Origin of the sequence: Actinomadura napierensis, from assembly GCF_039529375.1 — a bacterium.
GTDB classification, from domain to species: domain Bacteria; phylum Actinomycetota; class Actinomycetes; order Streptosporangiales; family Streptosporangiaceae; genus Spirillospora; species Spirillospora napierensis.
Genome location: NZ_BAAAMR010000013.1, coordinates 1 through 111,411 on the forward strand (window position 1 = coordinate 1; position 111,411 = coordinate 111,411).

Genomic DNA, 111,411 nt, shown 5'->3' on the forward strand with positions numbered 1-111,411 from the left:
GCCGCGCTGCCGCTCCCGGGCGGCCGGACCCGCGCGGAGGCGGGTTCGGCCCGGCCGTGACCGCGAGGCGCCGCCCGCGCGCCCCTGTAGGCGCGGGCGGTGCGAATGGGACCGGCCCGTGCGCGCGGCCCCGCGCACGGACCGGTGACCGGTCCGGGCGCCGCGGCGGAGAAGAGCCGCGGCGAACCGGGGTCGATGCGGCCTAGGGGCGGACCCCCAGGCCTCCGGGGGTGCCGCCCGATGGTCGAGGCCGGTGAGCGCGTCGCCCGCTGGGCTCGTCCCGCACGCCGGAGTACACGAGCCGGTCGCCCGCCTGCGGCGGGGCGGCCGAGGGCAGCACCGGGACGGCGATCTTCTCCGGCGGCCCGCCGTCGGTCGACGGGACGGGGTGCGCGGGGGCGGTCGGCGTCACGGATCTGCTTCCTCGGGTACGGGGGCGATGAGAGGAAAGTGTTCTAGAGGTTAGAAAACCCTGTCCAGCTGTTTGGGGGAACATCTTGAGATAAGTTGAGCGGGAAATGTCATCATTTCCCGCTCAAATGAACGGTCGGCCATTTCGGTGGGGCGCACGAGCGGACGAAAGAGCGGAGCGAAGGAGCAGGTAGTAATGTCCCTCCCCGTGTCATCGACCCTCGACGCGCTCCTCGACTGCCCGCCGGGCCTGCTGGACACCACCTTCGACCAGCTGCGGACGCTGCTGGTGGTGCACGAGACGGGGTCCGCGCTGCGCGCCGCGCGGGCGCTGGGCCGCGAGCAGTCCAGCGTCCAGAAGCAGCTGGACACCCTCAACCGAAACAGCCAGGCGCTGTGCGGGGAGGTGCTGACCGTCCGGCAGGGCCGGGGCAAGGACTACCTGTTCACCCCGACGGGCGAGACGACCGTGGAACTGGCGCGCACGACCGTCGCGAACTGGCTGGAGTCGATCCACTGGAGCCGCCGCCGGCTCGGCCGGATGCTGACGGTCGGGACCACCGAGTTCACCCTGCCGATCGTGTCGCGCGCGTGGGCGGCGGTGTCGGAGGAGTTCCGGCAGCGCGAGGTCGAGTTCAAGGTCCTGCACGTCCGCACCAAGGACCTGTGGTCCCGGCTGGAGACCAAGCAGGTCGACCTGGTCTGCGGCAGCATCGTCAGCACGCCGGAGGGCGACCGGCGGCTCAAGGAGTACGAGGTGGTCGAGTACGCGCGCGGGCAGGCGCTGCTGCTGACCAACCTGCCGGACGGCGAACTGCCGGACACCCCGGTCCGCACCAGCCGCCTCGGCGGCGTCCCGCTGGTGCTGCCGCCCGCCGGGCTGGTCGCCGACCTGCTGGCCACCTGGTACGGCCCCGCCTTCCGGGACCGGCTGACCGTCGTCGCCGACATCGACGACGTGCACTACGGCCTGTCGCTGCTGCGCTCCGGCTTCGTCCGCGGCTGCATGATCGTCACCGGCTCGATCGGGCGTGGGATGGCCGCGCAGGACGACCCGGGCACCGTGCCGCTGCGCGCCATCGCCCTGCACGACGACCTGGAACCGAAGGCCGAGCTGATGACCGGTGCCTTCGTCCGCCGCGCGGACCTGGAGCGCTACGGCGCCGACCACCCGCTCAACCGCCTCTGGGCGGCCGTCCGCGAGGACGTCCGGACCTACACCCCGCTCGCCTGACCGCCTCGCTCGCCTGACCAACCGGTCGCCTGACCGCGAAGGGCGAGGCGCCCCGCTACTTGATCTGGTTGTCGACGACGTCGAGGGACGGGCGGGCGCCGAGGTGCTGGGTGGCCTGGGCGGCCAGGTGGCAGCCGGCGGTGAGGGCGTCGGCGGGCTGCTTGCCGTCCAGCCAGGGCGGCAGGAAGCCGGCGATGAACGCGTCGCCCGCGCCGGTGCCGTCGACGACCTTCTCGACCGGCTCGGCGGCGACCGTGACGGGCTCGGGGCGGCCGTTGGTGTACCAGAGCGCGCCGTCGGCGCCGACCTTGATGACGACCTGCGGGTACCAGGCGGTGAGCACCTTGGCGGCCGCGGCCGGGTTCTCGCGGCCGGTGAGGATCTCGGCCTCCTTGGCGGCGACGACCAGGAGCCGGGCGCCCTGCGTCCACTCCAGGAACGGCTCGGCGCCCATCCGCTTGAGCGGGGAGGACGAGCCGCCGTCGACCGACACCGACATGTTCGCCTGGCGGGCGAGTTCGAGGGTGTGGATGGCGGCCTTGCGGGAGCCCTCGTTGATCAGCGAGTAGCCGGACATGTGCAGGTGCGTGCCCTGCGAGAACAGGTCCTTGCAGCGCTCGATGTCCTCGGGGAGCAGGGCCGCGTTGGCGCCCGGGTCCGACAGCATGGTCCGGTCGCCCTTGTGGGTGACCATCACCACGCAGGTGCCGGTGGGGCGCTCCTGGTCCATGACCAGGCGGGCGTCGACGCCGTACCCCATCAGCTCCATGTCGCGGTTGCGTCCCGCGATGTCGGAGCCGCGGCGGCCGACGAAGGCGACCTCGATCCCCTCCAGGGCGAGCCAGGACGCGACGTTGGCGCCCGAACCCCCTCCATGGATCGTCACGGCGGCGGGCGTGTCACTGCCCTTCGCCAACGGGAACGCGGCACGAGCCACGGTGTCTGTCATGAGATCGCCGACCACGACCACGCGCGTCATGGAGTCATCACCTCGATCAACACGGCCCGCGCGAGCGGCATCCAGGGCGTGGAACCGACCGTAACAGCTCCCGGCCCCGGATTAGGTCTCGAACGCGCAGCGAAACCCGGGATCGCGGGTTTTTCCTCAGCGTGGCGGCGGCGCCCCGTGCCTTACGCTCGGTACGTGACCGAGGGTTATCCGGATCAGTGGGAGGCCGACGTCGTCCTGAGCGACGGCGGGACGGCGCATCTGCGGCCCATCCGGAGCGAGGACGGCGATCTCCTGCGGGTCTTCTACGCGCGCCTGTCGCCGGAGTCGATCTACTACCGGTTCTTCTCGCCGCGCCCGTACCTCACCGACCGTGAGGTCGAGCACTTCACCGGCGTCGACTACGACCGGCGCGTCGCGCTGATCGCCACCATCGCGGGCGAGATGGTGGCGGTCGTCCGGTACGACATGCTGAACGACCGGCCGGAGACGGCGGAGGTCGCCTTCCTGGTCGAGGACGCCCACCAGGGGCGGGGGCTGGGCCCGGTGCTGCTGGAGCACATCGCGGCGGCCGCGCGGGAGCGGGGCGTGCGCCGGTTCGTGGCCAGCGTGCTGCCGGACAACCGGCGGATGACGCGGGTGTTCCGCGAGGCGGGCTACCAGGCCGAGCAGCGGTTCGAGGAGGGCGTGATCGAGCTCGTCCTGGACCTGGAGCCGACGGAGACGTCGGTGGAGGTGATGGCGGCGCGCGAGCACCGGGCGGAGTCCCGGTCGATCCAGCGGCTGCTGTTCCCGGAGTCGGTGGCGGTGGTCGGGGCGAGCCGGGCCGAGCACAGCGTCGGGCAGACCGTCCTGCGGAACCTGCTGGGCGGGGACTTCAGCGGGCCGGTGTACCCGGTGCATCCGACGGCGACGGCGGTCGCGGGGGTGCGGGCCTACGCGTCCGTCCTCGACATCCCCGACGACGTGGACCTCGCGGTCGTCGCGGTGCGGGCCGACGCGGTCCGGGAGGTCGTCGAGCAGTGCGCGGGCAAGGGCGTGCGGGGCCTGGTCGTCGTGTCGTCCGGGTTCGGCGAGACGGGCCCGGAGGGCCGCGCGGACCAGGACGAGCTGGTGCGGCTGGCCCGCGCCTACGGGATGCGGGTCGTCGGCCCTAACTGCCTGGGCATCGCCAACACCGACCCGGACGTCCGGCTGAACGCGACGCTGGCGCCGACCCTGCCGGGACGCGGCCCGGTCGGCTTCTTCTCCCAGTCCGGCGCGCTCGGCATCGCGATCCTGCAGCGGACGGCGGAGCGCGGCCTGGGGCTGTCGACGTTCGTGTCCGCGGGGAACCGGGCCGACGTGTCCGGCAACGACCTGATGCAGTACTGGGAGGAGGACCCGGCGACCAAGGCCGTCCTCCTCTACCTGGAGTCGCTGGGCAACCCGCGCAAGTTCGCGCGGCTGGCGCGCCGGCTGGGCCGCCGCAAGCCGATCGTGGCGGTGAAGAGCGGGCGCAGCACGCAGGGCGTGCCGATCGGGCACGCCGCCCGGGCGCTGACCCTGCCCGACCACGCGGTCAGCGCGCTGTTCCAGCAGGCCGGGCTGATCCGCGTGGAGGACCTGTCGGAGCTGTTCGACGTGGCGCAGTTGCTGGCCTACCAGCCGCTGCCGTCCGGCGACCGGATCGCGGTGATCGACAACTCGAACTCGCTGGGGCTGCTGGCGCAGGACGCGGCGGTCGCGCTGGGCCTGGAGGTCCGTCCGCGCGTCGACCTGGGTCCGCGCGCGGACGCCGACGACTACGAGGCGGCGCTGGCGGGCGTGCTGGAGGACGACACCGTCGACGCGGTCGTGGCGCTGTTCACCCCGCCCACGATCGGCGGATACGACGTGCGCGTCCCGGAGAAGATCCTTCGGCTGGCGGCGGACGCCAGCAAGCCGATCGTGGCGACGTACCTGGGGACGGAGGGCATGCCGGCCGATCTGCGGATCACCGGCCCGGACGGGATGGCGGCCGAGGGGTCGGTGCCCTCGTACGCCGCGCCGGAGGACGCCGTCCGCGCGCTGGCGTACGTCATCCGGTACGCGCAGTGGCGGCGGACCCCGGCGGGGCATCTGCCCGAGCTGCCGGGCACCGATCGCAGGCGCGCGCGGGCGCTGGTGCAGGGATGGCTCGATTCCGGCGGCCCCGTGCACGCGGCGCCGGAGCAGGCCGCCGAGCTGCTCGGCTGCTACGGCATCGAGATCGCGCCGGACGCGGGCAGGGGAGTGCCGGCCCGGATCGTGACCATGGAGGACCCGTCGTTCGGCGCCGTCGTGTCGTTCGGCCTCGCCGACGAGACCGCCGCCCTCCTTGACGATCGCGCCTACCGCCTGGCGCCCCTGACGGACGTGGAGGCCGCGGAGCTGATCCGCGCCATCCGGACGGCGCCGCTGCTGCTGGGCCATCGCGGCGCGGAGCCGGTGGACGTCGCGGCCCTGGAGGAGCTGCTGCTGCGGGTGTCCCGGCTCGGCTACGACCTGCCCGAGGTGGCGCGCCTCGAACTGGACCCGGTCATGGCGGACGCGTCCGGCGTCGCGGTGCGCGACGTCGCCCTGCGCCTGGAGCGCCCGCTGGGCCCGCGAACCGAACTGGCCCCCCGCCGCCTGCGCTAACCGGGCGGCGGTGGCGCGGGCTCAGGGGTCGGCGGAACCGGGTCCGGCTCGGGCCCCGGCGGGACCGGGTCGGGATCCGGCATCGGCGGGGTGGGCTGCGGCGCGGGTCCCGGCGGTGTCGGTTCCGGCGGCGGGCCCGGCGGGACGGGGTCGGGCGCGGGTCCCGGCGGGATCGGCCGGGGCGGCTGGGGCGCGGGCCCCGGCATCGGGCCGGGCGGCGGCTCGACCGGCGGGACCAGCGGTTCCGGAGCAGGGGCCGGGTCCGGTGTCGGCGGGGGCACCGGCGGCGGGGTCGGCAGCGGGTCTTTCTCGTCCATGGGACCCCCGTACCCGCGTGCCCCTCGGGTACCCGTGCGGGCCGCGCTCCGGCCCCGCCCCGCGCGGCGCGCCGGAGCACCCGCCCATCGGGCCGGGCATGTGCGCGTCCGCCCCTGGACAGGGCAGGATAGGGGCCATGAGGGAAACCCGAGCGACCGCTCATGGTTTGCGCACGGCGATCGAGCGCAGCGGCTACTACCCGGCCCTGGTCGCGGACGCGGTCGAGTCGGCCATAGGGGACGAGCGCGTCACCGCGTACGTCGTGCACCACGAGGCGACGTTCGACCCCGCGATGGAGGTGCGGCGGCACGTGACCGTGCTGGTGCTGTCCGCGACCCGGCTGCTGGTGTGCCACACCGACGAGCACCCGCCCGGAGAGGGCATGGAGCGCCCGCACGCGTCCACCACCACGGAGGCGGTGAAGCTGGAGCGGGTCCAGTCGGTCGCGGTGACGCGCGTCGTCCCGGACCCGGCCGCCTACGTGCCGGGGGTGCCGCCGACGGAGGTCGTGCTGACGATCGGCTGGGGCGCCATCGCGCACATCGACCTCGAGCCGGCGACCTGCGGCGACGAGAACTGCGAGGCCGACCACGGCTACACCGGCAGCGTCACCGCCGACGACCTGTCGCTGCGGGTGAGCGAGGCCGCGGACGGCGCGGACGCCGTCGGGCAGGTGCTGGCCTTCGCCGAGGAGCTGTCGGCGGCGACCGCCGGGTGAGCGTCCGTTGAGCGGGGGGCCGGCGCCGCCCGTCCCCCGGTACGGGGCCGGCGCGCTCGCCGACGTCCCGGTGTCGGTGCTGGCGGCGATGGGCGTCCCGGGCGCGCCGAACGTGCTCGGCCTGCCCGCGCTGCCGCGCGCCTGCGTCCTGCTGGTCGACGGGCTCGGCTGGGAGCAGCTGCGCGCCCATCCGGACGAGGCGCCGTACCTGACCGCGATGGGCGGCGGGCCGATCTCCGCGGGGTTCCCCGCGACGACCGTCACCAGCCTCGGGTCGCTCGGCACCGGGCTGCCGCCCGGCGGGCACGGGCTGCTCGGCCTGCAGGTCGCGATCCCGGGCACGGGACGGCTGCTCAACTGCCTGCGCTGGCAGGACGACGACGTCGACCCGGCCTGCTTCCAGCCCGCGCCGACGATCTACGAGCGGGCCGCGGCGGACGGCGTCGAGGCCGCCTACGTGGCCCTCGGCCGGTACCGGGACTCGCCGCTCAGCCGCGCCACGGCCCGCGGCGCCGACTACCTGGCCGCGGACGGTCTGGGGCAGCTCGTCGGGCGGGCCGAGCGGGCGCTGCGGCGCGGCGACCGGTCCCTGGTGACGGTGTACCACCCGGACCTCGACTCGACCGGGCACACGTTCGGGACGGGCTCGCCCGAGTGGCGCCACCAGCTGCGCTTCGTCGACTACCTCGTGCAGGAGCTCGCGTCGGTCCTGCCCGCGGGCGCCGCGTTGTACGTCACCGCCGATCACGGCATGGTGGATCCGGCCGAGCGCGTCGACGCCGACACCGTTCCCGAGCTGGGTGAGGGAGTGGCGCTGCTCGGCGGCGACGCGCGCTGCCGGTACGTCTACAGCGAGCCGGGCGCCCACGCCGACGTCCTCGCGGCGTGGACCGCGACGGTCGGCGACCGGGCGTGGGTGGTGCCGCGCGAGGAGGCGGTGGCGGACGGCTGGTTCGGCCCCCTCGCTGCCGGGATGGCGGAGCGGATCGGCGACGTGATCGCGGTTCCGCACGGGGACCTGGCGATCGTGGCGTCCGAGCGGGAGCCGTGGCTGAACCGCATGATCGGCATGCACGGCTCGCTCGTCGCCGCGGAGCAGATCGTCCCGCTGCTGTCGGTGACCCGCCCTTGACCGGGGGCAGGTCACCGGCAGCAGCGCGCCCCGGCGTGTCGGGCGGCCTGTCGTGCGTAGGCTGCGGATCGTGACGAACCGCGCCGCGCCCCTCCCTAATCCGGAGGATGACGGTCAAACTGGCGATGTGCACCCTCTCATCGAAGTGCCCGCGCTGGACCGGCTGCTCCGGCAGCAGACCCCCCTGGTCCTGCTGGACGTGCGTTGGCATCTGGCGGGGCCGCCGGGAATCGACTCCTACCGCAAGGGCCATCTCCCCGGGGCCGTGTTCGTCGACCTGGACCGCGACGTGGCCGGGCCGCCGGGTCCCGCCGGACGGCACCCGCTGCCCGCGTCCGGTGACTTCGAGGCCGCGATGCGCCGGGCCGGGGTGTCGGGGAACCGGCTCGTCGTGGTCTACGACGACGCCGACTCCACCTCCGCCGCGCGCGTCTGGTGGTCGCTGCGCTACTTCGGCCACGACCGGGTCCGCGTGCTGAACGGCGGGTACCGGGCCTGGACGGAGGCGGGCCGCGCGGTCACCACCGAGGAGCCGGACGTCAAGCCGGGCGACTTCTTCGCCCGCCCCGGCCGGCTGCCCGTGCTGGACGCCGAGGGGGCCGGGGCGCTGGCGACGGAGGGGGTGCTGCTGGACGCCCGCGCGGCCGAGCGCTACCGCGGCGAGAACGAGCCCGTCGACCCCGTCGCCGGGCACATCCCCGGGGCGCGCAACGCCCCGACGTCCGGGAACGTCGGGGTGGACGGCCGGTTCCTGCCGCCCGAGCTGCTGCGCGAGCGGTTCGCGCAGCTCGGCGCCACCGACGCGCTGGATGTCGGCGCCTACTGCGGTTCCGGCGTCACGGCCGCGCACGAGATCCTGGCGCTCAACCTCGCGGGCATCCCCGCCGCCCTTTACGTCGGGTCCTGGTCGAACTGGGTCGCCGACGCCGTCCGGCCCGTCGCGACCGGGGATTCCTGACCACTCGCCTGCGTTCCCGTGGCCGGCGGGGCCGGCCACGGGCGCCCGTCATCCGGAGCCGAAGCAGAGGAAGCCCGCCACACCGGTCGAGCGCGGCGCCTCGGCGAGCGCGCGGGCCGGGGACCCTCCCGCCGCCAGTCCGGCGTGGAACGCCGACATGAAGTCCGGCGTCGTGGCATCGCGGACGGGCGTGACGCTGGCGATCACCGTGGCGGCGCCCAGCGCGAGCAGCACGCCCGCCATCCCGACGACGGCGTCGCCCTCGTCGGCGCGGCCGATGTCGCACGCCGACAGCACCACCACGCGGGGCGGCGCGGCCAGCCCGTCCAGGTCGTGGACGAGCAGCGGCCCGTCGGCGAGCCGCAGCCGCGAGAACAGCGCGTTCCCCTCGCGGAACTCGCCGTGCGCGGCGATGTGGGCGAGCGCGGCGCCGTCCAGCGCGTTGCGGACGGGTTCGGCGCGCGCGTCCGGCCCGTCCAGGACGGCCGCGCCGGGGTGGACGCCGCGCAGTGCGGTGATCTCGCGTCCGGCGTGCGCCAGGCCGGGGCCCGCCACCAGGACGGTGCGTCCTCCGCACGGAGGGGCCGAACGGGCACGCAGCCACGCGGCGGCCGACGGCACGACCGCGAACGGGCGGCCGGCCAGCGACGGGAGCACCGCCCAGGGGAGTCCGTGCAGCGGACCCGTCGGGGCGATCACCAGGTCGCGGTCGCCGATGACGGCGCGCAGCGGTGCGAGCAGGAGCCGGTCGAGGCGCCCGGCGGACTCGGCGGCGGCGGCGAGCGATGCGGGGTCGTCCGCGCCCGCGAGCCGCCGCAGCGCGAAGCGGAGCAGCCCGGTCTCGCGGACCGCGCCGCCGAGGTCACCGAGCCGGCGCCGGCGGATCCGGCCGCCCGCGACGGTCACCGCGTGCAGCTCCCCGCCCACCGCGATCATCTCCACCAGGGCGCGCTCGCCGAGGGCGGCGGCGATCTCGGTGACCGCCGGGGCGTCCGAGGAGGACGGGCCGCCCGGACGGCGCCGCGTGTGCGCGCTGACCTTCGCCTCCAAGGCCGCGAGATCGGCGGCCAGCACGGACGGGACGCCGCCGCGCGCGGTGTCGCAGGTGTGCGCGACGCTGAGTGCCCGCAGCGCGGCCAGCGCCGCGGCCCGCTCGGAATCGGCGGGCGGGCGCAGCCGCCCCGGACGGGCGATGGCCCGCCGCCGCTCTTCCAGCGCCAGCAGCTCCCGCGCCGACCGGGCGAGGCCCAGGCCGAGCCGGGCCAGCTCGCCCGCGAGCCCCGCCGCGCGGGCCCGCAGGTCCAGGGCGCCGAGCACCTCGGCGTGCCGCCCGGCCGCCTCCAGCCCGTCCCGGACGGCGTCGAGCGCGCCCCGCACATCACCGCGCGACCGGCGTTCCAGCGCGGTGGCGTGCAGACCGGCGATCCGGACCGCGGCGGGGGCCTCCGCACCGGCGGCGCGCGGCAGCAGGTGACCGGACGGCCTGCCGAGCGCCATCGCCGTCCGCGCGGCGATGATCAGGGCCTCGGCGGCGGCGCCCGCCCAGCCTCCGTCGCCGAGCCGGTCGCCCGCCTCCGCGGCGTTCGCCAGCAGCGCCTCGGACCGCTCGCCCGTCGCCCACCGCGCCTTGATCAGCACGTGGTCGGCGAGCGCGATCCATCCGGCGCGCTCCTGCGCGGCGAAGGCGTCCCGCGCCTCCACGGCGGTCCCGGTGGCGCGCTCGGGATCGCCGTCCGCCAGTTCCGCGTGCGCGCGCAGCAGCAGGGCGTCCGCCACGTCGCACCGGTAGCCGTGGGTCCTCGCCGCGTCGAGCGCCGCGTCGAGAAGGGGCCGCGCCTCTCTGGGCAGGCCCGCCGCGATCAGGGTCTCCGCCTGGTCGAGCCGGCACTGCGCGAGGCGCTCCCCGGCCAGGTGGGGCTCGGCCTCCGCATAGAGCCCAAGCGCGCGCGGAACGTCCCCGCGCCGCGACACCGCGAACGCCAGGTTGCCCCTGGCCATCGCCGTCTGGTGCCGTAGCCCGGCGGCTTCGCCGACCGCCACGGCCTCGGCGAGGGCCTTCTCCGCGCCGTCGAAGTCGCCGTGCATCGCCCGCGCGAGCCCGATGTTGCCCAGCAGCCCGTTGAGCGCCGCCGGGTCGTGCCCCCGCCGCAGCTCAGCGAGCGCCCGCTCCGCGACGTCGTGCGCCTCGGCGACGCGTCCGGCCCGCGCCAGCGCGCAGGCCTTGTTGGCGGCGAGCCGGTCCGCGTCCGGACCCTGCAGGACGGTTTCCGCCTCCTCAGCGTGGGTGAGCGCACCGGTGAGGTCCCCGCGGGCCGTCAACAGCCCGACCAGATTCATCCGGACCTTCGCGGCGGCATAGGGATCGGGACGCGCGTCGCCCGTCCACGGATCCGCCTCGAACAGCGGCCAATCCGCGTCCTCCAACGCGGCGCCCGCCGTCTCGCGTCCGGTCGCGAGGTCGAGCGCGCGGTGCAGGAACGCGAGCCCCTCGTCCAGGCGCCCCAGCTCCTTGGCCGCCAGGCCCGCGATCCGCAGGGCGAGGATGTCGTCGCCTCCCCGCAGCAGCGTCAGCGCGCGGGCATGCGCCGTCGCCGGGTCGGTCGCCGCCAGCCACAGCAGCGCCCGCTCGTCCTCCTCGCTCATACGCGGATCCAGCTCGTGACGACCGACGTGCCGTCCGGCAGCCGGAACAGCAGGCTGACCAGGCCCTCCGGCACGTCCGGGAGGCAGAACAGCCCGGTCGCCCCGGTGCGCGCGACCGGCCGGTCCGGCGGAAGGCCCGGATGCCGGACGACGATGTCGGCGCCCGCCGGCGGGACGAGCCGCCCGGTGATCTCGCGGTGCCGGCCGTCCCCGGCCACCTCGATCTCCACCGTCGACCCGGGGCAGGCGAACGTCAGCGACCGCCCCGCCGCGCCGCGCACTCCCGCCGCCGGACGGCCGCCGAGGTCCTCGCGCAGTTCCGCCAGCGCGGCGGACGGCGTCCGCCATCCGAGCGCCGACCGCGCCGCCGCCAGCACCCCCTCCGGCACCGGGTCGAGCGCGTCGAACGCGGCCCGCGTCCCGGCCATCAGCTCTTCGTCGTTCACGGGACGAGCCTCCGCAGCGCCGACAGGCACCGCGCCCGGGTCGGGCCGACGCTGCCGACGGGGATCCCCAGCGCCGCCGCCAGCTCGGCGTAGCTGGCCGCCTGCGCGAACAGGCGCAGCAGGGTCCGGCAGCGACGGGGGAGCGCGTCGAGCGCGGCGCCGACCCGCCCCACCCGGTCCCGCACCACGGCGACCTCGTCCGGCCCGGACCCGCGATACGTCCCGGGCACGCCGCTCAGACCGAGGCCGCCGTGCGTCACGAGCGCCGCCGGCGGCAGCTCGCGGGCCCGCCGCCGCACCAGCCGCAGGCACTCGTTGCGCGCCGTCGTCGCCAGCCAGCATCCCGTCGCGGCCGGATCGTCGAGCGCGCCGATCCGTTCCACCAGCCGCAGCCACGAGGTCTGCACCACGTCGCCCGCGTCCGCGTCGTCCAGCCCGTGCGAGCGGGCGATCGACCACAGCAGCCCGCTGTACCGCTCGACCAGCCGCGTCCACGCGGCGCCGTCACCGTCCCGAGCCCTCGCCACCAGCTCGCCCGCATCGTCGTCCTGCACAGCCACCAAGGGATCTCCCGCCGGTCATTCTCCACTTCGGCGGATAACTCTAAGTTGAGAATTGACGACACAGCGTGCACGGTTACCGCTTCGCCATCGGACCGTGTTCAAGAACTGATGATTACACCGAGGTCCGGAAGGGTAACCCCGTGTGCCGGGTCGAGGACCCGGTCGGCCGCGGACGGCGCGTCCAGCCCCTCCGTCGCCGCGAGGCCCGCGATCCGCCCCGTGACGGCGGGCGCGGCGAACGACGTCCCGCTCCACGTCGCGTACCCCTCGAACCGGTCCGGATCGCCGTCGCCCGAGGGCGGGCGCGGGCCGTCGAACCACACGTGCGTGCTCGCGACGTCCACGCCCGGCGCGCAGGCGTCCACCCACCAGCCGTAGTTGGAGAACCAGGCCCGGTCGTCCCCGTCGAGCGCCGCGACCCCGATGACCGGCTTCATCGCGGCGGGCCAGAACGGGCGCTCGCTCGCGGTGTTCCCGGCGCACGCCACCACGACCGTCCGGCGGCCGAGCGCGGCGACCGCCCTCGCCAGCACCGGGGACGGGCGGTCGTCGAAGGTGTGGCAGCCGAGCGAGATGTTCACCACGTCGGCCCGCCCCCAGCCCGCGAGCCACGTCAGCGCCCGGACGACGGCCAGTTCGTCGCCGACGCCGTCCCCGCCGATGACCCGCAGCGCCCGCAGCGCCGTCGTCGGCGCGTGCCGCAGCACCACGCCCGCGATGAACGTGCCATGTCCCGCCTGGGCGTCCAGTTCGAGGTCGAGGTCCGCGTCGAGCACCTCCGCGACCTCGTCGCGCTGCTCGCGGAACCACGCGGCGTCCTCCCACCACGGGTGCGGCGCCAGGCCCGTGTCCAGGACCGCGACGGTCACGTCCCGCCGCGCGCATGCCGCGGCCGGGGCGGGCAGCGGCGCCGCCGGGCGCGGCCGGTCGGCCGGCCCGCTCCACCACATCGGCTGGCCGTGCACGAGATGGTTCGGCGAGACGCTCAGCGTCCGATGGCGGCCACCCCCCGACAGCTGTGCGGACAGCTCGCAGACGTCCACCTTCGCCGACGGCCTAAGCAGCAGCCGGGTCGCGCCCGGCTCGTCCCGCCGCGCGTCGCACCAGCGCCGCACCAGATCCTGCGCGGTGCCCGCGTCCTGCCCGGAAACGAGGATCTGGTCGCGCCGTACCAGCGTCCGCCGCCCCGGCACCGGCTCCACGACCATCGCGTCCCGGTGCCGGTCCAGCAGCCGTTCCAGCCGCGCCTCCTGGTCGAACATCGATCCCCGCCTCCCCTGCAGCACCTCCGGGCACTTATCGTGCCCGAACGGGAACCATGAGTGACTGCGGAACGTTCGGAAACCCGGGCGGGCGGCGGGACGAGGGCCTACGCTTGGCGGCCGAAGTCGGTGAACGGTGTGCATCCCGTGGTCAAGGGTCCGGCAAACGGTGAACTCACGGTGGTGCGACCGGGGCCGATGATGCACAATGAGGGACGCGGACGCCGTCTTGGGACGTACGAGGCCGTAGGGGAAGACGAGCCTCGGTACAGATCCAGGAGGTCCGGTGACCGCACGTGGCGTTTTCTACGTCCACTCCGCGCCACCTGCGCTGAGCCCGCACATCGAGTGGGCCGCCGCAGGTGTTCTCGGCGTGCCCGTTTCCCTTGAGTGGGCTGATCAGGCGGCCGCGCCGGGGACGCTGCGCGCCGAGCTTCATTGGGAGGGCAGGCCGGGCACCGCCGCGGGGATCACCTCGGCCCTGCGCAACTGGAAACTGGTGCGGTTCGAGGCCACCGAAGACCCCACGCCGGGCAGCGACGGCGTCCGCTACAGCTTCACCCCGTCCCTCGGGGTGTTCAGCGGCGTCATCGGCGCCAACGGCGACATCATGGTGCCCGAGGACCGGCTGCGCTCGGTCATGGCCAACGCCGCCGTCGGCAAGGCGTCGCTGGAGCACGAGCTCGAGCGGCTCCTCGGCACGCCGTGGGACAACGAGCTGGAGCCCTTCCGGCGGGCCGGAGACGGAGCCCCGGTCCGCTGGCTGCACGCTGCTGTCTAATTGCAACCCCGGCCCAAGGGCCTCGCCTAGCGGCTCGGCCCTTGACCGTGCTTGGGCGAGCGCGGCCTCGCTTCGCGAGCTTCCCGGTGGGGCTCGCCTTCGGCGTCGCCCCACCGGTCAGTTAACGCGCTCGCGTGACGGCTGGGGGTCGTCGCCTGGACCTGAACGGGCGGAAAGACGGAACGGCCCGGCGAGTCGGACTTGCCGGGCTGTTCCGTGCGCGGTCATCGACCGCGCGGAGGTCTCACACGGCGCGCTGGAAGGCGACCGACACGTTGTGGCCGCCGAAGCCGAAGGAGTTGTTGAGCGCCGCGGCGGGGCCGTCGGCGAGCTTGCGCGGCTCGCCTCGCACGATGTCCAGCTCGACGTCGTCGTCGAGGTCCTCCAGGTTGGCGACGGCCGGGACCAGGCCGTCGCGCAGCGCGAGGATCGTGAACGCCGACTCCAGCGCGCCGGCGCCGCCGAGCAGGTGCCCGGTCATCGACTTGGTCGCGGTGATGACGACCTTCGAGGCGGCCTCGTCGCCGAGGCCCGCCTTGATGGAGTTGAGCTCGGCCACGTCGCCGGACGGGGTCGAGGTGGCGTGCGCGTTGATGTGCACGACGTCCTCGGGCCGCAGGCCCGCGTCGTCGAGGGCCCGCTGCATCGCCTTGGCCTGCCCGCCGCCGCTCGGGTCGGGCAGCACGATGTCGTAGGCGTCGTTGGAGTACCCGCAGCCGGCGGCGATGCCGTGCACGCGGGCGCCGCGGGCGCGGGCGTGCTCCTCCGACTCCAGGATGATCATGGCGGCGCCCTCGCCGAGCACGAACCCGTCGCGGTTCTTGTCGTAGGGACGGGACGCGCGCGCCGGCTCCTCGTTGCGGGTCGACATCGCGCGCATGCGGCCGAACGAGGCCATCTGCAGCGGGTGGATGCACGACTCGGTGCCGCCGCAGATCACGACGTCGGCGCGGCCCGCGCGGATCATGTCGATGGCGTAGCCGACGGCCTCGCCGCTGGACGCGCACGCGCTGACCAGGGCGTGCGAGCCGGCGGTGGCGCCGAACTCGATGCCGACGTGCCCGGACGCGCCGTTCGGCATCAGCATCGGGACGGTGAACGGCGACACCCGCGACCAGCCCTGCTCGCGGAACACGTCGTAGCTGTTCAGCGCGGTGTGCAGGCCGCCGATGCCGCTGGAGACCACGACGCCGAGCCGGTCGCCGTCGACGACGAAGCCGCCTTGGACGCCCGCGGGCTCCTCGTTGCGCATGGTCTTGTTGCTCTTCGCCGGCGCGAAACCGGCGTGGGTCCACGCCTCGCGCGCCGCGATCAGCGCGATCGCCTGGCTGCGGTCGAGCCGGCGCAGCGACTGCTTCGGCATCACCTCGGCCGGGTCCACCTTCAGCGTGGCGGCGAAACGGACCGGCAGATCCTCGACGCCCTCCCAGTCCAGGCTGCGGACCCCGGACTCTCCGGCGAGCAGGGCGGACCAGCTCGACGGCAGGTCTCCGCCGAGTGGGGTCGTTGCACCGAGACCGGTCACCACGACTCTGGTCTGGCTCTTGCTCATGGCAGGTGCTCCTTGCGGACTGGAGGGGGAGTGGAGGCAGGGCGCGCCCGGCCCGGACCGCCCGGCGGCCCCGTGCCGGGGCCCGCGGACGGCGCGGCGGCGCGCCCTCCCTGCGACCGGGCGCGTCGCGCACGCCCGGCCACCGTCTGGACTAGTTCTGGAGCTTCTGGACGAAGTTGATGACGTCCTGGACGCTCTTCAGGTTGCGCAGCTCGTCGTCGGGGATCTCGACGTGGAACTGGTCCTGCGCGGCCACCGCGATCTCCACCATCGACAGCGAGTCGATGTCGAGGTCGTCGATGAAGTTCTTCTCCGGGGTGACCTCGGACTTGTCGATGCCGACGATGTCGTCGATGATCTCGGCGAGGCCGTCCAGGATCTGCTGTTCGGTGGCGACTGCCATGGTTCTGCTTTCTCCTTCGATGGGGTTGGTCCAGAGCCTGCGAGCAGGCGTGACGGCCTACGGGATCTGGATGACTTGGGCAGCGTAGGACAGACCGGCGCCGAACCCCACCAGGAGGGCGGGGGCGCCGGACGGTACGTCGCCGCGTTCGATCATGCGGGAGAGGGCCAGCGGGATGGAGGCCCCCGAGGTGTTGCCGGACTGCACGATGTCGTCGGCCACCACCGCGTTGGTGGCCTTCATCCTGCGGGCGATCGCCTCGATGATCCTGAGGTTGGCCTGGTGCGGGACGACGGCGGCCAGGTCGCCGGGGGCGATCCCGGCGCGCTCGCACGCCTCCACCGCGACCGGCGCGATGGCGGTGGTGGCCCAGCGGAACACCGCCTGGCCCTCCTGCCGGATGAACGAGTGCCGGTCGTCGATGATGATCTTGTCGTACTTGTCGCCGGCGCTGCCCCACACGACCGGGCCGATGCCGGGGGACTCGCTGCCGGCGACGACCGCCGCGCCCGCCCCGTCGGCGAAGATGATGCTGGTGGAGCGGTCGGTCCAGTCGATCCACTGGGACATCTTCTCGGACCCGATCACCAGCACGTTGCGGGCGCTGCCGGCGCGGACGGCGGCGCTGGCGGTGCCGAGCGCGTAGCAGAAGCCGGCGCAGGCGGCGTTCAGGTCGAAGGCGCCGGGCGCGTCGATGCCGAGCCGGTGCGCGACCTGCGGCGCGTGGCCGGGCATCGGCGACTCCGCCGAGCAGGTCGCGAGGATCACCAGGTCGATGTCGGACGGGTCGAGGCCGCTGTTGGCGAGGGCCTTGCCGCCGGCGTGCACGCCGAGCTCGACGATGCCCTCGTCGTCGCCGGCGATCCGCCGCTCCTGGATGCCGACCCGGCTGCGGATCCACTCGTCGTTGGTGTCGACGGTCTCGGAGAGCTCGTCGTTGGTGACGATCCGGGCCGGCCGGTAGTCGCCGAACGCCAGGATGCGGGCGCCGGGGGCCGCCTCGGGGATGCGCAGCCCGGTCATGCCGCGTCCGCCTTGATCAGCTCGCGGGCCTTGTCGAGGTCCGCGGGGGTCTTGAGGGCCACCAGCTCCACGCCCTTCAGCTCGCGCCGGGCCAGCCCGGCCAGGGTCCCGGCCGGCGGCAGCTCGATGATCCCGGTGACGCCGATCTCGCGCATCGTCGCCATGCACGCGTCCCACCGGACCGGGGCGCTGACCTGCTCGACCAGCCGCGCCACGAAGTCGCGGCCGGACGCGACGACGGCGCCGTCGCGGTTCTGCAGCAGCTTCGTGCGGGGGTCGGCGACGGGGGCGCCGGGCGCGAGGCGGCGGAGGGTGTCGACGGCGGGGGCCATGTGGCCGGTGTGGAAGGCGCCGGCGACCGACAGCGGCCGCAGCCGCGCCTTCGCGGGCGGCTCGTCGGCGAACCGCGCGAGCTGCTCCATCGTCCCGGCGGCGACGACCTGGCCGGCGCCGTTGACGTTCGCGGGGGTGAGCCCGTGCTTGTCGATCGAGGCGAGCACCTCGTCGGCGTCGCCGCCGAGCACGGCCGTCATGCCGGTCTCGGTGACGGCGGCGGGCTCGGCGAGCGCGCGGCCCCGCTCCCGCACGAGGACCAGCGCGGCCTCGGGGGTCAGCACCCCGGCGATCGCGCCGGCCGCCAGCTCGCCGACGCTGTGCCCCGCGACGGCGCCGGGAACGGCGTCCTCGTAGAGCACCTCGTACGCGGCGAGCGCGGCGGCGACCAGCAGCGGCTGCGCCACCGCGGTGTCACGGATCTCCTCGGCGTCGGCGGTCGTCCCGTACCGGACCAGGTCCAGCCCGGTGACGGCCGACCACCAGGCCAGGCGGTCGGCGACTCCGGGTATCTCTAGCCATGGCTGCAAGAAGCCGGGGGTCTGGGCGCCCTGGCCGGGCGATGCGAGGAGGATCACAACGACCAGCCTCCCGCGAACGCGGGTCCGCTCTCGATGCCGATCGCAACGAACTTTCTCCGTACCCCTTTGTACGACCCCTACAAGCCGCTATGCCCGGGGCGGGCGGGCGGCGAAGCGGCCCAGGACCAGGGCGATGCGGAGCGTGAACGCGTTGCGCCCGTCCGTGGGCGCGAGGCCGGTCAGCTCGGTGACGCGGCGCAGCCGGTAGCGGACGGTGTTGGGGTGCACGAACAGCAGCCGGGCGGTCGCCTCCAGCGACGACCCCTGCTCCAGGTACGTGGCGAGGGTGTCCAGCAGCGGGGCGCCGGCGGCGAGCATCGGGTTGTAGACGCCCTCCACCAGGTACCGGCGCGCCTCGCCGTCGCCGTCGAGGGCCCGCTCGGGCAGCAGCTCGGTGGCCTGGACGGGGCGCGGCGCGTCGGGCCAGCCGGCGGCGGCGCGCAGCCCGGCGACCGCGGCCTGCGCGGACTTGGTGGAGTCGTACAGGTCGCTGACCTGCGGACCGACGACGACGGGGCCGGGGCCGCACTTGGCGGCGACCGGGCGGGCCGCCTCCATCGGGTCGGCGTCCCCGCCGACGATCACGATGACCCGGTGCCCGTGCACGCCGGCCAGCACGTCGGCGCGGGCGCGCCGGGCCGCGAGCTGCATCTGGTCGATGGTGACCTCGGGCTCCTCGTCCTCGGGGGTGTACCCGGCGATCACCGTGACGGGCTTGGACGTCCAGCCGAGCGCCGCGGCCCAGGAGTGCATGCCGTCGTCGACCTCGCCGCGCAGCACCGCGTTGACGACGAGGGCCTCCAGCCGGGCGTCCCAGGCGGCGCGGGTCTCGGCGGCGCGCGCGTACACCTGCGCGGCGCCGAACGCCACGTCCCGGGTGTAGCGCAGGATGGCCTCGCGGAGCTGGGTCTCGCCGCCGGGCGCGGCCAGCTCGTCCAGCCGGGTCTCCACCACGTCGATGATCACCCGGATCATGTCGATGGTGTGGTGCAGCTTGATGGAGCGCAGCAGCTCGCGGGGCGCGGTGCCGAACACCTCGCCGGCGATGGCGGGCCGGGTCCGCTCGTTGCTCTTGAACCACTCGACGAACGCGGCGATGCCCGCCTGCGCGACCAGCCCGATCCAGGAGCGCTGGTCCGGCGGCATCCGCCGGAACCAGGGGAGCTGCTCCTCCATGCTGCTCAGCGCCGCGGTGCCGAATGTGCCCATCGCCTTCTCCAGGCGCTGGGTGGTCTGCTCGCGGATCTCGGCCTCGCTTGCGGTGTCCACCTCCCCAGAGTGCCACCGAACCGGAGATGATCCGTCCTCGCGTGGGCGATCGGGCTCAGGACTCACCCGGGGGAGTGGCCTTTCGGACTCTCCGGTCAGCCGCGGACGACGGAGGCGGCGTCGCCGAGGGCGATCCCGGTGAGGTCGCGCAGCGCGAGCGAGTCCGGCCGCAGGTAGTCGCTGTGGCCGCCGGAGCCCGCGGCGAACACCCGGGCGCCGAAGCCGCGGGAGACCGGATCGGGCCCGAGCCCGAGGCCGAGGATGCGGACGTGCGGGACGTCCTCCATCCAGTCGGTCGCGCCGCGCCCCGCCCAGACGCGGGCGGTGCGGCTCAGGTCGGCGGCCTTCCAGGCGGTCGTGCCGGGGCTGCCGAACAGGGCGATGTCGGTGACCTGCCGCCACGCGGCGGCCGCGCCGCCGGTGCCGTGGTCGTCGAGCGCGGCGCGCCCGCACACGACCGAGCCGTAGCTGTGGCAGAGCAGCGCGACGCCTGCGCGGGGGTTCACCCGGCGCATGGCGGTCAGGAAGTCCAGCAGCTTGTGCGCGCCCTCGTCGGCGCGCCGGCCGGTCAGGACGTCGCCGCTGAAGGTCTTGGGCGCGGCGTATCCGAGCCACGCCACGACGGCCAGCCCGGGGTCGGCGGCGAGCGAGCGGGCCTCGGCCTGGACGGCCCGCGCCCCGCCGCCCGGCGTCGACCAGGGCTTGCCGCCCCGCGTGTCGAACGCCGTCAGCGTGGTGTCGGCGCCCGGCACCAGCACCGCGACGCGCCGCGCGTGCGCGAGATCGCCGACGACCTCGACGGCCCGTCCGCCGCCGCGCGGGTCGAAGTACAGGAACCGGCGTCCCGGGTCGAGGAACGCGCTGAGCGCGCGGGCCCGGCCCTGGTCGCCGACGTTCCTGGCCGTCCGCAGTGCTCTCTCGATCGAGCGGTGCTCGGCGGCGTAGCGGACGTCCAGCGTCGACGGCGCCAGCGAGGGGACGGAGGCGGGCGGCGCGTAGGGGTCGGCGTGCCCGGTCCCCGCGGTGGTGAGCATGAGGGCCGAGATGGAGACGGCGCAGGCCAGCGCCCGTCGTAGCCGTCGGGCGCCCCCCGAGGTCGTCTTGCGTGGCGGCGGCATCTTCGCTCTTTCTACCATCCGGGGGCGCCGGCGGTTCCCGGCCGGGCTCCCGTGATCGGGAGGTCCCTGGTGAGATGCGCGGGTGCGGGGCCGGGTTCGGGCCGGCGGCCGACCGGGCGTGGCGCCCGAGGGGCGGGGCCGGGTCAGGCGCGGGTGACCTGCGCGTCGCGGCCGAGCGCGATCAGCGCGAGATTGCGGAGCGCGACCGTGCCGGGCTTCAAGTAGGCGCTGTGCGGGCCGGTCCCGGCGTCGAAGCGCCGCGCGCCGAATCCGGGGGAGGCCGGGTCCGCGCCGAAGCCGATCCCGGCGAAGCGGACGTTCGGCACGTACTCCATCCAGTCGCCGTCGGCCCGGCCCGCCCAGACGCGGGCGGAGGCGCCGAGGTCGGACGCCCGGCGCGCGGTGACGCCGGGGCTGCCGAACAGCGCGATCTCGTCGACCGGCGCCGCCGCCGGACGCCGGGCGGCCTTCCCGCAGACCACCGACCCGTAGCTGTGGCAGAGCAGGGCGATCCGGGCGCGCCCGTTGACCTGGTGGTCGCCGGTGAGGAACCGGCCGAGCGCGCGGGCGCCGGCGGCGGCGCGGCCGCTGGTCAGCACGTCGGGGCTCAGCGTCCGCGGCGCCTGGTAGCCGAGCCAGGCGATCACGGCGATCCGCTCGCCCGGGGCGTCCGCGCGGGCCTGCCGGTACAGGGCGCGGCTGCCGCCGCCGACGAACTTCGGCGAGTCGAAGGTGGTGAGCGCGGTGTCGGCGCCCGGCACCACGACCGCGATCCGGTCGGCGGCCGCCAGGTCGCCGAGGATCTCGACGGCCTGGCCGCGGCCGCGCGCGTCGAACGCCAGGAACCGGCGGCCGGGCGCCAGGAACGCCGACAGGGCCCGCGCCCGGTCGCGGTCGCGGACCCGCAGCGCCGTCGCCCGCGCCCGGACGATCTCCGCGTCCACCGCCTGGTACCGGGCGTTCAGCGCCGCGGCCGACAGGGCGGGAAGCGGGGCGGGCGCCGCGTACACCTCGGCGCGCCCGGCCGCCGCGGTCGTCGAGGCGACCACCGCCAGCACCGCGACCGCCACCACCGCCCTGGTGCGCCGGCCGGGAGCCGGGTGACCGCTGCTCATCGGGGTCCTTCCTGGTCAGTGGGTGAAGCACTGACCAGGACGCTAGGAACCGGACGCCGTAGCGCGGATCAACCGGCGGTGCGGTCTTGCGGCGTCGGTCCCCGGTACTACGCGCGCTACTTAGGAGGCGGCCGTCGGGCGTCAGTCGCCGGGCCGGACCAGGCCGACCTCGTAGGCGTACACGATCGCCTGCGGCCGGTCGCGCAGCCCGAGCTTCATCAGGACCCGCCCGAAGTGCGTCTTCACGGTCTGCTCCGCGACGACCAGCTTCGCCGCGATCTCCCCGTTCGACAGGCCCCGCGCCACCAGGCCGAGCACCTCGGTCTCCCGCTCGGTCAGGTCCTCCAGCCGCTTGCGGGACGGCGCCCGCGGCCCGCCCAGCCGGGAGAACTCCGCGATCAGCCGCCGGGTGATCGACGGGGACAGCAGCGCGTCGCCCGCCGCCACGATCCGCACCGCGTCCGCCAGTTCAGCCGCCGACGCGTCCTTCAGCAGGAACCCGCTGGCCCCGGCGCGCAGCGCCTCGTAGACGTAGTCGTCCAGGTCGAACGTGGTCAGCATGAGGATCTTCGGCGCGGCGCCGCCGTCCCCGCCGAGGAGCCGGCGGGTGGCCTCCAGGCCGTCCATCACCGGCATCCGCACGTCCATCAGGACGACGTCGGGCCGCAGCTCGGCGACGCGGCGCAGCCCCTCCTCGCCGTTCACCGCCTCCCCGACGACCTCGATGTCGGGCTGGGCGTTCAGCAGCACCCCGAAGCCGGTGCGCACCATGCCCTGGTCGTCGACGATCACCACGCGCACGGTCACGACGCGGCCCGCGCCTTCACCGGAAGGGTGGCGTTCACGGCGAAACCTCCGTCCGGGGTGGGCCGGGCGGACACGTCGCCGCCCAGCATCGACGCCCGCTCGCGCATCCCCACCAGCCCGTGGCCGGTCCCCTCAGGGGAGGGGGTCGGGAGGTGGCCGTCGCCCTGCGGGCCGTTGACGACGCCGAGCCGCAGTATGCCGTCCTCCCGGACCGCCGCGACCTCCACCCTCGATCCGGGCGCGTGCCGCATCGCGTTGCTCAGCGCCTCCTGGAGGATCCGGTACGCGGTGAGCCCGACGCCCGGCGGCAGCCCGTCCAGGTCGCCGGCGAGCCGCGTCGAGACGGTCAGCCCGGCGCCGCGCGCGTTCGCGACCAGCTCGTCCAGCCGCTCCAGGCTCGGCTGCGGCGCGGTCTCGACGCCGTCCTCCGAGCGCAGCACGCCGAGGATCCGCCGCATCTCGGTCAGCGCGTCCAGCGCCGTCGCGCGGATCTCCGACAGGTCCCTGCGGGTCTCGTCGGGGACGGTCTCGACCTTGTACGGCGCGGCCTCCGCCTGGATCGCGATCATCGACATGTGGTGCGCCACCACGTCGTGCAGCTCCCGCGCGATCCGCTGGCGCTCGGTCAGCACCGCCTCCGCCGCCTGGTGGCGCTTCTCCTGCTCGATCAGCTCGCGCCGCTGCTCGGCCAGCTGCGTCCGCGCGGTGTTGCGCAGGCGGAGGGCGTATCCGACGACCAGGGCGAGCAGCAGCACGACGGTCGCGCCGCCCGCGGTCTGGGTGTCCTTGATCCATACCCCGGCCAGCGAGAGCAGGCCGACCCCGATGGTGATGTCCCGCGAGCACCGCACCGCGACCGTGTAGAGGCACACGATCGCGGCGAACGTCCCCGCCGGGAGGTAGGGGACGGTCAGCCACCGGTCCGCCGGGATGATCGCCATCGCCACGAAGCTCAGCCGCCACGCCCCGAGCGGATGCCGGTCGCGCAGCGCCAGCGGCAGCGTGACCGCGATCGACACCACCAGCCGTACGAACGCCTCGATGTGCACGCCCGGCCGCGCCGGCTGCGGGGTGGCCAGCAGCGAGTTCGTCCCGGCGGCGAGCGCGATCGTCAGGCCGATGCCGACCACGTTGACGACCAGGCCGTACGGCAGCCGCCCGATCCCGAGGATCCGCGTCCAGCGCAGCGGCGCCGGCCACGGGCGGTCCGGCGGCACGGGATCGGCCTCGCCGGTCACGGCCGCGGCGAGGACGCCCTTCAGCAGGCTGTTCGGCGCCGAAGACGCGTCGTCGGTGTTCTGCCCGGCCATGTGCCCAGGCTAGAGACACCGCGACCGGACCCGGATGACACCGCGGTGCGACACCGCCGTCATACCTGGGTAGCGTGCTGGGCGTGGAGCCCGTCGAAGCGCTGCGGCGCATCGCGTTCCTGCTGGAGCGCGCGCATGAGCCGACCTATCGCGTCCGGGCGTTCCGCAAGGCCGCCGATCTGGTGGAGGCGGCGTCCCCGGACGAGCTGCGGGAGCGGGCGCGCGCGGGCACGCTGACGGAGCTGCCCGGGATCGGCAAGGTCACCGCCCTGGTGATCGAGGAGGCGCTGCGCGGGGAGACCCCCGTCTACCTGCGCCGGCTGGAGGCCACCGAGGGCGAGCCGCTGGACGGGGCGACCGCCGCGCTGCGCTCGGCCCTGCGCGGCGACCTGCACACCCACAGCGACTGGTCGGACGGCGGTTCGCCGATCCAGGAGATGGCCGAGACGGCCCGCTCGCTCGGCCACGAGTACCTCGCGCTCACCGACCACTCGCCCCGCCTGAAGGTCGCGAACGGCCTGTCCGCCGACCGCCTCCGCCGCCAGCTGGACGTCGTCGCCGAGCTGAACGAGCGGCTCGCGCCGTTCCGGATCCTCACCGGCATCGAGGTCGACATCCTCGACGACGGCGCCCTCGACCAGGACCCGGATCTGCTGGACCGGCTGGACGTCGTCGTCGCGAGCGTCCACTCCAAGCTCCGCATGGACCGCGTCGCCATGACGAAACGCATGGTCGCCGCCGTCGCGAACCCCCGCGTGAACGTCCTCGGCCACTGCACCGGACGGATCGTCAAGGCGGGCGGGAAGCGCGGCGGGCTGCGTCCCGAGTCGGAGTTCGACGCCGCGCTCGTCTTCGACGCGTGCGCGGCCTACGACGTCGCCGTGGAGATCAACTCGCGTCCGGAGCGCCTCGACCCGCCCAAGCGGCTGCTGCGCCTCGCGGTCGAGGCCGGCTGCCGCTTCTCGATCGACTCCGACGCGCACGCTCCTGGCCAGCTCGACTGGCAGCACTTCGGCTGCGAGCGCGCGGCCCGCTGCGGCGTCCCGGCCGACCGGGTGGTCAACACCCTCCCGGCCGAGGCCCTCCTCACCTGGACTAGCGGCGCCTGACCGGCCCCTACTTCCGCGCCTGAACGACCTCAGGACGAGGCTTCCAGCGAGCACGTGTTGACGAGGTCGCCGGTCGCCGGACGGGGGAGCGTGGCGCTTCCGGGCGGGGACTGGTGGCGCGTCGTCCACGACTCCAGGGCCGTGAACGCGCTGCGCATGCAGGGCAGCAGCGGACGGAGCCTGTCGGGATAGGTGTCGTAGAGGCCGTCGACGTGGTTGGCGGCCTCTACGCGGTAGTAGCGGTAGAGCGCGGAGCCGCGCGCGCGGACCATCTTGGCGTAGACGTCGGAGTCGGTGCCGATCGGCAGGAGCGAGTCGTAGGTGCCCTGCAGGGTGATGAGCGGCTTGCGGATACGGCCGGTCAGGGCGACGCGGGCGACCGCCTCGTGGACGGAGCGCGGGCGCGCCGCGTAGTCGTAGTCCGCCTCGTCACCGGTGTAGGACGGGTCGAACTCCTTGCGGTAGATGGTCTGGGTGAGGTTCCAGTAGACCTGGTCGTGGAAGGGCCAGAGGAACTCCGAGCCGGGGGCGAGGCCGGCGTCGAGGAGCGCCTTGTGGGCGGACGGGTCGCCGGTCGCCGCGTACGACGGGTAGGCGCGCAGGATCGACGGCAGGTACGTGAACAGGTTCGGCCCGTCCGTACGCCACAGCGTGCCTTCGGCGTCGATGCCGCCGTCGTACAGCTCGGGATGGTTCTCCAACTGCCAGCGGACGAGGTAGCCGCCGTTGGAAATGCCTGCGGCGTAGGTGCGGCGGGGTGAGCGGCCGTAGTGGCGGGCCACCGTCTTCTTGGCGGCGCGGGTGAGCTGGGTGAGCCGGTCGTTCCATTCGACCATCGCGTCGCCGGGGCGCTTCCCGTCCTGGTAGAACTCCGTGCCGCTGTTGCCCTTGTCGGTGGCGGCGTAGGCGTAGCCCTTGGCGAGCGCCCAGTCGGAGATGGTGAAGTCGTTGGCGTACTGGCGCCGGTTGCCGGGCGAGCCGGCGACGACGAGGCCGCCCGTCCAGTGCTCCGGTAGCCGGATGACGAACTGGGCGTCGTGGTTCCAGCCGTTGTTCGTGTTGGACGTCGAGGTGTCCGGGAAGTAGCCGTCGATCTGGACGCCCGGGACGTGCGCCGGGTTCTTCGTGGCGGTGGACTGCAGGCCCGCCCAGTCGGCGGGGACGGTGTGGCCGGACGCGGCCGTCCCCGCGGTGGTGAGGTCGCTGAGGCAGGCCGCCACCTGCTTCTGCGCGCCCGGGACCGTCGCGCGCGGGGCGCAGTCCCGGGCCTGCGCCCGGGCCGGGGCCGGGACCGCGGCACCGAGCGCGGTGCCGGTCAGGAGGGCGGTGGTCAGGAGGCTGCGGACTTTCGGCATTCCGGCTCCTTCGGCGGTCCCCGGGGCGGGGACGGGTGCCGTCATGGTCGTGAGCCGGCGTGAGCGCGGCCACGTGCGCGGCCCACATATCCGGGGGCGGCGGCATGTGCCGACCGCCGTGACCTGCATGTGATGTGGGTCACGCCCTTATCGGGCCACCGGAATGTGGGGGCGGCTCACATGGTCCGCCCTCCGGACGGGATTTAGCGTTCCCGGTCACGGCGGCCCGGTGTGGTCCGGGTCACTGATCACGTCGAAGACCACTGAGGAACGAGAGGAGGGCGCATGGCCGGTCCCGTCCCGGAGGCCCCGGTTCTGGCGGCGCGCGGCCTGGTGAGGGAGTTCCGCGGCTTCCGGGCCGTGGACGGCGTCGACCTGGACGTCGCGGAGGGCTCGGTGCACGCGCTGGTCGGGCCGAACGGCGCGGGCAAGACCACGCTGTTCAACCTGCTCACCGGGTTCCTGAAGCCGACGGAGGGCAGCGTGCGGCTCGGCCCGCACGAGCTCGCCGGCCGGCGGCCCGAGCACGTCGCGCGGCTCGGGCTGGCCCGGTCGTTCCAGATCACCAGCCTGTTCGCCGAGCTCACCCCGCTCCAGCACGTCGAGCTGGCGCTGGCCGGCCGGACCGGGCTCGGCTGGCGGTTCTGGCGGTCGGACAAGGCGCTCGGCCGCTTCTCCGGCCGCGCCGCCGAGCTGCTCGAACAGGTCGGTCTGGACGGCCACGGCGAGACGCCCGCCGGCGCGCTCGCCTACGGCCGCAAGCGCGCGCTGGAACTGGCGCTGGCCCTCGCGCTGGACCCGAAGGTGCTGCTGCTGGACGAGCCGACAGCCGGGATGGGCATGGAGGACGTCGAGCGCACCGTCCAGCTCGTCCGGCGGGTCCGGGAGGCCGCCGGCGGATCGCTGACCGTCGTGATGGTGGAGCACAACATGAGCGTCGTCTCCAGCCTCGCCGACCGCGTCACCGTCCTCCAGCAGGGCCGGGTGCTCGTCGAGGGCCCCTACGCCGAGATCCGCCGCGACCCGCGCGTCGTCACCGCCTACCTCGGAGACTCCAATGCTGCGCATTGACGGACTGTCGGCCTGGTACGGCGAAGCGCAGGCGCTGCGGGACGTGTCCCTGCGGGTCGACAAGGGCGAGATCGTCACCCTGGTCGGGCGCAACGGCGCGGGCAAGACCACCCTCCTGCGCTGCCTGATGGGCCTGCACAAGGACGCCAAGGGGACGATCGGGTTCCTGGACGAGGACATCACCGCGCTCGGCCCGCACAAGAGGGCCCGCCGCGGCCTCGGCTACGTTCCGGACGACCGCGGCATCTTCGCCACGCTGTCGGTCGAGGAGAACCTCACCCTTCCTGTGGCGATGGGCCCGGAACCGTGGTCGCTGGAGCGGGTGTACGAGACGTTCCCGCGGCTGCGGGAGCGGCGCCGCTTCCCCGGGACGAAGCTGTCGGGCGGCGAGCAGCAGATGCTCGCGCTCGCCCGGGTGCTGCGCACCGGCGCCCGGCTGCTGCTGTGCGACGAGCCCACCGAGGGCCTGTCGCCGCTGATCGTCCAGCAGATCGGCGACATCCTGCGCGAGGTCAAGGCGGCCGGCGTCACGGTCCTGCTCATCGAGCAGAACGTGCACTTCGCCGCGACCGTGGCCGACCGCCACCACCTGCTCGCGGAGGGCCGCGTCGTGGAGTCGCTGGACAACGACGAGGTCCTCGCCCGCGAGGGCGAGCTCCTCGAATACCTCGGAATCTAAGAACCACCTCGGAACAGCAGGGAGACCCCCATGACACTTGTGCGACGTTCGGCGGCGCTCGCCACCGCCGGAGCGCTGCTGGCCGGCTGCGCGGGCGGACCCGGCGGGGGCGGGGGAAAGATCAGCGACGGCAAGGTCGTGCTGGCCGTCCTCACCGACCAGTCCGGCGTCTACGCCGACCTGTCGGGCAAGAACGCCGTCGAGGCGGTGAGGATGGCCGTCGCCGACTACAAGGCCAAGTACGGCGGCAAGGCCGTCGCGAAGAAGGTCGAGGTGGTCTCCGCCGACCACCAGAACAAGCCCGACGTGGCGAACTCCAAGGCGCAGGAACTGTACGACCGGCAGAAGGCCGACCTCATCGTGGACGTGCCGACCTCGTCGGCGGCCCTCGCCGTCGCGACCGTCGCCAAGAACAAGAAGAAGCTGTTCATCGACGTCGGCGCCGCGTCCACCGCGCTGGAAGGCAAGCAGTGCAACAAGTACACCTTCCACTACGGCTACAACAGCTACATGCTGGCCCACGGGACCGGTAGCGAGGTCACCAAGGACGGCTCGAAGAACTGGTACATCGTCTACCCGGACTACGCGTTCGGCCAGGACATGCAGAAGACGTTCACCGCGGCGGTGAAGGACACCGGCGGCACCGTCGTCAAGTCCGACCCGACGCCGTTCCCGAACGACAACTTCTCCACGTTCCTGCTGAAGGCTCCCGGGCTCAAGCCCAAGCCGCAGGTGCTCGGCGCCATGCAGGCGGGCGGCGACCTCGTCAACCTGGTGAAGCAGTACAACGAGTACAAGCTGCGGGACAAGGGTGTCGGCCTGGCCACGGGCCTGATGTTCATCACCGACATCCACTCGCTCGGCCCGGACGCCCTGGCCGGGACGCGCTTCACCGACTTCTGGTACTGGAACGCCAACCAGGGCAACCGCGCCTGGGCCGACAAGTTCCAGGCCAAGACCGGCAAGCGCCCGACGGCGGTGCACGCCGCCGACTACTCCGCGGCCCTGCAGTACCTGGAGGCGGTGCAGCGCGGCGGCACCGACAAGTCCGACGGCGTGGTGAAGCAGCTCGAAGGCCACAAGGTCGACGACGTGTTCACCTCGACCGGCACCATCCGCGCCCAGGACCACCTCCTCCTCCACGACGCCTACATCGCGCAGGTGAAGCCGTCCAGCGAGGTCAAGGAGCCCTGGGACTACGAGAAGATCCTCAAGACGATCCCGGCGGCGCAGGCGTTCCAGCAGCCCGACCCCGCCTGCAAGCTGTAAGGCGGGGCCGGCGTGCTGCAACAGGCGTTCAACGGCCTGGTGGGCGGGGCGTTCTACGCCCTGCTCGCCCTCGGCCTGTCGGTCATCTTCGGGATGCTCGGCGTGGTCAACTTCGCGCACGGCGCGTTCTACATGCTCGGCGCGTTCGGCTCCTACGTCCTGCTCGACTCGTGGGGCGTGAACTTCTGGGTCGCGCTGCCGCTCGTCCCGATCGTGCTGGGCGTGGCCGGGACGGTGCTGGAGCGGCTGTTCATCCGCCGCTTGGCGTCGCTCGACCCGCTCTACAACTTCCTGTTCACCTTCGGGCTCGCGCTGATCCTGCAGGACTTGGTCAAGCGGGAGTACGGCGTGCAGTCGCAGCCGTACCCGCGCCCGTCCGCGCTGGGCGGCTCCATCGACCTCGGCCTGTTCGAGTACCCCGCCTACCAGGTGTTCGTGCTGGCGGTGTCGGTCGTGGTGTGCGGGGCGGTGTGGGTCGTGCTGACCCGCACCCGCGTCGGCATGATCGTCCGGGCGGCGACCGAGCGGCCCGAGCTGACCCGCGCGCTCGGCATCGACGTCGCCCGCTGGGTGACGCCGGTGTTCGGGTTCGGCGTCGCGCTCGCCGGGTTCGCCGGCGTGCTGGCCGCGCCGATGCGGGCGGTCAACCCGCTGATGGGCTCGGACCTGATCATCACGGTGTTCGCCGTGGTGGTGATCGGCGGGCTCGGGTCGGTGTTCGGGTCGGTGGCCGCCGGGTTCGCGGTCGGGATCGTCTCGGCGCTCGGCAACTACTACGTGCCGTCGCTGTCGCAGACGCTGGTGTTCATCCTGATGGCGGCCGTGCTGCTGTGGCGCCCGGCCGGCCTGTTCGGCCGCGAGGAGGCCCTGTGATTACCGAAGAGGCCTTGTGATTACTGAAGAGGACCTGTGATTACTGAAGAGGCGCAGTGATTACCGAAGGGGCACAGTGATGGTGTTGTCGAGGCTCGCCGGACGGCCCGTCCTGCTGGCCGCCGGTCTCGTCGCGGCGCTCGTGCTGCCGTGGTTCGTCTACCCGCCGGTCGCGCTGGACATCGCCTGCTGGGCGCTGTTCGCCGCGGCCGTGGACCTGCTGCTCGGCTTCACCGGGCTGCTGTCGTTCGGCCATGCCGCGTTCTGGGGGTCCGCCGCCTACGCGACGGGCCTGATCGCCGTGCACTCCGGGCTGCCGTTCCCGGTCGCGATCCTGGGCGGCGCGGCGTTCTCCGCCGTGCTGGCCGTCCCTATCGGCTACCTGTCCATCCGGCTGCGCGGCATCTACTTCGCGATGGTCACCCTCGCGTTCGCGCAGATGGTGTACTTCGTCGCCAACCAGTGGCGCGACGTCACCGGCGGCGAGAACGGCCTGCAGGGCATCCCGAGGGACTTCTTCGGCGCCGACCTGTCCGACCCGTTCTTCTTCTACTACGCGGGACTGCCGTTCATCCTCGCGGGCCTGTTCGTCGCGTGGCGGATCGTCCGGTCGCCGTTCGGCCGCGTACTGGTGTCCATCCGCGACAACCCGGCGCGTGCGCGCGCGCTGGGGTACAGCATCGACCGCTACAAGCTGCTGGCGTTCGTGCTGTCCGCGGCACTGTCCGGGCTGGGCGGCGGACTGTTCGCCATCGGCCACGGCTTCGCGTCCCTGGACGGCGTCTACTGGACGACCTCCGGGCAGGCCGTGATGATGGTCGTCCTCGGCGGCATCGGCACTCTCTGGGGCGGCGCGATCGGCGCCGCGCTGATCGTGGAGCTGAACGACTACCTCGCCACGGCCGGCTTCCAGGAGACCGGGATCATCACCGGCGCGATCTTCATCGTCGTGGTCCTGGTGTTCCGCCGCGGCGTCTGGGGCACCGCCCACACCCTCCTGAAGAAGCGCACGGCGAACCGCCGCCCCGACCCGGCCCCCGCCAAGATCACCACCCCCGTCTGACCACGTTGACTTGCGGCGAGTCGTCGTTATGCGGCCGCGCATAACGACGACTCGCCGCAAGTCAACGAGAGAGGCGGTGCAGGCGGAGGGCCAGTTGGAGTTCCAGGGCGCGTTCGGGCGACTGCCAGTCGTCGCCCAGCAGGCGGGCGATGCGGTCCAGGCGCTGGCTGACGGTGTTGACGTGGATGTGCAGGCGCTCGGCCGTCCGGGACAGGCTGCCGCCCGTGCCGAAGTAGGCGTCCAGCGTCTGCACGAGCGCCGTGCCGCGCCGCTCGTCGTAGTCCAGGACGGGCCCGATCGTGCCGGTGAGGAACCCCGGGACGTCCCGCGCGTCGCCGATGAGCAGGCCGACGAAGCCCAGCTCGGACGCGCCGGCGCCGTCCCCGCGGCGGCCGAGGGCGAGCAGCGCGTCCGCGCAGCGCCGCGCCTCGGTGTGCGCGGCCGCGATGTTCGACGGCCCCCGCACCGGCCCCGCCGCGCCGACGGTCGCCGGGCGGCCGAGCGATGCGCCCAGCTCCTTGGCGACCCGGCGCGCCGCGTCGCCCGCCCGCTCGCCCGGCAGCAGCAGGACGATCTCGTCGCCGCGCGAGGCGGCCAGACCGCGCTCGACCGCCGCGAACGACGACGCCCAGAAGGCGGCGCGCTGCCGGTGGTCGTGCGACTCGTACCGCGCGCACAGCAGCACGTGCGGCGCGTTCAGGTCGACGTCCACCCGCCTGGCCCGGACGATCAGCGTGTCGGCGTCGGTGCGCCGGCCCGACAGCAGGTCGTCGAGCAGCTCGCCGCGGACGCGGCCCTCCGCCTCGGTCACGCTGCGCTGGAACAGCAGCAGCAGCGCGGTCACGAGCGCGGCCCGCTCCAGGATGCGCTGGTCCTCGCCGGACACCTCGTCGGCGGTGCGCAGCACCAGCGTGCCGAGCATCTCGTCGCCGGTCGTCACAGAGGCGATCCACAGGTCCCCGCGCCGGACGGTGCGTCCCTGCGCGCGCGCAGAGTGCGCCGACGCCATCACGCCGGACAGCTCCTCATCGCTCAACGATGCCGACACGGCGCCCGTCGTGGCCAGGTGCCGGCCGTCGGCGTCCAGGACGTGCAGGGTGCCGCCCAGCAGCTCGGTGACGACCGCCCCGACGTCCTCGACGCCGCCGCCCCGCACGACCACCGCGGTCATCCGGTCGTGCGCGCGCGCCGCCTGCTCGACGGCCGCGCTGCGCGCCTTGATGACCTCGTTGGCGGCGCTCAGCTCCTCCAACGCCGTCTGCGTCTCCTCCAGGAGGCGGGCGTTGTCGATCGCGACCGCCGCGTGCGCCGCCAGCGAGCCGAGCAGCGCGACCTCCTCCTGGTCGAACGGGCGCTCGCTGCGGTTCGCGGCCGTCAGCACGCCGATCACGCGGCTGCCCAGCCGCATCGGCACGCCGAGGATCGCGACGATGCCCTCCTCGGCCACCGCCGAGTCGATGAACCCGCGGTGCCGGAACTGCTCGTCGCCGAGGTAGTGCGCGCTCGTGTACGGCATCGCCGTCTGCGCGACCAGGCCCACCAGGCCCGTGCCCATCGGAAGCCGCAGCCGCCGGAACGCCGCCGACACCGACCCGTCGGTGACCCGCATGTAGGTCTCGCCGCGCTCGTCGTCGTTGAGCGTCAGGTACGCGATGTCGGCGTTCAGCAGCCGCCGGGCGCGCCGCGTGATCGCCTCCAGCACCGCGTCCAGGTCGCGGAGCCCGGCGAGGTCGCCCGCGGTGTCGAACAGCGCCGCCAGCTCCGCCTCCCGGCGGGCGTGCCGACGCATGACGGCGCGGACCCGCAGCGCGGCGAGCTTCGCCGCCTCCAGCTCCGCCAGCACGGCCGCCGGCGCGCCCTGGGCCCGCGCCTGCACCAGCGGCCCCTCGAACTCGACGGGGGACGCCTCGCGGGCGAGCAGTTCGAGGAAGACGCCGCAGGACATACGGGCCATTGTCAGTGCGCCGTCCAGCCGCCGTCGAGGGCGAGGGACGCGCCGGTCACCATCGACGCGGCCGGCGAGCACAGGTAGCCGACCAGCGCGGCGACCTCTTCGGGCTCGATCAGCCGCTTCACCGCCGAATGCTCCAGCATGACGCGCTCGACGACCTCGTCCGGGGCCATGCCGTGCGCGCGCGCCTGGTCGGCTATCTGGCCCTCCACCAGTGGCGTCCGCACATAGGACGGGTTGACGCAGTTGGACGTCACCCCGTGCGCGGCGCCCTCCAGAGCGATCACCTTGGAGAGCCCCTCAAGCCCGTGCTTGGCCGTCACATAAGCCGACTTGAACGGCGACGCCCGCAGCCCGTGCACGGAGGAGATGTTGATGATCCGTCCCCAGCCCCGCTCGTACATGCCAGGAAGCGCCTCGCGGACGAGCCGGAACGGCGCCTCCACCATCAGCCGCAGGATCCGCGCGAACATCTCCGGCGGGAACTCGTGGACGGGCGCCACGTGCTGGACGCCGGCGTTGTTGACCAGGATGTCGGTGCCCGCGGCGATCCCGTCCAGCCGGTCGACGTCGGAGAGGTCGGCGAGCAGCGGGACCCCGCCGATCTCCTCAGCCGTCCGGCGCGCCGCCTCGCCGTCCACGTCGGCGACGACCACCCGGGCGCCGGCCCCGGCCAGCAGCCCGGCGCAGGCGCGCCCGATACCGCTCGCGCCGCCGGTGACCAGGGCCCGCTTCCCCGACAGGTCCGGCGCCTCGGCGTTCCAGGCGGCGGGCCGGGGTGTCACGCTCGTCATGGGCAGAACCTACGGAGCGCCGCCACGGCCTCCCATGTGGGCCCGACACACAATCCCATGACGAACAGTATGGACGAGGCTTACAGCCGCCCGTTCCGTGTCCCGGGGTCCCGCCTCCTTGCGCGATGATCTTCGGCAGGGGCTACCGTTGGCCCCGCCCGGTCGCCTCACCGTCCAGAAGGTTCCGATGACCGAGATCACGCATCGCCACGTCGAGTCCCAGAGCGGCCTGCGCATGCACGTCGCCGAGGCGGGCGAGGGGCCGCTCGTCCTGCTGCTGCACGGGTTCCCCGAATGCTGGTACTCCTGGCGCCACCAGCTCGTCGCCCTCGCCGAAGCCGGGTACCACGCCGTGGCGCCCGACCAGCGCGGCTACGCCCGCACGGGCGGTCCCGCGGAGGCCGGCGAGTACTCGATCCTGCACCTGGTCGGGGACGTCGTCGGCCTGATCGAGGCGCTCGGCGGCGGCCGCGCCGTCGTGGTCGGGCACGACTGGGGCGCCCCCGTCGCGTGGCACACGGCGCAACTGCGTCCCGACAAGGTCCGAGGGGTCGTCGGCATGTCGGTGCCGCACCGCCCGCGCAGTTCGCGCCCGCCCGTCCGGGTCATGCGCGAGACGCTCGGCGAAGGCTTCTACATGGTGTACTTCCAGCAGCCGGGCGTCCCGGAGGCGGAGTTCGAGCGCGACCCGGCCACCACGTTCCGGCGGTCGCTGTACGCCGCGTCCGGGCAGGCGCCGGCGCATGTGCCGATCATCCCGGAGGGCGGCGGATTCCTCGACATCCTCCCGGAGCCCGCCGAACTGCCGGACTGGTTCACCAAGGACGACATCGCGACGTACGTCGCCGAGTACGCCGACAGCGGCTTCACCGGGCCCGTCAACTGGTACCGCAACCTCGACCGCAACTGGGAGCTCACCGCGGCCTGGCACCGCGCCCCGATCAGCCCGCCCGCGCTCTTCGTCGCCGGTGACCGGGACGCCGTCCTGGCGTTCCCCGGCGCCCGCAAGGCCCTCGACCGCATGAGCGACTTCGTGCCGAACCTGCAGTCCATCGTCGTGCTGCCCGAATGCGGCCACTGGGTGCAGCAGGAGCGCCCCACCGAGGTGAACGACGCCCTGATCGGCTTCCTCCGCGCCCTCTAGCAGGTCAGCCGGGAGGGCCGGGCAGGCGTTCCAGTCGGGTCCAGCCGTTCCAGCCGCGTTCGCGCATCAGCTCCACCATCCGCCGCGCCCGCGGATCGGACTCGAGCGCGAGCGCCTCCAGGAGGTCCAGCAGCAGATCGTCGCCCGCCTTGCCGCCGGGGTCGGCCTGGCCGGCGGCGTACGCCTGCTCGGCCAGGCCGGCCATGATGTCGGCGGCCTCCTCCAGGAGGGGGCCGCGCCCCGCGTCGCTCTCGAAGACCTCCGACAGGACCCGGTAGAGCCGGACGATCCGCGGGTCGTCGAGCTGCGCGATCTTCCCCGGCATGAACTCGCGGACGTGATCGGGCCAGCGGGCCGCGACGAGGATCCACCCGTCCCGCTCGCCCTCCACGATCCGCTCCGACACCCCGAGCTCCCGGAGCCGGTCGAGATAGGAGACCACCTCCGGCGGGAGCACCAGGCCGTCCCCGGCGGCGAGCCGCGCGATCTGCTCCCGGCTGGTCTCGAGCCGTTCGATCTCGTCGCGCAGGCGGCCGTCGATCCGCCGGACCGCTTCGGCGAAGGCCGGGGCGTCGGCTTCGAGCATGTGACCGATCCGCGACAGCGGCACGCCGGCGTCGGCGAGGGTGCGGATCTTGACGAGGGACACGACCGCCGTCGCGCGGTACCGCCGGTAACCCGAGGCGTCCCGCTCCGGCTCGGGCAGCAGCCCGATCTGGTGGTAGTGCCGCACCGCCCGCACCGTCACGCCGGCATACGCGGCCAGTTGACCGATCGTCAGCATGCTCTGATCCTGCCCCGACTCGCCCGGCGCCGGTTCAGGAGATCCTGCGGCGGTAGCAGATGACGGCGCAGGCGTAGGCGGCGACGAGGATGCCGGCGCACCAGGCGAGCGCGGTCCAGATGCCGGTGCCGACCGGTCGCTGCAGGAGCAGGGCGCGGATCGTGTCGACGATGGAGGTCACCGGCTGGTGCTGGGCGAACGCGCGCACCGGGCCGGGCATGGTGCCGGTCGGCGCGAAGGCCGAGCTGACGAACGGCAGGAAGACGAGCGGGTAGGAGAACGCGCCCGCGCCGTCCACGCTCTTCGCAGTGAGGCCGGGGATGACGGCGACCCAGGTCAGCGCGAGCGTGAACAGGACGAGGATGCCGGCGATCGCCAGCCAGGCCGGCACGCCGGCGCCCGACCGGAAGCCCATGAGGAGGGCGGCGCCGACGACGGCCGCGACCGAGACCGCGTTGGCGGCCAGCGAGGTCAGCACGTGCGCCCAGAGCACGCCCGACCGGGCGATCGGCATGGACTGGAACCGCTCGAAGATCCCGCCCCGCATGTCCGTGAAGAGCCGGAGCGCGGTGTAGGAGATGCCCGACGCGATGGTGATGAGCAGGATGCCGGGAAGCATGTAGTCCACGGACGGGACCGTGCCGGTGTCGATCGCGCCGCCGAACACGTAGACGAACAGCAGCATGATGCCGATCGGCGTGATCGCGGTCGTGATGACGGTGTCCAGGCTGCGGGTGACGTGGCGCATGGTCCGCCCTGTGAGGACGGCGGTGTCGCCCAGGAAATGCGTGGCCATTGCTGCTCCTACTCCTCGTCCGACCCGGTACCGGCGTCCTCGCCGACGACCGCGAAGAAGACCTCCTCCAGGGACGGCTGCTTCTCGACGTATTCGACCTTGGCGGGCGGCAGCAGCCGCCTGAGCCCGGCCAGGGTGTCGTCGACGATGATCCGGCCCCGGTGCAGGATCGCGATCCGGCCGGCGAGCCGTTCGGCCTCCGCCAGGTCCTGGGTGGTGAGCAGCACGGTCGTGCCGCCCTCGGCGAGCTCCTCGACGGCCTGCCACACCTCGATGCGCGCCTTCGGGTCCAGCCCGGCCGTCGGCTCGTCCAGGAAGACGACGGGCGGGTTCCCGATGAGGCTCATCGCGATGTCCAGGCGGCGGCGCATGCCGCCGGAGTACGTCGCCGCCTTCCGGCCGCCCGCCTCGGTCAGCGCGAAGCGGCTCAGCAGGCCGTCGGCGACCGCGCCGGGATCCTTCAGATGCCTCAGCCGGGCGACCAGAACGAGGTTCTCCCGCCCGCTGAGGATTCCGTCGACCGCGGCGAACTGCCCGGTGAGGCTGATGGACGCGCGCACGCCGGCGGCCTGCGCCGCGACGTCGAAGCCGTTGACCCGGGCCGTCCCCGCGTCGGCCTTGAGCAGCGTGGACAGGATCCTCACCACCGTGGTCTTGCCCGCCCCGTTCGAGCCCAGCAGAGCGAAGACGCAACCCCGCTCCACGTCGAGGTCCACGCCGCGCAGCACGCGCAGCTCCTTGTACGACTTCTCCAGGCCCTGCACGCGGATCGCAGGCCCCTCGCCCTGACCGGGGTTGCTCATGGCGGCAGCATGGAGGGTTGACGCTGCGTCAGGGTCAAGCCCGCATCGCGCGGGAATGTCGGAGGCGCCGCGTACTGTCGCGGCGTGAACCGCACCGACCGTTTGTACGCCCTGGTGGAGGAGCTGCGGGCCTGCGCGCCGCGCCGGGTCAGCGCCCGCGAGCTGGCCGCCCGCTACGAGGTGAGCGTCCGCACCGTCGAGCGCGACATCGGCGCGCTCCAGCAGGCCGGCGTGCCGATCTTCGCGGACGTCGGCCGGGGCGGCGGCTACACCCTGGACAAGAGCCGCACCCTGCCGCCGCTGAACTTCACCCCCGCCGAGGCCGTCGCCGTCGCGATCACCCTGTCCCGGGCGGGCGGCTCACCGTACTCCCGGTCCGCCCGCACCGCCCTGCACAAGATCGTCGCGGCGATGTCGGCGGACGACAGCGCCTCGGCCCGCGAGCTCGCCGCCCGCGTCCGCTTCCTCGGCCCGCCGGACGCCGGCGAGCCGTCCTCGGTGCCCGCCGTGCTGGAGGAGGCCGTCGTGACCCGCCGGGTGGTGCGCCTCACCTACATCGACCGGACGGGCGCCGAGACCGAACGCGACGTCGAGCCCGTCTCGTTCACCGCGTCGAGCAAGGGCTGGTACCTGACCGCCTGGTGCCGGAAGCGGGGCGGCCGCCGCATCTTCCGTACCGACCGCGTCCGCCGCGCCGCCCTGCTGGAGGAGACCGCCCCCGAACGCGCCGTCGACGCCATGCACGACGACGTCCCGCCCGACTACGTCGTCCGCCCCCTCGAATTCGTCTGACCGCGTAACGGCGAACCGCTCTGATCAGTCCCGCGCCACCAGGTCGGCCAGGAGAGCGGCGAAGTCGCGGTGGGTGAGGGTGAGGTGCCCGGCAGCGGGGTCCTTGCTGTCGCGGACGCCGATGTGCCCGTCGAGGTCGCCGATCTCGACGCACTCGCCTTCGTCGCCGCCGCTGTGGCTGCTCTTGCGCCAGTGGGCTTGGGACGGTCCGAGGGTGTTCATGATTGCGACGCTATCTCGTCGATGAGATCTAGCGAAGCGGATCTGCTCAGGGTCGCTGAGAGCAGCAGATTGAAGATCTCCTCGTGCGATGCGACTTCGTCCTCGTCCTCCACGAAGATGCTTTCGTTGTAGCGGTCGCCCACGGTCACGGTGAGCTGCCCAGGCGGGCGCAAAGAGATGAGATGGCAGGGGGTGATGAGCGAGAGGTATTCGCTGGCCGTGCTGGGAAGAATGCGCAGGTCCACGTGCTCAAGCCGGGCGACTTCCGTCAGCCGTCGTATCTGCGCGCGCAGGATTGCGGGATCGCAGCCGACCTGGTTGCCGAGGACCGTCTCCGCGATGACCGGTATGTACTGGGGCGGATCGGGACGGCTCAGCACTTGCTGCCGGGACATTCGGAATTCGACCAATGTTCTGGCGGCGCGTGAGTCCTTGGCGGGGCCGACGGCCATGAGCTTCGCTGCGTAGGCGGGAATCTGGAGCAGCCCCGGGATGATGCTGGGCTGGAAGGTACGGATCTTGGAGGCGTCTTCTTCGAGGCTCGCCAGGTCCAGAGCGGCGGCCGAGATTCGGCCTACTCGTTCTCGTACCCAGGTGCCCGGTTGGTGGGTGGCGAGGTGGAGGAGGGACTGGCGGAGGGGGCCGTCTTCGATGCCGTAGAGGTCGAGGAGGTCGCTGAGTTCGTCGGGGGCGATGGCCTGGAGGCCGTTCTCGACCATGCTCATCCAGCCCTGGGAGCGGCCGAAGCGGCGGGCCACGGTGGCGACGGTCAGGTTGTGGCGGTCGCGGGCTTTGCGGAGCGCCGAGCCGATCAGGCGCTGGCGGACGGTGGGGGCGTGACCGGAGCGCATCCGTCAACGATGTCACCGAGTGTGGCGGCCTGTATACGGAACGGTGGCCGGTTGAACGTTCAGTCGGGAAACGTTCAGAGGCGATACGGCGGACGCGTCGGGCGGCGAAGGTGTGGGCGTTTCCGAATCGAGGGGAGGCGCGAATGGGAGCGCCCGAGAACAGAGGGACGGGCCCCGGCGTGCCGGTCGTGGTGGGCGCGCTGACGCTTCCGGGCGCTCGGAGGTCGGTCGGGCACGCGCGGCGGTTCGTGCGGGACATGCTGCCCTCGGACCATCCGGGCCTGGACTGGTGACGGTCGTGAGCGAGCTCGTCTGCAACGCCGTCACCCACACGGCCTCGGGCGATGGCGGACAGGTGACGGTCAGCCTGCTGGCCGGGAGCGATTGCCTGCGCCTGGAGGTCGCCGACGACGGTGCGGGCGGCCGGCGTCCGCGGCTCAAGGGGGAGACCGGCGCCGAGAGCGGGCGCGGGCTGCGGATCGTGGACGCCCTGACGCGCGGCTGGGGATTCCGGCCGGACGGGCCCCGCACCGTCGTGTGGGCGGAGTTTCCGTCGGTCGGCCGGATCCTGTTCGGAAACACCGACAGGGGGCTGTCGCGGGGCTCCTCGACGCTGGTGCCCACAGCGTTCGAAGGAGGAGACCGATGACCGTTCCCGCGTTCAACACCGTCACCTGGTTCCAGGTCGGCACCGACGCCCCGGAGGAGGCCCGGCGCTTCTACGGCGAGATGTTCGGCTGGAAGTTCGGAGGCGACCCCGACGGCGGCTACGACCTGATCAGCTACCCGGGCGCCGAGGCGCCCAGCGGGGGCGTCTCGCACGAGCCGGACGCGTCCCGCAATCACGCGATGTTCCTGGTGCTGGTCGAGGACGTCGACGCCGTCTGCGAGCAGACCGTGCGGTGCGGCGGCAAGGTCGCGATGCCCGCCCTGACCACGCCGAACGGCCTCACGTTCGCCTACCTGGAGGACCCGTCCGGCAACCGGTTCGGCGTCTTCAGGCCGCCGGCGTCCTGACCGCGGACGCGACGAAGGGCCCCGGGCGCGCGCCCGGGGCCCTTCCGCGGTGATCGCGGCCTACACCTCCGCGATCACCGGCTCAGCTCTCGCCGCCGGTGTTGCTCTCGGCGCTGCCGACGCCGCCGGCGAACACGTCGCTGACCGTGGCGTCCAGCTGGTAGCGCCGGATCGCCTCGGGCAGCGCCTCCGGCTTGATCTCGCCGTGCCGGGCGAGCCGGGTCAGCACGGCGAGGACGATGGACGCGGCGTCCACGTGGAAGAACCGGCGGGCGGCGGCGCGGGTGTCGGAGAATCCGAAGCCGTCGGTGCCGAGCGAGGTGAAGTCGCCGTGCACCCACGGCGCGATCTGGTCGGGGACGGCGCGCATGAAGTCCGACACCGCGACGATCGGCCCGGCGACGTTGTCGAGCGTCCGGGTGACGTAGGGGACGCGCTGCTCGGCGTCGGGGTTGAGCAGGTTCTGCTCGTCGCACTCGCGGGCCTCGCGGGCCAGCTCGTTCCACGACGTGGCGGACCAGACGTCCGCGGCGACGCCCCAGTCCTCGGCGAGCAGTCGCTGCGCCTCCAGCGCCCACCGGCCGCCGACGCCGGACGCGAGGATCTGCGCCCGCGGCGGCTGCCCGTTGCCCGTGGCGACCTCGGGCGCGGAGCGGAACCGGTACAGGCCCTTGAGCAGGCCGTCGACGTCGAGGCCCTCGGGCTCGACGGGCTGCTGGTAGGGCTCGTTGTAGACGGTCAGGTAGTAGAAGACGTTCTCGCCCTGCGGGTGCTCCTCGGACGAGCCGTACAAGCGGCGCAGCGCGTCCTGGGTGATGTGCGCCAGCTCGAACGCCCAGGTGGGGTCGTAGTGGACGCAGGCGGGGTTCGCGGCGGCGAGCAGCGGGGAGTGGCCGTCGGCGTGCTGCAGGCCCTCACCGGTGAGCGTGGTGCGGCCGGCCGTGGCGCCGAGCAGGAACCCGCGGCCCATCTGGTCGCCGAGCGCCCACATCTGGTCGCCGGTCCGCTGGAACCCGAACATCGAGTAGAAGATGTAGACGGGGATCATGTGCTCGCCGTGCGTGGCGTACGCGGTGCCGGCGGCGATCGCGGAGGCCATCGACCCGGCCTCGCTGATGCCCTCGTGCAGCATCTGGCCGCTTTCGGACTCCTTGTACGACAGCAGCAGCTTGCGGTCCACCGCGTCGTAGGTCTGCCCGTGCGGCGAGTAGATCTTGGACGTGGGGAACAGCGAGTCCATGCCGAACGTCCGGTACTCGTCCGGGGCGATCGGGACGAACCGGGCACCGAGGTTCTCGTCCTTGATCAGGTCCTTGAGCAGCCGGACGAACGCCATCGTCGTGGCGACGTTCTGCTTGCCGGAACCCTTCTTCAGCTCGCTGTAGACGGGGTCGCCGGGCAGTTTCAGCGCCTTGGCGCGCACGGCCCGCTTCGGCAGGAACCCGCCGAGGGCGGCGCGGCGCTCGCGCATGTACTGGATCTCGTCGGAGTCCTGGCCCGGGTGGTAGTAGGGCGGCAGCGGCGCCTCGAGCGCCGAGTCCGGGATGTCCAGGTACAGGCGGTCGCGGAACTCCTTCAGTTCGGCCTTGGTCAGCTTCTTCATCTGGTGGGTGGCGTTGCGGGCCTCGAAGTCCGACCCGAGCGTCCAGCCCTTGATGGTGTGCGCGAGGATCACCGTCGGCTGGCCGACGTGCTCGCGGGCCGCCTTGAACGCCGCGTACACCTTGCGGTAGTCGTGCCCGCCGCGCGACAGCTTGCGCAGGTCGTCGTCCGACAGGTGCTGGACGATCTTGCGGAGCCGGGGGTCGGCGCCGAAGAACTTCTCCCGGATGTAGTCGCCGGTCTCCACGGAGAAGGTCTGGAACTGCCCGTCGGGGGTGGTGTTCATCTGGTTGACCAGCACGCCGTCGACGTCCTGGGCGAGCAGCGGGTCCCAGTCGCGGCCCCAGATGACCTTGATGACGTTCCAGCCGGCGCCGCGGAAGAACGACTCCAGCTCCTGGATGATCTTGCCGTTGCCGCGCACCGGGCCGTCCAGCTGCTGCAGGTTGCAGTTGACGACGAAGGTGAGGTTGTCCAACTCCTCGCGGGCGGCGAGGCCGATCGCGCCGAGCGACTCCGGCTCGCCCATCTCGCCGTCGCCGAGGAACGCCCACACGTGCGAGCGGGAGGTGTCCTTGATCTTGCGGTTGTACAGGTAGCGGTTGAACCGCGCCTGGTACACCGAGTTGATCGCGGTGAGGCCCATCGAGACGGTGGGGAACTCCCAGAAGTCGGGCATCAGCCGGGGGTGCGGGTAGGACGACAGGCCGCCGCCGGGGTGCGACTGCTCCTGCCGGAACCCGTCGAGCTTCTCCTCGGGCAGCCGCCCTTCGAGGAACGCGCGCGCGTAGATGCCGGGGGCGGCGTGGCCCTGGATGAACACCTGGTCGCCGGACTCGCCGTGGTCCTTGCCGCGGAAGAAGTGGTTGAAGCCGACCTCGTAGAGGGACGCCGCGGAGGCATAGGTGGCGATGTGGCCGCCGACGCCGAGCTCGGGGCGGTTGGCCCGGGACACCATGATCGCCGCGTTCCAGCGGATGTAGGCGCGGATGCGCCGCTCGACGTGCTCGTCGCCGGGGAACCACGGCTCCGACTCCGGCGGGATCGAGTTGATGAAGTCGGTGCTCCGCAGCCCGGGCACGCCGACCTGCAGTTCCCGGGCCCTCTCCAGGAGGCGGAGCATCACGTACCGCGCCCTGCCGCGGCCCTCGGTCTTGATGACCGTGTCCAGCGATTCCAGCCACTCCCGGGTCTCGTCCGGGTTGATGTCCGGCAGCTGGCTCGGCAGGCCGTCGCTGATGATCGAAAAGCGTTGACGTCCGGAAGCCACGGGATCCCCTCTGTGCTTGCCGTCTTTGCTGGTGGGGGCCCGGCCGCCGTTCGGCGGTCCCGCGGTCCCCGGCGGAGGTGTCTCACCGCCTGGTTTCGTGATCCATCGTCGTCGTTCGCGACGGCTAACGCATCTCTACCAACCGGTAACCATTCTCCCCGGTCAGGCTGGGTACGCACCCTTCGAGGAGCCCTTTTTCGAGAGAACGGAGGGGAGCCATGAACGCGCGAATCGGGGACCTGCTGCACGTCCACGGCAGGAACGTGGGGAATCCCGACCAGTTGGGCGAGATCGTCGAGATCCGCGGCGAGGCCGGGGGCCCGCCGTACGTGGTCAGGTTCCCGGACGGTCGCGAAACGCTGGTGTTCCCGGGGCCGGACTGCGTCATCGAGCCTCGCGAGACCGTCGGCCACGCGGGCCGGTAGCGCGCCGGGAGCGCCCGCCCGGATCCGCGCGCGCCGGGATGCGTCCGGCGCCGCGGATCGGGTAGACCTGCGATCATGGAGAGCACCGTGGTCCGGGTGACCACCGGGACGCAGGAGGCCGTGCACGACATCACGGCCGAGTGCGAGCGGTTCGCCGCGGCGGCGGGCGGGGACGGCCTGCTGCACGTGTTCGTCCCGCACGCCACCGCGGGCATCGCGGTCATCGAGCTGGGGGCGGGCAGCGACGACGACCTGCTCGCCTCGCTCGGCGACCTGCTGCCCGCCGACGACCGCTGGCGGCACCGGCACGGGTCGCAGGGGCACGGCCGCTCGCACGTGATGCCGGCGCTCGTCCCGCCGTATGCGATGCTGCCGGTGGTGGACGGCCGGCTCGCGCTCGGTACCTGGCAGTCGGTCGCCCTGGTCGACCTCAACGTCGACAACCCGGAACGGCAGGTCCGCCTGTCCTTCCTCAAAGGATGACGGCGTGTTGTCACCCTCTGTGGAGGTCCTGTGACGTCGGCCGCCGTGATCGGGCCAATGAGCCCACCAAAAGCCGGGAAGACACTTGCGCTAGGGGCCCTCACTTGTGTGGACTGTCCCGCAAACACCGCACGGGTGCGGGCGGGCCGCCCGGCACGGGGGCCCGGAGACGAGAAATGCGCGGGACACCGTGCGGACTGACGACAATGGGAGGACTTTCGTGAGCGCGACCGCGGGTCAGGCGCAGTCTGAGCGCAGCCTGGCCGAACGGCTCGGCGTCAAGCCGGGCCAGGTGGTGCAGGAGATCGGCTACGACGACGACGTCGACGAGGAGCTTCGCCGCTCCGTCGAGGCCGTCACGGGGACCGAGCTGGTCGACGAGGACTACGAGGACGTGGTCGACATCGTGCTGCTCTGGTGGCGCGAGGAGGACGGCGACCTGTTCGAGGGCCTGACCGACGCGATGATCCCGCTCACCGGCGGCGGCAACATCTGGCTGCTGACGCCGAAGGCGGGCCGGGATGGGCACGTCGAGCCCAGCGACATCGGCGAGGCCGCGCAGACGGCCGGGCTGTCGCAGACGAGCAGCGTCAGCGCCGCGAAGGAGTGGTCCGGAACGCGGCTGGTCGCGCCCAAGGTCCGCAAGTAGCCGCACGGCTCGGGACGCCCGCCGGGAGCGGCGGGCGGCCGGGCCGTCCGGCGTCGGCGGCGGGTGGCAGACTGGGCGCGTCCCCACGTCCGTGGGGGCGCCCACACCCCCCGCCCGGGCGGGGACGATTCCGCGGGAGAGGCTTTGTCGGTTGAGGTAGGCGACAGCGCACCGGACTTCGAGCTGAAGGACCAGCACGGGACCCCGGTGAAGCTGTCGGACTTCCGGGGCGCGAAGACCGTCGTCCTGGTGTTCTATCCGCTGGCGTTCAGCGGCGTGTGCACGGGCGAGCTGTGCCAGATCAGGGACGAGCTGCCCACCCTCGGCGGCGACGACGTGCAGGTGCTGGCCGTGTCGGTCGACTCGGTGTTCGCGCTGCGCGCCTGGGCCGAGCAGGAGAAGTACCAGTTCCCGCTGCTGTCGGACTTCTGGCCGCACGGCGGGACGGCGCAGCGTTACGGCGTGTTCGACGACGAGAAGGGGCTCGCGGTCCGCGGCACCTTCATCATCGACGCGCAGGGCGTGGTCCGCTGGAAGGTCGTCAACGCCATCCCGGACGCACGCGACCTCGACGAGTACCGCAAGGCGCTCGCCGGGCTCTGAGCGAAACGGGCCGGCCCCGGCCGCGCGGCGCCGCCCGCGGCCGGATCCGGCCCCCGCACCGCTGGAGGTGTGATGCCCTGCTTCCGCTGCGGGGCGCGGCAGACCGACCCCGTGCGCGGGGCGAGCCCGTGGAAACGCGGAGTCCGGGCCGACCGCCAGGTGCTGATCTGCCCCGGCTGCCGGTCCGCCCACGACTGGGCGGACGACCTCGACCGCTGCGCGGCCTGCGGTTCCACCGCCCTGGTGTGCCGGCTCGGCGAGATCGAGTGCCGCGACTGCGGCCACACCCGCGAGGCCGTCCGCGACGACCCGCGCTCCGCGGACCTTGTGCCGTCCAGCGCGGGGCCCCGCGACGACCGGGGCCTGTCGGAGGAGGTGGCGGCGGCGCTGAGCCGCGTGCTGCGCCGCGGCCCGGCCGGCTGAACCCGCGCCGGTGGCCGCCTCCGGCCAGCCCCTCCCCGTCTCGTCACGCACCGTAGCCGCCGTAGGGGGGCATTCCAGGCTTGACGCGGCATTTCGCCTGCTGGCACGCTGCGCCAATGCCGATCATCCTGCTGCGCCTGGCGCACCGTGTCGCGGCGCGGTCGTGGCGCGCGCCGGCGCTGGTGCTGCTCGGGGCGTTCGGCGTCGGCTGGCTGCTGATCGCGGTGTGCGAGAAGCCCGGCGCCGAGATCAAGCAGCCGTGGAACTACATCTGGTACTTCTTCGTCAGCGGCACCTCCACCGGTTACGGCGACCTCTACCCGTCCTCGACGGGCGGCCGGATCGGCGGCGTGATCGTGATCGTGGCCGGGCTCACCGCGGGCCTCGTGCTGTTCGCCGAACTGACGCTGTGGATGGCGAAGGGCAGGACCATGCGGGCCAACGGCCAGGCGCAGTTGCACGTCAAGCGGCACATCGTGGTCGTCGGGTACGAGCGGGACGGGCTGCGCGGCATCATCACCCAGCTGCGCGCCGACTCCGCGTTCGCCCGCACCCCGGTCGTCGCGGTCTACTGGCCGGGCGAGCTGACCGGCGAGAACCCCGACCCCGACCTGTACGACGTCGTCGCCTTCGACGACACCGCCTACGGGCGGGCCTGCATGGAGGCCGCGCGGACGGTCGTGGTGGTCGGCCGCACCGACGACGAGACCGTCCGGGTGATGCTGGGCGTGTCGGCCTACCTGCGGCGCCACGGGGAGCCGGCCGTCCACCTGCTGGCGGGCGTGCACGACGGCGGCCGCCGCGCCGAGATCACCGAGGCGCTCGCCCTCGTCGGCCCGGACATCGAGCCGGTCGACATCGACGACCCGGCCGTGGTCGCGGTCGCGATCCGCAACCCCGGCGTCGCCGCGATCTACCACAACCTGGCCAGCACCCTCGACGCCGACGGCACGCTGTACCGGGTCGACGTCCCCGACGGCGCCGGCGAGTGGGCGCGCCTCGACGTCGCGATCTTCCTGCTCCGCCGCGGCAGCACCCTGCTCGCGGTCGGCGAGTCGCACCGCCCGAACGCCCGCTTCCGCCTCACCTCGGAGCCGGACGAACTCGTCCGCGGCGGCCAGTCCCTCGCCGTCGTCGCCCCCGACCGCCCCCAAATCCCCTGGCACGAGCTGTAAGAGAGCCGGGAGGGCGCCCCTCGCGCCCGCTGAGGGCGCCCTCCCGGCCGCCGCGTGCGCGCGGCCCGAGGCACAGGTCCAGGCCTCGGGGCCTCCCCGCGCGCCGCGGGGTCGTTGACTTGCGGCGTGTCGTCGTTATCCGGGCCGCCATAACGACGACACGCCGCAAGTGAATGTGTTCAGGCGGCTTGGCGGTGGTCGGCGTCGAGCAGGTGGTAGAGCAGGAGGAGCTGGGTGATGGCGAGGGGGTCGCTGGTGTCCGCGTCGCCCAGGCGGCCGAGGGCGTCGGGGGCGGGCAGGCCGTCGCCGGCGCGGGGGCCGAGCCGTTCCCAGATGGCCTTCTTGACGACCTGGGACTCCTCGGGCGAGACGTAGCCGTGCACGTGCAGGGCGTCGACGGGCCGCCCGTCGTCGTCGCGGTGCAGGCGCAGGTGCAGGAGCTTGTCGGTGTCGCCGGGGGTGCCGTCCAGGACGTCGGCGAGTTCGGGGTGGTCGATGGTGGGGCGCAGGAGCAGCTCGGCGGAGAGGGGTGTGCCGGGCGGGTCGAGCCGGCCGGCGACGGGCGCGAACCGCACCACGATGTCGGCGTACTTGCGCTGCGGGCGGATGTAGGCGGCGCTCTCGGCTTCGCGCCGGGCGAGTTCCGCCATGACCTGCTCGGGGTTGTAGCCGCGCTTGTCGCAGTCGCGGCGGATCTTCCAGGAGTGCCGGAGCGGCTCGGGCGGGTCGAGGTAGACGGTGATGTCGAAGCAGGCGCGGGCGAGCCGGGTGTGCAGGGGGAGCAGGCCCTCGACGATGACGAAGTCGCGGGGCTCGACCAGTTCCGGCCGGACGAGCTCGCCGGTGGCGTGGTCGTAGACCGGTTTGAGGATCGGCTCGCCCATCGAGAGCAGCTGCAGGTGCTGCTCCATGATGTCGATGTGGTTGCAGTCGGGGTGCAGCGCCGTGAACGGCTTTCCGGCGCGTTCGGCCCGGTCGTAGCGGTGGTAGTCGTCGACGCAGACGGCCGTCATCCGCTCGGCCCCCAGACACCGCACAAGCCCCCTGGTCAGTGTGGTCTTGCCCGCCGCGCTGTCCCCGGCGATGGCGAGCATGACGGGGCGGCGGCCCGACCCGCGCGCCCGGAGCATATGCACGATCCGATGGGGCACCTGGCTCCTCCGTCCTGCGGAATCCGGTTTTCGATAGGGAGAGTAGGCCGGTCGCGCCGCGGACGCGTCCCCCGGCCGGGGGAGAGCGGGGGTGAAGATGGTGGGAGCCCCGCCGGCACGGGCTACTGGTGAGTAGCTTCGGGTTGTTATCGTGCCGGAATGGGCGCCCCCGTACGCGTCGTCCTGGTGGACGACCACGAGATGATCCTCGCCGGACTGCAGGCGATGCTGGCCGGATTCGCGGGGCGGGTGCGCGTCGTCGGGCAGGCGGGCACGGGGGAGGAGGCCACCCGCCTGGTCACCGCGCTGCGTCCCGACGTCGTCCTGCTGGACGTGCGGCTCGGCCCCGAGAGCGGCCTGGACCTGTGCCGGCTGCTCACCGGCCGCGTCCCGGAGGCGCGGGTGGTGTTCCTGTCGGTGTACGACGACGAGCAGTACGTCTTCGAGGCGCTGCGCGCCGGGGCGGGCGGCTACCTGCTGAAACGGGTGGACGGTCCCGAGCTGGTGCGGCGGCTGGAGGAGGTCGCGCAGGGCGAGACGGTCGTCGACCCGACGCTCGCCGGGCGGATGGCGGTGACGGCGGCGCGGCTGACCCGCGGCGAGTTCTGGCCGGGCGCGAACCGGGGGCTGACGCAGCGCGAGAGCGAGGTGCTGTCGCTGCTGGTCGGCGGCCTGTCCAACAAGGCGATCGCGGCGCGGCTGGTGCTCAGCGAGGAGACGGTGAAGAGCCACCTGCGGGCGCTGTACCGCAAGCTCGAGGTGGCCGACCGGTCGGCGGCCATCGCGGTGGCCCTGCGCGAGGGGCTGTTCCGGTGACGGCGTCGCCGATGTCGCCGGTGGAGCTGCTCGCCGGGCGCGGCAACGACCTGCTCGTCCGGATCGTGGCGGTCGCCTGCTCCGACCGGGAGCTGCCGCGGCTGGCCGACGAACTGGCCGGGCTGGTCGTCCGGTCGGCGCGCGCGCTGACGTTCTGCGACGTTTACGTCCTGGACGACGAGGAGCGGGCGCTCGAATGGGCGGGCCCGGCCGTCCCGCTGGGGGAGGGCGATGTGGGCTGGGTCGCCGCGCACGGCCGTCCCCGCGCGCACACGGACGGACGCGGCGTCGCGGTCCCCGTCCGCAGCGGGAACGCCACGATTGCAGTAGTGGACGTGCGGTCCGCGGGTCCGTGCCCGGCCGACGATGTCGCGCTGGTGACCGCGCTGGCGGAGCTGTTCGCGCCGGTGCTGTGCTCGTGCCGGCGGCTGCGCGCGGCCCGCGAGCGCGAGCACGCCGCCGAGCGGTTCGCCGAGCGGGCCGTGGAGGCGCAGGAGGCCGAGCGGTCCCGGCTCAGCCGGGAGATCCACGACGGCATCGCGCAGCGGCTGGCCAGCCTGGGCTTCCACCTGTCGGCGGCCGAGCGGGCGCTGCCCGAGCACCATCCGGAGGGGCTCGCGCAGATCATGATCGCGCGGAAGCTGTGCGAGCTGGCGGCGGCCGAGACGCGGGCGGCGATCGGCGGGCTGCGCCCGCCCGTGCTGGACGACCTCGGCCTGTCGGCGGCGCTGGCGACCCTCGCCCGCGAGACCGGGGACGGCCCAGGGCCGTCCGGCGTCATCGACGTGACCGTGACCGTGGAGGGGGAGCTGGAGGAGGAGCTGCCCGACCACGTGCAGACCGCGCTGTACCGGATCGCGCAGGAGGCGGTCGGCAACAGCCTGCGGCACGCGTCCGCGACCTGCGTGGACCTGCTGCTGGAGCATTCCCGCGACCGGGTCCGGCTGAAGGTCACCGACGACGGCACCGGGTTCTCGGTGCGGGACGTGTTCGCGCAGGGCGCGCGCGCGGAGCGGACCCGGCGCACCGACTCCTACGGCCTGCGCGGCATGCGGGAGCGCGCCGAGCTGCTGGGCGGACGGGTCACCGTGACCAGCCGCCCCGGGGTCGGCACGACCGTCGAGGCGGTCGTACCGGTCCCGGGCCGCGGGCGCGCCGCGGGCCTCAGCCCGCGCTGAGCACTCGGAAGGCGATCCCGGCGGCGGTCAGCCGGCCGATCAGCGCGTCGCCCATCGCGGCGGCCGTGGTGACCTGCCCGGACGTCTTCGGCAGGTCGTCGTGGGCGAGGCACAGCGCCGACTGCGCGAGCATCTTCGCCGTCTCGCCGTAGCCGGGGTCGCCGCCCGCGACCTCCGTCACGACCCGCTTCCCGCCGCCCTCGCCGACGAACTTCACGCTGAACCAGTTGCGGGCGCGCCGCTCGGCGGACGGCCCGTCGCCCGGCGCGCGCAGCCGCAGCAGCAGCGACCGGGTGGGCGGGAGCTGCGCGAGCGCGAGCAGCGCGCCGGACCCGGCGGCCATGCCGGCGGCGACGGGCAGCCGCTTGACCGCCAGGTAGTGGCCGTAGGAGAAGTCCGGGCCGTACCGGTCGAGCGCGGCGGCGGACCGGGTGACGATCTGCGGGTCGATGGTCGGCAGCGGGAGCGTCCAGCCGTCGCCGATGCGGGCCTTCGGGACGGGCCGCCGCGAGATCCGGACCGTCCGGTTCTCCGGACGCCCCTCGGCGCGGCGCCGCTCGCGTTCGGCCCGCATCATGCCGGTGACGTCGGCGAAGATGCCGACGGCGGAGGCGATCGTGCCGCCCGACGCGTCGCCGTGCACGCGCAGGAACCCTTCGACGTGCAGCGGGACGCCCTCGGGCAGTTGCTTGACGGTGAAGTACGCGCCGAGGTCGTGCGGGATCGAGTCGAAGCCGCAGGCGTGGATGATCCGGGCGCCGCTGCGGACCCCCTCGTCGTGGTACTTCACGTACATCCGGTCGACGAAGGTGGGCTCGCCGGTGAGGTCGACGTAGTCGGTCCCGGCGCGCGCGCACGCCGCGACGAGCGGCTCGCCGTACTGGACATACGGCCCGACCGTCGTGATGACGACCTTGGCCGACCGCGCCACCTGCTCGATCGAGCCCGGGTCGGTGGTGTCGGCGTGCAGCAGCGGAAGGTCCGCGCACGCCGGGTCGATCGCGGCGGCCCGGTCGCGGACGGCGGCGAGCTTGGCCTGGTTGCGGCCGGCCAGCGCCCAGCGCGTCCCGGGGTCGGCGTGCTCCGCCAGGTATTCGGCGGTGAGGGCGCCCGTGAAGCCGGTGGCGCCGAACAGAACGATGTCGTACGGGCGGTCGGTGGTCATGGTCGCGCCTCTCCGGTACTGAGCGGAATCTGTACCGAACACGATTCTGTCGTGCCCGGCGCCCGTCGTGGAGCCGCCGCGCCGCCGATGTGAGCGACCGCACTGTCCCCATGCGAGCTCGGGCTCGTGCTTGCTGAAACGCCGCTAAGGTAGGCCCCTACGAGGGGGGATGGTGGCGTGATCGGGCTCGCGGTGGCGATGGACGCCGGCGCCGTAATCTCCCTGTGCTGGTCGGTCGCCGGCGTGCTGCGCCCCAAGAGCGTGCCGGGCGGCGGCGACGGCGGACGGTCCGTCGCGGTCGCGCTCATCGGCGTCAGCCTCATCCTGCTGTCGGTCCCCCTGTGGAGCCTGCCCTGACGGGTGCGGTCCACCCGGGCGCGTCCAGCAGGTGCCGGACGAACAGCAGCGTCGTCGGGGTCGGCGCGGCGCCAGCGACCGCGTGCCACGGCCGGTCGAGGGGCATCCCCGGCGCGTCGATCACCACGAGCCGCCCTGCCGCCAGCTCGGCGCCGACCGCGTCCCGCGACACCAGCCCCACTCCGAGCCCGGCCGCCGCGCCCGCGATCACCGCGCCGTTCGAGCCGAGCACGAGCCGGGGCGGCGCCACTTCCCGTTCGGCCAGGTAGGCGTCCGCGGACGCCCGCGTCCCCGAGCCGGGCTCGCGCATCACCCACGGCGTGCGGGCCGGTGAGAAACCGTCCGCGACGTCCGGCGCGCCGACCAGGACCAGCTCGTTCGGACGCGTCGCCAGCACGGTCGCGGCGGCGTCGGCCGGCGGGCGGCCCGCCAGCACGAGGTCGGCCTCGTGGGCGGCGAGGCTGCTCCACACCTGCCGCCGCGGCCCGACCTCCAGGGTCAGTTCGACGTCGGGCCAGCGCGTCCGGAACGAGGCGAGCAGGTCGGGCAGGATCTGGTCGGCGGCCGTCGTCACCGCCGCGAGCCGCAGCGGCCCGCGTCCCGGATCGGCCGCGCCGCGCGCCGCCGCCCGCCCCTCCTCCAGCAGGCCGAGCACCTGCCGCGCGTACCCGGCGTAGACGGTCCCGGCCGGGGTCAGCCGGATCCCGCGCCCCACCCGCCGGACGAGCGGGACGCCGAGGTCGCGGGTCAGCGCCGCGACCGCCGCCGACACGGCCGACTCCGTCACGTACAGGCGCAGCGCCGCCGCCCGCACGGACCCGCTGTCGGCGAGCGCGACGAACGTCCGCAACCGCGCCTCCGTCACGTCCCGCCTCCTCGTTGAAATGAATGCTTGATGGTCACCGTAGAACACTTGATGGACAGCGCAAGTATTGGGAGGCGAAGCTCAAGCCGTCACGGTTCCACGTGGCCGGGCCGCGGCGCTCCGACCCCATTCCCCTGGGCATGCCGTCCTTCGCGGGACGGAGCCGCCGCGTCCCGCCATCACGCGAAGGAGATCGGCGATGAGTTCGGGCAGATGGTCGGCGGGCGTGATCCCCTATGCGGAGATGGGCTACTGGAAGCCCGACTACGAGCCGAAGGACAGCGACGTCCTCGCCGCCTTCCGGATCACGCCGCAGCCGGGCGTCCCGCCGGAGGAGGCCGGCGCGGCGGTCGCGGGCGAGTCGTCCACCGCCACCTGGACGGTCGTGTGGACCGACCGGCTCACCTCCTACGAGAACTACCAGGCCAAGTGCTACAAGGTGGAGCAGGTCCCGGGCCAGGAGGGCCAGTTCATCGCCTACATCGCCTACGACCTCGACCTGTTCGAGGAGGGGTCGATCGCGAACCTGACGTCGTCCATCATCGGGAACGTCTTCGGGTTCAAGGCGCTGAAGGCGCTCCGCCTGGAGGACATGCGGATCCCGACGCACTACGTCAAAACGTTCCAGGGGCCCGCGCACGGCATCGTGATGGAGCGCGAGTACCTGGGCAAGTTCGGGCGCCCGCTGCTCGGCGCGACCGTGAAGCCGAAGCTCGGCCTGTCGGCCCGCAACTACGGACGCGTCGTCTACGAGGCGCTGCGCGGCGGCCTCGACTTCACCAAGGACGACGAGAACATCAACTCCCAGCCGTTCATGCGCTGGCGCGACCGTTTCCTGTACTGCATGGAGGGCGTCAACCGGGCGCAGGCCGCGACCGGCGAGGTCAAGGGCCACTACCTCAACGTCACCGCCGCGACGATGGAGGACATGTACGAGCGCGCCGAGTTCGCCAAGGACCTCGGCAGCGTCATCGTGATGATCGACCTGACCATCGGGTACACGGCGATCCAGTCGATGGCCAACTGGGCGCGCAGGAACGGCGTCATCCTGCACCTGCACCGCGCCGGGCACTCCACCTACACGCGGCAGAAGAACCACGGCGTGAACTTCCGCGTCATCGCCAAGTGGATGCGGCTCGCCGGCGTCGACCACATCCACGCCGGGACGGTCGTCGGGAAGCTGGAGGGCGACCCCAACAGCGTCCGCGGCTACTACGACACCCTCCGCCTCGGCCACGTTCCCGCCGACCCGCGCAAGGGCCTGTACTTCGACCAGGACTGGGCGTCGCTGCCGGGCTGCATGCCCGTCGCGTCCGGCGGCATCCACGCCGGCCAGATGCACCAGCTCCTGCACTACCTCGGCGAGGACTCGATCCTGCAGTTCGGCGGCGGGACGATCGGCCACCCGATGGGCATCGCCGCCGGCGCCACCGCCAACCGCGTCGCGCTCGAAGCGATGATCAAGGCGCGGAACGAGGGCCGCGACTACCTCGCCGAGGGCCCCGACATCCTGCGCGCCGCCGCCAAGAACAGCCGCGAGCTGGACGTCGCCCTGTCCACCTGGGGCGACATCACCTTCACCTACGAGTCCACCGACACCCCCGACGTCGTCGAGACCCCCGTGAGCGTGTGACATGCGAATCACCCAAGGGACCTTCTCCTACCTGCCCGAGCTGACCGACGAGGAGATCACCAAGCAGATCGCCTACGCGCTCGACCAGGGCTGGCCCTGCTCGGTCGAGTTCACCGACGACCCGCATCCGCGCAACGCCTACTGGGACATGTGGGGGCTGCCCATGTTCGACCTCGCCGACCCCGCCGGCGTCCTGTACGAGGTGAAGGAGTGCCGCAAGGCGTACCCGAACCACTACGTCCGGCTGAACGCCTACGACGCGCACTACGGACGCCAGACCACCGCGCTCCAGTTCATCGTGCAGCGCCCGCCCGTGGAACCCGGCTTCCGCCTCGACCGCGAGGAGACCTCCGACCGGCGCATCCGGTACACGCTGCACTCGTACGCGACGGACCGTCCCGAAGGCGAGCGTTACGGGGACGCGCGTTGAGCGACCGCCCCGGCTTCGGCATGAGGCCCTCCGAAAACGGCTCCCCGGCGGACCCACCCCAGGCTCCCGCCGCCGGGGAGCCGGCCCCGCTTCCCTCCGACGCGCGCGTCGACCTCGCCAGGGAACGCGCCGACTCGCACGCCGACGAGGTCCTGGACGCCCTGGACGCCGAACTCGTCGGCCTCGCCCCGGTGAAGACCCGCATCCGGGAGATCGCCGCACTGCTGCTGGTGGACCGCGTCCGCGCCCGCTTCGGCATCGACTCCGGACGTCCCAACCTGCACATGTGCTTCACCGGCAGTCCCGGAACCGGGAAGACGACCGTCGCGGTGCGGCTCGCCGAACTGCTCCACCGGCTCGGCTACGTCCGCAAGGGCCACCTGGTCTCCGTCACCCGCGACGACCTCGTCGGCCAGTACGTCGGCCACACCGCGCCCAAGACCAAGGAGGTCCTCAAGCGCGCCATGGGCGGCGTCCTGTTCATCGACGAGGCGTACTACCTCTACCGGGCGGAGAACGAGCGCGACTACGGGCAGGAGGCCATCGAGATCCTCCTGCAGGTCATGGAGAACCAGCGGGACGACCTCGTCGTCGTCTTGGCCGGCTACAAGGACCGCATGGACTCCTTCTTCGCGTCCAACCCCGGCATGAGCTCCCGCATCGCCCACCACATCGACTTCCCGGACTACGAACCGGACGAGCTGGAGGCGATCGGGCACCTGATGATGGAGCGCGAGGGCTACAGCCTCGCCCCGGAGACCCAGCCGGTCTTCCGCGACTACCTCGACCGGCGCCGCGGCCAGCCGCGCTTCGCCAACGCCCGCTCCGTCCGCAATGCCATCGAACGCGCCCGCCTCCGCCACGCCAGCCGCCTCGTTGCCGCCGCCGAGGAGGTCGACCGCACCGCCCTCACCACCCTGCGACCGGAGGACTTCCTCACCAGCCGCGTCTTCCTGTGATCCGTGGCACCCCGAATGAGGCCGCGATCACAGTCGAGAAAGGGATTCACCTCTTCATGTCCTAGTGTTAAGACGAGACATGAAGAGGTGGGGGAGAAGTTGCTGAACCCTGAGGATCTGTACGAGCTGGACACCGACCTGCCGGAGATGACCGGCCCGGTGCTGCTGCACAGCCTCGACGGCTTCGTCGACGCCGGATCCACCGGGCAGCTGGTGCGCGAGCACCTGCTGGAGGCCTTGGAGCACCGCGTCATCGCCCGCTTCGACGTCGACTCGCTGATCGACTACCGGGCCCGGCGCCCCACGATGACCTTCGACCGCGACCACTGGGCCTCCTACGAGCAGCCGGAGCTGGTCGTCCGGCTGATGCGCGACGGCGTCGGAACCCCGTTCCTCATGCTGTCCGGGCCGGAACCCGACCGGCTCTGGGAGGGGTTCACCCGGTCCGTCGTCCACCTGGTGAAGCGCCTGGACGTGGGGCTGGTCGTCGGGTTCCACGGCATCCCGATGGGCGTGCCGCACACCCGCCCGGTCGGCGTCACCACGCACGCCACCCGCCCGGAGCTGATCACCCGCAACACCTGGTTCGACAAGGTCCAGGTCCCCGGCTCCGCGGCCGGGCTGCTGGAGCTGCGGCTCGGCGAGGCCGGGCACGACGCGCTCGGGCTGGCGGTGCACGTCCCGCACTACCTGGCCCAGTCGGCCTACCCGGCCGCCGCGGTCGCCGCCCTGGAGCAGGTCGTCGCCGCCACCGGGCTGGTGCTGCCCGCCGAGCGGCTCCGCGAGGCCGCCGCGGCCACCGACGCCGACATCGCCGAGCAGGTCGACGGCAACGCCGAGGTGGAGAAGGTCGTCCGGGCGCTGGAGCAGCAGTACGACGCGTTCGCGGGCGCCGCCGAGCGCGACAGCCTGCTCGCCGAGTCGCAGGACATGCCGACCGCGGAGGAGCTCGGCGCGCAGTTCGAGCGCTTCCTGGCCGAGCAGGAGGGCCCCGACTCCTCGTCCTGACCCCGGCGGACGCCCCCGGCGGGGGCACTGACATATCCGGGCGGGCCCTGGGTAGGCGAGTCCCCGAGGGGGGAGGCTCGCCCATGGCCCAGAGAGTGAACGAAGTGATGACGCCGGTGCCGGTCGCGGTGTCTCCGGACACCACGCTGGTCACCGTGAGCGACCTGATGCGCCGGCACGGCATCGGCGACGTGCTGGTGGTGCACGAGGGACGGCTCCGGGGCCTGGTCACCGACCGCGACATCGTGGTCCGCGCCGTCGCCGTCCAGAAGGACGTCGGAGACACCACGGTCGGCGACATCTGCAGCACCAACGTGGTGACGGTGGCTCCGGAGGAGGACGCCGACGAGGCGGTCCGGCTGATGCGCCGGCACGCCGTCCGGCGGCTCCCCGTCGTGGACGGCGACCGCCCCATCGGGATGGTGTCCATCGGGGACCTGGCGGTGCAGCGCGACGAACGCTCGGCCCTCGCCGACATCAGCGCCGAACCCCCCAACACATGATCACGCTGAAGCTTCCGGACGCCGACCTGGACGGCGACCTGGTGATCCCGGACGACCCGGCCGGCATGGTCCTCTTCGCGCACGGCAGCGGCAGCTCCCGGCACAGCCCCCGCAACCGCGCCGTTGCCGAGGGACTGAACGCCGCCGGGATCGGCACCCTGCTGCTGGACCTGCTCACCGAGCAGGAGGAGCAGGTCGACCGGGTCACCGCCGAGCTCCGCTTCGACATCGAGCTGCTCACGCTGCGCCTGATCGGCGCCATCGACGCGCTGGCCGAGGGCCTGGAGTCCGCGCCGCACACCGCGGGGCTGCGGATCGGCCTGTTCGGCGCCAGCGCCCGCGCCGCCGCCGCGCTCGCCGCTGCGGCGGCCCGGCCGGTCGTCGGCGCGGTGGTGTCGCGGGGCGGCCGCCCCGACCTCGCGGGCCCGTCGCTGCCCCGCGTGCAGGCGCCCGTCCTGCTGATCGTGGGCGGCGCCGACCCCGAAGTCCTGCGCCTCAACGAGCAGGCCCGACAGCACCTGGACGTCGCCGAACTGCACATCGTCTCCGGCGCGACCCACCTGTTCGAGGAGCCGGGCGCCCTGACCGAGGTCACCACCCAGGCCGCCGAGTGGTTCAACCGCCATCTCGACCACGGGATCTGATTCGGAACCGGCGGCCGGGGCACGATGTCGGCATGCCCGACGTCATCGTGGTCGGAGCCGGACCGGCCGGCTCCGCCGCCGCCTGCCACCTCGCCCGCGCCGGACTCGACGTCCACGTCCTGGAGAAGTCCGCGTTCCCCCGCGAGAAGGTCTGCGGCGACGGCCTGACGCCGCGCGCCGTCCGGGAACTCCAGCGCCTCGGCATCGACATCGACGCCCCCGGCTGGTTCCGCAACCGCGGCCTCCGCCTGATCGCCGGCGACCGCCTTCTGGAACTGCCGTGGCCGTCAGGGAGCGTCTACCCGCCCTTCGGCCTGACCCGCACCCGCCACGACTTCGACGACATCCTCGCCCGCCACGCCGTCTCCGCCGGAGCGACCCTCTCGGAGAACACCAAGGTCACCGCCCCGCTCCGGGACCGCACGGGCCGCGTCACCGGCGTCCGCACCGAAACCGGCGACCACCGCGCGCCGATCGTCATCGCCGCGGACGGCGCGTCCTCCCGCCTCTCGGTCGCCCTCGGCCTCCACCCCCGCCGCGACCGCCCGATCGGCGTCGCCGCCCGCCGCTACTACCGCAGCCCCCGCCACGACGACCCGTACCTCGAAGCCTGGCTCGACCTCGTCCCCGCCGGATACGGCTGGGTATTCGGCATGGGCGACGGCACCTGCAACGTGGGCGTCGCCTTCCTGCGCACCGCCCACGCCGACTGCCACCGCCTGCTGGACGATTGGCTCGCCCGCACGCCCCCGGACTGGGGATTCACCGCCGAGAACGCCCTCGGCCCGGTCCGCGGCGCCGCACTCCCGATGGGCTACACGCGCGGCCCCCACTACTACCCGGGCCTCCTGCTCACCGGCGACTCCGGAGGCATGATCAACCCGTCCAACGGCGAGGGCATCGCCTACGCCCTCGAAGCCGCCCGCATCGCCGCCGAAACCATCACGACCGCTCTCGCCGCCCCCACCCCCGGCGCCCGCGAGCGCGCCCTCTACGGCTACCCGTCCGCGATCCGCCAGGCCAACGGACGCCCCTTCACCCTCGGCCGCACCTTCGCCCGCGCCATCGAGAACCCCCACGTCATGCGCGCTGCCACCACCATCGGCATCGCCAACCCGCCCCTGATGCGCTTCGCCCTCAAACTCCTCGGCAACCTCACCGACCCATCCGCCGACCGCCTAGCCACCGCCATAACCCACCTAACCCCCACCTCCTAACCCACCCCACCCCAAGACAGACACCGCCCCCAACCCCAACCCGCGCACCCCATAACCGTTTCGCGATCGCCCCCACGAACCAGGTACGCTTTCCCGGCGAGCACACGGGCGCGTAGCTCAGGGGTAGAGCACTCGCCTTACAAGCGAGGAGTCGGCGGTTCGAAACCGTCCGCGCCCACCAGCCAAAAGACCCTGCTCCCGATCATGGGAACAGGGTCTTCGTGCCATTAGCGTGCCATTAGCCCACGATCGCGAGCCCTCCGGCCGCCCCATCGTCGTCGTCCGGGTCGTCATTGTTGATCTTGTCGTCCATCGCTTGGGCGATCGCCCGGTTACCGCCCGCCGTCCGATGCTGGTAGATCATCGCGGCCCGCACGCTGTCATGGCCCATCCGCTCCATGAGGTCACACAGGGACGCGCCGGAACCCGCCGCGAAGGTGTTGCCGGTATGCCGGAGATCATGAAAGTGCAGTTCGGGGACGCCGAGCTTCGTTACCGTCTCGGTCCACTTGGTCGCCCGCCGGAAGTTCGCCCGCCGCAGCACTCCGCCCCGCTTGCCGGTGAAGATCAGCGACTCAGGTTCGGGGCCGGCGAAGTTGCCGAGATGCTGCCGCAGGTACGGGATGACCGCTCGGGGGAGTGCCACCGCCCGCAGGCCTGCCCGTGACTTGGGCGGCCCGATGATCAGTTCGCCCGTGTCCAGCTCGACCTGTGCTTGCCGGACGGAGACCGTACGCGCGTTGAGATCCAGGTCCATCCGCCGCAGCGCGACGACCTCACCCCACCGCAGACTCGCGAACGTTGCGAGGAGCAAGAGGGCACGCAAGTGCTCAGGAACCATCTCGGCCAGCTTGAACACCTGGCCGACCGTAAGGACCGGCCGCTCGTCTGGCGTCTCTTCGCCGGCCCCTCTGATACGGCACGGGTTGCGTGCCCTGTCACACCTTTGCCCAGCTCATCCCACTTGGAAGCGGGACCGGCGACGTTTGCCCATCGCCCGAGGTGAAACCCGTCGCCGGTCCCGCGGCTCATCTGACGAGCGACGCGCGACGAGGCCGAGCCGACTCGATAGCGCCCACCAGTCCTCTGGGCGTGGACGCCTCCAGTAGCCGCCACGTCCCGCACCACACCATCGCCCACCACCGGAACGTGGTCTCACCGAACCAGACGGTCACGCCCGGATAGCGTCGTTCGATCTCCAACCGCACCGCCCGGACGTCGAGAGCACGACCATCCACGGCCGAGGTCATGCCCCCGTCTCCCGTCCACGGCCCCGCGGTTCACCCTCCAGAAATTCCATGATCCGGCGGGCAGCGCCCTCGATATCGGACGCCGTGTGATTGCTGTCCACCCGCCACCAGGTGAAGCGCGTACCACCGTGCAGGACCACGTAGCCGGCGACAGGCCGCGAACCCTCCCGCACCGCACTGACCGTCAGTCCCGGAATCGCGTCCCGTAGTTGGACGTCCGCCCCGAGCTTCGCGAGCGCCACGTACAACTCGCCCAGGAGCATCAGCTCACGGTCCCGGCCGCTCCACGCCGCCATCACGCCGCCTCGATTCCCGTACCGTCGCACCGCGGGCACGTCTCCGGCACCCGGGCCGGGGCCGCCACCGACGCGGCATCAGCAGGGACGATGACCAGGCGCCGCCGGGGCAGGACGAACTTTCGTCGTCGTCCGCCGCACGAGACGCAAGGTTCCGGAGTAGACGAGGGATGCGCCGGGGTGTTCAGCAAGGCAGGGGACTCCTTGGCCGCTCTGTGGACGTCGTGGCGACGACGTTAAGAGCGGTTCAGGCACACAACCCGAACTCTCAGTTCGGGTCGCCTTGCAGTACGGGTGTCGCCTATGAGGCAACCAACCCGATGCGCTTGGCCAGAGCCCGCACTTGAAGGGTCATACTCGGCCGCGCCCGCTTCAACAGCCCACGCACCAGATCACGCGCGAGCAGGTTGTACCGCAGGTCTTCCGGCCCACTCGCTTCCGCGCTCATCAGATGCAGCAGCACCGCCGCATCATCACGTCGTTGGTCATGCAGCCGCGCCAACTCCAGGTAGAACGTCGTCTGCCGCTCCAGCGACGGCGACGAGGTGACGTCGATCCGATCGGCGATGCTCAACCCCTCAGCCGATTCTCCGGCTTCCATCTCGACACTCATCGCGTGCAGATGGACGTTCGTCGGCCCGAACACCGTCCACATCACGTTTCCTTCACCCGTCGCCTCAGCCGCCGGCAGTGCGTGTTCCCGCAGCCGATCCCGCGCGGCCCACGCGTCCCCTTGACGCACCGACGCGACCGACGCCACCAACCACAGTGCGCCCGACATAGCCAACCAGTCGCCGCCGCTATCGACGTTCGGCTTTAGTTCCTCGATCGCGTGCATGGCGGTTTCCTCAGCCGCTTCCGCCTCACTCTGCGCGATGAGGATGTGCCCGAGATTCCAGTGAGCGCCCGCAACTCTCAGCGGATCATCGGTCTCATATGCGGCCGCGATCGCGCGGTCAGCGGCCAGCAACGACAGATCAGTCCGTCCGATGCGCTTGGCGAACGTCCGCAACAGGAAATACGTGTCCGACGACAGCCGGGCAGCCTCCCGCCGCTGCTCAACTTCCCCGAAAGCTCGAAACGACCGCGCCGCCACCTGTACGTCCGTCAGCAACTCCGGAAAGACTTCCGCGCCCTCCGTATACCGCCGCTGTGACGTCTGCCAGATAGCCCAGGCCGCATCAACCCTCTGCCGCAACTCCACCAGGTCAACGGCCTCACCACTCGGCCCACCGAACGACATCATCCGCCGATGCAACTCAGACGCCACCGGATGAATCGTCCCGTTCCGCTCGAACTGCGGTTCACCAAGCAGAGCCGACACCGGCACGCCCAAAATCCGGGCGAACTTGTGCAACAACCCCACGGTAGGAGTCTTCGCGCCCCGCTCAATCTGCGAGACGTAGTCCTCACTCACCCCAGCCAGGCCCGCCACCACGGCCTGTGTCTTCCTCCGCCCCTGCCGGTAGAACCGCAGCCGCTCGCCGATGCCGATCTCGACTGACTCAGACACACTCACTCCCGGAGGGCGGGAAGACTAGGCACGACCAGGGTAGGCAGCCAGAGCCCGCGACCGCAGCACCAGGAGGACGTGACAGCGTGCACAAGCTCATCCTGTGGGACATAGACCACACCCTCATAGAGACCGGGGGAGTAGGCAGCGAGGTCTTCAAAGACGCGTTCGAGCAGGTCACCGGCCGACCCATCGACCGCCTAGCCGACGTCACCGGCCGCACGGAGCAGGTCATCTTCCGCGAAACCCTCGACCTCTACAACATCGAGGACCCAGGCGACTACTTCCCCAAGTTCGTCGAGGCCCAGGCCGCCGGCTACCGAGCCCGAGCCGACGAGATGCGCCAGCGAGGCCGAGCACTCCCCGGAGCCCACGAAGCCCTAGCCGCCTTCGCCGAGCTGCCCGACATCACCCAGACCGTCCTGACCGGCAATCCCAAGCCCTCCGCCATAGCCAAGCTAGAAACCTTCGACCTAGCCCACTACCTAGACCTAGAATCAGGCGCCTACGGCACAGACGACTCAGTACGACCCAACTTAGTCCCCATTGCCCAACGACGAGCGGCCAGCCGCACAGGCCACGCCTACACCCGCGAAATCACCTACATAATCGGGGACACGGTCAGTGATGTAGAAGCCGGACGCAAAGGCGGATCGAGTGTCATTGCAGTGGCAACCGGACAAACCACCGCCAAGGAGCTACACGAATCCGGAGCTTCGGTCGTGTTGAGCGACCTCGCTGACACTGCTTCTGTCATGCATTTGATTAATGGATAAGATACGAGAGTACTCGACGAAATGAAAGGTGAAATGGCCACAAATAAATCTCTAACCGCAGGAGACTCGCTGGCTGGAATTATGATCGATGGAGTTGAAGGAACTCCGTATGTGGTCGGCAATCTATTGTTCAATGAGGGACGCGGCATTCGTGTTGAGGTTCCTTATTTTGAGTACGCCAGAACCGGACAGTTTGATAGTGCCCAAAAATGGTTTAGTGAACGAATTCCGCCCAAAAACGTTCTATTTGTGTCAAACGATGGCATTCTAATCCTTTTTGATTGTCGATTTTCTGGCTATTCGGCCAAACCGGGTCTGGGAATAGCCTTGGGGAAGATTGCCCCCAATGAGGTGGTCCTTAAGCAGCGAGAGGGGAGTCTAGGCGATCCGCTTACGGTAAAGACGCTTCGGTCACACTTTGACGGCCTTGCTGAATGGACGAACTTTAGCTCAATAAAAGATGAACAAGTCGTAGACAAGAGCAACCTTGTGAAGAAGGTCGTAGTTGAGATCGAAACTACACAAAGCATCACTTGGTGGCAAGGTGCGGCCAAAATGACTCTTTCTATCAATTGGTCAGCCAAATCTCCGGGTGGCGGCTATCTTGTAGATGAGGTCGTGTACTTGGAAAGCACATTTCGCGATCCACGACCGATATCGGCTCACCTGGATGAGCACCGCAAGGTCAAAACTCTGGTAGCCCTGGTTCACGGGGCGATGGTCTATTATCGGAAACACTTCGTGCGCGACAAACGCTTTCCCGAGAGAGCGATGAGTGGAAAGCTTAGGCATTTCTCATTCTGCGAACTAATTAGCCGAGATACCGTACAGGAGTACAAGCGAGCCAAACCTGACAGCAAAATGCTCAGCGAGCCGCTGGCTTCGGCTGGCGAGGTAGGTGGACCAGCCCTACGGGACTGGGCGAACAAATTCAAAGATTGGGAGCGATTTATCTATCCGGCTTTGAGTTCAATGAACGCCGAGGAAGTTGGCCTAGAAAACTCAGTAGTCAATGCATCGATGGCGATCGAGGCGGCGGGAAACATTATCGGATCTGTTGGCGGGGAAGACGAAACCTATTCCAGATCGAATCGCCCGACCACGTCGACGTTTGCCTTTCGGTGCGTATCTATAACGGGATTTCCGTGTCTAGGCATAGCAAACTCTCGCATTGCCTTGGCCCAAGCAATGGCACATAATTACAATACGATCAAGCATTACGACCGTGGACAGTTTCCAAAAACTGAGGAGACTTTACTTGTTCAAAAGGTCGCAACTCTGGTCGTGCGTTTATTGGCCCTCGACCTTGCCGGGGTCGACGCCGAGCAGGACCATTTTTCATTCCGAAAGGAACAGGAATGCTCTAATATATGCTCATCGTTCGATGCATTTGGCTTGTTTATTGATCACCGTGGAAAGTTCGTAGCCAGAGGACAGGTTTCACTTCTGAAGCCCTGATCAGTGCATTTGGTACTACGCAAGCACGGATTGCTGTCGAATTGGGCTGTTCGGGATCAAGGGGCGACGGCGCTTGCGCCGCTGCGCGGCCCAGCGCCTTGCCGCCCGGAGCGTGCGGCGTGGGCGCCGGTCACCGGACGGCAGCGCCGGGCCGCGCATCGCGACGCGTCCGCGTCCGCCGGCGAACGGCAGTCACGGGGTCGCGCCGCCGCCCGCCAGGCCTCACGTAGCCGAGGCTCTTACATGCCTCCGGCGGGGGCCTCTGACTCTGGGAAGCTCAGCCGTTCGCGTGACGGTCACCGAGGGCTTGGGGGAAGCCTGATCTTCCCGTCTGCCGTCGTCCCGATCGGAGATCTACCAGACCTGGGCAGGGGGCCAAGGTCGTTCGTCCAGTCGGGCGCTCCACCTTGGCCCCCTGCCCCAGGCCCGGCAACGCGGAGCGCGGGACGACGGCAGACGGGAAGATCAGGCGGGGTGTGGTGCGCGTGCCGCGCGGGCGAGGCAGTGTGCCATTCGCGTGCCATTTGGGGGCGGTGGTGTCTGTGGGTCTGGCCAGGCCGGAGGCGTGATCAACCTGCGGGATCGGGCGTCGCGCGCGTGCCATTAGCGTGCCATTAGGTCGTGTGGCAGGTGGGGCGAGCTGTCCGGGCGCGCGGCAAGGGTGCAGGTCAGGGGCGCCGTTCAGGTGATCACGAGTTCTTACAAGCGAGGAGTCGGCGGTTCGAAACCGTCCGCGCCCACCAGCCAAGAACCCCGTTTCCGAGTCGAGGAAACGGGGTCTCGTGCCGCTGCCGTGCCATATGCCCGCGAGCGTGGTCATCCGAATCAGTGGTGTGCGCATGTCAGTGCGGCCAGGACCACCCTCGTAGGTGGATGATCGCGTTTCGCAGTTCCTGAGGGTTCGGGGCTTCCACAAGGCGTGGTACGCCGTGGACCCGAACCATCGCCCACCATGCTTCGGTGGCCTTGCCGTACCAGGCGCAGACGCCCGGGAACTCGCTCTCGATCTGAGCAGTGACCGGACGCCCGCTCAGTCCGTCCGGCAGCACGACCCGGGCCGTGTTCATGGACTGGTCTCAGCCGGCGAGTCGGCGAACGGTACTGCGAGCACTCGCGCGATCCGCTCTGCCGCCGTGTCGGTCTCCAGCAGCGGGCACAACAGTTCAAGCTCCGGCGGGGATTGGCGGGTCGGTCCCGCCCACGCCCACCACCACCACAATGCGCCGTCGTGGCTGCGGCACACCACCTCTTGCCGCATCCCCGGATGCATCAACGCCCCACACGGGTCGTCCGGGTCGGGTTCTCCAGCGGGGTTGCTCACCCGCACCGCTCGATGTCCGTGGACCTGAGCCTCCAGCCCGCGCCGCTCCAGCGCATTCACCAACGCCAGAGCGACGGCGCGCCAGGAACCCTCCTCGTACTGCGTGTCCGAATCGTTCATGACCGATACCTCTCAGGGAGCTGAAGCAACGGGTGTCCGACTGATCTGTCCGGACGACGATCGACGATCACATCTAGACGTCTAGACGAGCACGAAAACCGTGACACAACTCGTCTAGACGAGTCAAGCGCTAACGTGCCGGGAGTTCGTACGAGAGGACGTACGCGTCACTAGACATGACCGTGTCGCAGACCTCGACCGGCCGTCCTGCCTGGTCATAGGCCGTGCGAATCAGGTGGAACACTGGCACTCCGGGCGCGAGCTTCAACGCCCGAGCCTCATCGCGCAGCGGCATCCGGGCCCGGATCTCCTCGGTGAAGTGGTCGAGACGATGGCCCAACTCCTCCAGGCGGGCGTAGATCCCACCGGGCCCACTGTCGGTCTGCGCAATCTGCGAGCCGCGAGCGACCGAGGCCGGAATGTATGAGGTCGCCGTCTCCACGGGATGTCCGTTGAGCAGGTACCGACGCGCCCGAATGATGACCGAGTCATCGCTTGAGAGATTCAGCCTGGACGCAATCTCAGGCGATGCCTTGCTCTCCGTGACGTTGATCGAGTCGACCGACGGCTTGACGCCGGCTTCCTCAGCCTCGGCTATGAAAGCCGCCTTACCCTCTTCGCGGTGATGACGAGCGAAACGGTCGGACGCCAGCCTCCGCACCGGTGGCCGCGACCGGACGAAAACGCCTTTCCCATGCTCGGCGACGGTCAACCCTTCGCTCTGCAGAATCTGCAGAGCGTGGCGAACGGTCATCCTGGCCACGTCATAGTGCCCGATCAGCTGGCTTTCCGATGGGAGTTTCTCGCCCGGCGCCAACTCCTTGCCGTCGATCGCCGCCCGAAGGTGATCCGCGATCTGCTTGAAGACCGGCCGATCACTCGTCGGGTCCAAGTCCGGCAACCCCAGCTCGCCCACGCGCGGCCAGCTCCTCAACTCGTACGTACATGTACTAGCGTTGGAGTCTAGTAGCTGGGCCTGGTCAGAGGAGCTTGCGAAATGCCCGACAGCCGCCACTCCGTCAGCGTGGCGGGAGTCGTGGTCGACGACCGGGGCCGCGCCCTCCTGATCCAGCGCCGCGACAACGGCCGCTGGGAGGCGCCCGGCGGTGTACTTGAGCAGGACGAGGACATCATCACGGGCCTTTGCCGTGAGGTCCAGGAGGAGACCGGCCTGGACGTGACGCCGACCGCCCTGACCGGCGTCTACAAGAACATGACCCGCGGCATCGTGGCCTTGGTCTTCCGCTGCAAGGCAGAGGCCGGCTCCCTCCGAGAGTCGGACGAGACCTCCGCCTTCCGCTGGGTCACGGCTGATGAGGTCGCCGAGTTGGCCGACGAAGCCTTCGCCATCCGAGTTCAAGACGCTCTCACCATGTCTTCCACCGTCCCAATCCGCCAACACGACGGCGTAGACATTCTCGGCTGATGCGCGCTTGACCGGAGTATGCGCTGCGGTGGACATCCCGTGGTGAGTGGCATCGCCTCTACAAAGAGCGCCGCCCGGATGCAGAGTGCGCGTCGAGAGGCGGTAGTCATCTTCGTTCAAGTTGAGAAGCCAATTGTGAAGCGAGGTGACACGAAAAGGCTCTCGGGGTGCTGCCCTTCTGTATTCTCGGAGTCAAGAGCTCTCGCATTATAAATACTTTCTCTACGCAAACATCATCAGAACAGACCATCCTGTACGTGGGGTGGCGTACAGGGTTTGCAGATCAAACTCCTGACGCTCAGCCGCAGGCGGCACCTGCTCGACAAGGTTCGCTCTGATGAGATCGCGACGTAGAGAGCCCAAGTCAGCTTCGGTGGCCTTGCCGTACCAGGCGCAGACGCCCGGGAACGCGCTCTCGATCTGAGCAGCGACCGGACGCCCGATCGGTCAGGCTTCGCCTGGGTCGGGCGTGTTGGACACCGGCGTGATTTCGTACTCGGCTAGCCATTCAAGCAGTTCGTGTCGCTCGGTCTGGACGAGTCTGCCGCCGGTGAAGCGGGCGTCGTCGGTCACCTCGGCGGTGATCCCGTGTGGCGGGACGAAGGACGAAGCCTCTTCGTCTGTTGCGAATTCGGCCTCGCCGAGGACCAGACCGTTAAGGGGCGGATCGAAGACGTCGATGCCCAGGGGCGGGACGCTGAAGCGGGTCTTGGACAGTTCCATGGCCGGGAGCGAGGCGAGCCGGTCGTACTCGGGGCGGTTCAGGTAGATGTTCGTGATCAGACCCTGGACAGGGCCGGCTTGGTGGGCGGGCACCTTCTGGGTGAGCTTGAACTCCCGGGTCCCGCTGTTCAGATGCTCGACCCGCCGCAGGCGAAGGCGCGTCCCGACCAGATACCGGTCGGTGATCCGGCGGATGGCGGTGGCGGCTGTCAGCGGTGGCGGGGCCGCCAGCAGAAACCGTCTCTCCCGCTCGACTCGCGCGTACTTTCCCTCGCGGATGGACTCTGGTGAGCTTGAGTCGTTCTGCGCGGTCATGCGGCCACCGTAACCAGTTGGCCGTGTTCGAAGCGGGCTCCGGCGCGGATGAGATGGGCGCCGTTGACCGAGAGCCATCGGGGCTGAGCCGACTCGACGACCTTGAACACCATCGTAAGTCTGGCGGTGCGGTGGCCTGCGCTCTGGGTGACCTTCGTGGGGCGCCGGATGGTGGCGAAGGTCGACTCGGTGGAACTGGTGGTCCGCAGGCCAGTGCTCGGCGGGGGCGAAGAACGCTAGGAGCATGTCTTGGTCGGCGGACGGGATCGCGCGGGCCGGTCGTGCTGCTGGGGCAGGTGCCCGGCGGGCGAAGCCTCAGGAGGAGCGTGGGGAGCGGTCCTGCACGTGTGTCGTGCCCCGCTAACCGTCCTCCCTGTTTTCCTCGGAAAAGGGTGTCACCGAGGGGTCAGGTGGATGGGCATGTGGCGGATGCCTGTGTGTTTGTTGCTTCTTGTGTGTTCGATTGGGGCGGTCAGTTCTAGGGAGTCGACTCTGTCTAGGAGGGTGTCTAGCACTACGCGCATCTCCATTCGGGCCAGTGCTGCGCCCAGGCAGAAATGGCCGCCGCGGCCGAATGCCAGGTGGGGATTCGGGGTGCGGGTGATGTCGAAGCGGTAGGCGCCGGGGAATGTTTCGTCGTCGCGGTTCGCCGATGCCCACCAGAGGGTGACCTTGTCTCCTGCCCGGATCTGCTGACCGCCGAGGGTGATGTCACGGGTGGCGGTGCGGCGGTTGTAGGGCGTTGGGGAGGACCACCTCAGCATTTCTTCGATCGCGGTCGGGAGTTGTTGCCTGTTGCCTTGGAGTCGTTCCCATGTGTGCGGGTTGTCGATCATGGCGTGTACGCCGACGGCGATGGCGTTGCGGGTGGTTTCGCTTCCTGCTGCGATCAGCAGGTTGAAGAGCATTTGCTCTTCTAGGTCTGAGAGCGGGGCGCCGTCTATGCGCGCGTGAGCGGCGAGTGAGAGGAGGTCGTCGGCCGGGTCGGTGCGCTTGCGTTCCAGCAATGCCGTCCCGTAGGCGAACATCTCTGCTGCCGCCTGTTGGGTGCGCTCGGTGCTCTCTCCGAGGGCCCGGTCTTCGTGGTCGAGGGTGGCATCGGCCCACAGGAGCAGTTGGTGCCGGTCCTCTTGGGGGACGCCGAGAAGTTGCGCCACGGCCTGCAGCGGCAGTTCAGCCGCCACATCGGTCAGGAAGTCGCACTCGCCCTTCGCCAGCGCGGCGTCCACGATTCGCTCCGCACGCCGCCGCAGGTCCTCCTCGATCGTCTGCAGGGTGCGCGGGGTCAGGCTCGGCGTCAGCAGGCGCCGGAAGTGCTGGTGCCGGGGGGCGTCCATCATGTTCAGCAGGACGCCGGCGGCGAAGCCGCCGGGGAGGTCCTCGATGAGGGTTCCGCCGCCGGTGCGGCCGGGCCCGCCTTCCGAGGAGAACGTCGTGGCGTCGGACGCGGCGGCCACGACGTCGGTGTACCGGCTGATCACCCAGAAGCCCTCGCCGCCCGGAGTGTGCTCGGTCGCGGGGTGCCACCAGACCGGCGCCTCCCGCCGGAGCTCGTCGAAGACCTCGTATGGAAACCCGTGCGCGAACCGATCCAGATCGGTCAGGTCGAGGTCGTCCATCGTCCAAGGCTGGCACCGGCCAGGGCGTGAAGCAACTGCTTGTTTGATTGTCGATCGGCGTCCGGGTCCCCCTGGAAACCTTGATCGGCGAGCGGGGGTCAGGCTTCTTCGCCGTAGTGGGCGGCTATGTCCTTGGGGCTGGGCCAGCGGCTGTAGGTGGGGGACTGGGGCCAGCCGTCGGGGACGTCCTGCCATTCCTCCTGGCGGCCGTACGGCAGGAGGTCGATGAGCGGGAAGGTGTGGCCGAGCTGCTCGGTGCCCCGGCCGGTGGTGTGCCAGGTGCGGTAGACGGTGTCGCCGTCGCGGAGGAAGACGTTGACGGCGAAGCCGCCTCCGGGCGGGGCGCCCACGTCGGTGCCGAACGAGCTGTTCGCCGTGGAGTACCAGGTCATCTTGTTCCCGACCCGCCGCTTGTAGGCGAGCGCCTCGTCGATCGGGCCCTGGGTGACGATGACGAAGCGGGCGTCGTAGGCGTCCAGGAACTCGAGCCGCGTGTACTGCGACGTGAATCCCGTGCAGCCCGGGCACTGCCACGTCTTGCCGGGGAACCACATGTGGTTGTAGACGATCAGCTGGGACTTCCCGTCGAAGACGTCGGCCAGCCGGACGGGTCCCTCCTCGCCTTCGAGGGTGTAGTCGGGCATCTCGACCATCGGCATCCGTCGGCGCTGGGCGGCGATCGCGTCGAGTTCCCTGGTCGCGGCCTTCTCCCGAGCGCGCAGCTCGTCGAGGTCGCGCTGCCAGGTCTCGGCGTCGACGACGGGCGGTAGTGCCTTGGCGGCCATGGGTCCTCCTGTGTAAACGGCGTGCGTTCTGTATGTGGACCCCGCTCGGCCGCCGAACTCATCGGCGGCCCGGTAATTGGCATCGCGTCCAATTGTGATGCGGGTCACGGGCCGGCGGGGTTGAGGCGATCACGAGGGCGTTCGTACCGTCGAGGGCAAAGCGGATATCACCCCCTCGTGAACGGACAGAAGTCCCATGAGCAGTTCCGCCTTCCGCGTCCGCCCCCGCACCGTGCGCGCCCGCCGTGTCCGGTTCGCCTACCCGCAGGGGCGGCTGCCACGTCACTACATGAACGACGACCTGGTCATGAGCCACATCGTCACCGTGCTGTCGTCGGTGTTCCCCGAGGGCGAGGACTTCTTCGTCAAGACCGTGCGGCACTACCGCGACCAGGTCACCGACCCGGAGCTGAAGGCGCAGGTCGCCGGGTTCATCGGGCAGGAGGTGACGCACGGCCGCGAGCACCGGCACTTCAACGAGCGGCTCCGCGAGCTCGGTTACCCGGCCCGGTTCATCGACCGCTACACCAAGTACGGGCTGGCGCTCCTGTCGCGGGTGCTGCCGCCGGACGTGCAGCTCGCCGTCACCGCCGCGCTGGAGCACTACACCGCCACGCTCGCCTACGTGCTGCTGAACAAGCCGGAGGCGCGGGACATGTTCACCGAGGCGGAGATCCGGCGGATGTTCCTGTGGCACGCGCTGGAGGAGAGCGAGCACAAGTCCGTCGCGTTCGACGTGTTCCAGACCGTCAGCGGCGACCAGCGCGTCCGCCGGTGGGTCATGAACGCCGTCACCGCCGACTTCCTGCTGTTCGTCGTCCTGATGACGGCGCTGTCGCTGGCGCTCGACCCGGAGGCCTACCGCCTCCCGCGCCTGGCCCGCAGCCTGCGCCGGCTGCGCACCTCGCCGTTCATCCAGCCCGACGTCATCCGGCACCTGCGCGACTACAACCGGCGCGACTTCCACCCGGACGACAACGACACCACCGCTCTGGAACGGACGTGGAAGGCCAAGCTCTTCGACGAGCGGGCCGAACTCGACTGAACGCCGCGCGGCCGGATGTGGCGATGCCATGGACAGGACCGGCGGGCGGCTGCGATAAACGGCTTGTTGCCGACACGGCGGGCTGGGTGGGGTCATGCGGACGCTGTACGAACATGCGGGCGGCCAAGAGGGCCTCCATCGCTTCCTCGATGTCTTCTACGGCTCGCTGCTCGCCGACCCGCTGCTGCAGCCGCTGTTCGGCGAGGGGCAGTCCACGCACGTCGACCACCTAACGGCCTTTACCGCCGAGACGTTCGGCGGCCCCGACACCTTCACGCGGGAGATGGGCGGCTTCGCCCATCTCATCGACGTGCACCGCCATCTGGCGATCACCGAGGAGCAGCGGCGCAGGTTCGTCGAGCTCTACATGGCCGCGGCCGACGCGGCGAAGCTGCCGGACGACGCGCCGTTCCGGCAGGCGCTGCTGGAGCACGTCGAGTTCGGCACGCAGGTCGCGATGCAGAACTCCCGCGCCGAGACCGACGACGAGCTGCACCCCCTGCGCGAGGTGCCCCACTGGGACTGGCCCGCCGCCACCTCGTGACGCGCCCTCACCGCAGTCGATCTTGGTGTCTATCGTGGGACGGTCAGGATCGTTCACGGTGGACGGGGCTTTCATGCGGTACGTCATCATCGGCGCGGGCGCGATCGGCGGGGCGGTCGGCGGGCGGTTGCGGCAGGCGGGGCAGGACGTGGTGCTCGTCGCCCGCGGCGCGCAGTACGAGGTGTTGCGCGAGCGGGGGCTCAGGCTCGTCGGGCCGGACGGCGTGGCAGAGGTGGCCGTGCCGGTCGTCGACGGCCCCGAGGCTCTGGAGCTCACCGCGGAGGACGTGCTCGTCCTGGCGGTGAAGACCCAGGACGCGATCACGGCGCTGGACGCGTGGGCTTCACGGCCGGTCGAGGGCGGCGGGACGGCGGGGGAGCGGCTGCCGCTGGTCTGCGCGCAGAATGGGGTGGAGTCCGAGCGGCTGGCGTTGCGGCGCTTCCGGCGGGTCTACGGGATGTGCGTGTTCCTTCCGGCGACGTATCTGGAGCCGGGGGTCATCACCGTGCGGTGCGCGCCGTACACCGGTGCCCTCAATCTCGGGCGGTACCCGTCGGGCGCCGACGAGACGGCCCGCGCGATCGCGGACGGGCTGGAGAAGGCGAACTTCCTCGCGCCCGTCACGTCCGAGGTGATGCGCTGGAAGTACGCGAAGCTGCTCGGGAACCTGGCGAACGCGGTCGAGGCGGTGTGCGGTTCGCTGGCCGGTGAAGAGGAGAAGTCCCTGGTCGCGGAGGCACAGGCCGAGGCGGTGCGGGTGCTGGACGCGGCCGGGATCGACCGCGCCACCCGCGAGGAGCAGAGCGAGCTGCGGGCGGGCCGGGTCGAGGTGCGGCCCGTCGAGGGCGGCGGCCCGGCCGGGGGCTCGACGTGGCAGAGCCTGCGGCGCGGCGGCGGGGCGGTCGAGGCCGACTACCTCAACGGGGAGATCGTGCTGCTCGGGCGGCTGCACGGGATCGCGACACCGGTCAACGAGGGGCTGCTGCGGGTCGCGAACGACTTCGCGCGGTCCGGCCGCGAGCCCGGCTCGATGACGGGCGCGGAACTCGCCCGCGCCGCCGGCGGGGTGTGAGAAGGGTCTCGGCGCGGCAAGGGGGCGCGTGTTACACGCCGTTCACATTTGGGCAACAGGTGCGAAATGCCTGGTTGGCAGCGTGGCCCGTGCCGAGAAACCCACAAGGCCCGGCAGTGAGCGAAGGGATCGATGTTGAGCTACAAGGCCGAGTACATCTGGATCGACGGCACCGAGCCCACCGCCCGGCTGCGGTCCAAGACCAGGATCCTCCCCGACGGCGCCGACCTGCCGGACTGGGGTTTCGACGGCTCCAGCACCAACCAGGCCCCCGGGGACCACTCGGACTGCGTGCTCAAGCCGGTCTTCTCCTGCCCCGACCCGCTGCGCGGCGGCGACCACAAGCTCGTCCTCTGCGAGGTCTACCTCGTCGACGGCACGCCGCACAAGACCAACACGCGCGCCGAGCTGCGCCCGGTCGCCGAGCAGTACGCCGACCAGGACTCCTGGTACGGCATCGAGCAGGAGTACACCTTCTTCAAGGACGGCCGCCCGCTCGGCTTCCCCGAGCGCGGCTTCCCCGCGCCGCAGGGCTTCTACTACTGCGGTGTCGGCGCGGACGAGGTGTTCGGCCGTGAGATCGTCGAGCGGCACATGGACGCCTGCCTGGAGGCGGGCCTGAAGCTCTCCGGCATCAACGCCGAGGTCATGCCCGGCCAGTGGGAGTTCCAGATCGGCCCGGCGGGCCCGCTGGAGGTCGGCGACCACATGTGGGTCGCGCGCTGGCTGCTCTACCGGATCGCCGAGAACTCCGGCGTGTCCGCGACGCTCGACCCGAAGCCGGTCGAGGGCGACTGGAACGGCGCCGGCGCGCACACCAACTTCTCGACCAAGGCGATGCGCGAGAACTACGACGCCGTCATCACCGCGTGCGAGGCGCTCGCCGAGCGGGCGCAGGAGCACGTCCAGGGCTACGGCGCCGACATCGAGCGCCGCCTGACCGGGATGCACGAGACGGCGCCGTGGAGCGAGTTCAGCTACGGCGTGTCGAACCGCGGCGCGTCCGTGCGGATCCCGTGGCAGGTCGAGGTGGAGAAGAAGGGCTACATCGAGGACCGGCGCCCGAACGCCAACGTCGACCCGTACGTGGTGGCCCGGCTCATCACCGGCACCTGCTGCGCGGCGCTGGAGAAGGCCGGCCAGGTCTAAGGCCGGCCAGGTCTGACGTTTCGGACATTGCAGGACCCCGGGGGGCGACCCCCGGGGTCCTTCGCGTTCGTCAGGGGAGGGGACGGCGGCCGGCGAAGCCGAGTTCGGTGCGGTGGAACCAGGCCAGCTCGGTGTCGCCCTCCAGCCAGCACAGCCGGACCGACCGGCCGTCCAGCGTCGAGGGGAAGTCGATCAGGAACGGGGCGATGCCCTTGATCTCGATCCCCTGGTCGGTGAACCAGCCGACGTGCTCGTCGATGCGGGCCTCGTAGGACTTGGCCTCGGCCATCCCGCCGAACGCCGACTCCCCGGCGGTGCGCAGATCGAGGGCCAGTTCGGCGAGGTCGGCGCGGAGCCGGACGATCTCGGCGGCGTGCTCGCGGACCTCGGGGACGAGCGCGCGCGCCTGCGCCACGGTGAATTGTCGTTCCACCGTGCCGACGCTATCGCTCCGCGACTTTCGCTTACGCGATGAACGGCGCTATGACCGGTGACGGGGCCAAACATCTGCAAATTGTTGTGCTTGCGAGAGTTCCCCCCATCGGTGCCGGGTAGCACCTACATCGTTCGCACCGGGGGGAGGGAACATGCCCGATACGCCGTTCGGGCGGTACCCCGGCGGCCTGCCCGGCAGGCACGCCGGCCGTCCTGCGCCACGGCCGTACGAGCGGTCGTTCCGGTGTCCCTCCACGGCGCGGCGGCGCCGGGTGGAGGCTCCGGCGAGGAGGTACCAGGAGTTCGTCGCCCTGCACGAGGAGATCTCGGCGGGGTCGGCGCTGCCGCTGCGCCCGCTGTGGTGGGCGGGGACGGCGGCGTCGCTGGCCGCGGCGGGCATGGCGTTCGCGGCCGTGATGGGGCTGCGCGGCCTCTTCGGGCTGGACGTGCCGGTGTTCGCGGGCGGGCGCACTCCGGCGGGCCCGGCGGCGACGAGCTACGCGCTGGTCGCGATGGCCGGGACGATCCAGGCGACCGCGTTGATGCACCTGCTGCTGGCCACGGCGGCGCGCCCGGTCCGGGCGTTCGCGTGGATCGGCGGGTTCGCGGTGGTGCTGCTGACGATCCTGCCGCTGCTGCTGCACGGGCCGTTCGACGCGGCGGTCGCGACCGCGTGCGTCAACCTGGTCGGCGGGACGTCGGTGGTGGTGCTGCTGGCGGGGGTGGTGGCCGCGGCGTCGCGGCCCTTCTGGCCGGACCGGCCGTTCAGGCGCGGCCGACCGTGATGGCCAGCGGGTCCGGCGCGGACGAGGACGCGACGCGCACGTGCCGGAGCCGCCGCCACACCTGCACGTCCACGGGCTCGTCCGGGGCGAGGACGGCCAGCTCGCGGTGCATGCCGGAGAAGCCGAGGCAGAGCGAGACGTCCCAGGTGCCGCGCGGCAGCGGGTCGTCGACGTACGCCCGGGTGACCGGCAGCACGGCCCGGTAGGCGAGCCGGTCGTCCGACTCCTCCAGCGCGGCGATGACCTCGAAGGTCTTGCGGCTGCGCTGCTCGGTGAGGATCAGCGTCCCGGAGATCGGCATGCTGATCCAGCCGCGGTCGATGTGCCCGGTGATGACGACCTCGGCGCGCCGCTCGTCCCAGGCGATCGCGTCCGCGGCGGTCGTGCCGGCGACGTGCGAGCGCCCGCCGACGTCGATGGACAGCGTGCCGCGCCCCCCGAAGTAGGCGGCGACGGTGACCGCGCCGGGCAGGAAGCGGCGCTGCGGCGAGGTGTCCAGGCCGGGCGCGCGCTCGGGCCCGAGCTCGACGACCCGCCCCTCCGGCGGCGCGCCGATGGCGAGGTCGACGTCCCAGAGCCCGCCGGGCAGCGGCTCGCCGCGCTCGACGGCCGCGACGTCCACCAGCGCCTCGAAGGTGATCAGGCCGTCCTCCGCCGTGACGGACGCGGGGAGCCGCAGCAGGCCGCCGCCGTCGCGCTCGCGCAGCAGCAGCTCCATCTCCGGGATCGCGGGCAGGTCGTCGTCGCGCCTGATCGCGCCGGCGACGCGGAGCGCGGACCCCGCCCAGCCGACCTCCGTCAGGTAAGGCTCCGACATCGTCGCCCCCGCCTCGTCCTCCGCACGGTTCACCCGACCACTTCCCCCGCCGCCGTCGTCCAACCTGCCGCCCGCGCCGCCGACCGCGGGCCGGTCACGGGACGACGGTGACCGGCCAGCGGCCGGTGCGGACCAGCCGGACCGCGACGGACCCGATCAGCCGGTGCCCGGCCTTCGCGGACGCGCCGACGACCACCGCGTCCGCGCGGTTCTCGTCGGCGAGGCGGGAGATCACGGTGAACGGGTCGCCCTGCTCGGTGACGAACTCGTAGCGGACCTCGTCGTGCGCGGCGGCGCGTTCCAGCTCGCGGCGCAGCTCCTCGACGACGGCCTCGCCCGCCTCCCGCATGACCGCGGCGCCGCCGGCGGTGAGCGTGGACAGCGCCGCGATCGGCGCCACGTGCACGAGGACCAGCCGGGCCCCGCCGCGGCGCGCCAGGCCCCAGGCGTACGCGCCCGCGTGCAGCGAGGTCTCCGACCCGTCGACGCCGGCCACGATCACCTTCGGCCCGTCCACGCCGTACTCGAACGGCCCCTCGCCCGTCATGTGATCATCACGCCGACCAGGGTAGTCGGGAATGTCAGGGTCGGGTGAAGCGGGCCACCAGGTCGTCCAGCCCGAGCGCGCCGGCCGCGAGCGCCCCGTACATCTGGTCGATCTCGCCGTAGCCGAGATCGCGGGCGACGGCCAGCGAGTCGCCGCGCGCCTCCGCGGCGAGCAGGTCGATCCGCCGCTGGGCCAGCGCCCGGACGAGGCTGCGGCGCCCGGCGTCCGCGGCCTCCTCCGCGCGCCGCAGCGCCAGGCCGCGCCGGATGTGCATGCGCGCCGGGACCGTCACCGCGAAGTCGAGCCAGTCCTCGGACGGGGAGCCGGCCGGGTCGGTGAGCACCTCGACCACGTTGCCGCTGCGGACCTGCACCGACATCGGCGCGAGCCGCCCGTTGACGACGGCGCCGATGCAGCGGTCGCCGGTGCCGGGGTCCAGCGCGTAGGCGAAGTCGAGCGCGGTCGCGCCCGCCGGCAGCGGCACCGCCTGGCCGTCCGGGGTGAACGCGGCGACGTGCCCGGCGGCGAGGTCGGCGCGCAGGCCGTCCAGGAAGTCGGCGGACGGCGCGTTGGACTGCCAGGCCAGCAGCCGGCTCAGCCACGCCAGGTCGCGTCGGCCGGCCACCGCGTCGGCGGTGGCGGCGTCGTCGTCGCGGGCCCGCCGGATGTGCGCGACGATGCCGTACTCGGCGACCGGGTGCATCGCCTCGCTGCGGACGATCACCTCGAACGGGTCGCCGTCCGGGCTGATCACCCGGGTGTGCAGCGACCGGTACATGTTGTCCTTCGGCACCGCGATGTAGTCGCGGACCTGCCCGGGGACCGGGTGCAGCGCGGCGTGCACCGCGCCGAGCGCGATGTAGCAGTCGCGTTCCGAGCCGTCGACCAGCAGCAGCAGCCGGGCCGCCTCGCAGGGCCGCAGCCCGGCCAGGTCGCCGCCGGACGACACGTGCACCGCGTACAGGTGCGACGGCCGGATCCGCACCTGCGCGCGGACGCCGTGCTCGGCGAGCGCGGCGCGGATCCGCGCGATCGCGGGCGCGAACGCCGCGCCGGCCCGACGCAGTGCCGTCCGGACGGCGCGCTCGGTCGCGGCGTGCGCCTCGGGGGAGCGGGCGGCGAAGGCCAGGTCGTCCATCTCGCGCTTCAGCACGTGGATGCCGAGCCGCTCGGCGAACGGGACGAGCAGCTCCTGGGACGCCTTGGCGTACGGGGCGCGCTTGTGCGCCGGCCGGTAGCGCAGCGTGCGCAGGTTGTGGAGCCGGTCGGACAGCTTGATGACCAGCACCCGCAGGTCGGCCGCCGCGGCGAGGACGATCTTGCGGAACGTCTCGGCCTCGGCGCGGTCGCCCCACCGGCTGCCGTCCAGCTTCGTCACGCCGTCGACCAGGACCGCGATCTCCTCGCCGAAGTCGGCGCGGAGCTCGCCGAGGGTGTAGTGGGTGTCCTCGACGGTGTCGTGCAGGAGCGCGGCGACGAGGGTGGTGGTGTCCATCCCCATCCCCGCGAGGATCATCGCGACGGCCAGCGGGTGGGTGATGTAGGGCGCGCCCGACTTGCGCAGCTGCCCGCGGTGCAGCCGCTCGGCGACCTCGTAGCCGCGCAGCAGCTCCGCCTCGTCGCCGCCGGGGCACGCGGCCCGGTGCACCGCGAGCAGCGGCGCGACGGCGGGGAGCACCGGATCGCCGGCGGCGGACCGGGAGCGCAGCGGGAGCCGGACCGGGCCGCGCGGCGCCCGTACCGGTGCGCCGGGGAGCGGCGCCCGGGGCCGGGCGCGCGGCGGGAACCCGAGCCGCCCGCGCGGCGGAACGCGGACGCGGCCGTCGGGAAGCACGGCCTCGCCCGCCCGCGCGCCCGCGGGGACGGCCGTGCCCGTCGAGGCCGTGCCCGTGGCGCCCGCGCCTGTGGAGTTCGCCGGATCGAGGGTCGTCATCGCGCCCACCTGCCGCCTGCCCCTGTAGCGCCGCTGCTACTGGCTGTGACCGACATTATGCGCGATGTCGCGGCGGCGGCGCGAGACCGGGGCGTTCGCGCCGGGCCGGTGCCGCCGGACGGCCGCTGGAGCGCGCCATCGCCGGCCCGGCCCGCACGCCCATTACGGACCCGCCGCCGCGCCCTGTCAAGACGATTTAACACCGGCTTCACGGGCCGGATATTCTCCGGATGCGCTGACCAGTGTATGAATGCTCGCAAGGGCGATGGGCCGCCTATGGTCAATGTGCTCGCGCCGCGTTCTGCCAATGCGGATGGATAATGGTGAAATGATCCTCTCCCCGCGAGGCGTGCGAACCGCCGCGGCGAATGCCGTCCAGCTCGCGCGACACGGCCATCTCGCCGATCTGCGCCCGATGCCGGCCGATCCGCTGGAGGGCGGTGGGGCGGCCCGCGCGGTGCGGCGGTACCGCCCACCGGAGGGGGTGGTGCCCGCGGGGCCGCCGGTGCTGTTCGTGCCGCCGCCGGCCGTCCCGGCCCGCTGCTACGACCTGCGCCGCGGGTGCAGCCTCGCCGAGCACGTGGTGCGCGCCGGGCGGATCGGCTACCTGCTCGACGACGACCTCGCCCCCACCGGCCTGCGGGAATGGGTCCGCGAGGTGCTCCCGGCGGCGATCCGGACGGTCAGCCGGGACGCGGGCGGGCAGCCCGTCCAGCTCGTCGGCTGGTGCCTCGGCGGGGTCGTGTCGCTGCTGGCCGCCGCCGACGACCCGGGCCTGCCGATCGCCTCGGTCGCCGCCGTCGCGGCGCCCGTCGACGCCCGCGCGGCACGGCCCCCGGTCCGGCTGCCGGTGCCGCGCCCGCCGGCGGGAATCGAGGAACGGGTGCTCCGCCCGTATCGGACGCTGGCCCATCTCGACAATGCCGATCTCCTTGCCCAGATCGAAGCCGTCGAACAATTCACCGCGACGATGGCCGGATTTCCCGGCCGCACCGCGCGGCACATTCGCCGTGCCCTTTTCCGGGACAACGCGCTGGCCGCCGGCGCCGTGGACGTCGACGGCCGGCGGGTGGAACTGGGGCGGGTCCGGGTGCCGGTTCTGGCCATCGCGGGACGCGGCGACGGCATCGCGCCGGTCCGCTCCGTCCTGCCGCTGATCCGGCTGCTGCCGGGGGCGCCGAAGGTGCGCTTCGAGGTCGTGTCCGGCGGTCACCTCGACGTGCTGACCGGACGGTCCGCGCGGGCGACCACCTGGGCGCACCTGGACCGCTGGCTGGACGAGGGCACCGTCCGGCACGGCATCCGCCGGCAGCGCCGCGCCCCCGCGGTGACGGTCTGACCTGACCGCCCGGTCGCCCGTCCGGCGGGTCTCCCGCAGCCCAAGGAAGGTTCGAAAGTCCTTTGCGGTGCCGCCATCAGGGCGTCCCCGGGTGTGTCGTCTCCGTGTTCCGCCGGTCGCTGACCGTAGTGTTGCGCACCGTTGTCGGGAGCGAGGGCACCAGCCGCGCGGTCACCGGGTCGGGCCGCGCGGGAGGGCGTCGGGGGGCAGTGCATGGCCGCGGACAGGGGCATGGCGGCGGACGGGGGAGAGGCACGGGCCGTCCAGGACGGGCCGGAGCGGCGGGCGCCCGCGCGGGCGCCGCGGACCGAGATCGTCGGGGTCACCCCGTTCGGCCGTCCCGCGCCCCAGCTCGCGGTCGCCGTCGCGCGGGCCGGCGGGCACGGCGTGCTGGACCTCGGCACCGACCGGGAGCCGGCGCTGGCCGCGCTCGGCGACGTGCGCCGCTGGTGGGCGGGCCGGTTCGGGGTGCGCGTCCCGGCGGGCTGCCGGGTCCGCCCGCAGGAGCTGCCGGACGCCGTGGACACCGTGGTGTTCGACGCGCCGGCGCTGCGCTCGGACGACTCGCTGGACATCGCCGGGTTCGCGCGCGGGCGCCGGCTGCTGGTCGAGGTCGTCGACGCCGACGAGGCCGCCGCGGTGCTGCTGGTCGCCGGCGGCTTCGCCGGGACGCGCGGGACCGCGCTCGTCGCCCGGGGCAGCGAGGCGGGCGGCCGGGTCGGCGACCTGACCACGTTCGTGCTGCTGCAACGCCTGCTCGCCGACGAGCGCGTCGACGTCCCGGTCCTCGCGACCGGCGGCATCGGCCCGCGCACCGCCGCCGCGGCGGTCGCAGGAGGAGCGGCGGGCGTGGTGCTGGACGTCCAGCTCGCGCTCGTCCGGGAGATGGACCTGCCCGCCGAGGTGGCCGCGGCGCTCACCGCCATGGACGGCTCGGAGACCCGCGTCGTGCACGGCCACCGCGTCTACACGCGCCCCGACCTGCCGGACATCGCCCTCGCCGACCTCACGCCGGCGGAGGTCAACGCCCGCCTCGGCGCGACCGGGCTGCGGTCGCGGCTGCTGCCGGCCGGGCAGGACGCCCCGCTCGCCGCCGCGCTGGCCGCCCGGCACCGCACCGCCGGCGGCGTCGTCCAGGCGGTCCGCGAGGGGATCGGCGAGCATCTGCGGGCCGCCGTGCAGGCCGCGCCGCTGGCGCCCCGGCAGACCCCGGACGGCCCCGAGTACCCGGTCGTGCAGGGCCCGATGACGCAGGTCAGCGACCGTTCGGCGTTCGCCGCGGCGGTCGCGCAGGAAGGGGCGCTGCCGTTCCTGGCGCTCGCGCTGATGGACGGCGACCGGGTGCGGACGCTGCTGCGCGAGACCGCCGACCGGCTCGCCGGCCGGGCGTGGGGCGTCGGCCTGCTGGGGTTCGCGCCGCCGGAGGTCCGGGAGGCGCAGCTCGCCGCCGTCCGCGAGGCCGCGCCCCCGTACGCGATCGTCTCCGGCGGGCGCCCGGCGCAGGCCGCGTCCCTGGAGTCCGCCGGGATCAGCGCGTACCTGCACGTCCCGTCGCCCGAACTGCTGGAACGGTTCCTCGCCGAGGGCGCCCGCAAGTTCGTGTTCGAGGGGCGCGAGTGCGGCGGGCACGTCGGCCCGCGCGCGAGCTTCCCGCTGTGGGAGGCGCAGGTCGAGCGGCTCATGGCGTTCGGCGGCGACCCCGCCGGCCTGTCGGTGATGTTCGCCGGCGGGATCCACGACGCGCGGTCCGCCGCGATGGTCGCCGCGCTGGCCGGTCCGCTGGCCGAGCGCGGCGCCGACGTCCGCGTGCTGATGGGCACCGCGTACCTGTTCACCGCCGAGGCCGTTGCGGCGGGCGCGATCCTGCCCGGCTTCCAGAAGGCCGCTTTGGAGTGCGAGGCGACGGCGCTGCTGGAGACCTCGCCCGGCCACGCGACCCGCTGCGCCCGCACCCCGTACGTCGAGCAGTTCGCCGAGACGCGCCGCGAGCTGGAGGCGGCCGGGACGCCCCGCCAGGACATGTGGCGGCAGCTCGAACGCCTCAACCTCGGTCGGCTGCGCATCGCCAGCAAGGGCCTGCGCCGCTCCACCCCGGTCGGCCCCGACGAGCAGCGCGCCGAAGGGCTCTACATGATCGGGGACGTCGCGGCACTGCGCTCCTCCACGACCACCGTCACCGACCTGCACGAGCAGGTCACGACCGGCGCCGGGGAGCTGCTCGCCGCGCGCGCCGCCGAACTCGGCATCGCCGGGGACCGGTCCGCCGCGCCCGCCGCCCGCCCCGCCGACATCGCGATCATCGGCATCGGCTGCGTGTTCCCCGGCGCCCGCGACGCCGACGCCTACTGGGCGAACATCGTCGGCGGCGTCGACTCCGTCACCGAGGTGCCCGCCGAACGCTGGGACCCGGCCGTCCACTACGACCCGTCCGCCCCCGGGAAGACCCGGTCGAAATGGGGCGGGTTCCTGCCGGACGTCCCGTTCGACGCCCTCTCCTACGGCATCCCGCCCAGCGCACTCGGCAGCATCGAACCGATCCAGCTCCTCGCGCTGGACGTCGCGTCCCGCGCGCTGAAGGACGCCGGCTACGCCGACCGGCCCTTCGACCGGTCCCGCACCTCGGTGTTCTTCGGCGCCGAGGGCGGCAACGAGCTCGCCACCGCCTACGGCCTGCGCGCCACCCTGCCGTCCTACCTCGGCGAGGTCCCGCCCGGCCTGGACGAGCAGCTCCCCGCCCCCACCGAGGACTCCTTCCCCGGCGTCCTCACCAACGTCATCGCCGGGCGCATCGCCAACCGGCTCGACCTCGGCGGCGCCAACTACACCGTCGACGCCGCCTGCGCCGCGTCCCTCGCCGCCCTCGACGCCGCCTGCAAGGAACTCGCGACCGGCGGCAGCGACATGGTCCTGTGCGGCGGCGCCGACGTGCACAACGGCGTCCAGGACTACCTGATGTTCTCGGCCGTCCGCGCGCTGTCGCCGTCCGGCCGCTGCGCCCCGTTCGACGCCGCCGCCGACGGCATCGCGCTCGGCGAGGGCGTCGCGTGCGTCGTGCTCAAGCGGCTCGCCGACGCCGAACGCGACGGCGACCGTGTCTACGCCGTCGTCAAGTCCGTCGCCGGATCCAGCGACGGACGCTCCCTCGGCCTCACCGCGCCGCGCGCCGAAGGGCAGCGGCTCGCCCTCGACCGCGCCTACGAGCGCGCCGGCGTCCGCCCGTCCGACGTCGGGCTCGTCGAGGCGCACGGCACCGGCACCGAGGTCGGCGACCGCACCGAGCTCGCCACCCTCGCCGCCGCGTTCTCCGCCGCCGCACCCGGCTCGGTCACCCTCGGCTCCGTCAAGTCGCAGATCGGGCACACCAAGTGCGCCGCCGGGCTGGCCGGCCTGATCAAGACCGCGTACGCCCTGCACACCGGCGTCCTGCCCGGCACCCTGCACCTCACCAGCCCGAACGCCGAATGGAAGCCGGACGGGCCGTTCGCGTTCGGCGGCGGCGCGCGGCCCTGGGCCGCCCGGCCCGGCGACCGATACGCCGGCGTCAGCGGCTTCGGGTTCGGCGGCGCCAACTTCCACGCCGTCCTCTCCGGCTACGACGGCGGCCCCGAACCGGTGTCCGGCCTCGCCGAATGGCCCGCCGAGCTGTTCCTGATCCGCGGCGCCGACCGCACCGCCGCCCGCACCGAGATCGCGCGGCTCCGCCGGCTGCTGGACGCCCCGTCCGCCCGGCTGCGCGACCTCGCCCGGACCTGCGCGTCCGCCGAGGGCCGCGTCCAGGTCGCCGTCGTCGCCACCGGCCCGGACGACCTGCGCGGCAAGCTCGCCGCCGCGGCCGAGTTCCGGACGGCGCCCGGCGTGCACGTCCGCCGGGCCGCCGACCCCGGGCAGGTCGCGTTCCTGTTCCCCGGCCAGGGCAGCCAGCGGCCCGGCATGCTCGCCGGCCTGTTCGTCGCCTTCCCCCGCCTGCAGCGGCTGCTGCGCCTCGCCGGCGGACGCTACGCCCCCGCGATGTTCCCGCCCGCCGCGTTCGGCCCCGACGACGCCCGCCGCCACCGCGACGCGCTCACCGACACCCGCGTCGCCCAGCCCGCCCTCGGCATCGCGGGCCTGGCCGTCCACCGCCTGCTCACCGCCGTCGGCGTCCACCCCGACCTCGCCGCCGGGCACAGCTACGGCGAACTCGTCGCGCTGTGCGCCGCCGGCGTCTTCGACGACACCGACATGATCGAGCTCAGCGCCGCGCGCGCCGAGGCCATCCTCGCCGCGGCGGGCGCCGACCCCGGCGCGATGGCCGCCGTCAGCGCGTCGCTGCGGCAGGTCAGGGAGGCCATCTCCGGCATCTCGGAGATCGTCATCGCCAACCACAACGCACCCGACCAGGTCGTCGTCTCCGGCACCGGCGACGGGCTCGCCCGCGCGCTCGCCGCCCTGTCCGACCGCGGCCTCGCCGCCGAGCGCATCCCGGTCGCCTGCGCCTTCCACAGCCCGCTCGTCGCCGCCGCGTCCGGCACCCTCCGCGCCGCCCTCACCGGCCGCGACCTGCGCTCGCCCGCCTTCCCCGTCTGGTCCAACACCGCCGCCGCCCCCTATGACAGCGACCCCGCCGACCTCGCCGCCACCCTCGCCGGGCAGATCGCCGCGCCCGTCCGGTTCGTCGAGCAGATCGAGGCGATGTACGACGCCGGCGCCCGCACCTTCGTCGAAGCCGGGCCCGGACGCGTCCTCACCGGCCTCGTCGGGCGCATCCTCGGCGACCGGCCGCACACCGCCGTCGCCTGCGACGCCCCCGGCGGCGACTCGCTCGAACGCCTCCTGCACGCCCTCGCCGAACTCGCCGCCGTCGGCGTCCCCGTCGACCCGCAGCCCCTGTTCGCCGGGCGCGACGCCCGCGTCCTGGACGGCGCGCCGACCGCCGCGCCCGGCTGGATCGTCAACGGCCATCTCGTCCGCACCGCCGACGGCGGCTACCCGGCGGGCGCGCTCCGCCCCGCCGAACGCCTCGCCGCGTCCACCCGCCCGCCCGGCTCCGACGCCGCCGTCCTGGAGTACCTGCGGGCCGGCCGCGAACTGATCGCCGCGCAGCGCGAGGTCATCCTCCGCCACCTCGGCGCGGACCCCGCCGCCCGGTCCGGGCCCGCCGTCCCGGCGCCCGTCCCGGCGCCCCGTCCCGTCCTGCCCGGCGAGACCATCCCCGAACTGCCGGCCGCCGCCGAACCGCCGCGCGACGTCCACGCCACCGTCCTGGCGGTGATCAGCGCCCGCACCGGCTACCCCGAATCCATGCTGGACGCCGACCTCGACCTCGAGGCGGACCTGTCCATCGACTCCATCAAACGCACCGTCATCATCGGCGAGGTCACCGAGCGCGTCGGCCTCACCGCCTCCGACGACGCGGTCATCGAGCAGCTCACCCGCATCACCACCATCGGCGGGATCGTCGACTGGCTGCGCACCCGCCTGCCGTCCGCCGAGGCTCCCGGCCTCTACCCGGGGCCGCAACGGCCGCACGTCCCGCCCCAGGCCCCGTCGCGTCCGGGCCCGTCCGCCCACGTGGGCACCTCCGCCCTCTCTGGCGGCCTCTCCCCGGAGAGGCGCCGCGGCGGCCAGGCGGCGGACGCGCCCGAACCGGCGTCCTCCGCCCCTGCCGAAAACGACCCGGCCCCACCCGCCGACGCACCACTTCCGGAAACGTCCCGCCCCGAGGGCACCCCGGCGCAGGCCGCGCTGGGGTCCGCCGGAGAGCCGGCGGACCGGGCGGGCGCGTCCGCGGTGGCGACGAAGGAGACCGTGTCGGACGACGCGTCCACTGGCACGCACGAACCGATGGCGGGGACCTGGTCACAGCGCGGCGCCAGCGCATCCGAACCGGCTGAAGACCTGTCCGGCGAGACCGACGGCGGACGGCCCGACGTGCCGGCGGCAAGGCCCATCGAAGAGAAAGCGGGAGTCGCGGACGGCGAGGTGGCCGTGTCCACTGGGCAGGGCTCGCGCGAGGTGACGAGGGCGCCCGGTCTTAGCGAGCCGGAGGAGAGTAGCGGAGCCGCTGCGGATGAGGACGGCGACGGGATCGTGCCTGCTGGGCAGGGGCCGCGCGTGGTGGCGAGGACGTCCGGTCTTAGCGGGCCGGGGGATGGTGACGGAGCTGCTGCGGATGAGGGCGGCGACGGGGACGTGTCTGCGGGGCAGGGCCCGCGTGAGGTGACGAGGACGCCTTGTTCCGGTGGGTCGACGGAGGAGTCCCGAGCCGGTGCGGAGGCGGACGTGCGTGGGGGCGGGCGGCCCGAGGGGGCGCCGAAGTCGGCGTTCGTGGAGGTCGTGCGGCTTTCCGGGGACGGGGCCGCGGCGCTCGGCGGGGACGAGGCTGACGCCGGGCGCGGTGGGACACCCGTGGAGAAGGAGCCGACCGGGGCGCGCAGGGTGCTGGCCGGGCGGGTCCGGCCGTCGGGGGAGCGGGCCCGGCGGGTCGTCCGGCAGGTGGTGCGGACGGCGGACCTGGAGGCGCTGCCGGTCCCGGCGGACACCGGCACGGCGTTCGACGGGCGGACGTTCGTGGTGGTGGACGACGGGTGCGGTGTCGCGCTGGAGCTGGCCGACCTGCTGGAGCGGTACGGCGCGCGGGTGCGGACGCCGATGGACGTGGACGGGAAGTGCGACGGGCTGGTGCATCTGGCGGCGCTGCGGCCGGGGGCGACGGCGGTGCTGCCGGACGCCTACGCCGGGATCCGGCAGGCGCTGCTGGGCGGGCTGCGGTGGCTGCTCCTGGCGAGCGGGGCCGGGGGCACGTTCGGCAGGGCGTTCGACGGCGGCGGGATCGGCGATCCCGGGCCGGGCGCGGGGCTGCGGGGCCTGGCCGCGACGGTCGCGCAGGAGTATCCGGAGACGCTGGTCAGGGCGGTCGACGTGGACACCAAGGACACGCCGCGGGCCATCGCGTTGCGGATCATGGCGGAGCTGCTGGACGCCCGCGGTCCGGTGGCGGTCGGGCACGAGGGTGATCTGCGGCGGACGACGCGGCTGGTGCCGGCGGAGCTGCGGGGCGAGGCGCGGGTGCCGCTGGAGCCGGACGGGGTCGTCCTGCTGACCGGGGGCGCGCGGGGCGTCACCGCTCGGACGGCGTTGGAGCTGGCGCGCACGACGGGCTGCCACGTCGAGGTGATGGGGCGGACGCTGGAGCCGGTGGGGCCGCAGTCCTTCCCGGACGTCCCCGACGAGGCGGGGCTGCGGCGTGCGCTGGTCGCGCAGGGCGGGCGGAAGCCCGCGGAGATCGAGGCGACGGTGCGGCGGATCCTCGCGGAGCGGGAGATCCGCGCGAACCTGGACGCGCTGAAGGAGCACGCGGCGTCGGTCCGGTACCACGCGGGCGACGTGCGGGAGCCGCGCGTGGTGCGGGACGTCGTGGAGCGGGTGTACGTGCGGCACGGCCGGCTGGACGGGGTGGTGCACGGCGCGGGGGTCGTGGAGGACCGGCTCGTCCGCGACAAGGAGCCCCAGTCGTTCGAGCGGGTGTACCGGACGAAGGTGGACGGCGCGTCGGCGCTGGCGGCGGCGGTGCGGCCGGGCGTCGGGTTCTTCGTCGTGTTCGGCAGCGTCGCGGGCGTCCACGGCAACCGGGGGCAGGCGGACTACGCGGCGGCGAACGACGCGTGCGACACGCTCGCGCACGTGTGGCGGACGCGGCTGCGCGGCCGGGTGCTGGTGGCGGACTGGGGCCCGTGGGCGGGCGGCGGGATGGTGTCGCCGGAGCTGGCCCGCGAGTACGCGCGGCGCGGCGTCGGGCTGATCGATCCGGACGCGGGGGTGGCGGCGCTGCTGCGGGAGATCGCGCACGGCGACGAGACGCAGGCAGTGTTCACCGGGACGGTCCGGTGACGCAGGAGCCGATCGCGATCGTGGGCGCGGGGGCGGTGTTCCCCGGCGCCGGGTCGGCGGCGGAGCTGTGGCGCAACGTGCTGGCGGGGGTCGACGCGATCTCCGAGGTGCCGCCGGGCCGCTGGGATCCGGCGCTGTACTACGACCCGGACGCCTACGGCCGGGCGCCGGAGTGCGACCGGTTCTACTGCCGGCGCGGCGGGTTCGTGGACGAGCTGGCGACGTTCGACCCGGCCCGGTTCGGGATCACGCCGGCGTCGGTGCCGGGGATGGAGCCGGACCAGCTGCTGGCGCTGCGGACGGCGGCGGAGGCGATCGCGGACGCGGGCGGCGACGAGCGGCTGCCGGACCGCGGCCGGATCGGGGTGGTGGTCGGCCGCGGCGGCTACATCACCCCGGGGGTGGCGCGGTTCGACCAGCGGGTGCGGACGTCGCACCAGGTGGCGGGGGTGCTGGCGGAGCTGGTGCCGGAGCTCGGCGCGGAGCGGCTGGAGGAGGTCCGGCGGGCGTTCCGCGACCGGCTGGGCCCGGACGGCCCGGACGCGCCGGCGGGGCTGCTGCCGAGTTTCGCGGCGGCGCGGATCGCGGACCGGTTCGATCTGCGCGGGCCGGCGTACACGCTGGACGCGGCGTGCGCGTCGTCGCTGCTGGCGGTGGAACACGCGGTGCGGGCGCTGCGTGGCGGGCAGGCCGACGCGATGCTGGCGGGGGCCGTCCACCACGCGCACCACGCGACGGTGTGGAGCGTGTTCAGCCAGCTGCGGGCGCTGAGCCCGAGCGAGACGATCCGTCCGTTCGACCGGGCGGCGGACGGGACGCTGCTGGCGGAGGGCACCGGGATGGTGCTGCTGAAGCGGCTGGGGGACGCGGTGCGGGCCGGCGACCGGATCCACGCGGTGATCGTGGGGGCGGGGTCGTCGAGCGACGGGCGGGCGGCCGGGTTCATGAGCCCGCTGGTGGACGGGCAGGTCCTGGCGGTGGAGCGGGCCTGGCGGGACGCGGGGCTGGATCCGCGGGCGCCGGGCGCGCTGGGCCTGGTGGAGGCGCACGGGGCGGGGACGCCGGCGGGGGACGAGGCGGAGCTGGCGACGCTGCGCCGCGTGTTCGGGACGGACGGCGCACCGGTCGGCCTCGGCACGGTGAAGTCGATGATCGGGCATGCGATGCCGGCGGCGGGGATGGCGGGGCTGATCAAGGCGGCGTGCGCGCTGCGCGACGGGGTGCTGCCGCCGACGCTGCACGTGGAGGACCCGCATCCGGCGCTGGACGGCGGGCGGTTGCGGATCGTCCGGGAGGCCGCCGAGTGGGAGCGGCCGGTGGACGGCCCGCGCCGGGCGGTGGTGAACGCGTTCGGGTTCGGCGGCGCGAATGCGCACCTGGTTCTGGAGGAGCCGCCGGCGGCGCGGACGCGCAGGCGGCGCAGGCTGGACGCGCCGCGGTCGGAGGAGGGCGTGCTCAGGCTGGCCGCCCGGACGGCCGACGAGCTGGGGGCGCTGCTCGCGGCGCCCGACGAGGAGCTGCTCGCGCGAGTGGGGGAGGGCCCGCCGGACCTTCCGTGCCGCCTGGCCATCGTGGGCCCGACCGCGCGCAGGCTCGACCTGGCGCGCGCGGTCGTCCAGCGGGGGACGCCGTGGCGGGGCCGCAGCGACGTGTGGTTCACGCCGCGCCCGCTGCTCGCGGAAGGCGGCCGGCTGGCGTTCCTGTTCCCGGGCTTCGAGGCGGCGTTCGAGCCGCGCGTGGACGACGTCGCCGAGCACTTCGGGCTGCCGAAGCCGGAGCCGACCGGCCGCACCGACCTGTTCGGCCACGCGGCGGACGTGATGGCGGTCGGCCGGCTGCTCGCCGCGGCGCTCGCGCAGCTGGGCGTCGAGCCGGACGTCGCGGCCGGCCACAGCCTCGGCGAGTGGACCGCGATGATCGTCGCGGGTGTCTACGACGCCGGTCCCGCGGAGGCGTTCGTCCGCGCGCTCGACCCGGACGGCCTGGACGTCCCGGACGCGGTGTACGGGGCGCTCGGCTGCGGCGCGGACCGGGCGCAGGAGGCGATCGCCGGGCGGCCCGGCGTGTTCGTCAGCCACGACAACTGCCCGCACCAGTCGGTGATCTGCGGCCCGGCCGAGGAGGTCCGCGAGGTGCTGGGGCGGCTGGCCGAAGAGGGGGTCCTCGGCCGGGAGCTGCCGTTCCGGACGGGGTTCCACACGCCGCTGGCGGAGGTGTACGAGAAGCAGGTGCGGGGCTCGTTCGAGGTGCTCCGGGTGCACGAGCCGCGCTTCCCGGTGTGGTCGGGGACGACCGTCGCGCCGTTCCCGCCGGGCGAGGACGCGGTGCGGGAGCTGGTCGTGCGGCATCTGCTGGAGCCGGTGCGGTTCAGCGAGCTGATCGAGCAGCTGTACGGGACGGCGCACGCGCGGGTGTTCGTGCAGGTCGGCCCGGGGAGCCTCACCGGGTTCGTCGGCGACCGGCTCGGCGGCCGCGAGCACCTGGCGATGGCGGTGAACGTCCCGAAGCGCGACGGCATGGCGCAGCTGCGGCGGGTCGTCGCGGCGCTGTGGGCGGAGGGGTACGGGGCGTCCCCGGCGCCGCCGTCGTCGGCGGGCATGCGGCTGGACCTCGGCACGCCGCTGGTCCGGCTGGACGGCGCCGTGCCGCCGGTCCGGTCCGGTGCCGGTCCGGTGCCGTCGCTGCCGTCGGACGACCCGGTGCTGGCCGAGCTGGAGGCGCTGCTCAACGACGCGGCGACCGGCGCGCAGACGGTCCTGGAGGCGCTCGGCGGCGGACCGGGGTCCGCGTCCGCGCCCCCCGCGGGCCGCGCCGCCGACGAGCTGGCGGTCTCCCGGGTGTTCTCGCTGGAGGCGATGCCCTACCTCGCGGACCACTGCGTCATGCCGCAGCCCGCCGGCTGGTCCGACATGTCGGACCGGTTCCCGATCGTCCCGCTGGCGACGCTGCTGGAGGTGATGGCGGCGACCGCGCGCGAGCTGCTGCCCGACACGGTCGCGGTGGGGTTCGAGAACGTCCGCGCCGTCCGGTGGGTCGTGGCGTCCCCGCCGACCACCGCCGACATCCGCGCCCACCTCCTCGACGGACGGGCCGGGCCGCGCAGGGTGAAGGTCGTCATCCCCGGCCACGCCGACGGGACCGTCCTGCTCGCCGACCGGCACACGGCGCCGCCCCCACCGGACCGCACCCCGCTGACCGGGGAGGGCCCGCCCGTGGTCGCGGCGGAGCGCCTCTACGACGAACGGTGGATGTTCCACGGCCCGCTCTTCCGCGGCGTCGCCGAGGTGACCGCGCTGGCGGAGGACGGGGTGCGCGGGGTACTGACGTCCCTCCCCACGCCGGGCGCGCTCATCGACAGCGCGGGGCAGCTGTGCGGCCACTGGATCCAGGTGTACGGGGAGAAGGACCAGATCGTCTTTCCGGTAGGGATCGAACGCGTCTCCCTGTACGGGCCGTCGCCGTCCGCAGGAGAACGGCTCGACACCACCATCTGGGCAGAGTCGCTTACGGACACCACCCTGCGCTGCTCCCTCGAGATGGTCCGCGAAGACGGCACCCTCTGGACGCGCATCGACGGATGGACCGCGCACCGCTTCTTCACCGACGAGGCCGTGTGGCGGATGAGGTTCACCCCCGAGGTCTCCGGGATGGGCGAACCGCAGGACGGCGGATGGTGCCTGGCGCGCCGGCACTGGGACGGCGCCGCGTCCCGCGACCTCGTCATGCGGCGGTACCTGTGCGCGGCCGAACGCGCCGAGTACGAGCGGCTGCCCTCGTTCGCGCAGGGTCCGTGGCTGCTCGGGCGCGTCGCCGCGAAGGACGCGGTCCGGGACTGGCTGTGGCGCAACGGCCACGGACCCCTGTTCCCCGCCGAGCTGACCGTCCGCGATGGGCCGGGCGGGACCGAAGCGGCGCAACACCCCGAAGTGAGCGGGCCGTTCGGCGAGGACCTGACCGTGTCCATCGCCTGCGACGCCGAACTGGGCGTCGCCCTGGTCCGGCCGGCGGGCGGGCCCGCCGGCATCGGCCTGACCCCCGCCGGCGAGGACGCCCGCGTCCGCGCCGCCAGGCAGGCCGCCCTGCAGGACCTCCCCGCCGGGGCCGGCCGCCCCGAGCCCGCCGTCACCGCGGCGGGCGCCGGGCGGCTGCTGGTCACCGGCGGCGGGACGGTCACCACGGTCGAGACACGCGAGCTGGACGGACACGTCGTGGCCTGGACGGTCACGGCGGGCGGCACCGACACGGAGGAGAGCCGAACATGAGCGACGACGCCCTGACGCAGGTCGTCCGGATGCTGGCCGAGGTCGTGGGGGAGGACTTCCTGCTCGACGTGGAGATCGGCCGCGACACCACCTTCAACGAGGACCTCGGGCTGGAGAGCATCGAGTTCGTCGCCCTCGCCGACAAGCTGCGCGACCACTACGGCGACGGCGTCGACCTCGCCGCGTTCATCGCCGGCATGGACATCGACGAGATCATGAACCTGACGATCGGGGACCTGGTGGACCACATCGCCGCCACGGAGGCGGCCCATGCCTGACCTCACCGTCCGCGGGGTCCGCTTCCACGTCCAGACCCCGGGAACCGGCGACGACGCGGACGCGCCCGTCGTGGTGTTCGTCCACGGGCTCGTCATGGACAACCTGTCGAGCTTCTACACCACGCTCGCCCTGCCGATCGCCGGCTCCGGCGCCCGCACCGTCCTGTACGACCTGCGGGGGCACGGCCGCACCGAGCTCACCCCGTCCGGCCACGGCGTCGCCGACGCCGTCGCCGACCTGTTCGCGATCCTCGACGCGCTCGGCCACCACCGCGTCCACCTGGTCGCGCACAGCTTCGGCGGCGTCATCGCGCTGAACGCCGCGCTCGCGCGCCCCGACCGGGTCGCCGGGCTCGTGCTGATCGAGGCCCACGGGCCCGGCGAAGGCCCCGGCTGGTCCGAGGGGCTGCTCAACACGCTGGCGCGATGGTCGCTGATCCTGGAGTACGAGCGGTTCGCCGACCAGATGCTGGCCTCCGGACGGCGCCGGGCCGGGCGGCAGATGGCCACCGCCGACGCCCTCGTCAACCGGACCACCCTGCTGGCGGACGTCGCCGCCATCGGCCCCGTCCGCCCCGCCGACCTGGCCGCCGTCCGCTGCCCCGTCCTCGCCGTGTACGGGCAGCACTCCGACGTCGCCGCCGCCGGGCGGCTGCTGCTGCACTCCGTCCCCGACTGCACCCTGCACGTCATGGCCGGCCACGGCCACACCGCGCTGCGCGAGGGGACGGCCGAGATCCTGGAGGTCGTCCTGCCCTGGCTGGCCCACCACGCGGGGACCCGCGTCCCCGCGGCCGTCGGCGGAGGTGCCCGGTGAAGGGCCGCCGCGTCCAGGTCCCGTCCCTGCTCGGCGCCCCCGGCATCCCGCGCGCCGAGACGCCCCGGCGGCGGTTCCTGTTCGCCGTCCCGCCGCTCGCCGGGCACGTCAACCCGACCGTCGCGGTCGCCGCCGAGCTCGTCCGGCGCGGCCACACCGTCGCCTGGACCGGGCACCGCGCCGCGCTCGAACCGCTGCTGCGCGCCGGCTCGCGGATCTTCTCCGCGGGGGACGACGCGTTCGCCGCGCGGCTCGCCGCCGCCCGCGAGGACTGGCTGCGGCTGCGCGGTCCCGCCGCGCTGCGGTTCCTGTGGGAGGACTTCATCGTCCCGCTCGGCCACGCGATGATGCCCGGCGTCGAGACCGCGCTCGACCGGTTCCGCCCGGACGTGGTGGTCAGCGACCAGATCGTGCTGGCCGCGCCGGTCGCCGCCCGGCGCCGCGAGATCCCGTGGGTCACCTCGGCGACCACGTCCTCGGAGTTCACCCGGCCCCTCGCCGGGCTGCCGCTGGTCGAGGAGTGGGTGCGCGAGCAGATCGGCGACTTCCAGCTCGACCACGGCATCGAGGACCTGCTCGACCTGCGGTTCTCCGACCACCTCGTGCTGATCTTCTCCACCGGCGCGCTCGTCGGGGACACCTCGGTCTTCCCCGACCACTTCGCGTTCGTCGGCCCCGCGCTCGACCGGCCGGCGGGTGCCGCGTTCCCGTGGGAGTGGCTGGACGGGCGGCCCGCCGTGCTGGTGACGCTCGGCACCCTCAACGGGGCGGCCGGCGAACGGTTCTACCGGGTCGCCGCCGACGCCGTCCGCGACCTCGACGTCCAGGCCGTGTTCGTCGCGCCGCCCGGGATCGTCGCCGACCCGCCGCCGAACGTCCTCGTCCGCGAGCACGTCCCGCAGCTCAGGCTGCTGCAGCGGATGGCGGCCGTCGTCTGCCACGGCGGGCACAACACCGTCTGTGAGAGCCTCGCGCAGGGCCTGCCGCTGGTCGTCGCGCCGATCCGGGACGACCAGCCGGTCATCGCCCGGCAGGTCGAGGCCGCCGGCGCCGGCGTGCAGGTCCGGTTCGGCCGGGTCCGCGCCGCCGAGCTCCGCGACGCGCTGACCACCGTCCTCGACGGGGACGCCCACCGCGCCGCCGCCGAGGCCGTCCGCGAGTCCTTCGCCGCCGCCGGCGGCGCCGCCGAGGCCGCCGACCGCCTGGAGAAACTGGCGTGACCGCGGGGCTGGACGTGAGCGGCATCGCCACGTCCCTCGACGTCCGGATGACGGCCTACGACTTCGAACGCGTCCACGGCCGCCCGCCGGCGGCGGTGCACCGCGCTCCGATCGGCCTGCCGCTCCTGGACGGCCTCACCATCGCGCTGCCCTGGGGCGTCACGGTCGCGGCGGACGCCGACGGCACCACGTCGCTCTACTCGGTCAACCACCAGACCGACGGCGTCACCTCCGCCACGGGCCCAGTCCCGCACTGGGCCCGGGAGGCCGTCGCCGTCCTGAACGCCCACGCCGACCCCGCGCCCGGCGCCCGCCTGGTGATCAACCGCGAGCTGCCCGCCGAGACCGGGCTCCTCACCGGCGCCGAGACCGCCGCCGCCACCTACCTGGCCCTGCGCGCCCTGCACGGCCCGCCCGCCGGCCCGCACCCGCTCACCGAGCACCCCGCCTACAAGACGTCGTTGCAGGCCCGCGAGGCCCACGCCCTGCTGACCGCACCCGGCACCACAGAGCACGTCCCGTTCGACCTGGCCGCCTGCGACCTCCGCGTCCTCATCGTCGACCTCGCCGCCCGCCACTCGTCCCCGCTGCCGACCCCGGCCGGTGCCGCCGCCCGCGCCGCCGCCGCCGTCCGCGTGTCCGGGCCGTCCGCCCTCGGGGCTCTCCTCACCGACGCCCACGCCTTCGGCGACCCGCTGCCCGACCTCGCCCTCCGCACCGCCCTCGACGCCGGCGCCCTCGGCGGCCGCAAGATCGGCGCCTGCATCGTCGCCCTGGCCCCCACCACGGCCGTCCCCCACGTCCGCACGGCCCTCACCACCCGCCTGACGCCCGTCCTTCCACGCCCACCCCGCCTCCTGACAGCCCTCCCCGCCCCCTCAGCCACCACCCCGAACCCGGCTCACTTCTAGAAGCGGTCGCCGGTCAGAGTTTGGGAGTGAAGGGGCGGCGGTGGGCGGGGTCGTCGGGTTCGGCCTGGGAGCGCAGGGCGGTCTCGACGAGTTCGATGGCCTGGAGGAGCGAGACGAGGCGGGCGCCCTCGCGGCGGTACGCCTCCAGGACGGCCTCCACGCCGTGCGGCGGGACGAGGGGCGCGAGATCGACGCGGGCGGTGCGGAACCCCTCACGGGCGGCGTCGACGGACGCGTTGACGTGGTGCCGCGCCATCCGCGCGAGCGCGATCGGATAGCGGCGCAGGACGCCGTAGCGCCGGTACTCGGGCGGGACGAGCTCCAGCAGCCAGCTGAGAGCGGTGTCCTCGAAGCGGTCGGTGCCCGGTGGGTGCACCTGCGAGGGCCAGCCGGGCGGGACGTAGGTGCTCACGGCTCCACGATAACCCGGAATTCGAACCTATGTTCGACCCAAACCGGACATGTCACTCGGTCGCGGGCGGCGGGGTGATCGGCCCGTTCCGGCGGATCCGGATCTTGCCGGAGTCCAGGTCGTCGCGGGCGGAACCGTCCCCGGCCTGCTCGTGGTCGTCCTGGCGCAGCACCTTCTGCCGCTGCTGCTCCTCCTGCTTGATCTTCTTCGAGCCCTCGAACGCCGAGGCGAGGTCCTCGAACATGCCGCCGCCGAAGCCGGCGCCGGTCTCCCCGTCGCCGCGGATGGCGCCCATCAGCGTCGACCGGCCGGTGCCCTCCGTGGGCCATTCGACGGGCTCGTGACCGGCCTGGTCGGGACGGTTGCCCATCGGGCGCCCCTTGACGCGCTTGCGGCGGCGAAACGGTGATTTCACACAAGCTCCAACGCGACGAGCCTCCAGATTGATCCCGGCGGGCGTTCAGCCTCCGAACGACCACCGGGTGGGAGAACCGGTGAAGTCCCCCTGACGCAGCCCGAACGCCTTCTGTGGCCGCACCGCGACGGTCGCGTTCACCTCCGGGTCCAGGAAGTCGACACGATAGCGGGTCGCGTACTTGGAATTGACCAGGTCGATGAAGCGCTGCAGGTCCCGCGGCTCGGTGACGACCTCCGCGCGGCCCTCCAGCACCACCGGGTTCTCGGCCTCCTCGGTGGCGACGACGACCTGCGGATTCGCCCGCAGGTTGACCATCTTGCGGGACGGGACGCTGCTGCTGAACATCAGCGCCTCCCCGGACCACGCGCCCCACACCGGCATCGCGTGCGGCCGCCCGTCCGGCCGGACGGTGCACAGCCAGAAGTTGCGGGCCGCGCGGAGCCGCTCCACGGCCCACGACCACGGCAGCAGGCCGCTCCCCTCGGCGGCCCCCCTGATCCCGTAACCGGGCATGTGCGGACGGTCTGCGGCGGGCTCCGGCGCCGGGACGAACCCGGGGCGGGGCTCCGATGCCAGGGCGAATCCGGACGCGGACTCCGGTGCCGAGGCGTACCCGGAAGCCGACATGGCGCTCTCCCTTCTGCGGACGTTCCCCGGCCCATCGTTTCAGACCGCGGAGCCTCCCGGTGACGCTCGGTGGCTCGTTGGGAGCGGCTCGGCGCGGTAGCCTGCGGGACGTGCGCCTATCCCATGTCATCGCGGCTCTCGAAGAGCTCTATCCGCCGTCGTGGGCGGAGTCGTGGGACGCGGTCGGCCTGGTCTGCGGCGACCCCGCCCAGGAGGTCGGGCGGGTGCTGCTGGCGGTCGACCCGGTCGCCGCGGTTGTCGACGAGGCGCTGGAGTGGGGCGCCGACCTGGTGGTCGCGCACCATCCGCTGCTGCTGCGCGGGGTGCACTCGGTCGCCGCGACCGCGCCGAAGGGCCGGCTGATCCACCGGATGATCGTCAACGGGGTCGCGCTGCACACCGCGCACACCAACGCCGACGTCGCCGTCCCGGGGGTCTCGGACGCGCTGGCGCGCGCCGTCGGGCTCACCGGGGAGCTGCGCCCGATCGTCCCGGCCGCCGACGATCCGCGCCGCGGCCTCGGCCGCGTCGGGGAGCTGGACGAGCCGGTGACGCTGCGGGAGTTCACCCGGCGCGCCGCCGCGGGGCTGCCGTCCACCGCGTGGGGGCTGCGGGCCGCGGGCGACCCGGACCGCGCCGTCCGCACCGTCGCGGTCTGCGGCGGCGCCGGCGACTCCCTCCTCGACACCGTCCGCGCGGCGGGCGTCGACGTGTACCTCACCGCCGACCTGCGGCACCATCCCGCCTCGGAGTTCGCCGAGCACGGCGGCCCCGCGCTGGTGGACGCCGCGCACTGGGCGACCGAATGGCCCTGGCTGGCCGACGCCGCGCGGCGCCTGGCCGCCGCCGCACCCGAAGCGGGCAAGTTGGAGACACGGGTGTCCACGCTCGTCACCGACGCGTGGAGCCTTCACGCAGAAGGAGAACAGTGAAAGCCGCACCGCAAGCCCAGCTTCGCCTGATCGACCTGCAGGACCTGGACAGCTCGCTGGACCGCCTCGCGCACCGCCGCCGCACGCTGGCCGAGCTCGCCGAGATCGAGCGGCTGGAGGCCCGGCTCACCGGGCTGCGCGACGCGATCGTGGCGGCCGAGACCGAGACGGGCGACCTGGCGCGGGAGCAGAAGAAGGCCGAGCAGGACGTCGACCAGGTCCGCAGCCGCGCCGAGCGGGACCAGAAGCGCCTCGACTCCGGCCAGGTCGCCTCCGCCAAGGACCTCAGCGGGCTGCAGACCGAGATCGAGTCGCTGCACCGCCGCCAGTCCGACCTGGAGGAGGTCGTGCTGGAGATCATGGAGCGGACCGAGCAGGCCGAGGGCCGCGTCGCCGCGCTGCGCGCCGACCAGACCGCGACGCAGGAGGAGCTGGCCGCGGTCGTCGCGCGCCGCGACGCCGCGCTCAAGGAGATCGACGAGGAGAACGGCACGACGGGCGCCGCCCGCACCGCCGTCGCCAAGGACGTCCCCGACGAGCTGCTCGGCCTCTACGAGAAGCTGCGCGGCCAGTTCGGCGGCGTCGGCGCGGCGAAGCTGTTCCGCGGCGCCTGCCAGGGCTGCCACCTGGCGCTCAACACCGTCGACCTGAACCGGATCCGGGCCGCGGCGCAGGACGAGGTGATCCGCTGCGAGGAGTGCCGCCGCATCCTCGTCCGCACCCCCGAGTCGGGCCTGTGAAGCTGATCGTCGAGGCGGACGGCGGGTCCCGGGGCAACCCGGGCCCGGCCGGGTACGGCGCCCTCGTCCGCGACGCGCTGACCGGCGAGGTGCTGGCGGAGGTCGCCGAGTCGATCGGCATGGCCACCAACAACGTCGCCGAGTACCGGGGCCTGATCGCCGGGCTGACGGCCGCCGCCGGGATCGACCCGTCCGCGCGGGTCGAGGTGCGGATGGACTCCAAGCTCGTCGTGGAGCAGATGTCCGGCCGCTGGAAGATCAAGCACCCGGACATGATCCCGCTGGCCCTGCGCGCCCGCGAGGCCGCCGAGGGCCTCGGCTCGGTGTCCTACGGCTGGATCCCGCGCAACCGCAACGCGCACGCCGACCGGCTCGCCAACGAGGCCATGGACGCCGCCGCCCGCGGCGAGCGCTGGACCCGCACGACCGAGGAGCCCCCGCAGGAGGAGGCGCCGGGCCCGCCGCCCGTCTCGTCCACCCCCACGCGGACGATCCTGCTCCGCCACGGCGAGACGCCCCTGTCCGCGGAGAAGCGCTTCGCCGGGACGAACGACGTCCCGCTCACCACCACCGGCCTCGCCCAGGCCCGCGCCGCCGCCCTGGTACTCAAGGACCGCGGCCTCGACGCGATCGTCAGCTCGCCCCTCTCGCGCTGCCGCGACACCGCCGCCGAGATCGCCGCCGTCACCGGCCTGGACGTCCGGGTCGAGGACGGCTTCCGCGAGACCGCCTTCGGCGACTGGGAGGGCCTCACCTTCGCCGAGGCCGGCAAGGGCTGGCCCGCCGAGATGAAGGCGTGGCTCGCCGACCCGGAGGCCGCGCCGCCCGGCGGCGAGAGCTTCGCGCAGGTCTCCCGCCGCGTCCGCACCGCCCTGGACAAGCTGAAGGTCCGCAACCGGCAGCAGACCGTCCTGGTCGTCTCGCACGTCACGCCGATCAAGATGCTGGTCAAGGACGCCCTCGGCGCCCCGATGAAGTCGCTGTACCGGATGCACCTGGACGTCGCGTCCCTCACCACGGTCGACTGGTACGCCGACGGCCCCGCCAGCCTGCGCGCCTTCAACGACGCCCACCACCTGGAACACTGACCGACCCGCTAGAGTTCTGGGTACGGCGGACGAGCCGGCCGGACGGCCGCGTCGGGGACCTGGTCCCCGTCGAGGAAAGTCCGGGCTCCACAGGGCAGGGTGGTCGGTAACGCCGACCCGGGGCGACCCGCGGGACAGTGCCACAGAAAACAGACCGCCACCGGCCCGGCCGGTGGTAAGGGTGAAACGGTGAGGTAAGAGCTCACCAGCGCCCACGGTGACGTGGGCGGCTCGGTAAACCCCACCCGGAGCAAGGTCAAGAAGGGGCTTCGGCCCCGCGCAGGTGCCTGAGGGCGGCCCGCCCGAGCCTGCGGGTAGACCGCTGGAGGTCGTCGGCAACGGCGGCCCGAGATGGATGGCCGTCACCCGCCCCCCGGGGCGGGCACAGAACCCGGCTTACAGGCCGGCTCGTCCGCCGCTCCATGACCAGGGGCGCCGTCAGCCGGTCGGTGTGCCGGTCTGGTCGCGTTCCAGCACGGCGCGCAGCTTCGAGAGGGCCTGTGCGGCGGCCACCGTCGAGGGATCGTCGAGAGCCCCTCCGATCAGCTCGGCCAGGGCGTCGGTGAAGGTGCTCTCCGCCGCGTCCACGAGCTGCGAGCCGTCGCCCGTCAGGGCCAGCAGCGAGGATCGGCGGTCGGACGGATTCGGCTGCCGGACGGCCCAGCCCTGCTTCTCCAGACGGTCGACGCTCTTGCTGGCCGCCCCGACGCCGATGGCGAACTCGGCGGCGAGGTCCGCCACCCGGGCCCCGGGATGGTCGCGCAGGTAGCGCAGTGCCTCGAACTGCGAGGTGACGATCCCGTGCCGCGCGCGGAGGCGGTCGTTGAGGGCGTTGTACAGGCGCGTCTCGCACCGGACCAGATCGGCGAAGAAGCCCGGGGGGTCGACCTCGTCGCCGCTCGATGTATATTCCACGGCATATAGTGTACTGGAAGCTACTTACGGCGGGAGCACACCCATGAGCAAGGAGCAGCGGGCCCGGGTCGACGCGATGATGCGGCGGCCGCGGCCCGAGGGTCCCCGGTCGGTCGAGGCGATCCGAGCCGGATTCGAGGCGCTGATGGCCCAGATGATCGTCCCCGGCGGCATCCGCACCGCGCGGGCGACGCTCGGCGGCCGGCCCGCACTGCGCGTCGAGCCGGACGGCCGGGCCCGCGCCGGGACGATCCTCTACTTCCACGGCGGCAGTTGGGTGTTCGGCTCCCCCGAGACCGCTCTGTCGCTGACCGGACACCTCGTCGCCAAGACCGGGTTCGGGGCGTACTCGCTGGACTACCGGCTCGCCCCCGAGCACCCGTTCCCGGCCGCGATCGAGGACACGCTGAGCGCCTACCGCGCCCTCCTCGACAGCGGCGAGGACCCCTCGGCCATCGCGTTCGCCGGGGACTCCGCCGGCGGCGGTCTCGCCGTCACCACCTGCCTCGCCGCCCGCGACGCGGGCCTCCCGCTGCCCGCCGCCGTCGTGGCGTTCTCCCCGGGCCTCGACGCCACCCGCACGGGCGAGAGCATGGACACCAAGGCGGGCGTCGACCCGGTCTTCACCCGCGAGGCCGTCGAGCGCACCGGAGCCATGTACCTCGCCGGAGCCGACCCGCACCAGCCCCTGCTCAGCCCGGCCGTCCTCGCCGACCTGACCGGCTTCCCCCCGATGCTGATCCAGGTGGGCACCAACGAGGTCCTGCTGGACGACTCCACGCGCCTGGCCGCGCGTGCGAGGGCGGCCGGAGCGGACGTCATCCTGGACGTCACCGCCGACGTGCCGCACGTGTTCCAGTCGTTCGCCGGCGTCCTGGACGAGGCGGACGAGGCACTCGACCGCGCGGCCCTCTTCCTCGGCCAGCGCATCCGCGCCGAGGGCGCGGCGCACACCCCGGCAGGGTAGGTCGTGTCATTGCGCGTTGGCGCGGAAGGCTCGGCGGTAGGCGCCTGGCGTCGTGCCCAGGGCATTGAGGAAGCGGCGGCGGAGGTTGGTGGCGGAGGAGAGGCCTACCCGGCGGGCGATGGCGTCCAAGGACAGGTCGGAGGTCTCCAGGAGGTCTTGGGCTGCGGCGATTCGCTGGGACAGCAACCACTGGCCGGGGCTGACGCCGAGCTGGTCGGTGAAGCGGCGGGTCAGGGTGCGGGGGGAGACGCCCACGTGCGCGGCCATGCTCTCGACCGTCACCGGTTCGCCGATCCGCAAGGCGACCCACTCCAGCAAGGGCGCAAGGGTGTCGTCGATATGGGCGGGGTGGGGTGGAGCCGAGTACTGCAACTGGCCGCCCTCGCGGTGGGGCGGCATGACCATGGTCCTGGCGATGTGGGCGGCGTAGCGGGCGCCCTGGTCGCTGCGGACCAGGTGCAGGCAGAGGTCGAAGCCGGCCCCGGCGCCCGCGCTCGTGGCCACGTCGCCGTGGTCCACGTAGAGGACGTCCGGGTCTAGTTGGACGTGCGGGAAGCGTGCGGCGAACTCGTCGGCCAGAGCCCAGTGGGTCGTGGCGCGGCGGTCGTCGAGGATGCCGGCGTGGGCGAGGGCGAAGGCGCCTGAGCAGATGCTGACGAGGCGGGCCCCGCGGGAGTGCGCGCGGCGCAGGGCTTGGACGACGGCGGGGGAGGGCGGCTCCTCGGCGGGCAGCCAGCCGGGGACGATCACGGTCTGCGCTTCGTCCAGGGCTTGCAGGTCGTTGGGGACGAGCATGTCGTATCCGGCGAGTGTGGCGACGGTGCCGGGATGCTCGGTGCAGACGGTGAAGTCGTACCTGGTCGGGAGGCCTCGTCGCTCGACCCCGAACACCTGGGCCGCATAGCCGAGCTCGAACGTCGACTGCGGCGGGCGGATGAGTGCGGCCACGCGATGCATGGCGTGAAAGTACCGCATGATGTCTTTTCAGACACTCTGCGGGCGGGGGCGTGCTCGCCACGCTGGTGCCATGACGACAGAACTGGGTTACGTGTGGTCTTCCGTCGAGGACGCTCCGGTCCGCGAACTGTTCCCGGGGATCCGGCTGCGGCCCTTGTGGCAGGGGGACGCCGGGGCGAGGGCCTTCGTGCTGCAGATGGACCCGAACACGTGCTGGGAGGGCATCGACGTCCACGAACCGGGGCCTGAGGAGGTCTTCGTGGTCTCGGGCGTCTTCAACGACGGCGAGCGCGACTACCCGGCCGGGTCCTTCATTCATGCCCCCGCGGGCTCTTCCCACGTCCCGCAGACGACCACGGGCTGCACGCTCTTCCTCTTCTACCCGCAGGGGTAGGCGCGTCCTAGGCTCGCGAAGATGCGACTCGACCTGATCACGATCATCGTGGACGACTACGACCGGGCCATCCGGTACTTCACCGAGGCCCTCGGGTTCGACCTGGTCGAGGACTCGCCTTCGCGGACGAACGACGGCCGTCCCAAGCGGTGGGTCGTCGTCCGGCCGCCGGGCGCACAGACCGGCATCCTGCTCGCCCGCGCGGACGGCGAACGCCAGACCAGCGCCATCGGCGACCAGGTCGCCGGTCGCGTGGGGTTCTTCCTGCAGGTGGACGACTTCGACGCCGCCCACCGGCGCATGACGGACGCCGGGGTGGAGTTCGTCACCGCGCCCCGCACCGAGCCCTACGGGCGGGTCGCGGTGTTCCTCGACGTCGCCGGCAACCGATGGGACCTGCTCGGCCCGGCCGACTGAGTGTCTGTTCGAGGACTTCGGCTGGTTGAGGGGCTGATGATCTCAACGGAGTGGGCGCGCCCTGAGTGGGTGAGGGGGAGGCTGGGCGGAACCCTCAACGAGTACGAGCATGCGACTTGACCTGCGCGGACGTAGTTCTCGGCAACTGCAGGGCCGGCCGCCGGGACGATGAGCCGCGGCCTCCTCTGCCGGCTTCGATCCGACCTCGAGTGACCCACCTCACCCTGCCGACAGGAATTTGTCTGCGCAGGCAGCATGTTTCAGCCTGGTGTCGGGCTCTTGAGATCCGGTGATCCGTGCGGAGCCCGGCAGGTCACGGCAGTCGTATCGGGGCCGGGGAGCCGCACTGCGGGGCGGCTGCTCCCGGTACCCAGTGAGGAGTGTGCTTCATGACGCGAAGGCCATTGGCGGACAAGCCCATTGACCGGTTCCGGCTGGACGGCCGGACCGTGGTCGTCACCGGTGGCGCGTCAGGTCTCGGGCAGACCTTCGCCGAGTCGCTGGCCGATGCCGGTGCGCGCGTCGCGGTGTTCGACCGAGACCCCCTGGACGAGACCGCCGAGCTGCTCGGCGATCGCGGCTTGATGGTCCATGCCGACCTGATCGATCCGGACCAGGTTCGGGCCGCCGTGGACCAGACGCTCGAGTGGAGCGACGGCGAGGTCGACGCCCTGGTGAACAACGCCGGGATCGCCTCGGTCCTCGGGAGGGCGGACGAGGTCGCCGTCGAGGACTTCGACCGCGTCCTGGCCGTCAACCTGCGCAGCATGTTCCTGACCACGAAGGCGCTCCTGCCTCCGTTGATCGACAGCGGCCGCGGGTCGATCATCAATCTCGGTTCCTACCTCGGCCTGGTCGGGCTGTACCCGGGCTTCCCTGTCACGGCGATCCCGTACGCCAGCAGCAAGGCCGCGGTCGTCGGGTTCACTCGCCAACTGGCCGTCGAGTATGCCCGCGACCAGATCCGGGCCAACGTCGTCGCGCCCGGCTGGCACCCCGCCACCAACCTCGCCAGGGAGTACTCGAAGAAGCTCGACCAGGCCGGTATCGATCGGCTTCTCGAGTGGATGCCGACCTCGGTGCCGATGGGGCGCGTCGGCGACAGGAAGGAGATCGCCGGGCTGGTCCTCTATCTCGCGAGCGATGCGTCCACCTATCTCTCCGGTCAGGTGATCGCCCACGACGGTGGCATCACCGCGGCCTGACACCGGTTCGACCGACTCGAGTTCACTGAGAGGAACTGACCATGGCACGGCTACTCCACATCGACTCGAGCGTCCAGGGCGACGGCTCGGTCAGCCGGCAGCTCACCGCCCGCGCCGCCGACGTCTGGCGCGCGGCCCATCCCGGAGGCACCGTCGTGTACCGCGACCTCGGCGCCGACCCGGTTCCCCATCTCGACGCCGTCGCCGGTATCAGCAGGCTCGTGCCGCCCGACCGGCACACCGAGGCGCAGGCGGCGTCCTGGGCGCTGACCGAGGAGCTCGTCGGCGAGGTCGCCGAGGCCGACGCGATCCTGCTCGGGCTGCCGCTGTACAACTACGGCGTTCCCAGCTCGGTGAAGGCGTGGGTCGACCATCTCATCGCGCCCGGGCTGGCCTACCACCCGGAGAGCATGGAGGGCCTGCTGGGCGGCCGCGACTTCGTCGCGATCGTCTCGCGGGGCGGCGGCTACGGCGCCGGCACCCCGAGGGAGGGCTGGGACCACGCGACCGCCTGGCTGCCGCACGGTCTGTCCCTGACGGGACTGGAGCCGCGGTTCATCACCGCCGAGCTCACGCTCGCTCCGCAGAAGCCGGCGATGTCGAGCCTCGTCCCGCTGGCCGAGGAGAGCCGCCGCCAGGCCGAGGCCGCCATCGACAAGCTCTGGCCGCCCGCGGTGACCGGCGTCTGAGCCGGACGCGGGGAACGGCGCCAGGCTTCCGAGCTCGGCGTCCCTGAGCCTCGGAGGTGACGGTGGGCCCGCGGGGGCGTCCACCGTCACCTCGGCGCGAGGCCGGGTCCCGGGCTCGATGATGATCGATCCACCGGTGCCGACCGCGCCGAAATGGTTGCCCTATGCGGACGCGTTCAGGCTGCGCCCCATCCTGCCTTGATCACCAGGCCTCTCGTCCGGAGGCCCGGAGTGCTCGAACAGGCACTGACCGGCGCGGAGGCGGGTGGCGATGAGGAGGGCCGCGTCGGCCACGTGGTCGACCTCGGCGATCCATTCGCCCCACGAGTGCGCGAACCAGAACCGGCCCTCGTCGTCCGGACGGGGGCTGCAGGTGATGGTGTCGGACGGTTCCGGGTTGTCCTCGCAGCAGCCGTCCGCGAACGGGTTGGAAACCTGGAGGCCGTCGATCTTCAGGCGGACGTCCAGGTCGTAGAGGTCGAGACGGTGCAGGAGCGCGCCGAGCCCGGCCTGCGCCCGTGCCAGGGGAGTCGTCATGCGGCCGAGCCTAGCGCCTCGTATCGCTACGTGTCGCTACGTAGCGCTAGAGAGGACGACGTCTGCAGACGGATAGCGTCCGGTCATGGCTGAGATCGATCATGAGTCGCCGTTGCCGCCCTACCGGCAGATCGCCGCGTGGGTCGCCGACCGCATCGCCTCCGGTGAGCTGGCGCCTGATCGGCCGATCCCGAGCGAGAAGACCCTGATGCAGGAGTTCGAGGGCGTCGCCCGCACGACCGTCCGCCGCGCCGTCAAATACCTGCGCGAGCAGGGGCTGATCTACACGGTTCCGCAGCGCGGCAGCTACGTGATGGGCCCCGACGGCCCGCCCCTGGAACCATCGCCGAGTAGTCCGCGGAGTGCCTTCGTGAAGGCGGACGAGGGGGAGTAGGGGGTGCGGGTGTTGCCCTTATGCGTCGGTGGATAAGGGCAACACGCCGCGAGGGGGCGCCGGGCGTCAGTAGCCGCCGGGGGCGCCGCCGCCGGTCGGGGTGCCCGTGGGCGCCCCGGTCGGGCTTTCGGTCGGGCTGGTGGCCGGGCCGGTCGGGCTCTCGGGCGGGCTGCCGGTGGAGCCGCCGGTCGGGCTCTCGGTCGGCGCCTGGCTGCCCGGCGGGACGACGCCTCCGCCGGAGCCGGGCACGGTGATCTTGGTCTCCATGCCGAGCGAGCGGTGGTTGTCGATCGGGCACCAGAGCTGGTAGGTGCCCGCCTGCAGGGTGACGTTCAGCTTGGCCTGCTGTCCGGGCGAGATCCCCGGCGTCACCTTCGCGTTGGTGATGCCCGGACCGGAGATGGCCAGGGCGTGCTGCATGCTGCCGGTGTTCTTGGCGATGAAGGTGTACGGGCCCGCCTTGAAGGTGGTCTGGGAGAGCTTCAGCGAGTACTCCTTCTCCGTGACGGTGACGCTCGTGGCCTTGGGGTTGGCGGGTGCGCCGCCGCCCGGGGCCGGCGTCGTGGCGCCCGGGGTGGTCGGGCTCTCGCTGCCGGGGCTCATCGGGCTGCCGCTGTCAGTGGGGCTGCCGCCGTCGGTCGGGCTGCCGCTGTCCGGGGCTCCGCCGCCCGGGCCGCCGGTGTCGCCGCCGCCCGGAGTCTCGCCGCCCGGCTCGCCGGGGTTGCCGCCGCCCGGGTCCGTGGTGGCCGGGGCGCCGGGCCTCGGGACCGTGGTCGCGTGGGCGGCGGAGACGGGGAGCAGGGCGCCGGCCGCGAGGACGAAGGCGCCCGCTGTGGTCGAAATGGTGGTTTTGTTCATAATTGCCGGGCTCCCCGGAGGCCCTCCGGCCAAACCGGTCACCTGTAGCCGAAAGCGCAGGTCAAACCGGTTCGAGCCGGAGGTCGGGCGGGGCCGTCACGGGGCCGGACGAGGCGGCGTGCAGCGGATCGAGAAGTGCAGGGAACCTCGCACCCGGGCGGAGTGGCGTGGATCTCGGTGGCTTCGGGTCACACGACACAAAGAAACCGAAAGGAGGCGCCTAACGTCCCAGGTAGAGCTGATCGCCGGTCGGCGGTGGCGGCGGGGCACGGTGGCTGCCCCGTGGAGAGGAGCGCTGATGTTCATCATCATCGTGTTCGTGGCCCTCGTGCTCGGCGGGGCGCTGGGCGCCCTGGTCTACCTCTGGGACTTCGCGCGGGCCAGCCGGCGCGACACGCTGTTCACGCCCCCGTCGGGCCGCCGTGCGCGCGCGGCGCGGAAGGTGACCGGAGTCTACGTCCGCGACTACAGGCGGGAAGGCGACCTGCGCCGTCCCCGGCCGCAGGAGCCCGGCCCCGCGCTCGGCGGCGGCGGCCCGGAGGAGGATGGCCGGGCGCGCGGTGAGCAACTGGTCGGACGCTGAGAGGGTGGTCTCCGGGAACGTCCCCGGAGACCACCCTCCCGTCGTCGTGCAGGTCAGGCGTCCCGGCGGGCCCCGTCCGGGACGTGGTTCGGAATGGTGGCGAACGTCCCGGCGGCCCGGTCGAGGACCTTGACCGTCGCGGACTTCAGATCGAAGTAGAGCCCCACGAGCTCCAGGTCACCGGCCTCCGCGCGCTCGCGGAGCCAGGGGTAGGTGAGCAGGTTGTCGAGCTGCTGCATCACGTTGACCTGGATGAGCCGGGCCAGCGGATCGTCGCCGTGGTCCTGCTCGGCGCGGAAGCGCTCCAGGGTCGGCTCGCCGTGCTCGAGCCAGCGCGACAGCCCCTCCAGGTGCGCGACCTCCGCGCCGCCCGCCATGACGGCGGCCATCGCGCCGCAGTTGGAGTGGCCGCAGACCGCGATCGTCCGGATGTCCAGCACGTTGGTCGCGTACTCGACGGTCGCCATCACCGAGTCGTCCGGGACGGCCGACCCGTGCGGCGGGACGAAGTTGCCGACGTTGCGGTTGATGAAAAGGTCGCCCGGCCCGCTGGCGGTGATGATGTTGGGCACCACCCGCGAGTCCACGCAGGTGATGAAGAGCAGCTCCGGCTTCTGCTCCATCGCCAGCTCGGCCATGATCGGACGGACCAGTCCCGCGGTGCTGTCGTGGTACTCCCGGACGCCGTCGAGCAGCACGGACGTCGCGGACGAGGGTTCGGCGGCGGCCTCGGGGCGTCGCTGGCGATTCGCCCATGGAGCCCACCAGCGCGCTGGAGGGGACGACTTACGCGGCGAAGACATATCACCTGTCACCCCTCTTTCATACCAACCCTCGTGAACCTCGTCGATGTCGACCCTGCCTCCTTGGCGTTCGTGGGCCAGCCGCCACTCGTGGATCGCGTCGAACGCGGCGTGGTCCATGAAGTCGATGTTGAGGTCGAGGTCGACGCCCGCGCCGGCCGGGACGGCCCGCAGCGCGCGCGTCACCTTCGGCACTCCGAGGAAGGTCAGCGTCCCCTCCACGACCACGTGCCAGCGCGGCGGGGCGGGCACGTCGCCCGGCACCGGGACGAGCCGCTCGGTCCGGACGGTCAGCCGGGTCAGCCGCCGCAGCGCCAGCACCGCCGTCACCGCGATGCCCAGCAGCACGCCCTCGCCGAGGCCGAGCACGACCACGCCGCCGAACGTGGCGAAGTAGGCGGGCGCCTCCCGGTGGTGCCGCAGGTCGCGGACGCGGGCCGGGTCCACCAGCCGCACGCCGAGCACCACCAGCAGCGCCGACAGGGCCGAGAGCGGGACGTGCTCGATGACGGGCCCGCAGGACACCGCCAGCACCAGCACCCACACCCCGTGCAGCACGGCCGACAGCCGGGTCCGCGCGCCGGCCTCCAGGTTGGCCGTGCTGCGGACGATCACGCCGGCGACCGGCAGGCCCCCGAACAGCCCCGACACCGCGTTCGCCGCGCCCTGGGCGGCCAGCTCGCGGTCGAGGTCGGTGGGGGCGACCCCGGCGGGCCGGACGCGGTCGACCGCGACGCTGCACAGCAGGGACGCGACGGCGGCCACCACGGCGAGCGAGACGACGGCGCCCGCCACCCCGTGCGGCGCCCCGTCCGGCAGCTCGGGCGCGCCCCAGCCCTGCAGCAGGGTCTCCGGCAGGTCCACCCGGGCGGCCTGCCAGCCGAGCGCCCACGCGGTCACGGTGGCGGCGGTGATCGCGGGCAGCGGGCCGGGGATCATGCGCAGCCGGCCGCCGCGCGGCAGCCGGGACCAGCCGAGCAGCACCAGCACGGTCAGCGCGGCGACCAGCGCGGAGTGCGGCACCGGGTGGAGCAGCTGCCCGGGCAGCTCCCGCAGGTTGGCCACGGCGGACTCCTGCGGGCCGCCGCCGAGCACGACGTGCACCTGGCTCAGCACGATCACCGCCCCGACGCCGGCGAGCATGCCGTGCACGACCGCGGGCGAGACGGCCAGCACGACGCGCGCGACCCGGCTCAGGCCGAGCGCGATCTGCACCAGCCCGGCGAGAAGGGTGACCGTGCAGGTGGCCCGCCAGCCGTAGGTCTGGACGAGCTCGGCGACCAGCACCGTCAGCCCGGCGGCCGGCCCGCTGACCTGGAGCGGGGACCCGCCGGCCAGCCCGGCCACGATGCCGCCGGCGACGGCGGCGATGAGCCCGGCGGCGACCGGTGCGCCCGAGGCGACCGCGATGCCCAGCGACAGCGGGATCGCGACCAGGAACACGACGAAGGACGCGAGCGCGTCCCGCCGCAATGCGGATACGTTGAGTGGCTTTGAAGTCACTCAACGTATACAACCAGATTCTCCGGTTCCCGCCCGGGACGCGCCGGCGCGCGGGCGCCCGGAAACGCGCCGAGGGCCACCGGGATCCGGTGGCCCTCGCCTGGTGGTGCGCGAAACGGTGCCGCGTCAGCGGCGGTAGTTCTCCCAGTCGTCGGGCTGCTGCCGGGAGTCGTACGGGTTGGTGTCGCTCGGCCGCCCACTCTGCTGCTGGTAGCCGCCCTGCTGCGGCGCCCCAGGGTAGCCCGAGCCGTACGCCTGGGTGGAGCCCGGGTCGTGCGGCGCGGCGAGCGGGTCGTTGCCGTTGTAGCTGCTGCCGCTGAAGTCGCCGTAGGCGCCGGTGCCGCCGCCCTGCCCGCCGTTCTGCCCGCCGGAGCCGTACGGCTCGCGGGACCCGCCGCTCAGCGGGTCGTCGTAGCGGGGCGACTCGCCGTAGGCAGGGGCGGTCGGGTACCCGTCGGTGTGCGAGCCCTGCCCGTAGCCGCCGGTGCCGGATCCCGCGCCGGACGAGCCGTACCCGCCGTCGTACCCGCCGCCCGGTGCGCCCGGCCCGGACGAGCCGCCGGAGGCCGGCGGGGACCACGGACCCGTGCCCGAACCGCTGCCGGCCGAGCCGGTGCCGAAGGAGCCGGTGCCGAGCGGGTCGCTCAGCGGGTCGTTCAGCCCGCCGTAGCCGCCGGAGTCCGGCGACGGGCCGCCCGCGGCGCGCTGCCGGTCGGTCTGGATGCGCTGGAGCAGCTCGTCCACGGTGGGCAGCTTGTGGTTGTCGGTGTCGGACCCCGAGGCGCCGGACCCGGGGCCGGCGTGCGCCGCGGGCGCGGCCGGAGCCGGGGGAGCGGGCGGCATCACCTCGGACGCGCCGGGCAGGCCGCCGGTGGAGTCGCCGAACCCGCGACCGGGCTCGTCGGTGCGGCCGAGCGGCAGGCCCAGCGGGTCGGACGCCGGCGGCGCCGGGTGCTGCGCCGGCGGCTGGGACGCGGAGGCGCCGAGCGGCATGTCGAAGGTGTCCGGCCGTCCGCCGCCGGGCGGGGCGCCCGCCGGGCGCGACCCCAGCGGGTCGGAGCCGAAGTCGGGGTAGGACGGCTCGTGCGAGCCGTACTGCGGCTGGTCGGGGACGCCGTACTGCGGCTGGTCGCCGTAACCGGACTGGTCCTGCCCGCCGTAGTGCGGCTGGTCGCCGTGCCCGCCGAACTGCTCGGCCCCGCCGCCGTAGGACGGGTCGTACTGGTCGGCCGCGCCGTACGCCGGCTGCTGCTCCTGCCCGCCGTAGATCTGCTGGTCGGGCATTCCGTAGGGCGACTGGGGCCCGGTGCCGGACGGTCCGCCGAGCGCGCCGAGGTCCGCCGGGATCGGGTCGAGCGACGTGGAGCCGGGGTCGGCCGCGTACGGCTCGGACCCGTACGGCGCGCCCTGGAAGCCGCCCGGCGCGGGAGCCTGCTGCGGGCCGGTGCCGGGACCGCCCAGCCCGTTGAGCACGGTGCCGTCGGCGCCCAGCGCGACCGGCTGGGTGAGACCGGGGTGCTCGATCGCGGGCTGCTGCTCGGGCGGCTGCACGTGCTGGGTCGCCTGCCCGGGCTGCTGGGGGGCGTGCTGGGTGTTCAGGGGGTCGGCCGCCGGGTCCGGCCCGCCCGCCTCCTGGTCGTGCTGCCAGGGGA

107 protein-coding genes, 1 tRNA gene, 1 other RNA gene and 1 pseudogene (1 of these 110 only partly in view) are annotated in these 111,411 nt (G+C 72.8%); 60 read left to right on the forward strand and 50 right to left on the reverse strand.

Annotated features, from left to right (window positions below; translation table 11 throughout):
• Positions 1–202 precede the first annotated feature (202 nt).
• Positions 203–412, reverse strand: a complete 210-nt coding sequence (locus ABD296_RS09935; protein ID WP_344263937.1) for a hypothetical protein — start codon at positions 410–412, stop codon at positions 203–205.
• 195 nt (positions 413–607) lie between these two features.
• On the opposite strand from ABD296_RS09935, the gene ABD296_RS09940 reads away from it, so the two are divergent.
• Positions 608–1,645: a LysR family transcriptional regulator gene (locus tag ABD296_RS09940; protein ID WP_344263939.1), complete on the forward strand. Its 1,038-nt coding sequence runs from the start codon at positions 608–610 to the stop codon at positions 1,643–1,645.
• A 55-nt stretch (positions 1,646–1,700) separates the two neighbouring features.
• Here ABD296_RS09940 and ABD296_RS09945 read toward each other — a convergent pair whose 3' ends face one another.
• Complete coding sequence (locus ABD296_RS09945; protein WP_344263941.1) at positions 1,701–2,624, reverse strand: carbohydrate kinase family protein; 924 nt, start codon at positions 2,622–2,624, stop codon at positions 1,701–1,703.
• A 165-nt stretch (positions 2,625–2,789) separates the two neighbouring features.
• Here ABD296_RS09945 and ABD296_RS09950 point away from each other — a divergent pair, with 165 nt between their 5' ends.
• The 4 genes from ABD296_RS09950 to ABD296_RS09965 all read left to right on the forward strand — a co-directional run bounded on the left by ABD296_RS09950 (position 2,790) and on the right by ABD296_RS09965 (position 8,360).
• Positions 2,790–5,234 (forward strand): bifunctional acetate--CoA ligase family protein/GNAT family N-acetyltransferase, encoded by a 2,445-nt coding sequence (locus tag ABD296_RS09950; protein WP_344263943.1) that lies wholly within the window; start codon positions 2,790–2,792, stop codon positions 5,232–5,234.
• Positions 5,235–5,688: 454 nt separating this feature from the next.
• Entirely contained in the window at positions 5,689–6,270 is a 582-nt protein-coding gene (locus ABD296_RS09955) for a DUF5998 family protein (protein ID WP_344263945.1), read from the forward strand.
• Between the two features lie 7 nt (positions 6,271–6,277).
• Positions 6,278–7,402 (forward strand): alkaline phosphatase family protein, encoded by a 1,125-nt coding sequence (locus tag ABD296_RS09960; RefSeq protein WP_344263947.1) that lies wholly within the window; start codon positions 6,278–6,280, stop codon positions 7,400–7,402.
• Positions 7,403–7,529: 127 nt separating this feature from the next.
• Positions 7,530–8,360 (forward strand): sulfurtransferase, encoded by an 831-nt coding sequence (locus ABD296_RS09965; protein ID WP_344263949.1) that lies wholly within the window; start codon positions 7,530–7,532, stop codon positions 8,358–8,360.
• A gap of 48 nt (positions 8,361–8,408) precedes the next feature.
• Here ABD296_RS09965 and ABD296_RS09970 read toward each other — a convergent pair whose 3' ends face one another.
• The 4 genes from ABD296_RS09970 to ABD296_RS09985 form a co-directional block, all read right to left on the reverse strand.
• On the reverse strand, positions 8,409–11,003 hold the full coding sequence (locus ABD296_RS09970; protein ID WP_344263951.1) for a CHAT domain-containing protein: 2,595 nt from the start codon (positions 11,001–11,003) through the stop codon (positions 8,409–8,411).
• The gene (locus tag ABD296_RS09975) at positions 11,000–11,449 is read right to left on the reverse strand and encodes a hypothetical protein (protein ID WP_344263953.1); all 450 of its coding nucleotides are present in this window, start codon (positions 11,447–11,449) and stop codon (positions 11,000–11,002) included. The genes ABD296_RS09970 and ABD296_RS09975 overlap by 4 nt, the downstream gene beginning before the upstream one ends.
• Positions 11,446–12,009 (reverse strand): RNA polymerase sigma factor, encoded by a 564-nt coding sequence (locus ABD296_RS09980; protein ID WP_344263955.1) that lies wholly within the window; start codon positions 12,007–12,009, stop codon positions 11,446–11,448. The genes ABD296_RS09975 and ABD296_RS09980 overlap by 4 nt, the downstream gene beginning before the upstream one ends.
• 101 nt (positions 12,010–12,110) lie before the next feature.
• Positions 12,111–13,274 (reverse strand): S8 family peptidase, encoded by a 1,164-nt coding sequence (locus tag ABD296_RS09985; protein ID WP_344263957.1) that lies wholly within the window; start codon positions 13,272–13,274, stop codon positions 12,111–12,113.
• Between the two features lie 286 nt (positions 13,275–13,560).
• On the opposite strand from ABD296_RS09985, the gene ABD296_RS09990 reads away from it, so the two are divergent.
• Positions 13,561–14,055, forward strand: coding sequence for a DUF3145 domain-containing protein (locus ABD296_RS09990; RefSeq protein ID WP_344263959.1), 495 nt, complete (start codon positions 13,561–13,563; stop codon positions 14,053–14,055).
• Positions 14,056–14,299: 244 nt separating this feature from the next.
• On the opposite strand, the gene ABD296_RS09995 is transcribed toward ABD296_RS09990, so the two are convergent.
• From ABD296_RS09995 to ABD296_RS10035, 9 genes are all read right to left on the reverse strand, one after another.
• Positions 14,300–15,607: a beta-ketoacyl-[acyl-carrier-protein] synthase family protein gene (locus tag ABD296_RS09995; RefSeq protein ID WP_344263961.1), complete on the reverse strand. Its 1,308-nt coding sequence runs from the start codon at positions 15,605–15,607 to the stop codon at positions 14,300–14,302.
• 151 nt (positions 15,608–15,758) lie between these two features.
• A complete protein-coding gene (locus ABD296_RS10000) occupies positions 15,759–16,010 on the reverse strand; it encodes an acyl carrier protein (RefSeq protein WP_344263963.1) in 252 nt (83 codons plus the stop codon).
• A 57-nt stretch (positions 16,011–16,067) separates the two neighbouring features.
• Entirely contained in the window at positions 16,068–17,033 is a 966-nt protein-coding gene (locus tag ABD296_RS10005; RefSeq protein ID WP_344263965.1) for a beta-ketoacyl-ACP synthase III, read from the reverse strand.
• Positions 17,030–17,944 (reverse strand): ACP S-malonyltransferase, encoded by a 915-nt coding sequence (locus tag ABD296_RS10010; protein ID WP_344263967.1) that lies wholly within the window; start codon positions 17,942–17,944, stop codon positions 17,030–17,032. The genes ABD296_RS10005 and ABD296_RS10010 overlap by 4 nt, the downstream gene beginning before the upstream one ends.
• Positions 17,945–18,034: 90 nt before the next feature.
• On the reverse strand, positions 18,035–19,282 hold the full coding sequence (locus ABD296_RS10015; protein WP_407061464.1) for a PucR family transcriptional regulator: 1,248 nt from the start codon (positions 19,280–19,282) through the stop codon (positions 18,035–18,037).
• Between the two features lie 29 nt (positions 19,283–19,311).
• A complete protein-coding gene (locus ABD296_RS10020) occupies positions 19,312–20,334 on the reverse strand; it encodes an alpha/beta hydrolase (protein WP_344263971.1) in 1,023 nt (340 codons plus the stop codon).
• Between the two features lie 143 nt (positions 20,335–20,477).
• Positions 20,478–21,449 (reverse strand): alpha/beta hydrolase, encoded by a 972-nt coding sequence (locus tag ABD296_RS10025; RefSeq protein WP_344263973.1) that lies wholly within the window; start codon positions 21,447–21,449, stop codon positions 20,478–20,480.
• 141 nt (positions 21,450–21,590) lie between these two features.
• The gene (locus ABD296_RS10030) at positions 21,591–22,256 is read right to left on the reverse strand and encodes a response regulator transcription factor (RefSeq protein ID WP_344263975.1); all 666 of its coding nucleotides are present in this window, start codon (positions 22,254–22,256) and stop codon (positions 21,591–21,593) included.
• The gene (locus ABD296_RS10035; protein WP_344263977.1) at positions 22,253–23,566 is read right to left on the reverse strand and encodes a sensor histidine kinase; all 1,314 of its coding nucleotides are present in this window, start codon (positions 23,564–23,566) and stop codon (positions 22,253–22,255) included. The genes ABD296_RS10030 and ABD296_RS10035 overlap by 4 nt, the downstream gene beginning before the upstream one ends.
• A gap of 83 nt (positions 23,567–23,649) precedes the next feature.
• Here ABD296_RS10035 and ABD296_RS10040 point away from each other — a divergent pair, with 83 nt between their 5' ends.
• Positions 23,650–24,675 carry a PHP domain-containing protein gene (locus ABD296_RS10040; RefSeq protein WP_344263980.1) on the forward strand — a complete coding sequence of 342 codons (1,026 nt, stop codon included), beginning with the start codon at positions 23,650–23,652 and terminating at the stop codon, positions 24,673–24,675.
• 29 nt (positions 24,676–24,704) lie between these two features.
• Here ABD296_RS10040 and ABD296_RS10045 read toward each other — a convergent pair whose 3' ends face one another.
• Positions 24,705–26,030 carry a tannase/feruloyl esterase family alpha/beta hydrolase gene (locus tag ABD296_RS10045; protein WP_344263982.1) on the reverse strand — a complete coding sequence of 442 codons (1,326 nt, stop codon included), beginning with the start codon at positions 26,028–26,030 and terminating at the stop codon, positions 24,705–24,707.
• Between the two features lie 285 nt (positions 26,031–26,315).
• Between ABD296_RS10045 and ABD296_RS10050 the strand changes: the two genes are divergently transcribed.
• From ABD296_RS10050 to ABD296_RS10070, 5 genes are all read left to right on the forward strand, one after another.
• Complete coding sequence (locus ABD296_RS10050) at positions 26,316–27,101, forward strand: ABC transporter ATP-binding protein (RefSeq protein ID WP_344263984.1); 786 nt, start codon at positions 26,316–26,318, stop codon at positions 27,099–27,101.
• A complete protein-coding gene (locus ABD296_RS10055) occupies positions 27,088–27,780 on the forward strand; it encodes an ABC transporter ATP-binding protein (protein ID WP_344263986.1) in 693 nt (230 codons plus the stop codon). Before ABD296_RS10050 ends, ABD296_RS10055 begins: the two co-directional genes overlap by 14 nt.
• Positions 27,781–27,810: 30 nt before the next feature.
• Positions 27,811–29,049, forward strand: coding sequence for an ABC transporter substrate-binding protein (locus tag ABD296_RS10060; RefSeq protein ID WP_344263988.1), 1,239 nt, complete (start codon positions 27,811–27,813; stop codon positions 29,047–29,049).
• 12 nt (positions 29,050–29,061) lie between these two features.
• On the forward strand, positions 29,062–29,922 hold the full coding sequence (locus tag ABD296_RS10065; RefSeq protein ID WP_344263990.1) for a branched-chain amino acid ABC transporter permease: 861 nt from the start codon (positions 29,062–29,064) through the stop codon (positions 29,920–29,922).
• Positions 29,923–30,001: 79 nt separating this feature from the next.
• Positions 30,002–30,985 carry a branched-chain amino acid ABC transporter permease gene (locus ABD296_RS10070; RefSeq protein ID WP_344263992.1) on the forward strand — a complete coding sequence of 328 codons (984 nt, stop codon included), beginning with the start codon at positions 30,002–30,004 and terminating at the stop codon, positions 30,983–30,985.
• A 61-nt stretch (positions 30,986–31,046) separates the two neighbouring features.
• Here the strand turns inward: ABD296_RS10070 and ABD296_RS10075 are convergent, their stop codons facing one another.
• Positions 31,047–32,930: a helix-turn-helix domain-containing protein gene (locus ABD296_RS10075; RefSeq protein WP_344263994.1), complete on the reverse strand. Its 1,884-nt coding sequence runs from the start codon at positions 32,928–32,930 to the stop codon at positions 31,047–31,049.
• A gap of 11 nt (positions 32,931–32,941) precedes the next feature.
• Entirely contained in the window at positions 32,942–33,730 is a 789-nt protein-coding gene (locus ABD296_RS10080; RefSeq protein WP_344263997.1) for a 3-hydroxybutyrate dehydrogenase, read from the reverse strand.
• A 187-nt stretch (positions 33,731–33,917) separates the two neighbouring features.
• Here ABD296_RS10080 and ABD296_RS10085 point away from each other — a divergent pair, with 187 nt between their 5' ends.
• Positions 33,918–34,874, forward strand: a complete 957-nt coding sequence (locus ABD296_RS10085; protein WP_344263999.1) for an alpha/beta fold hydrolase — start codon at positions 33,918–33,920, stop codon at positions 34,872–34,874.
• Between the two features lie 4 nt (positions 34,875–34,878).
• Here the strand turns inward: ABD296_RS10085 and ABD296_RS10090 are convergent, their stop codons facing one another.
• Genes ABD296_RS10090 through ABD296_RS10100 form a run of 3 tightly spaced genes read right to left on the reverse strand, consistent with a single transcriptional unit; the run spans position 34,879 to position 37,257 of the window.
• Positions 34,879–35,658: a MerR family transcriptional regulator gene (locus ABD296_RS10090; RefSeq protein ID WP_344264001.1), complete on the reverse strand. Its 780-nt coding sequence runs from the start codon at positions 35,656–35,658 to the stop codon at positions 34,879–34,881.
• Positions 35,659–35,692: 34 nt separating this feature from the next.
• The gene (locus tag ABD296_RS10095) at positions 35,693–36,454 is read right to left on the reverse strand and encodes an ABC transporter permease (protein WP_344264003.1); all 762 of its coding nucleotides are present in this window, start codon (positions 36,452–36,454) and stop codon (positions 35,693–35,695) included.
• A gap of 8 nt (positions 36,455–36,462) precedes the next feature.
• On the reverse strand, positions 36,463–37,257 hold the full coding sequence (locus ABD296_RS10100; RefSeq protein ID WP_344264005.1) for an ABC transporter ATP-binding protein: 795 nt from the start codon (positions 37,255–37,257) through the stop codon (positions 36,463–36,465).
• 84 nt (positions 37,258–37,341) lie between these two features.
• On the opposite strand from ABD296_RS10100, the gene ABD296_RS10105 reads away from it, so the two are divergent.
• Positions 37,342–38,049 (forward strand): helix-turn-helix transcriptional regulator, encoded by a 708-nt coding sequence (locus ABD296_RS10105; RefSeq protein ID WP_344264007.1) that lies wholly within the window; start codon positions 37,342–37,344, stop codon positions 38,047–38,049.
• 24 nt (positions 38,050–38,073) lie between these two features.
• Here the strand turns inward: ABD296_RS10105 and ABD296_RS10110 are convergent, their stop codons facing one another.
• Both ABD296_RS10110 and ABD296_RS10115 read right to left on the reverse strand, forming a co-directional pair.
• Positions 38,074–38,271 carry a DUF397 domain-containing protein gene (locus ABD296_RS10110; RefSeq protein WP_344264009.1) on the reverse strand — a complete coding sequence of 66 codons (198 nt, stop codon included), beginning with the start codon at positions 38,269–38,271 and terminating at the stop codon, positions 38,074–38,076.
• Positions 38,268–39,122, reverse strand: a complete 855-nt coding sequence (locus ABD296_RS10115; protein WP_344264011.1) for a helix-turn-helix domain-containing protein — start codon at positions 39,120–39,122, stop codon at positions 38,268–38,270. The genes ABD296_RS10110 and ABD296_RS10115 overlap by 4 nt, the downstream gene beginning before the upstream one ends.
• A 143-nt stretch (positions 39,123–39,265) precedes the next feature.
• On the opposite strand from ABD296_RS10115, the gene ABD296_RS10120 reads away from it, so the two are divergent.
• The 3 genes from ABD296_RS10120 to ABD296_RS10130 are packed head-to-tail and all read left to right on the forward strand — an operon-like array spanning position 39,266 to position 40,139.
• On the forward strand, positions 39,266–39,415 hold the full coding sequence (locus ABD296_RS10120; protein WP_344264013.1) for a hypothetical protein: 150 nt from the start codon (positions 39,266–39,268) through the stop codon (positions 39,413–39,415).
• Positions 39,416–39,420: 5 nt separating this feature from the next.
• The gene (locus ABD296_RS10125; protein ID WP_344264015.1) at positions 39,421–39,771 is read left to right on the forward strand and encodes an ATP-binding protein; all 351 of its coding nucleotides are present in this window, start codon (positions 39,421–39,423) and stop codon (positions 39,769–39,771) included.
• The gene (locus tag ABD296_RS10130; RefSeq protein ID WP_344264017.1) at positions 39,768–40,139 is read left to right on the forward strand and encodes a VOC family protein; all 372 of its coding nucleotides are present in this window, start codon (positions 39,768–39,770) and stop codon (positions 40,137–40,139) included. Before ABD296_RS10125 ends, ABD296_RS10130 begins: the two co-directional genes overlap by 4 nt.
• 82 nt (positions 40,140–40,221) lie before the next feature.
• On the opposite strand, the gene aceE is transcribed toward ABD296_RS10130, so the two are convergent.
• Complete coding sequence (aceE, locus tag ABD296_RS10135) at positions 40,222–43,011, reverse strand: pyruvate dehydrogenase (acetyl-transferring), homodimeric type (RefSeq protein WP_344264019.1); 2,790 nt, start codon at positions 43,009–43,011, stop codon at positions 40,222–40,224.
• 218 nt (positions 43,012–43,229) lie between these two features.
• Here aceE and ABD296_RS10140 point away from each other — a divergent pair, with 218 nt between their 5' ends.
• The 6 genes from ABD296_RS10140 (at position 43,230) to ABD296_RS10165 (ending at position 46,769) form a co-directional block, all read left to right on the forward strand.
• Positions 43,230–43,436 carry a DUF1918 domain-containing protein gene (locus ABD296_RS10140; RefSeq protein WP_344264021.1) on the forward strand — a complete coding sequence of 69 codons (207 nt, stop codon included), beginning with the start codon at positions 43,230–43,232 and terminating at the stop codon, positions 43,434–43,436.
• A gap of 75 nt (positions 43,437–43,511) precedes the next feature.
• Positions 43,512–43,919, forward strand: a complete 408-nt coding sequence (locus tag ABD296_RS10145) for a YjbQ family protein (RefSeq protein ID WP_344264023.1) — start codon at positions 43,512–43,514, stop codon at positions 43,917–43,919.
• A 220-nt stretch (positions 43,920–44,139) separates the two neighbouring features.
• Positions 44,140–44,568, forward strand: a complete 429-nt coding sequence (locus ABD296_RS10150) for a DUF3052 domain-containing protein (RefSeq protein ID WP_344264025.1) — start codon at positions 44,140–44,142, stop codon at positions 44,566–44,568.
• Between the two features lie 144 nt (positions 44,569–44,712).
• Positions 44,713–45,171: a peroxiredoxin gene (locus tag ABD296_RS10155; protein WP_344264027.1), complete on the forward strand. Its 459-nt coding sequence runs from the start codon at positions 44,713–44,715 to the stop codon at positions 45,169–45,171.
• Between the two features lie 72 nt (positions 45,172–45,243).
• Complete coding sequence (locus tag ABD296_RS10160) at positions 45,244–45,594, forward strand: hypothetical protein (RefSeq protein WP_344264029.1); 351 nt, start codon at positions 45,244–45,246, stop codon at positions 45,592–45,594.
• Positions 45,595–45,710: 116 nt separating this feature from the next.
• Entirely contained in the window at positions 45,711–46,769 is a 1,059-nt protein-coding gene (locus ABD296_RS10165) for a potassium channel family protein (RefSeq protein WP_344264031.1), read from the forward strand.
• A 179-nt stretch (positions 46,770–46,948) separates the two neighbouring features.
• On the opposite strand, the gene ABD296_RS10170 is transcribed toward ABD296_RS10165, so the two are convergent.
• Positions 46,949–47,899 carry a phosphoribulokinase gene (locus ABD296_RS10170; protein ID WP_344264166.1) on the reverse strand — a complete coding sequence of 317 codons (951 nt, stop codon included), beginning with the start codon at positions 47,897–47,899 and terminating at the stop codon, positions 46,949–46,951.
• A 180-nt stretch (positions 47,900–48,079) separates the two neighbouring features.
• On the opposite strand from ABD296_RS10170, the gene ABD296_RS10175 reads away from it, so the two are divergent.
• Positions 48,080–48,736 (forward strand): response regulator transcription factor, encoded by a 657-nt coding sequence (locus ABD296_RS10175; protein ID WP_344264033.1) that lies wholly within the window; start codon positions 48,080–48,082, stop codon positions 48,734–48,736.
• Positions 48,733–49,914 (forward strand): GAF domain-containing sensor histidine kinase, encoded by a 1,182-nt coding sequence (locus tag ABD296_RS10180; RefSeq protein ID WP_344264035.1) that lies wholly within the window; start codon positions 48,733–48,735, stop codon positions 49,912–49,914. The genes ABD296_RS10175 and ABD296_RS10180 overlap by 4 nt, the downstream gene beginning before the upstream one ends.
• Here the strand turns inward: ABD296_RS10180 and ABD296_RS10185 are convergent.
• Positions 49,901–51,079, reverse strand: coding sequence for a saccharopine dehydrogenase family protein (locus ABD296_RS10185; RefSeq protein WP_344264037.1), 1,179 nt, complete (start codon positions 51,077–51,079; stop codon positions 49,901–49,903). The genes ABD296_RS10180 and ABD296_RS10185 overlap by 14 nt on opposite strands.
• A 177-nt stretch (positions 51,080–51,256) precedes the next feature.
• Between ABD296_RS10185 and ABD296_RS10190 the strand changes: the two genes are divergently transcribed.
• Positions 51,257–51,436, forward strand: coding sequence for a hypothetical protein (locus tag ABD296_RS10190; RefSeq protein ID WP_344264039.1), 180 nt, complete (start codon positions 51,257–51,259; stop codon positions 51,434–51,436).
• Here the strand turns inward: ABD296_RS10190 and ABD296_RS10195 are convergent.
• Positions 51,399–52,301, reverse strand: a complete 903-nt coding sequence (locus ABD296_RS10195) for a LysR substrate-binding domain-containing protein (protein ID WP_344264041.1) — start codon at positions 52,299–52,301, stop codon at positions 51,399–51,401. The two genes, ABD296_RS10190 and ABD296_RS10195, sit on opposite strands and share 38 nt — an antisense overlap.
• A gap of 199 nt (positions 52,302–52,500) precedes the next feature.
• On the opposite strand from ABD296_RS10195, the gene ABD296_RS10200 reads away from it, so the two are divergent.
• The 8 genes from ABD296_RS10200 to ABD296_RS10235 all read left to right on the forward strand — a co-directional run bounded on the left by ABD296_RS10200 (position 52,501) and on the right by ABD296_RS10235 (position 58,876).
• The gene (locus tag ABD296_RS10200; protein WP_344264043.1) at positions 52,501–53,934 is read left to right on the forward strand and encodes a form I ribulose bisphosphate carboxylase large subunit; all 1,434 of its coding nucleotides are present in this window, start codon (positions 52,501–52,503) and stop codon (positions 53,932–53,934) included.
• Position 53,935: 1 nt separating this feature from the next.
• Complete coding sequence (locus tag ABD296_RS10205) at positions 53,936–54,364, forward strand: ribulose bisphosphate carboxylase small subunit (protein ID WP_344264045.1); 429 nt, start codon at positions 53,936–53,938, stop codon at positions 54,362–54,364.
• 20 nt (positions 54,365–54,384) lie between these two features.
• Complete coding sequence (gene cbbX, locus ABD296_RS10210) at positions 54,385–55,323, forward strand: CbbX protein (RefSeq protein ID WP_344264047.1); 939 nt, start codon at positions 54,385–54,387, stop codon at positions 55,321–55,323.
• A gap of 99 nt (positions 55,324–55,422) precedes the next feature.
• Positions 55,423–56,331, forward strand: a complete 909-nt coding sequence (locus ABD296_RS10215; protein ID WP_344264049.1) for a PAC2 family protein — start codon at positions 55,423–55,425, stop codon at positions 56,329–56,331.
• Positions 56,332–56,414: 83 nt separating this feature from the next.
• Complete coding sequence (locus ABD296_RS10220) at positions 56,415–56,834, forward strand: CBS domain-containing protein (protein WP_344264051.1); 420 nt, start codon at positions 56,415–56,417, stop codon at positions 56,832–56,834.
• Complete coding sequence (locus ABD296_RS10225) at positions 56,831–57,478, forward strand: dienelactone hydrolase family protein (RefSeq protein ID WP_344264053.1); 648 nt, start codon at positions 56,831–56,833, stop codon at positions 57,476–57,478. Before ABD296_RS10220 ends, ABD296_RS10225 begins: the two co-directional genes overlap by 4 nt.
• A 32-nt stretch (positions 57,479–57,510) precedes the next feature.
• Positions 57,511–58,695: a geranylgeranyl reductase family protein gene (locus tag ABD296_RS10230; RefSeq protein WP_344264055.1), complete on the forward strand. Its 1,185-nt coding sequence runs from the start codon at positions 57,511–57,513 to the stop codon at positions 58,693–58,695.
• 106 nt (positions 58,696–58,801) lie between these two features.
• Positions 58,802–58,876: transfer RNA gene (locus ABD296_RS10235), tRNA-Val, on the forward strand.
• Positions 58,877–58,933: 57 nt separating this feature from the next.
• On the opposite strand, the gene ABD296_RS10240 is transcribed toward ABD296_RS10235, so the two are convergent.
• The 4 genes from ABD296_RS10240 to ABD296_RS10255 form a co-directional block, all read right to left on the reverse strand.
• Entirely contained in the window at positions 58,934–59,554 is a 621-nt protein-coding gene (locus ABD296_RS10240; RefSeq protein WP_407061465.1) for a site-specific integrase, read from the reverse strand.
• A 169-nt stretch (positions 59,555–59,723) separates the two neighbouring features.
• Positions 59,724–59,945 (reverse strand): hypothetical protein, encoded by a 222-nt coding sequence (locus ABD296_RS10245; RefSeq protein ID WP_344264057.1) that lies wholly within the window; start codon positions 59,943–59,945, stop codon positions 59,724–59,726.
• On the reverse strand, positions 59,942–60,208 hold the full coding sequence (locus ABD296_RS10250) for a hypothetical protein (protein WP_344264059.1): 267 nt from the start codon (positions 60,206–60,208) through the stop codon (positions 59,942–59,944). Before ABD296_RS10250 ends, ABD296_RS10245 begins: the two co-directional genes overlap by 4 nt.
• 334 nt (positions 60,209–60,542) lie before the next feature.
• Entirely contained in the window at positions 60,543–61,754 is a 1,212-nt protein-coding gene (locus ABD296_RS10255; protein WP_344264061.1) for a helix-turn-helix domain-containing protein, read from the reverse strand.
• 86 nt (positions 61,755–61,840) lie between these two features.
• Between ABD296_RS10255 and ABD296_RS10260 the strand changes: the two genes are divergently transcribed.
• Positions 61,841–62,530: an HAD family hydrolase gene (locus ABD296_RS10260; protein WP_344264063.1), complete on the forward strand. Its 690-nt coding sequence runs from the start codon at positions 61,841–61,843 to the stop codon at positions 62,528–62,530.
• A gap of 21 nt (positions 62,531–62,551) precedes the next feature.
• Positions 62,552–63,988, forward strand: a complete 1,437-nt coding sequence (locus tag ABD296_RS10265; RefSeq protein ID WP_344264065.1) for an ApeA N-terminal domain 1-containing protein — start codon at positions 62,552–62,554, stop codon at positions 63,986–63,988.
• 1,063 nt (positions 63,989–65,051) lie between these two features.
• Here the strand turns inward: ABD296_RS10265 and ABD296_RS10270 are convergent.
• Both ABD296_RS10270 and ABD296_RS10275 read right to left on the reverse strand, forming a co-directional pair.
• Positions 65,052–65,429, reverse strand: a complete 378-nt coding sequence (locus ABD296_RS10270; protein WP_344264067.1) for a hypothetical protein — start codon at positions 65,427–65,429, stop codon at positions 65,052–65,054.
• Positions 65,430–65,559: 130 nt separating this feature from the next.
• Positions 65,560–66,345: a GntR family transcriptional regulator gene (locus tag ABD296_RS10275; RefSeq protein WP_344264069.1), complete on the reverse strand. Its 786-nt coding sequence runs from the start codon at positions 66,343–66,345 to the stop codon at positions 65,560–65,562.
• Positions 66,346–66,426: 81 nt separating this feature from the next.
• Here ABD296_RS10275 and ABD296_RS10280 point away from each other — a divergent pair, with 81 nt between their 5' ends.
• Positions 66,427–66,855 carry an NUDIX hydrolase gene (locus ABD296_RS10280; protein WP_344264071.1) on the forward strand — a complete coding sequence of 143 codons (429 nt, stop codon included), beginning with the start codon at positions 66,427–66,429 and terminating at the stop codon, positions 66,853–66,855.
• Between the two features lie 447 nt (positions 66,856–67,302).
• Here ABD296_RS10280 and ABD296_RS10285 read toward each other — a convergent pair whose 3' ends face one another.
• From ABD296_RS10285 to ABD296_RS10295, 4 genes and pseudogenes are all read right to left on the reverse strand, one after another.
• A complete protein-coding gene (locus ABD296_RS10285; RefSeq protein ID WP_344264073.1) occupies positions 67,303–67,893 on the reverse strand; it encodes a hypothetical protein in 591 nt (196 codons plus the stop codon).
• A pseudogene (locus tag ABD296_RS50825) lies at positions 67,890–68,148 on the reverse strand (IS256 family transposase); the annotation flags it as partial. The pseudogene ABD296_RS50825 and the gene ABD296_RS10285, both read right to left, overlap by 4 nt.
• A 140-nt stretch (positions 68,149–68,288) precedes the next feature.
• On the reverse strand, positions 68,289–69,512 hold the full coding sequence (locus ABD296_RS10290) for a cytochrome P450 (RefSeq protein WP_344264075.1): 1,224 nt from the start codon (positions 69,510–69,512) through the stop codon (positions 68,289–68,291).
• 98 nt (positions 69,513–69,610) lie between these two features.
• Entirely contained in the window at positions 69,611–70,297 is a 687-nt protein-coding gene (locus ABD296_RS10295) for a DUF899 domain-containing protein (protein ID WP_344264077.1), read from the reverse strand.
• Between the two features lie 196 nt (positions 70,298–70,493).
• Between ABD296_RS10295 and ABD296_RS10300 the strand changes: the two genes are divergently transcribed.
• The 4 genes from ABD296_RS10300 (at position 70,494) to glnII (ending at position 74,107) form a co-directional block, all read left to right on the forward strand.
• Positions 70,494–71,342, forward strand: coding sequence for a metal-dependent hydrolase (locus ABD296_RS10300; protein ID WP_344264079.1), 849 nt, complete (start codon positions 70,494–70,496; stop codon positions 71,340–71,342).
• A 94-nt stretch (positions 71,343–71,436) separates the two neighbouring features.
• Positions 71,437–71,886, forward strand: a complete 450-nt coding sequence (locus ABD296_RS10305; protein WP_344264081.1) for a group II truncated hemoglobin — start codon at positions 71,437–71,439, stop codon at positions 71,884–71,886.
• Between the two features lie 58 nt (positions 71,887–71,944).
• On the forward strand, positions 71,945–72,958 hold the full coding sequence (locus ABD296_RS10310) for a ketopantoate reductase family protein (RefSeq protein ID WP_344264082.1): 1,014 nt from the start codon (positions 71,945–71,947) through the stop codon (positions 72,956–72,958).
• Between the two features lie 132 nt (positions 72,959–73,090).
• Positions 73,091–74,107 carry a glutamine synthetase GlnII gene (gene glnII, locus ABD296_RS10315; RefSeq protein ID WP_344264084.1) on the forward strand — a complete coding sequence of 339 codons (1,017 nt, stop codon included), beginning with the start codon at positions 73,091–73,093 and terminating at the stop codon, positions 74,105–74,107.
• 70 nt (positions 74,108–74,177) lie between these two features.
• On the opposite strand, the gene ABD296_RS10320 is transcribed toward glnII, so the two are convergent.
• The gene (locus ABD296_RS10320) at positions 74,178–74,540 is read right to left on the reverse strand and encodes a DUF2203 domain-containing protein (RefSeq protein ID WP_344264086.1); all 363 of its coding nucleotides are present in this window, start codon (positions 74,538–74,540) and stop codon (positions 74,178–74,180) included.
• 154 nt (positions 74,541–74,694) lie between these two features.
• Between ABD296_RS10320 and ABD296_RS10325 the strand changes: the two genes are divergently transcribed.
• The gene (locus ABD296_RS10325; protein ID WP_344264088.1) at positions 74,695–75,327 is read left to right on the forward strand and encodes a hypothetical protein; all 633 of its coding nucleotides are present in this window, start codon (positions 74,695–74,697) and stop codon (positions 75,325–75,327) included.
• Here ABD296_RS10325 and ABD296_RS10330 read toward each other — a convergent pair.
• The 3 genes from ABD296_RS10330 to ABD296_RS10340 form a co-directional block, all read right to left on the reverse strand.
• Entirely contained in the window at positions 75,308–76,177 is an 870-nt protein-coding gene (locus tag ABD296_RS10330; protein WP_344264090.1) for a hypothetical protein, read from the reverse strand. The two genes, ABD296_RS10325 and ABD296_RS10330, sit on opposite strands and share 20 nt — an antisense overlap.
• A gap of 61 nt (positions 76,178–76,238) precedes the next feature.
• The gene (locus ABD296_RS10335; protein WP_344264092.1) at positions 76,239–76,691 is read right to left on the reverse strand and encodes a universal stress protein; all 453 of its coding nucleotides are present in this window, start codon (positions 76,689–76,691) and stop codon (positions 76,239–76,241) included.
• 34 nt (positions 76,692–76,725) lie between these two features.
• Positions 76,726–78,624 carry a RelA/SpoT family protein gene (locus ABD296_RS10340; protein WP_344264094.1) on the reverse strand — a complete coding sequence of 633 codons (1,899 nt, stop codon included), beginning with the start codon at positions 78,622–78,624 and terminating at the stop codon, positions 76,726–76,728.
• A 328-nt stretch (positions 78,625–78,952) separates the two neighbouring features.
• On the opposite strand from ABD296_RS10340, the gene ABD296_RS10345 reads away from it, so the two are divergent.
• The 7 genes from ABD296_RS10345 to ABD296_RS10375 all read left to right on the forward strand — a co-directional run bounded on the left by ABD296_RS10345 (position 78,953) and on the right by ABD296_RS10375 (position 95,320).
• On the forward strand, positions 78,953–79,963 hold the full coding sequence (locus ABD296_RS10345; RefSeq protein ID WP_344264096.1) for an alpha/beta fold hydrolase: 1,011 nt from the start codon (positions 78,953–78,955) through the stop codon (positions 79,961–79,963).
• Positions 79,964–80,176: 213 nt separating this feature from the next.
• Entirely contained in the window at positions 80,177–87,832 is a 7,656-nt protein-coding gene (locus ABD296_RS10350) for an SDR family NAD(P)-dependent oxidoreductase (protein WP_344264098.1), read from the forward strand.
• Positions 87,829–92,094 carry a beta-ketoacyl synthase N-terminal-like domain-containing protein gene (locus tag ABD296_RS10355; protein WP_344264100.1) on the forward strand — a complete coding sequence of 1,422 codons (4,266 nt, stop codon included), beginning with the start codon at positions 87,829–87,831 and terminating at the stop codon, positions 92,092–92,094. The genes ABD296_RS10350 and ABD296_RS10355 overlap by 4 nt, the downstream gene beginning before the upstream one ends.
• Positions 92,091–92,372, forward strand: coding sequence for an acyl carrier protein (locus ABD296_RS10360; RefSeq protein WP_344264102.1), 282 nt, complete (start codon positions 92,091–92,093; stop codon positions 92,370–92,372). Before ABD296_RS10355 ends, ABD296_RS10360 begins: the two co-directional genes overlap by 4 nt.
• Positions 92,365–93,189 carry an alpha/beta fold hydrolase gene (locus ABD296_RS10365; protein ID WP_344264104.1) on the forward strand — a complete coding sequence of 275 codons (825 nt, stop codon included), beginning with the start codon at positions 92,365–92,367 and terminating at the stop codon, positions 93,187–93,189. The genes ABD296_RS10360 and ABD296_RS10365 overlap by 8 nt, the downstream gene beginning before the upstream one ends.
• A complete protein-coding gene (locus ABD296_RS10370; RefSeq protein ID WP_344264106.1) occupies positions 93,186–94,409 on the forward strand; it encodes a glycosyltransferase in 1,224 nt (407 codons plus the stop codon). The genes ABD296_RS10365 and ABD296_RS10370 overlap by 4 nt, the downstream gene beginning before the upstream one ends.
• Positions 94,406–95,320 carry a hypothetical protein gene (locus ABD296_RS10375; RefSeq protein WP_344264108.1) on the forward strand — a complete coding sequence of 305 codons (915 nt, stop codon included), beginning with the start codon at positions 94,406–94,408 and terminating at the stop codon, positions 95,318–95,320. The genes ABD296_RS10370 and ABD296_RS10375 overlap by 4 nt, the downstream gene beginning before the upstream one ends.
• A gap of 13 nt (positions 95,321–95,333) precedes the next feature.
• Here ABD296_RS10375 and ABD296_RS10380 read toward each other — a convergent pair whose 3' ends face one another.
• From ABD296_RS10380 to ABD296_RS10390, 3 genes are read right to left on the reverse strand one after another with little or no spacing between them, the layout of a single operon-like run.
• Positions 95,334–95,732 carry a hypothetical protein gene (locus ABD296_RS10380; protein WP_344264110.1) on the reverse strand — a complete coding sequence of 133 codons (399 nt, stop codon included), beginning with the start codon at positions 95,730–95,732 and terminating at the stop codon, positions 95,334–95,336.
• A 52-nt stretch (positions 95,733–95,784) separates the two neighbouring features.
• A complete protein-coding gene (locus ABD296_RS10385; protein WP_344264112.1) occupies positions 95,785–96,147 on the reverse strand; it encodes a DUF6191 domain-containing protein in 363 nt (120 codons plus the stop codon).
• Positions 96,148–96,192: 45 nt separating this feature from the next.
• A complete protein-coding gene (locus ABD296_RS10390) occupies positions 96,193–96,777 on the reverse strand; it encodes a pyridoxamine 5'-phosphate oxidase family protein (RefSeq protein WP_344264114.1) in 585 nt (194 codons plus the stop codon).
• A gap of 110 nt (positions 96,778–96,887) precedes the next feature.
• Here ABD296_RS10390 and ABD296_RS10395 point away from each other — a divergent pair, with 110 nt between their 5' ends.
• The 4 genes from ABD296_RS10395 (at position 96,888) to rnpB (ending at position 99,952) form a co-directional block, all read left to right on the forward strand.
• A complete protein-coding gene (locus ABD296_RS10395) occupies positions 96,888–97,709 on the forward strand; it encodes a Nif3-like dinuclear metal center hexameric protein (RefSeq protein WP_344264116.1) in 822 nt (273 codons plus the stop codon).
• The gene (locus tag ABD296_RS10400; protein WP_344264118.1) at positions 97,706–98,449 is read left to right on the forward strand and encodes a zinc ribbon domain-containing protein; all 744 of its coding nucleotides are present in this window, start codon (positions 97,706–97,708) and stop codon (positions 98,447–98,449) included. Before ABD296_RS10395 ends, ABD296_RS10400 begins: the two co-directional genes overlap by 4 nt.
• Positions 98,446–99,537: a bifunctional RNase H/acid phosphatase gene (locus ABD296_RS10405; protein WP_344264120.1), complete on the forward strand. Its 1,092-nt coding sequence runs from the start codon at positions 98,446–98,448 to the stop codon at positions 99,535–99,537. Before ABD296_RS10400 ends, ABD296_RS10405 begins: the two co-directional genes overlap by 4 nt.
• Positions 99,538–99,567: 30 nt before the next feature.
• An RNA gene (gene rnpB / locus ABD296_RS10410) (RNase P RNA component class A) lies at positions 99,568–99,952 on the forward strand.
• Between the two features lie 23 nt (positions 99,953–99,975).
• On the opposite strand, the gene ABD296_RS10415 is transcribed toward rnpB, so the two are convergent.
• Positions 99,976–100,452 carry a MarR family winged helix-turn-helix transcriptional regulator gene (locus ABD296_RS10415; RefSeq protein WP_344264122.1) on the reverse strand — a complete coding sequence of 159 codons (477 nt, stop codon included), beginning with the start codon at positions 100,450–100,452 and terminating at the stop codon, positions 99,976–99,978.
• A gap of 43 nt (positions 100,453–100,495) precedes the next feature.
• On the opposite strand from ABD296_RS10415, the gene ABD296_RS10420 reads away from it, so the two are divergent.
• Positions 100,496–101,419 carry an alpha/beta hydrolase gene (locus tag ABD296_RS10420; RefSeq protein ID WP_344264124.1) on the forward strand — a complete coding sequence of 308 codons (924 nt, stop codon included), beginning with the start codon at positions 100,496–100,498 and terminating at the stop codon, positions 101,417–101,419.
• Between the two features lie 6 nt (positions 101,420–101,425).
• Here the strand turns inward: ABD296_RS10420 and ABD296_RS10425 are convergent, their stop codons facing one another.
• On the reverse strand, positions 101,426–102,376 hold the full coding sequence (locus ABD296_RS10425; RefSeq protein ID WP_344264126.1) for a GlxA family transcriptional regulator: 951 nt from the start codon (positions 102,374–102,376) through the stop codon (positions 101,426–101,428).
• A gap of 70 nt (positions 102,377–102,446) precedes the next feature.
• Here ABD296_RS10425 and ABD296_RS10430 point away from each other — a divergent pair, with 70 nt between their 5' ends.
• The 4 genes from ABD296_RS10430 to ABD296_RS10445 all read left to right on the forward strand — a co-directional run bounded on the left by ABD296_RS10430 (position 102,447) and on the right by ABD296_RS10445 (position 105,081).
• On the forward strand, positions 102,447–102,770 hold the full coding sequence (locus tag ABD296_RS10430; RefSeq protein ID WP_344264128.1) for a cupin domain-containing protein: 324 nt from the start codon (positions 102,447–102,449) through the stop codon (positions 102,768–102,770).
• 21 nt (positions 102,771–102,791) lie between these two features.
• A complete protein-coding gene (locus tag ABD296_RS10435; protein ID WP_344264130.1) occupies positions 102,792–103,187 on the forward strand; it encodes a VOC family protein in 396 nt (131 codons plus the stop codon).
• 404 nt (positions 103,188–103,591) lie between these two features.
• Positions 103,592–104,392, forward strand: coding sequence for an SDR family NAD(P)-dependent oxidoreductase (locus ABD296_RS10440; protein ID WP_344264132.1), 801 nt, complete (start codon positions 103,592–103,594; stop codon positions 104,390–104,392).
• 41 nt (positions 104,393–104,433) lie between these two features.
• A complete protein-coding gene (locus tag ABD296_RS10445; protein WP_344264134.1) occupies positions 104,434–105,081 on the forward strand; it encodes an FMN-dependent NADH-azoreductase in 648 nt (215 codons plus the stop codon).
• A gap of 162 nt (positions 105,082–105,243) precedes the next feature.
• On the opposite strand, the gene ABD296_RS10450 is transcribed toward ABD296_RS10445, so the two are convergent.
• A complete protein-coding gene (locus ABD296_RS10450; protein WP_344264136.1) occupies positions 105,244–105,618 on the reverse strand; it encodes a hypothetical protein in 375 nt (124 codons plus the stop codon).
• Positions 105,619–105,703: 85 nt separating this feature from the next.
• Here ABD296_RS10450 and ABD296_RS10455 point away from each other — a divergent pair, with 85 nt between their 5' ends.
• A complete protein-coding gene (locus ABD296_RS10455) occupies positions 105,704–106,012 on the forward strand; it encodes a winged helix-turn-helix domain-containing protein (RefSeq protein ID WP_344264138.1) in 309 nt (102 codons plus the stop codon).
• 66 nt (positions 106,013–106,078) lie between these two features.
• On the opposite strand, the gene ABD296_RS10460 is transcribed toward ABD296_RS10455, so the two are convergent.
• The gene (locus ABD296_RS10460) at positions 106,079–106,870 is read right to left on the reverse strand and encodes a hypothetical protein (protein WP_344264140.1); all 792 of its coding nucleotides are present in this window, start codon (positions 106,868–106,870) and stop codon (positions 106,079–106,081) included.
• Positions 106,871–107,168: 298 nt separating this feature from the next.
• Between ABD296_RS10460 and ABD296_RS10465 the strand changes: the two genes are divergently transcribed.
• Positions 107,169–107,453 carry a hypothetical protein gene (locus tag ABD296_RS10465; RefSeq protein ID WP_344264142.1) on the forward strand — a complete coding sequence of 95 codons (285 nt, stop codon included), beginning with the start codon at positions 107,169–107,171 and terminating at the stop codon, positions 107,451–107,453.
• Positions 107,454–107,506: 53 nt separating this feature from the next.
• On the opposite strand, the gene ABD296_RS10470 is transcribed toward ABD296_RS10465, so the two are convergent.
• Together ABD296_RS10470 and ABD296_RS10475 are read right to left on the reverse strand one after the other, a co-directional pair.
• A complete protein-coding gene (locus ABD296_RS10470) occupies positions 107,507–109,729 on the reverse strand; it encodes a SulP family inorganic anion transporter (protein ID WP_344264144.1) in 2,223 nt (740 codons plus the stop codon).
• A 156-nt stretch (positions 109,730–109,885) separates the two neighbouring features.
• A protein-coding gene (locus tag ABD296_RS10475; RefSeq protein WP_344264146.1) for a hypothetical protein crosses the window boundary here: on the reverse strand, positions 109,886–111,411 show its 3' portion. It continues 400 nt past the right edge of the window; only the last 1,526 of its 1,926 coding nucleotides appear in the window; its start codon lies off the right edge, out of view; the stop codon is at positions 109,886–109,888.

Excerpts from the sequence above, each read along its gene's own strand:
- ABD296_RS09940 (WP_344263939.1), top strand. The coding sequence starts at position 608 with ATGTCCCTCCCCGTGTCATCGACCCTCGACGCGCTCCTCGACTGCCCG.
- ABD296_RS09945 (WP_344263941.1), bottom strand. The coding sequence starts at position 2,624 with ATGACGCGCGTGGTCGTGGTCGGCGATCTCATGACAGACACCGTGGCT.
- ABD296_RS09955 (WP_344263945.1), top strand. The coding sequence starts at position 5,689 with ATGAGGGAAACCCGAGCGACCGCTCATGGTTTGCGCACGGCGATCGAG.
- ABD296_RS09970 (WP_344263951.1), bottom strand. The coding sequence starts at position 11,003 with ATGAGCGAGGAGGACGAGCGGGCGCTGCTGTGGCTGGCGGCGACCGAC.
- ABD296_RS09985 (WP_344263957.1), bottom strand. The coding sequence starts at position 13,274 with ATGTTCGACCAGGAGGCGCGGCTGGAACGGCTGCTGGACCGGCACCGG.
- ABD296_RS09995 (WP_344263961.1), bottom strand. The coding sequence starts at position 15,607 with ATGAGCAAGAGCCAGACCAGAGTCGTGGTGACCGGTCTCGGTGCAACG.
- ABD296_RS10000 (WP_344263963.1), bottom strand. The coding sequence starts at position 16,010 with ATGGCAGTCGCCACCGAACAGCAGATCCTGGACGGCCTCGCCGAGATC.
- ABD296_RS10005 (WP_344263965.1), bottom strand. The coding sequence starts at position 17,033 with ATGACCGGGCTGCGCATCCCCGAGGCGGCCCCCGGCGCCCGCATCCTG.
- ABD296_RS10020 (WP_344263971.1), bottom strand. The coding sequence starts at position 20,334 with ATGCCGCCGCCACGCAAGACGACCTCGGGGGGCGCCCGACGGCTACGA.
- ABD296_RS10025 (WP_344263973.1), bottom strand. The coding sequence starts at position 21,449 with ATGAGCAGCGGTCACCCGGCTCCCGGCCGGCGCACCAGGGCGGTGGTG.
- ABD296_RS10035 (WP_344263977.1), bottom strand. The coding sequence starts at position 23,566 with ATGGCCGGGCAGAACACCGACGACGCGTCTTCGGCGCCGAACAGCCTG.
- ABD296_RS10045 (WP_344263982.1), bottom strand. The coding sequence starts at position 26,030 with ATGCCGAAAGTCCGCAGCCTCCTGACCACCGCCCTCCTGACCGGCACC.
- ABD296_RS10050 (WP_344263984.1), top strand. The coding sequence starts at position 26,316 with ATGGCCGGTCCCGTCCCGGAGGCCCCGGTTCTGGCGGCGCGCGGCCTG.
- ABD296_RS10055 (WP_344263986.1), top strand. The coding sequence starts at position 27,088 with ATGCTGCGCATTGACGGACTGTCGGCCTGGTACGGCGAAGCGCAGGCG.
- ABD296_RS10060 (WP_344263988.1), top strand. The coding sequence starts at position 27,811 with ATGACACTTGTGCGACGTTCGGCGGCGCTCGCCACCGCCGGAGCGCTG.
- ABD296_RS10070 (WP_344263992.1), top strand. The coding sequence starts at position 30,002 with ATGGTGTTGTCGAGGCTCGCCGGACGGCCCGTCCTGCTGGCCGCCGGT.
- ABD296_RS10075 (WP_344263994.1), bottom strand. The coding sequence starts at position 32,930 with ATGTCCTGCGGCGTCTTCCTCGAACTGCTCGCCCGCGAGGCGTCCCCC.
- ABD296_RS10080 (WP_344263997.1), bottom strand. The coding sequence starts at position 33,730 with ATGACGAGCGTGACACCCCGGCCCGCCGCCTGGAACGCCGAGGCGCCG.
- ABD296_RS10085 (WP_344263999.1), top strand. The coding sequence starts at position 33,918 with ATGACCGAGATCACGCATCGCCACGTCGAGTCCCAGAGCGGCCTGCGC.
- ABD296_RS10090 (WP_344264001.1), bottom strand. The coding sequence starts at position 35,658 with ATGCTGACGATCGGTCAACTGGCCGCGTATGCCGGCGTGACGGTGCGG.
- ABD296_RS10095 (WP_344264003.1), bottom strand. The coding sequence starts at position 36,454 with ATGGCCACGCATTTCCTGGGCGACACCGCCGTCCTCACAGGGCGGACC.
- ABD296_RS10100 (WP_344264005.1), bottom strand. The coding sequence starts at position 37,257 with ATGAGCAACCCCGGTCAGGGCGAGGGGCCTGCGATCCGCGTGCAGGGC.
- ABD296_RS10110 (WP_344264009.1), bottom strand. The coding sequence starts at position 38,271 with ATGAACACCCTCGGACCGTCCCAAGCCCACTGGCGCAAGAGCAGCCAC.
- ABD296_RS10115 (WP_344264011.1), bottom strand. The coding sequence starts at position 39,122 with ATGCGCTCCGGTCACGCCCCCACCGTCCGCCAGCGCCTGATCGGCTCG.
- ABD296_RS10120 (WP_344264013.1), top strand. The coding sequence starts at position 39,266 with ATGGGAGCGCCCGAGAACAGAGGGACGGGCCCCGGCGTGCCGGTCGTG.
- ABD296_RS10130 (WP_344264017.1), top strand. The coding sequence starts at position 39,768 with ATGACCGTTCCCGCGTTCAACACCGTCACCTGGTTCCAGGTCGGCACC.
- ABD296_RS10140 (WP_344264021.1), top strand. The coding sequence starts at position 43,230 with ATGAACGCGCGAATCGGGGACCTGCTGCACGTCCACGGCAGGAACGTG.
- ABD296_RS10145 (WP_344264023.1), top strand. The coding sequence starts at position 43,512 with ATGGAGAGCACCGTGGTCCGGGTGACCACCGGGACGCAGGAGGCCGTG.
- ABD296_RS10160 (WP_344264029.1), top strand. The coding sequence starts at position 45,244 with ATGCCCTGCTTCCGCTGCGGGGCGCGGCAGACCGACCCCGTGCGCGGG.
- ABD296_RS10165 (WP_344264031.1), top strand. The coding sequence starts at position 45,711 with ATGCCGATCATCCTGCTGCGCCTGGCGCACCGTGTCGCGGCGCGGTCG.
- ABD296_RS10170 (WP_344264166.1), bottom strand. The coding sequence starts at position 47,899 with ATGCTCCGGGCGCGCGGGTCGGGCCGCCGCCCCGTCATGCTCGCCATC.
- ABD296_RS10175 (WP_344264033.1), top strand. The coding sequence starts at position 48,080 with ATGGGCGCCCCCGTACGCGTCGTCCTGGTGGACGACCACGAGATGATC.
- ABD296_RS10185 (WP_344264037.1), bottom strand. The coding sequence starts at position 51,079 with ATGACCACCGACCGCCCGTACGACATCGTTCTGTTCGGCGCCACCGGC.
- ABD296_RS10200 (WP_344264043.1), top strand. The coding sequence starts at position 52,501 with ATGAGTTCGGGCAGATGGTCGGCGGGCGTGATCCCCTATGCGGAGATG.
- ABD296_RS10205 (WP_344264045.1), top strand. The coding sequence starts at position 53,936 with ATGCGAATCACCCAAGGGACCTTCTCCTACCTGCCCGAGCTGACCGAC.
- cbbX (WP_344264047.1), top strand. The coding sequence starts at position 54,385 with ATGAGGCCCTCCGAAAACGGCTCCCCGGCGGACCCACCCCAGGCTCCC.
- ABD296_RS10220 (WP_344264051.1), top strand. The coding sequence starts at position 56,415 with ATGGCCCAGAGAGTGAACGAAGTGATGACGCCGGTGCCGGTCGCGGTG.
- ABD296_RS10225 (WP_344264053.1), top strand. The coding sequence starts at position 56,831 with ATGATCACGCTGAAGCTTCCGGACGCCGACCTGGACGGCGACCTGGTG.
- ABD296_RS10230 (WP_344264055.1), top strand. The coding sequence starts at position 57,511 with ATGCCCGACGTCATCGTGGTCGGAGCCGGACCGGCCGGCTCCGCCGCC.
- ABD296_RS10245 (WP_344264057.1), bottom strand. The coding sequence starts at position 59,945 with ATGACCTCGGCCGTGGATGGTCGTGCTCTCGACGTCCGGGCGGTGCGG.
- ABD296_RS10250 (WP_344264059.1), bottom strand. The coding sequence starts at position 60,208 with ATGCTCCTGGGCGAGTTGTACGTGGCGCTCGCGAAGCTCGGGGCGGAC.
- ABD296_RS10265 (WP_344264065.1), top strand. The coding sequence starts at position 62,552 with ATGAAAGGTGAAATGGCCACAAATAAATCTCTAACCGCAGGAGACTCG.
- ABD296_RS10270 (WP_344264067.1), bottom strand. The coding sequence starts at position 65,429 with ATGAACGATTCGGACACGCAGTACGAGGAGGGTTCCTGGCGCGCCGTC.
- ABD296_RS10280 (WP_344264071.1), top strand. The coding sequence starts at position 66,427 with ATGCCCGACAGCCGCCACTCCGTCAGCGTGGCGGGAGTCGTGGTCGAC.
- ABD296_RS10285 (WP_344264073.1), bottom strand. The coding sequence starts at position 67,893 with ATGACCGCGCAGAACGACTCAAGCTCACCAGAGTCCATCCGCGAGGGA.
- ABD296_RS10290 (WP_344264075.1), bottom strand. The coding sequence starts at position 69,512 with ATGGACGACCTCGACCTGACCGATCTGGATCGGTTCGCGCACGGGTTT.
- ABD296_RS10295 (WP_344264077.1), bottom strand. The coding sequence starts at position 70,297 with ATGGCCGCCAAGGCACTACCGCCCGTCGTCGACGCCGAGACCTGGCAG.
- ABD296_RS10300 (WP_344264079.1), top strand. The coding sequence starts at position 70,494 with ATGAGCAGTTCCGCCTTCCGCGTCCGCCCCCGCACCGTGCGCGCCCGC.
- ABD296_RS10305 (WP_344264081.1), top strand. The coding sequence starts at position 71,437 with ATGCGGACGCTGTACGAACATGCGGGCGGCCAAGAGGGCCTCCATCGC.
- glnII (WP_344264084.1), top strand. The coding sequence starts at position 73,091 with ATGTTGAGCTACAAGGCCGAGTACATCTGGATCGACGGCACCGAGCCC.
- ABD296_RS10325 (WP_344264088.1), top strand. The coding sequence starts at position 74,695 with ATGCCCGATACGCCGTTCGGGCGGTACCCCGGCGGCCTGCCCGGCAGG.
- ABD296_RS10335 (WP_344264092.1), bottom strand. The coding sequence starts at position 76,691 with ATGACGGGCGAGGGGCCGTTCGAGTACGGCGTGGACGGGCCGAAGGTG.
- ABD296_RS10340 (WP_344264094.1), bottom strand. The coding sequence starts at position 78,624 with ATGACGACCCTCGATCCGGCGAACTCCACAGGCGCGGGCGCCACGGGC.
- ABD296_RS10345 (WP_344264096.1), top strand. The coding sequence starts at position 78,953 with ATGATCCTCTCCCCGCGAGGCGTGCGAACCGCCGCGGCGAATGCCGTC.
- ABD296_RS10350 (WP_344264098.1), top strand. The coding sequence starts at position 80,177 with ATGGCCGCGGACAGGGGCATGGCGGCGGACGGGGGAGAGGCACGGGCC.
- ABD296_RS10360 (WP_344264102.1), top strand. The coding sequence starts at position 92,091 with ATGAGCGACGACGCCCTGACGCAGGTCGTCCGGATGCTGGCCGAGGTC.
- ABD296_RS10365 (WP_344264104.1), top strand. The coding sequence starts at position 92,365 with ATGCCTGACCTCACCGTCCGCGGGGTCCGCTTCCACGTCCAGACCCCG.
- ABD296_RS10390 (WP_344264114.1), bottom strand. The coding sequence starts at position 96,777 with ATGTCGGCTTCCGGGTACGCCTCGGCACCGGAGTCCGCGTCCGGATTC.
- ABD296_RS10420 (WP_344264124.1), top strand. The coding sequence starts at position 100,496 with ATGAGCAAGGAGCAGCGGGCCCGGGTCGACGCGATGATGCGGCGGCCG.
- ABD296_RS10425 (WP_344264126.1), bottom strand. The coding sequence starts at position 102,376 with ATGCATCGCGTGGCCGCACTCATCCGCCCGCCGCAGTCGACGTTCGAG.
- ABD296_RS10430 (WP_344264128.1), top strand. The coding sequence starts at position 102,447 with ATGACGACAGAACTGGGTTACGTGTGGTCTTCCGTCGAGGACGCTCCG.
- ABD296_RS10435 (WP_344264130.1), top strand. The coding sequence starts at position 102,792 with ATGCGACTCGACCTGATCACGATCATCGTGGACGACTACGACCGGGCC.
- ABD296_RS10445 (WP_344264134.1), top strand. The coding sequence starts at position 104,434 with ATGGCACGGCTACTCCACATCGACTCGAGCGTCCAGGGCGACGGCTCG.
- ABD296_RS10450 (WP_344264136.1), bottom strand. The coding sequence starts at position 105,618 with ATGACGACTCCCCTGGCACGGGCGCAGGCCGGGCTCGGCGCGCTCCTG.
- ABD296_RS10455 (WP_344264138.1), top strand. The coding sequence starts at position 105,704 with ATGGCTGAGATCGATCATGAGTCGCCGTTGCCGCCCTACCGGCAGATC.
- ABD296_RS10460 (WP_344264140.1), bottom strand. The coding sequence starts at position 106,870 with ATGAACAAAACCACCATTTCGACCACAGCGGGCGCCTTCGTCCTCGCG.
- ABD296_RS10465 (WP_344264142.1), top strand. The coding sequence starts at position 107,169 with ATGTTCATCATCATCGTGTTCGTGGCCCTCGTGCTCGGCGGGGCGCTG.